Here is a 115,343-nt window from a genome sequence, read left to right on the forward strand (position 1 = left end):
GACGGCAATGAGGCCGTCGCGATACTGCTGTGCGGAAGGCGCGCGGGCGACCGCAGCCATCGCCTCGTCGTGCGCGAGATTTACGGCATCCCGTACGAGGACTGTTCCGTACGCACCCCGATGCGGGTCACTTGGCCGCCGGACTATATTGCTCCAATGCTCGACCGTGCTGCCACCGAAGGGCTGTCGGTCGTTAAGGTTCATAGCCATCCCGGCGGCTATGCCGCTTTCTCGCTGACGGATGACAAGGGTGACGAGCGACTGCTGCCGATGATCCGGGGATGGGTCGAGGCAGATGTGCCGCACGCGAGCGCCGTGATGTTGCCGGATGGCCAGATGTTCGGGCGGGTATTGAACGCGACCGGAGGCTTCGATCCGGTCTATTGCATAAGTGTCGCCGGAGACGATTTGCATTTTTGGTACGCCGACGCGGGCAGTGTCGAACTGCCCGACTTCGTAGCCTCCCACGCCCAGGCCTTCGACAAGGGCACCATCGAGCGTTTGCGTCGGCTCTCGTTCGCGGTTATTGGCGCGTCAGGGACAGGCAGCCCAACCGTTGAGCAGCTTATGAGGCTTGGTGCCGCGCTGATTGTCGGCGTCGATGACGATCACATGGAGGAGCGTAACGTCAACCGTATCCTGAACTCCACCATGGATGATGTGGAGAATGAGCGTCCGAAAGTTGACGTACTAGCCGACGCGGTCGAGCGCGCCGGTCTTGGCACCCGGTTCATCTCTATAAAGAAAAACCTGTGGGACCTCGAGGTCATCCGCGAAGTCGCCCAATGCGACATCATCTTCGGTTGTATGGACACGGTGGATGGGCGGTATCTTCTTAACGCTATAGCATCCTACTATTCGATTCCCTACTTCGATATCGGCGTGCGCCTGGACGCGACCAAGGATTTCGACGGCGTGGCGCGCATACGTGAAGTTTGCGGCACCGTGAACTACTTGCGCCCTGGCCGGTCCAGCCTTGTCAGCCGGGGCCTGTTCACCATGAGCGAGGTTGCCGCGGCCGGTCTGCGCCGCAACGACCCGGCAGCTCATGACCGGCAGGTGGAAGATGGCTACATCAGGGGCGTGGCCGGACACCGGCCCGCCGTCATCAGCGTCAACATGTTCGCCTCGGCGCTTGCCGTGAACGAAATGCTCGCGCGCCTGCATCCTTACCGTGAGGAGCCGAACGGCGCATATGCTGCCGTCACGTTTAGTCTTGCGAGCATGGAGCTCATCTACGACCCTGAAGAGGGAATCTGCGATATTTTGGGGGCGAAGGTAGGCTTCGGCGATACCACGCCGCTCCTGGGGCTGATGGAGCTCGCGGAAAGGCGAAAGGCGTGAGCGGGTTTTATCGGTTTCTCCTCAATTCATATGGGCGAGCAGATAGGTTTCTGCGGGGCACATACAGGCGCATTCATAGTTGGCTCGTCCCGCCGTATGCGACCTTGCTCGTCGAAGACACTCTTCCGAAGCAACTGAAGCGCCGGACCCTCTACATCGTCCAGGAGGACGGCTACCAGGAGCAGGCAGCAATGATCTGCCCTTGCGGTTGCCGCTCTGTTTTACATATGAATCTTCTCCCCGATGAACGTCCTTGCTGGCGTGTTACGCGCCATGACGACGGGACTGCCACCCTCCATCCCTCGGTCTGGAGGAAAAAGGACTGCGGTTCGCATTTTTGGTTTCGAAATGGCCGCGTCCTATGGTGTTAACCGAACGTCGCCGCGGCTGTATGCAAGCCCTGGTCGCATGCAAGAACCGATGTGGCGCGCCTGCAGCCATTGCGATTGAAAGGGCCAAGAATCACGCTCAATTACTGCCTAAAAGTGATGGTTCGTGATCAAGCATGCAGATGGGGTATCGCGTGGGATTGTTGTGGATGAGTCTTAACCAGTGCTAGCTCGGGCGTAGTCTGCAGAACCTGCGGCACCGCACAATATCGCACACGGAACACGCCGCATCAGATACTTGGCAAGGAGCACCGCCGCAGCCACGCCAGCGCCATCATACCGTTCCCGTCGGCGGTCACCTGAACATACTCAACCGATGCGACACGCAAGCTTAACGTCGTGGCGCAACACCTGGCCTGCACGAGAAGGCGCGCAGCTCGTTGTTGGAGGCAAATGAACAGCTGAAAAAAAGAGCCCCGGCCTGGGGCCGGGGCTCTCGATCCGCCGCTCTAACGCGATGGAGTCAGTATTTGAGAACGACCGGGCCCCAGAACTTGTAGTTCAGCCGCGCGGTCAGCAGGTCGAAATCCTGCCCGATGCGCTCGCTACCGACCGCACCCGCGGAGTTGCTGAAGTTCACGTTAGCGTCGTGCCGGAAGATATGGTCGTACTCGAGGCCGACCGACCAATTCGGCGCGAAGCCGAGTTCGATGCCCGCCCCGACCACGCCGCCCCAGCGGGTATTGTCGGCGCTCGCCAGCGGCGCGCCGGCGAGAGTGTTGATCTGATAGCTATTGCCGGTCACCGCGGCACCGCCCTTGGCGTAGAGCAACACGTTGTTGATGGCGTAGCCGACCTGGCCTGTAAGCAGGCCGAACGACCCGGTCTTGGTCTGGTTGATGTTCGTCGGGAAGGCGGCGCTAACATTGGAGCCGCTGAAATCGGCCCAGTTGCCTTGGCCTTCGACACCGAAAACCACCTGGCCCGTCTGCCAGCGATAGCCGAACTGGCCTCCAACGGTTCCGCCGCTCGCGTCGTGAGAGCCCTCGGGCGTGACGCCTCCAAAATCCCAGGAACTATGGGTCGAACCCCAGCCGCCATTGGCACCAAGATAGAAACCGCTCCAGTCATAGATTGCGGCCGCGACGGGTGCTGGCATCGGCGGTGCCTTGGTGTAGATGGGCTGCTGAGCGAGATCGGCGGCGAATGCGGGCGCTGCCCCGATCAACCCGACGATGCTGGCAGTCACAAGCAACAACTTCTTCATTTCGAATACGCTCCTTCACATGTCCCCTGCGCCACGCGCGTCTTAACAGTGCTGTCGCGAATTGCTGTAGCTGTCGCGCAACATTCTCGCTTCCAGAAGCGCTTGAATCTAACGCCGCGTCAGGTTGCGCGCTCATCAATCATGATCAAACCGACAAACACGCAGTAGGTCCATCGTGTATCGAACCCAAGGATGTACGCGTCAACTCCGGCATGAAGTCGTGGCGTCGTTGCACTCGAACCAGAGCGATCACGACAGGCGCGCACACTGAAGCAGCGACGATCGTAGAGAATCGAGCGAGCGCTATCATGTCGTTCCATTTCCTCTGATCGTCACGACCCGGAAACCGGACGCAGCCACTATCTGGTCCCTCATGACGGATCACGCACGGTCCGTGAGTGGGCTGAACGTTTAAACGATCAAGACTGCACTGGCATCAAACGCGGCACGCGCGCTGCTCGTCGACATCGTTCACAACATCATCGGGAAAAAGCCAGTTCGAACATAGTCGCCCGATGGTGGCGGGTTCTCAACACGATGTGTTTCGTTCGCGACAAAGTGCGCGCGCGACGTCCACGTCGCTGCGCAGTCACGATGAGCCGTTGCGATCGAGGGCCTAGCAGGTTTGGCCCGCCTCTTGCTTCGAGGCGCTTAACGCATTTGGCTCGACCTAGTAGGAGCGGTGAATGCCGGCCTGTTGGCGGATCTTACGAGGGAGCGTGCTTTGATACTGCGCCGTCCTGATGTGCAACCAATCTTGATGAGGCGCACGCAACGCAGGTGGTTCTGGTGCGAAGGAGCGAGCCGATTTCATTTAGAGCGAGGAGGCGACCTACGAAAACGACTCGCATCGATTAGGCCCATCCGAATCGCACCTGGTGCGCTTCCCCCCGGCCAGGCCGAACACAATCTCAAAAGAAAGAAGCAATGAAGTACCTGGAGGACAGCAAGGACCTGGACGTCGAGACCCGGCTTTCTCGTCTCGGCCGTGCGCCCGCCGAACATTCCGGGATGGTCAACATGCCCGTCTACCGGGGCTCCACAATTGTTTCGGAAACCCTGGAGGACTACGAATCGCGCAGGCAAAGCGATCCGACGGCGAACTACGGCCGCTTTGGCTCGCCTTTGTCCCGCGCACTCGAGCTTGCCGTTTGCGAACTGGAGGGCGGCTATCGCTCGCTCCTGTTTCCGTCGGGGCTCTCTGCCTGCACGCATTCGCTTCTTGGCGTTCTGCGCGCAGGCGACCACGTTCTGATCAGCGACGGCGTCTATACACCTCTCAGGACATTTGCAGACGAGGTTCTCTCAAGACTTCAGATCACGGTGCAATACTTCTCTCCAACGCAGCCTGCAGAGCTTGCGGCGAAAATCACCCAGAAGACCCGGGCGATCTATCTGGAATCACCTTCGTCCCTCACGTTCGAGGTGCAAAATGTCCCTGCGCTTACTGCCATCGCCCGTCGCTCCGATGCGCTAGTGGTCATGGATAACACATGGGCAACGCCCCTGTATTTCAAGCCGTTTGCGCACGGCGTCGACATCTCGATCCAAGCGGCGACCAAATATATCGTCGGCCATTCAGACGCGCTGCTTGGTGTCGCGACCGCCAACGAATCGGCGTGGTCGGCGTTGCGATCAAGTGCCCATGATTTCGGGGAGATCGCTGGGCCGGACGACATCTATTTGGCCCTGAGGGGACTGCGTACCCTGGCCGTCCGCATGAAGCGTCATTGGGACAATGGCCTCAAGCTGGCCCAAAGCCTTCGGTCGCATCCAGCCGTCGACAACATCTTGCACCCGGCGTGTCCGGACGATCCTGGCCATGCGCTTTGGAAACGAGACTTTTCGGGGGCGAGCGGCCTCTTTGGCCTTGCGCTGAAACCGATGTCGCAGCCGCAGCTTTCGACTTTCTTCAATAGGCTGCGGCTTTTTGGCATTGGCTGGTCCTGGGGCGGATACGAAAGCCTCGTGATGCATGTTGACCCATTGAAACGCGCGGAACCATCGCTTGCTCTCGCTGGACCGCTGATTCGGGTTCACGCGGGCTTGGAGGACGCAAGCGACCTGATCGCGGATATGTATCAGGCGCTCGCTGCGGCTTGGGAGACAAGAAGCAGTCGCCTTGATCCGGACAACGATGATGCGCTTGTCGCTGAGCGCTCCAAACGAGCTTAAGCGCAGTCAACTCGAAGCCGAACCTTGGCTTGGCCAAGACAGAAGTCGGCAGTGAACGAGTAGTAAAGGGAACGCCATCGGCGCTTTTTGATGAAGAGCGAGAGACCCGCTCGTCATCGAGATGCTCTGGCCTACGAATCCTAGGTCAGAAGTTCGCTCGCGGGATGGTGTCGGAACAGCTCCGATACCCCGTCAAGCGGGATCGCCGCCAAACCTGGGAGGAGCGTTATGACAACCATTGCAGCTGCGCCAACCGCGCGGGCGTCTCGGTCATGGTATAAGGTCCTCTACGTCCAGGTGTTGTTGGCAATCCTACTCGGCATCATCGTCGGCTGGGGTTGGCCGTCGCTTGCCACCTCTGACTGGATGAGGGCGCTCGGCGACGGCTTCATCAAGCTCATCAAGATGGTGATCGCGCCGATCATCTTCTGCACCGTGGTCTCCGGCATCGCTCATATTCAGGATGCGAAGAAGGTCGGCAGGGTGGGGATCAAGGCGCTGGTCTATTTCGAGATCGTCTCCACCCTCGCGCTCGTGATTGGTCTCGTCATGGGCAATCTGTTCCAGACCGGCCGCGGCCTTGCCGCCAAGCCCGATGCGACCGCAGTCGCCAATTATGTCGAGCAGGCAAAGGCGACCAGGTTCGTCGACTTTGTTCTTAGCATCATTCCAGACAGCGTGGTCGGCGCGCTCGCGCGCGGTGACATCCTGCAGGTGCTGCTGTTTGCGATTCTGCTCGGCTTTTCACTGATGGCGCTCGGAGAGCGCGGCGAGAGGCTGCGCAGCACGATCGACGACGCCGCGCAGGCCGTGTTCGGCGTGATCGCCATCATTATGAAGGCCGCGCCGATCGGAGCGTTCGCCGCCATGGCATTTACAATTGGCAAGTTCGGACCCGCGGCGCTGGCCAATCTGATCGGATTGATCGCGCTGTTCTACGCGACCGCCGCGCTATTCGTGATCGTGGTTCTCGGGCTGATCGCGCGGTTCGTTGGCTTCTCCATCTTCAAGTTCATCGCCTATCTCAAAGACGAGCTCTTGATTGTGCTCGGCACATCGTCCTCAGAGAGTGCGCTGCCACAGTTGATGGAGAAGCTCGAGCGGCTGGGCTGTTCGAAGCCCGTGGTCGGCCTCGTGGTGCCGACTGGCTATTCCTTCAATCTCGACGGCACTAACATCTATATGACGCTCGCGACGTTGTTCATCGCGCGCGCCCTCGGGCTCGACCTCGCTTTCGACCAGCAACTCACGATTTTGATCGTGGCGATGCTGACCTCAAAAGGGGCGAGCGGCGTCACCGGAGCTGGTTTCATCACGCTGGCAGCGACCCTGTCCGCGGTCAACCCGGCTCTGGTGCCAGGGATGGCGATCGTGTTCTCGATCGACAAGTTCATGAGCGAGGTGCGCGCACTCACCAATATCATAGGCAATGGCGTTGCCGTTGTGTTCGTGTCCTGGTGGGAAGGCGAGCTCGACCGGATCACGCTGCGTGCACGCCTTGGCCGCCAGGCCGATCTGCCCGATGTGGAAACGGCGTTCGCGACTGCTGACGCCGTTCCTGCCTCGGAGGACACGCGCAATTCAGAGATCGCGCGCGCAAGAGGAGGAAGTTGGACTGAACGTGCGCGTTGCAAACGCGGACGAATGCACTCGTCATGACACTGTCTTGACGCGACCAACGCCTGATGGAATAGGCGAAGGTCGAGGTCGCGCGTCGTTCCGCGCATTGACCAAACGCGAACGAGCATAGAAGGCGGGCTGCTGTTGACACAGCGGAATGATGACTCAGGTTTGGCCAAGCAACTCGGATTGGATCGTCCTCGCGGTGTAAAGGGAAGCATCTAGCGGCAAATTGCCAAATGCGAGCTGACAAAGCAGGTAATTTGCGCCTGCTTCCTCCAGCTGATGAAGCAGAACGTTTCGAACGGAGCTCGGCGTTCCGACGACGCACAATTCGCTCTCGATTGCCGCATGGAATGTCAGCGGAAGGGGTTGTGGCGTCGGGATGTCATTGCGCTCGTAAAGGAATTTGAAGCTCCGCAGCCATTGCTCGTAAGCGGATCTGGCCAGCGAATAAGCGTCCGCCTCAGATCGCCCAATCACGATCATGCGCAGCAATCCAACGAATGGCCCACGATCAGGGGCGCTGGGGCTGCGCTCTCGATGGGTGTGGTAGGCATCGGTGATTTGGCGGACGCCGGCGGCGGGCCCAACGCAGGCGAGGTTTGCGCCATTGCCCGCGGCCCAGATGGCCGTCTCGGGCCGATTGGTGGTCACCCATATCGGGGGAGATGGACGCTGGTGAGTCGTTAATGTCAGAGGAACCTCACTCAACTGGAAATGTCGGCCTTGGTAGGACAGAACTCCACCCTGCATGGCCCTCTGGAGAATGTTGTTGGCTTCCTCATATCGGCTTGGCGCCGCATCCTCGCAAATTCCAAAGTAGCCCAACTCGACCGGCAGAGCGCCCCGCCCGAGACCCAGCTCGAGCCTGCCGCCGCTCAATTGATCGAGCATGCAGATCTCTTCAAAAGCGCGGAGCGGGTGATAGAGGTTAAGCAGCATCACCAATGGGCCAAGACGGAGGTGCCGCGTACGCTGCGCGAGACTCGACAGGAAAAGACTAGGCGAAGGGCCTCTTCCATGGGGCGTGCAATGATGCTCTGCCACGTGATACGCATAGAATCCGAGGCGGTCGTAGGCCTCCGCCAACATGAGCCGATCTTCGTATTGATGGCCAATATCGCGGCCGTCGTCGTCCAGGTGATCGAAAATGCCGCAGGTGAGTTTTGACGAAGGCTGTTGTGTCATTAGAATATATCCTTGCTGGGGGGAAGGCCTGCTCGTTTTCTGGGCAGGACTTAAGGGCCGTATTTGTTTTGGCCGCATCTCGCGAGCGTTGGGTCTGAGCTTTGATAGGTGCCGTCGGATCGAGCGACGAGATCGTTGTTCCGTTCCGCCTCCGTGACGCTGCGGTAAGCGCTCGATGCGCGGCCACTTGGTCGTCAGTTGTAATAGGTCAATGCTTGGCTTGAGCCGCTATCATCGTTTTCTCGTTCCATCAGTGGGATAACGAAATAAGTGGGCATCGACGCGCGGTTGGCTATCCACCTCGCTTCAGGCACTCTGAGATCGCGGCAACTGCAGCTAATGCCAATGCTGATGCGGATGCGGATGCAGTGGTCAAGGCCGTCATCTGGAAAAACGGCAACGAGTAACGGTGGCTTGCTGTACCAAATGACGACTTAGGGATGGCCTAGCAGCTCGGATTGGATGGTTCTTGCTGCGTATAGCGATGCATCTAGTGGTAAATTCCCAAATGCGAGCTGGCAAAGCAGGTAATTTGCGCCTGCCTCCTCCAGCTGATTGAGCAGAAGGCGTCGGACGGGCGTTGGTGTTCCGACGACGCACAAATCGCTCTCGATTGCCGCATCGAATGTCGGCGGAAGGGCCTGTGGCGTCGGGATATCATTGAGCTCGTAAAGGAATTTGAAGCTCCGCAGCCATTGCTCGTAGGCGGATCTGGCCAGCGAATAAGCGTCCGTCTCGGATCGCCCAATCACGACCATGCGCAGCAATCCAACAAATGGCCCGCGATCAGGGGCGCAGGGACTGCGCTCTCGATGTGTGCGGTAAGCATCGGAAATTTTGCGAACACCGACGGAGGGACCCACGCAGGCGAGGTTCGCGCCATTGCCAGCGGCCCAAATTGCCGTGTCGAGCCGATTGGTGGTCACCCATATCGGGGGAGATGGACGCTGGTGCGTCGTTAATGTCAGAGGAACCTCGTTCAACTGGAAATGTCGGCCTTGGTACGACAAGGCTCCGCCCGTCATGGCCTTTAGGAGGATGTCATTGGCTTCCTCGTACCGGCTTGGCGCCGCATCCTCGCAAATCCCGAAACAGCTTAACTCGACTGGAAGGCCACCACGTCCGAGACCCAGCTCGAGCCTGCCGCCGCTCAATTGATCAAGCATGCAGATCTCCTCAAAAGCGCGGAGCGGATGATAGAAGTTGAGCAGCATGACAAATGGGCCGAGACGAAGGTGCCGCGTACGCTGGGCGACACTCGACAGGAAAAGACCCGGCGAAGGACCTCTTCCATGGGGCGTGCAATGCTCTGCCACGTGATACGCATAGAAGCCGAGGCGATCGCATGCCTCCGCCAAGATAAGGCGATCTTCGTATTGACGACCAACATCGCGGCCGTCGTCGTCCAGGTGATCGAAAATCCCGCAGGTGAGTTTTGACGAAGGCTGTTGTGTCATTTGCATAGATCCTTTTTGGGCGGAATGCCTGCTCGTTCCCCAGGAAGGCTTAAGGGCGCCGCATTTATTATGGCCACATCTCACGACCGTCGGGTCTGAACTTCGATGGGTGCCCGTGCGTCGAGCGCACGAGATCGTTGTCTCGCTTCAGCCCTGCAACACGCGCAGGCGCAAGCACTCAACGCGCGGTCACTTAGCCGTCACCTGCATGGGTCCTCGCCTGGCTCGAGCCGCTATCATCGGCTTCCTGTTTCATCAGCAGTATAACGAAGAGAGTGGACATCGACGCGCGGTTGGCTATCCACCTCGCTTCAGGCGTTCTGAGATCGCGGCAACGGCAGCTAAAAACGAGTCCATTTGTTCTTTTGTGCCAATGCTGATGCGGATGCAGTGGTCGAGGCCGTCATCTGGAAAAACGGCAACGAGTACTCCTTCCCTCTCCAGTGCGGCGTGCCACCACCTGCCGTCCTGTCCGTTCGGGACACGCGCCAGCAAGAAATTGGTATGAGAGGGCGCGACGCGGAACCCGAACTGACGCAGTGCGGCCGCAACTCGTTCTCTCTCGTGCCTGATGTGTCTATGGTTCTCTTCGTAGGCCGCGCGATGTGAAAGGATGCTGACGCCGACCGCATGCGCTATGACATTCATGTTGAAGACGTTCTGGATATTCCGCAGTCTTCCAATCAGCTCTGGATGACCAAGGCCAAAGCCGACGCGAATGCCGGCGGCCGCATAGCTCTTTGAAAGCGTTCTGAGAAGCAGAAGATTGGGGTGGCGGCGGACGAGCCGTAGACCGTTATCAGGTGCGAAGTCGACATAGGCTTCATCCAACACGACCAAGCGGTCAGATTGTGCCACGAGGCGTTCGATGTCGGCGATGGGGGCGAACGTCCCAGTCGGATTGTTCGGATTAGCCAACAAGATGAACTTGGCGTCCTTTGCCGGACCGAAGAGCAGCTGATCAATCGGAATCGAATGCGAGTCGCTCCACAAAACTTCAAGAAATTTAGCGCTCTGCAACACAGCTAGCTTACGATTGAACGAAAACCCGGGAGACAGCATTGCGACGCTATCGCCCGGCGCAAGAAAGGCCCTGTAGATCAGGCCGAGAAGCTCCGACGATCCGTTGCCGGCGATCACATGGTCCTTTGAGAAGCCGTAGGCATTGGCGGCAGCCTCCCTCAAACCGATGTTATCGTCTTCCGGATACAGATACTGACGCTCGAGCGCCGAGATTGCACTTCGCCATACCATTGTTGGTAGTGGAAATGGGTTCTCATTGGTGTTTAGTTTCACGTAACGCGCATCTGGCGCCCGCTGGCCGGGCGACTGGGCTTCTAGATCCTTAGCCGGCTGCGCCAGGGAAGAGAGCACACTTTGCAGTTTTGCATCGACCATATTCTTGTCCCTCTTGATACGCAGACGGCAGTCGCCATTAAGAGTGTGCTTGACGGTCTAGCGAGAAATCCGTTTCGCACAGCTGACGTGGCGTCGCCTGGCTCGTTGGCGGTGCACGAGCCAAAAGGCGGCGGTTAAGATGCAGCGATCTGGTTGTTTGTTCGCGACGTTGCGATCGCTCTGTCAATCTCAGCCGACTGCGCGCAGCCGAGTCTGGTCGCTAAGCCAGCCCTTGCAGTCCCAGCACGATCGAGCCGCAAGCCTTGGTTTGAAAGTCGGTACATTGGCAGCGTCATGCGATGCTCCCCGGCGAGGCACTGACCTACGCCGGCTTTTCTGAAGGCCGTGGCGACCTGTTTGCCGAAGCTACAATTTGACGCTACGTGCGAATCAAGTCCTGTCGACGTGCTCGTCGTACGAATTCGCGCAAGCTTGTGGCTGAACGTTCGTTGGGCCTAGCTCGGGCTTTGAGAGCGCGTGCGGCGAATCAAGGGCGGTTCGAGAGCTATCACGGGCAAGATCGGTCGCCGGGGCGAGCGCCGGACGGCTCTCGGGCAATCGACTGTTGGAATTCTGCCCTATGTCAGAAAGCAAACACAGCCCATGTCCTGAGTGCGCGCCCCTTCGCGAGACGACATTTGGCTGCGAAGTCTTACGTTGTTGATCGCAGTGGCCCAGATCCTGCAACGCGCTCACCGGTGGCGCTATGGGAATAAGGTGTGTGTTTGTGCCTCGATCTTGGCGAAGAACGTGGGAAATTCGGTCGGCCGGAGCCTACGACTGGCGCCCATCGGCCTCACGCTCTTCGAAGGTAACATCCCGAGCGAGGACGCAAGACGCTGGTTCCGGCCGCGGCCTCGCACAATCCCGAGCTCCTCGCCGGAGCGCCGTCTCGGGCAGCCGGCTGGCCGATGGCTCGCTGCACTCATCCGCCGCTTCAACGTGAGCGATTCAGGTGCGACCCTGCAACCAGTGTCAAGATCGAGGTCAATCGCAGCAGATATCGGCAGCTATTATTCGGCGCCCTAGACGTCGATGAACGGCTCGCGAGCGCAATCGCATGCATCGATCGACAGTGGCGGCATTCCTGCGACGTCGCCGGACGTCACCAAGCTCGCCGTTGACGAGTTCAGTCAAGACTGCGCTCGGCCTATTCCACTTGAATCGGGGACCCGATGTGAACCGCGTGGTTGTGTTCGTCAGCTAAGAGCCACGCCGACATCGATACTGTGATCGCCGGCGTTTGCGCGTTCGCCTGCCTTTGCAAGCAGCGATTAGCCCCTCGCAAAGCGAGGCTCCCGATTCTTACGAGCGAAATCGCACGCACCAACACACCGCGTCAGATTCCGGGCAATTGCGATTGCATGCGAGAGCAGCGTTTTGTCGCACGTGAGGAATGAGCATCCCTGCAAAACATCGGCGACTCCTCGCGTGGGACTGCACCAGAAGAGACCGCTAGCATCGCATTCCAATGTTTGGCCGGGAAAAAATCCCATTCTGATCGGGAAAAAGATGACGCATGCGCCAAGTTGTTATTCAAAGGTTGCCGACGGCTCGCGGTCGGCTACAGATGGAGTCGGAAAATCGTTGATGCAGGTCCATGGAACTCGTGCCGTGCACTGTGAACACAGGACGACCTCATAACAAGGACGTTAGGACCACGATGCGTTTATAGCAGTGCCATGAAAGAGCGCTATGTCTAGCTGGCGACCTGAATTGCGCACGAGCATCAGGCGCAGCATCAAACTCGCAAAATCCAAACAAGATGGTAGGGAGGATGCTGAAAATAACGGAGACGTCGTCATGTTGAACATCGCTTCCGCACACGAAAGGCCTGACTCAGTGTCGGAGACGAGCCAAACTGTTCCCATTGTGACGCTGCACGAAAGCGCCGTTGTCGGGATCTTCGAAATCTCGAAGATACTCGCCGCCCCCTGCCGGCTCGAGCTCACGTTGGCCAACGTCGTGGATATTCTGCATTCGTTTGTTCAGATGCGGCACGGCATCGTCTCGCTTTTCGACCATGATGGCCAGCCAGACATTACGGTCGGCGTCGGCTGGACCGAAGGCAGCGACGAGCGGTACCGGACGCGGCTCCCACCGAAAGCGATTGATCAGATCGTGGCGACGGACATGCCGCTCGTGGCCGAGGACATCGCAGTCCATTCGGCGTTCACGACGGCCGACCTCGAGGTGCTCGGTGCCACCGATAACGCACGGGTGTCGTTCATCGGCGTTCCCATTCGGATCGACGCGAAAGCAGTTGGCGCGCTGACCATCGACCGTGTTCTGGACGACAGCTCAAGCATACGGCTCGAATACGACGTGAGACTTCTCACCATGATCGCCAATCTGGTCGGGCAGACCGTGAAGCTGCATCGGCTCTTTGCGACAGACCGCGAGCGACTGATGGCGGAAAAGGATCGATTGCAAAAGCAATTGGCCGAAATCCAGCAACCCGCTCGCGAGCGCAAGAAGGTCAATGTGGAAGGCATCATTGGCGATAGTCCGGCGCTGCGCGCGCTGCTCGACAAGATCGCGGTGGTTGCCAAATCGAATAGCACGGTTCTGCTGCGCGGCGAATCCGGTACCGGGAAGGAGCTGGTGGCCAAGGCTATTCACGCCCTCTCGGCGCGCTCCAAGCGGCCGTTCATCAAGCTCAACTGTGCGGCGCTCCCCGAGACCGTTCTGGAGTCCGAATTGTTCGGCCATGAGAAAGGTGCTTTTACCGGCGCCTTCAGTTCGCGCAAGGGGCGCTTTGAGCTGGCCGATAAGGGTACGCTGTTTCTGGACGAGATCGGAGAGATCTCGCCCTCGTTTCAGGCAAAGCTGCTGCGCGTCCTGCAGGAGCAGGAATTCGAGCGTGTCGGCAGCAATCAGACCATGAAAGTCGACGTTCGCGTCATTGCAGCCACGAACAGAAACCTGGAGGAAGCGGTCGCAAATAACGGGTTCCGCGCTGACCTCTATTACCGTGTGAGCGTGGTTCCCTTGCTGCTGCCGCCCCTGCGCGAAAGGCGCAGCGACATTCCGCTGCTCGCCGCCGAGTTTCTCAGGAATTTCAACAGCGAAAACGGCCGCACGTTGACATTCGATCAAGGTGCGACGGACATTTTGATGAATTGCGGGTTTCCGGGTAACGTCCGTGAACTCGAAAATTGCGTGCAGCGGACAGCGACCCTCGCCCCAGGACCTTCGATCTGCAGAGACGACTTCGCCTGCTGCCACGGCCAGTGCCTTTCGGCGATGCTGTGGAAGGGGGGATCTGAAGACGTGGCGCCGCATGCGCGCCCAACTTGCGCAGGGGCCCCGAAGCCGAGCAGCGCTGAAGCTGGTCGGTCGGCCGCCGGCGCTGTCCCGCCTGTCCGGGACGCGCAGGCTGGGCTGGGTCCAGCCGGCGCCGCGCTCGTAAGTACCGGACAGATGACCGATCCCGAGCGCGTCACCGCGGCCATGGAGCGGTCGGGTTGGGTTCAGGCAAAGGCGGCGCGCCTGCTTGGCGTTACTCCCCGCCAGATTGGCTACGCGCTGAGGAAATACGGCATCGAGATCAAGCGTTTCTGAGCGGTGTGGGGGCGGTGCGACCATAGCGCTGTCGCGATGACGACGAATGTCCGAAATGCGTCTGCACGTGTTGGAGCACGTCAGGCTCTCAGAACTTGTTGTTTACATCGACTCATGCCTTAAACCGCAAATGGTACGACATTTGCTGTGCTTTCTCCGGATTTCGAAGGTCTCTGGAGAAGCACATGCACAATGTCGTCTGCATCAAGCAGGTCCCTGATTCCGCACAGATCCGCGTGCACCCTGTGACCAACACGATCATGCGTCAGGGTGTGCCCACCATCATCAATCCTTACGATTTGTTCGCGCTCGAAGCTGCGCTCGATCTGCGCGACAAGTTTGGTGGTGAGATCACCGTCCTTACAATGGGCCCACCCTCGGCCGAGGACACTCTTCGGAAAGCCCTCACCTTTGGCGCCGATCGCGCGGTGCTGCTGACCGACCGTTGCTTCGCGGGTGCGGACACCCTGGCAACCACCTACGCACTCGCGACCGCCATCCGCAAGATCGGCAAGGATTATGGCCAGCCTGACCTCATATTCACGGGCAAGCAGACGATCGATGGCGACACCGCGCAGGTCGGGCCTGGTATCGCAAGGCGGCTTGCTGTGCAACAGCTAACCTATGTTGCCAAGATCATGACCATCGATCTCACCGCGCGCACAATCGAAGCGGAGCGGCGCTGCGAGGGCGGCACCCAGGTGCTGCGCGCAAGCCTGCCGTCGCTCATCACCATGATGGAGGCCACCAACCAGATTCGCCGTGGCGCAATGGCAGATGCTTTGCGCGCCGCTCGAGCGCCAATTGTAAAATGGAACGCCCAGGAGGCTGGCGTCGAGGATGTTTCAAAATGCGGTCTCAGGGGCTCGCCCACCGTTGTTAAACGCGTCTTCGCGCCCTCGGCGCGCGCAGAGAAGGCAGCCATCGTGGATGCTGCCGAGCAGCCGGCGCAAGCCTTGATCGATACCATTTTCAAGCAGAAGCCCAAGCTTGAAGCTGAGCTTGCCGCTCTCGCCCGAGGCTCATGACCCGGGGAGAGGTTCGGGCGATCGGCAAGGACGAGCAGCGGCCGTCGACGAGCTTACGCCGGGGCAGAGCAGGTGGGTGGACAGAGCGTTAAGCCGAAAGTTGCAGGCTACGAGTGGCGATGATCCTGCGATTCCACTGCGCCGTCGAGCATTTGGACGTGTGGAGTGCAAGCGGACATGGCTTCTCCTTCGTGATCGCTTATGCGAGCCGCGCAGGCCACGGCTTTCGCGGACGTCCCGGCTATGTGGCGTCATGGCGCCCGCTTCATCGAAGTCGTAGTGCAATCAAGATCGCTGGCTCGCCCTTCACAACGTTCGCCGACGCCGAGCAGGCCTGCAACTCGATGCTGAAGCATCTGACAGCGTGAAGCTCAGAGCCAATGCGCTGCAATGAACGGGAGCGTCAACCACATATGGCGATTGGCCCCCACTATGTCGGTGAGAAGGCGGCTCGCACATTTGCGGCCGAGACGTTCCTTTTCTGGCGTTGCATCTTGCGTTGCCTCTTGGTTTCCAGATCGAGCCGCTCGGCCGCGGACTCCAGCCCCACTTAGGGGAGGCGTCATGTCTCTGGCAGTCTATTGGGGTCGTAGAAGAGTGGCCGTATCGTCGTATCAGTCGCCGTCGGGTCGAAGACGCCCATGTCTGGGGACGAACGCGACGGCGTATCCCATCCGCGCGAGCGATGCAAAGCCCGTGGTCTTCTTCGGGCAACTTCGCGCAGAGTCGTATCCGGCACGCTGATTGCTAGAGATGAGAAGACCCATTTCAACAATTGCGGTCCTCGCAGCGACCACCCCAGGAGTTCATCTCAAATGTATCGAATTTGTGCATTGAAAAGCTTCGCCTGCACCGCTGACTAGCGTCCGGTCTTTGAAGTGCCCGCAATCGCAGGTTATGCCCCAAATGCCTTTTCTCCAGGCGGCCATTTCTCAGTTCTTTCGGCCGACGGATCAGATGGCGTGGGCGGATCACGCGATCGGACTGCAGATCAGTCCTCGGCGGAAACAGGGCAAAGTGTCAGGCAGGAAGTTTTGATAAGCTCAACGCAGGCAATTCGTAAACGCCTCCTCGAAGCTGGCGTGTCGTTTGCGCCAAACGCCAACATCGCAAAACACCTGCTGCCCGGTGACATTGAGGTGATACAGACCGAGGTCGAGCGGCACATGCAGGCCGTGCTGGATGCCCTGGTCATCGATACCAATCACGACCACAATACGCAGGGGACCGCGAAGCGAATTGCCAAAATGTACGTGCGCGAGGTGTTTGCCGGCCGCTTTGGGGCTGCGCCCGAGGTCACGGAGTTTCAGAACGACAGCGGTCTGGATGCGGTCTACTCGCTTGGCCCTATCGCAGTACGTTCGGCGTGCGCCCACCACCTTGTCCCCGTCACCGGCCGCATGTGGCTCGGTGTTCTGCCTGGCGACAAGCTGATCGGTATCAGCAAGTTTGTACGCCTGGCCAACTGGATCTTGTCACGACCCCACCTGCAAGAGGAAGCCACCGTCATGCTGGCGGACGAGCTCGAGGGCCGTCTCAAGCCGAAGGGGTTGGCCGTCGTCCTCAAGGCACAGCATCAGTGCATGGTCTGGCGTGGTGTTCGCGAAACCGGAACCATCATGACGACCAGCATCATGCGCGGAGCCTTCCGCGACAGCAAGGCAATGCGTACCGAACTTATGGCGCAGATCAAGGACTAGACGTGGCATACTTATCGACGAAGACATACGGCCATGAGGTCGGCCTATTTGCCACGTTCCGCCAGTGGCGCGCAAAGTCGCATTGTCGCCTGCTGCACGGCTACTCGTTGTCGTTTCGTTTCGAGTTCGAAGCCTACACCCTGGACGACAAGAATTGGGTCGTCGATTTTGGCGGCCTCAAAGAGCTGAGGGCGATCCTCGAAGGTACGTTCGACCACAAGACGGTCGTGGCCGCGGACGACCCCGAGCTCGAATGGTTTCGCGAAGCCGCACGGCGCGGCTTAGCAGACGTCGTTGTCCTGCCGGCAGTTGGCTGTGAAAAATTTGCCGAACACGTCCACCGCGTCGGCAGCAACTGGTTGTCGGAAAAGGGACTTGCTCCGCGTTGCCGGCTGGTGTCAGTCGAGGTGAAGGAGCACGGCGCGAACAGCGCCATGTATCGGGAGGCAGGCCGTGCTGCCGATTAACGAAATATTTGAAACCATCCAAGGGGAGGCCTGCAAGGCGGGCACACCGTCCGTGTTCGTACGGTTGCAGGCATGCCCGGTCAGGTGTCCGTGGTGCGACACCAAGCACACTTGGTCGTCGATTCAGAGCGGCGAGTGTCGATCGCCGACATGATGATCAAGACCGAGGACACCAACACCTGGGCCATGATGTCGCCGGAGGACGTCCTGCTCGCTGTGCAGGCGTTCAGCGCCCGGCATGTCGTGATTACGGATGGCGAGCCCGCGCTGTACGACCTACGGCCACTGACCACGCTGCTCGTCGGTTCCGGATTCTCAGTGCAATTGGAGACATCGGGCACCCAAGCCATTCAGGCGCATCCCTACACATGGGTGACCGTTAGTCCGAAAGTTGGCATGCCGGGTCGGCGATCTGTTCTCGGTGAGGCCTTGCTGCGCGCCAATGAGATCAAACACCCGGTGGGCAAGCCTGCCGACATCCCAAACCTGCTGAGCCTGCCTATCGAGCACGCGCTCGAGCCTGTGATATGGCTACAACCATTGAGCCAAAGCCGAAAAGCGACGCAGCTGTGCATCCGAGAGGCAACTGTACGCAACTGGCGCGTCAGCATCCAAATGCAGAAGTATATCGGCGTGCGGTGAAGCCCGCTAAAGCAATTGTCACAAAGTCCACGTTTGCTACCGCGGAAATGATTGTGAAATGGGACAACTTCACCGAAAACCGGGCTCCTCGGGCAAACCGAGCAGGAGCCGGGCAACGCAAGCCGCTTATTGGCTCCTCACAGGGGCCTTGAAGACTCCTTCCTTTGCCAGGCGAAGATGTCTGTCCAATGTCGTGTGCAGCGACGCGCGAAGCTCAAGCGGGATCGAGTCGTCTGTGTCGATCAGTTCCCGAATCTTCAGAAACATGCGGTCGATTGAGGTGAGCGTTGTCGTCATTCGCCCGGGTATCATCGGTTCTTCCTTAGCAACAGCCGCCGACGTCAAGCGAATAGCCAGATATTCTGGCGGCTCAATAATCTCGGCGGTGGGGCAAGCCAAGCCAGCTTTCGCCGCAACCGCAAGCCTACAATCTTACGCAGCGTAAGGTTCAAGCCCTTTCGATGGCCGAGTGGAGCTTTTTTCTCTCTCAAAACAACGAAATGTGCCTCCTCGCAATCACCGGCATTGAGACAAGAGGCTCCATCGTCATGGCTAACGGTCGAGACCACATTTGCGGGCACTTCCACACGCCCCGTCAAGCTCCAATAGGCCGGGCTTCAGTTTTGCGACCGATCATCGAGTCTTGACAGACAACAACCCGTCCGCGGATGCCAGTGCAACGAGACCCCGATCGTGTCTGATTCCGCGGGCACGGAATGAGGTGGGGTCGAGGGAAATCGCGTCAGGAGCGGCTGATTGTCAGGCCGGCATTCTCCAGCGCCTGGAGAATCTTGCTCGCAAGGGCCCGCGCGTCAGCCTGCCCCTCACCGACCAAGTCAGCCGCCAGCGTCCGGGTAATCACATCGTGCGCATCCTCACGTTTGAGCGCCTCGAGCTCGGCATATTCGCCGCAGATCTTACAGGCGATCACCGGCCGACCGCTCCAGGGATCGTGCGTTGCAACTTCATACCATTTGTCGGCCTCACATTTCGGGCAGCGCATAGGTGAACTCTCCTGATACGGTTCAGCGTGCTCGATCCGCTTGATCTGTCCTTTCGCTCCAAACCACGCATCTCGTCTGCTGCTGCCAACAGCCCATCGCGGCTGAGAAGCCGATCTTCTCGAAATGAGTCGGGAATACGATGCGGGGGCACAGGAATGGCGAATCCGTTCCGTCGGTCTGGCGAAGGACAATCCCCACGGCACCTGCAAATAGCGGTCCGTGAGAGCGTCCGATCGGCTCTGATGTTCATTCATCGTGATCATCCATATTGTCTCGGAGCGGCCAAAAGAGGCGTGATGTCCGCCGGCTCTGCTTACGAAGCTCCGCAGATCCAAGACGCGCGACCACGCTAGGCAAATATCCAAGGGACAAGGAGAATGGATCAATCAAAACGGGCCTTGAGAGAGCGATCTCACCAGCGCGCGATGCTGGTCTGATTGCAGGCGATTTCGTCATAGCTGACGGCCGCCGATCAGAGCGCGGACCACAGATCAGTTGCGGCGCCGGTCGGAGACCGACCGGTGGCGCGCTGAACGAAGTCACCCAGGGGTTCGATCATCTGCAGTGCGCCCGTGGCGCTAGCCGGGAACATTTCCGATCTCCTCCGTGAGGCGCTTACTCGCCGCGCTGCGCGATAGTACGCCAATATCGCGGATTGCCTGGCGACTGAACTCGAACCCAGCGATAGGGAGCACGCGACCACGATCGGATCTGCGGGGTCAGATTGTCCAGCACGAGGTCGCCGCTCTTAGTCCGTACCACCAGAACCAGATGATGTTTGCCCGAGGCGGTCACGACCTCGGCGAGCAACAGCGCTCGCGGCGGCCATCCACGCTGTAGAAGCTGGTGGCGCTTGCTGACGGCGTAGTCGTTGCAGTCGCCGCGCTCCGGATCAATAAGCCAGGCTTCCACGGGGGGACCGGGTTCACTGGCTTCCGGGATAATGGCGCTGTTCACCGTCTGGTTAGCTTCTTTCAAATCTGCCCACCGTGCCTCGGTCAGGTGGACCGGACCGCCGCGAAACAGGAGGCGGAGGCGGCATTCATTCTGATAGCGCAGGCAGAACATGGTGTATGCCATAGGAGGGAGCGCCGGACGGTCAAGCTTGAGGTGCGGAGACGCCGACACCGCGATCGCCGGCATACCCGACGATCTCTGATCGGCAGATCGAGCGGTCGTCATCGTTTGAGAGCCCATTGTGGTAGCTGCGACTGCAGCCAGGATTAACGTCCTGCGCATGCTGTAGCTGACGGACGGCCGATCAGACCCGAGGTCACGAGCACGAAACGACAGATCAACGGCGGCGGAGCTACGAGGCGCAGTGACCCGAGGAACGCCATCATCCAAAGGGTCCGTCGTCCGCAGCACCTCTGCGACGCCGCGGTCCGCCAGTCATGCGCAGGTCCACTCCGTACCGGCAGCCCGTGCGCCGTGCCCCCGAAACTGCAAGACATGTGCAACCCCCTGTGACTGCGCGGGAAGAGATCGAGGACGAGCAAAGGCCCGCCTGCCTGATCCGAAAACCGTACAATCTGACGCCACGTGCGATTCAAGCCCCCATGAAGGTCGTGCGAGCGTGTTCGGGCTCACGCCGTTCCGCGGACAATTCGCTGCGCAGAAGTCGTCAGCAGATCCCGGTCCGCAGAGCGGTCCAACCGCCGACGACTCTTCACTTGTCAGCGCGGAGAGTCCGTTCAGACAACCGGGACCTCCGCTAGTTTTGCCTCTCAGGCATTACTGCCAACGATCTTCGCGACATCAATAATGTCCGCCCTGATCAAAAATGGCGCCACTTCCCATATTGAAGGTAGTGTGACCCACGCCCGAGAAGTTCCTACGTATCACCACGGATGTTGGGCGCCGCTTCACCTGGTCTAGCCGTTGCATATCCATTTCCATGAAGCGCAAAGGCTCATCGAGCGGTCCAACACACTGGCGGCAGCGAGCTCAGGCGACGCTTGCCAAGGCGGAGTCGTTCGATTGTCCAAAGTCAAAAGCCAAGCTGCTTAAAATCGCCGAGGAATATCAAAAGCTAGAACGGTGGGCCGACGAGCGGGAAAGATTGAGAAGAGATGCCGACGAGGAGCAATGAATATATTCAATCCGGTGGCCTTCCGAGAAGATCTCACTTGGCTCTGGCCCGCAGCATTTGAAGTGACCTCGACCCATGCGCCCGCACCCCTGACACCCCGCGCCCATAATCCGCACGTCGCCTTCGATCCCCGAAATTTGAAGGATGTCTCACCGACTCGAATTCGATGGATCTCTTAATTGGATCTAGCAATGCGACGACAACGCGTGCCGTCGCCCAGCGGCATCGAATGAGACGTTCGGATAGGCTCGCGTACCTGGACGTGAGCAGGCGCGTCGCCCCCGCTTATTCATAGACGCGATGGATCATCGCGGCAGCCTTCAGGGTGGCACGTGTTTTGCTGAAGCCTTCTGAGGGGAAAGGCTCTCCAGTGCCTATGCCTCGCCGGCCCGACGCGCCTTTTTACCCGGCAAGGCGCGTCGGGCTTTTTCGTGCTCCTCAGCCGAGAGACGCACAATGAGCTGTATCAACCAGCATGCGACATCCTTGGCCGTGTTGAACATCGACGCACGTCGTGTCGGGCTCGTAGAATTTCGGACATTGTCGGGCAGGCAAGACATAGTGGATCGACCCTCACGCAGGAGTGTCGACGATAGCTCACGGCAATACATTCAATGATCGTCGCGAAACCGCTCGGCCAATTTCCGCGGCACATCATTTGCAACAACCATCGTGGGCATGGACGTGGGCTCCCTCAGCGGCATGTCGATGCCCCAACCTCGCCAGGTTGGGCCCGACGCACCTCCAGCCTGCTCCGAGGGCGTCGGGCTTTTTAATGTTGAGACGCTGCGATCGTTTTCATCCTTGCTATCGACCGCCGACAACGCTCTTGGGACCAGGGCGCGGCTCGAGCCGAGCAGTGCTGCGGCTCAGGATCTATCTTCCAACAGCGGGGCTGAATATCTCAAGACGATAGTCGCGGTCGCGGAGCGAAGATGAACGCCGACAAGCCCGATGCAGGTGAGGCGGCCCATCCCGGCGCCGCAAAAGAGGCTCCTGCGCAACTGTCGTCGGAAGATTTGCGTCATTCTCCGGGTACTTGGCTAGTCCAAGAGCCGGCACAGGCTTACCGCTGCGGCAAGACTCGCAGCGATGAACGCTTCAGGACTGTCAGCGCAGTAAGCGATAAGCATGGCCCACAAGCTTACCGAAAACGCGATGGCCCACTTCACTTGTATCTGTCTTTGGCGCGGGCGAGGCTCGGCGAGCCGGGTCGTCGGCGCATTAAGCGCAGCACGCACCTGTGGCGGGTTGCAGTCGCCCATCGAAAAACCCCGGCAAGCCCGTAGATGCTCATCCAGACAAGCGCGGCGAAAATTGCCGCAAGCGACCAAAGTTGTGGTGTGCCCGACTTCAGGGGGAGATCACAACGCGCCGCTCGCAGCGCGTCCTGCGCGTTGATCAGGCGTCGTCTTGGTTCACGCCAGTGCATCATCAGCACTCATCTATCCCTAGTGAATCGAGGCGAGCGTCGCATCCGCGCGAAATCGGATGTCACCATGGCCAGGCGAAACGGCCCGATGCTCCCAAATTGAAGATCGGAGCGGCCAACGCCCGGCCGACCTCATCGACAGCCGATTGGGACGTTAAGCCAAGCCTAGCCCTGGCCAATCTCCGGATTGGTCGAGGCAGGTATCGGTTCGATCGTGATTGCGACGACCGTCAAGTGCATCTCGGACAATTGCCAAGCCGCGATTCGTCCGCGTGTTGATCGGCGTGGGTTGACCAAGTGTCATCGAAAGATCCCGCGTTGGTAGGCTGTGCGCAAGCGATCGCTGCCGCATATTCCGCTCAGCAATTGGCGTGCCGCAGGAAGCGGTGCTGTAGGCGTTCGTTGACGCAAGAAAGCCTAGGGTTTGGCGTCGCCGCGGCAAATGGTGTCGCGCTTAGGGTCCGGTTTCCGACATCTTCGTCACGAACCGGACCTGAATGCTAAGCGGTGCGCAGGCGGTCTTTTCCGTTTGCGTCAACCAAACTCGTGTGAGGCAATATCGAAGTTGTTCGAATCCCGCGGTTTGGAGTCCGCGACATCTTGGATTGACGCGCTCGCAGCCCATGATTCGGTTCTTGCTCCACGCGTCCCAGCGGGGATATTCGAATCTGAAGCTGCCAAAGGTCTTTCGGAATGCGTCGCTGAACGCCACTTTCCCACAGACTGATCATTCGAGAGAGAGTGATGCAGCGACGAATGCGAGCGCGAGCTTGATTGACCTGACGAACTCAACGGCTGCGGCCACATAGATGACGTATTGGAATTGTTTCAGGCTGACCTATGTGCGGTAGCATTGGGTGAAGTCGATGAAGCACCGGCGAAACCTTCGTGTGCGCCGACTTCAGATGAGTTGAAAAGCCAAGGAGGACGCGTGAGAGCGCAGATCATAGATAGATTGGAGGCCGGCCGCGTACAGCATGGGCAGTTCGCCAGCGCGCCAGGGTCAGGTCCTTGTGGTCTCTTTTTTGTTCAAGGACCTTGCGGCTGTAAACTGCAAATCGCAGCATTGGTCCGTCCGGGATGGGAGCACGTCTCCGTCTCGACGCCGCGGCGTTGTCCGAACTGGGAAGAGATGTGCTTCGTCAAGGACCTGTTTTGGGATGAAGAGGAATGCGTGATGCAGCTGCACCCGCCATACTCGCAATATGTGAACAACAGCAGGTACTGCCTGCACCTCTGGAAGCCCATTCGTGAGAATATTCCAAGGCCACCGGCATCCTTCATAGGCGTCGTCGGCCTCGGACCGTCCGAGGCCGCGTCGCTGGTGGCACAAATGAGAGCACGATCGTGATCGGAGTGTGCGGTTGACACCCGGCCCAATGCACTCGGACGCTGGACCTCGTCGGTCCACGTCTCCTATTTCAAGATGGAGAGGGCCCGTCGACTGCACGGGTCAGCGATTCATCGCTTGGCCTCAAAATGAGCGCGCCGGCATGAGGCTCAATTCGAGGTCTCGGAACAGGGTGTAATTCCGCCGAATCCATTGATGCAGCTCCGTGGTCGAATCCTTCTCGTGGCGCAAATACCCCGTAAAGGAAAACGTCAGGCGATCGATATAGGTCTTCAAAAATTGCGGCAGTGCGAAGATGCGCAGCACAGGAGCGCGGTCCATTGCTTCGGGCAACTCGCTGCGCAGCACGAACTGATTATGGACGGTGATCAGCGCTGGTGCCCGGATCTGGTGCCGCAACACCTCATAGCTCCGTGAGGAGACGCGATCGGCGCTCCCGACAAATAGGATGATTGGTGCGACCTGGTTGCGTACCGCCTCCCTCATGAACCCAATCTCGATGCACATTTTGAAGAACTCGTCGAATGCGTGGAAACCGAGATCAATCACCTTCGCGACCCCGTCGTCCAGGATGAGCCGGTCCATCAACTGCATCTTGCCCCAAGTGTCTGTCACATCTGCCGTCTCGGTAATTGCGGGCAGGTAATCGACCAGCGACGGCTCCCTCAAACTGATGTCGAAGGAGAGCACCGATCCGTTCTTGAGCAACAAGAACTCGCTCAAGAGCCGCGCGATCAGAGTCTTGCCGACCTGCAGGCCGGGAGAGCAGATGATGTAGACCGGCGTGGGCGGCATCTCCAGCGACATCACACGACTTCGTATATTCCCCAAGGTGCATACCAAAAGGGCTACGTTTCACTGCTGCGGGGCCTTGATGTGGCGCCAGTCACATCGGTCAAATTGATGCGGTCATACTCGGACCAGACGTTGGCCAGCCAGTGCCGGACATAGCCCCGCAGCACAAAGGAGTAGTTCGCGATCTCATCGAGCGGTCCCTTGTTTGCGACGAAATTCACGAACGAAACGGAAGCGACCTCGACCTGCTCATAGGCCATCTCGTTGAGTTTCGGAATCGTCAGTTCGGTGGCGCCCTTGATGCGGCGAAAATACGAGTCGTAAGTCGACTGATCCCATTGAAAGAACTGGGTATCATTTATGAAATTTTTGACGAGGAAGTATTTCGCGCCGTTCATGAAATTGGAAGTTTCGGCGATCTCGTCCAGAGAGGCAATCGAAGGGCCAAGGATATGAAAGACGGCAAAGGTGATCTGACCAGACTTTACTGAATCCAGGAACCCGATGTCCCGCAACGAGTTCAGAGCGACCGATAGCAAACCTGCGCGGACGTCGATCACGGTGACCGACAGCCCGGCGTTCAGGGTGTCGAAGATCCTCATCTGGTCTGCCGTCGTCGTCATATCGACGATCTCAGTGATGTCGGAATGAAAGCGCTTCAGCGTACCTCGCGGTGACTCCGTGTCAAAGGCGCGGGTCTGCACCTTGTTCACGCTGAAATAGTCCAGAAGCGTCCGACATACGGTCGTCTTGCCGACCCCACCCTTGTCCGCGCCCACCACAATCACAACCGGCTTCGCCATTGAATTCCCTTTAAGACACGCGCTACGCCAACCGCGGGGCGCGATCGACAGTCTTTGCTTTGGACGTGAACATGGCAGAAAGAAGAGGTCGTCGAAGTTTTGCAAATTTATGCGAGCGAGGTCTGACGTGGCAGCGCTCTACGTCAGGTTTGCGGCCATCTAACAGCTCGGAGAATCCGGACTGCGGCCTTCGTCGTCGATCTGACGTAACGTCAGGTTTGAACTCGGAACGCCAGGCACATTCGGCGTCTATCGCGTATGGGCAACACAGAGCCAACGGTGCGGCGTCATATGCCGCCTGCTCGCTTGCAGGCGAGGGGACCACGCAGAGATATCTTGGGCAAAACGAGAGCGGTCGCGAAAGCTAGACAAACTGGATCGGCGGCAGGACCAGCTTGGCCGAAAGAGGGCATCGTGCCTCGGTCGAATCAAGAGAGCGAGCTTTCGACTGAAGTGTTGCCTCGATGGACGTGTCGACGGCTTTACAGTTGAGCGACATTGCGCAGCCAAGTGTGCAGCATGAGCGTCGACATAAGCCACCGCGGGGTTGTGAAATGAGCGCACATCATGCTAGGGCCGTCGCAAGGCTGGCGCCGCCGTAGGATGGTTCGCTGTTTTGTCGGTCATAACTTGGCCGTCAATTCGCGAGATGACGTTTGCGGGCGGGCCAACAGCTGAAAGAAGGAAGAGGGGTGAGTCAGGCTGAAATGGATGTCGTCGAGCACATGCTCGCCTCGCTAACTACATGCGCGCTTCAGACCCGGGTTGCTTCCAGTAACGAACAGGTTGCGCATCATTTCGAGCTCGCCTGCAAGAGAGTTGGACTCCTTGATACGCCGGCGTCTGCCATTCGAATCTTCAAGCGCCTCGCGCACGAGGTTCAGAAGGCAGAGTCGATTCTGGAATTCGTCGGTCCTAATACCGGTGAGTTGCAATGAGCAACCAATAGAGTTGATGTGAGTTTGCGAGCGGAACCACTGTCCGTGCACGCAAAAGCCCTCGGCGTACGTCGGATGTAAACGGCGCCGAGGGTGTTGCTCGCGGGTCGCGCATTTGGATTGTGGCGCATTCCCGTTTGGCGCGAGGTAACGTTCCAGGATGACGCGATGCTGGTCCGCGGCACAATCCCCGTCGTCACACGTTCTGTATCTAGTGCAACGCAACCGGGCCTGTTGGCAGCAACCATTGCGACGTTTGGTCCGCCGCGTGACACACGATCGCGGCTTGATAAGCCCAATCGAGGAGTAGTGCCGCTTCAGATTGCCTGCGCGTCACGCCAAATTGTCGGAAACCGCGCAGGTCGGCGGCAGCTCGTTCCTCGTGCGATGAGCACCGGTCTATCGTACAGATCTTGAAGGTCGCGGCCATTCAGCCGCGTGTGTCGTCCAGCATCCAGTCAGGGCGAGCTGGCCGACGATCGGCAAGTCGACCAGCCAACGGCTGAGTATGCAGTGCCATTGAGTGGGAGCGCGATCGCTGATTGCAACCCAGAGCATTGGTGCCGGACCGGGATGTTCGATGGCTGTTGGCTGGAACTGAAACGGCGCCCGCTCTGGCGGTCGGCCGCGCTCAGCAGCTCTCGACCATACGCTTCGCCGCGCATGGGATTACAGGGGCGCCCCTTTGTGCCGCAGACGGGCTACGTATCTTGTTGTTGGCAGCTTTGCTGACCTGCAAATGTCGCTTCTGTAGCAAAGCGCAGTGTCGCATTCGGACGAATGTCGGAGTTGCTTCGATCCTCCGACCCGCCGAACGACCGACGAGTGGCTCAACACACTGCTTTCGGACGTGAATTCATGACTGCCGGGAATTGGTACGACACTTGCTGTCCTAAGGGCCAGCTCGGAAGTTCCGGAGTCCCGCATGCACCGTTTCGTCTCGATGAAGCAAAGTTGCACCTGCGCGCGGGTCCGCGTCGGACGCGCTGAGACGCTTGGTCATTGGCGCTTGAGATGGCATGCGGTTCTTGTGCGAGGTTCTCGTCTTCGGCAACGGCCATCTCGTGCGGCTCGCCGAGGGCGTCTTCACCAGCATCGAACAAAGAGAGCGGATGCGCTTTGCTCTACCGTGGATCCGGGTTGCGGAAACGCAAATAGGCATCCCGAGGCTCCGCCACCGCTATGGCGCCTGCGATTGCACAACCGCACTCTTTTAGAAGTCGGTCATCCTCAACTCAGCGAGGAGCTCTCCGGCAGTCCGATAGCGGCCGCTTTCATTGTTCATGATAGCCCGCCCTGCGCGCTGCGACGAGCCGAATCGCAGCTGTCCACACGACAGTTAAGACGTGGCGGGCTTAATCCGTCGACACGCGTCCGCGGCCTTCTCGACTCGTCCCTGCTTCGAGGCGCCTATCCCTTCCGAGCGCGTTTCGGGAGAGCTTACCCAGCTCTGGAACTGCGTGGCGCAGCGCTCGAGCGCTCGCATTGCAAAGACGCGAAGCCCAACGGTGAAGGCGAGTGAACGACGCCCGCCCTCACCAAGCTCTGCGCGCAATGACGCAGTACGACTTTTGGGCCGTGGGGCCTCGTGAGGCGCTACATGGATCTTTTCAATTTCATCGAATGCGCCAAGGCAACTCACTCTATCAAGGTCTTATTCGACCTTCTCGTAAGCTGTGCGAGCGAGAAAGGCTTCAGTGAAGTCGCTTATGGAGCCCTCACTTTCGCGGAGGCATGTGGTCTGCCTGAATATCTGCCCTCCGGGGTAACGGTAACCTTCCCGTCCGATTGGTGCGGCCGGTACGTTGAACGCAAGTACCGTGTCATCGATCCGGTGGTACGACGGGCGCCAACGCTTTCGCGGCCGTTCCTGTGGGATCAACTTGCCAAAAAATGTCAATTGCAACCCAGCGAGCAGCGCGTACTCGCAGAAGCCAAAGAGGCAGGTCTGAAGCACGGGATGAGCGTGCCGTTGTACGGACCATTGGGCCAAGTGGCTCTGGCATCCTTTGCATCCCCGTTCGACGATGCTGATCCGCAGTGCCAGATGAGTCATCTCAACGTACTGGCCTGGCACTTCCACATTGCCCTTGCGGAGATCTCGCGGCCCTCCGCTAGCGGCTCAAATTGCGAAGTTGCACTGTCTGAGCGGGAAAAAGATTGCTTGCGATGGGTGGGAGAGGGCAAGTCCTCCTGGGAAATAGGCAAGATACTCGAGGTGAGCGAGAATACAGTCAACTTCCATCTCAAGAACGCGATACGAAAGCTCGGGACTTCAAACCGGACCCACGGAATTGCAAAGGCCATTCGCCAAAACCTCATTTGAATGCCCGGCCCACCCCTGCACCGACAGATCATTCGGTAAGGGACGACCGTCCTGCCCGCGATGTGCAACCGACCAAGGTGGACATCGCCTTGAGCCGCACGTCGCCGTGGCGAGCGGTGCCCGTGGACGGCCAATTTCGCAGCTTCCTTACCGCCAAGGAAGGGTTGAGCGGACGCCGAGTGTTTCAGCAAGCAGGGGCTTAGGTTCGCACGGACAGTGACGGATCAGTCCTGATCGTGCCTGCGCAGACAAGGCTGGGCGGCGGTCCAAACCGCTGTCATTTCTAGGGTGGCGGCAAGGTCATTCCCGCGTTGGTCCAGCTACCAAATATCGGTCCTGACAGATCCTTCGGCAGACCGATCAGCACGCCAATGGGACCTGCGTGGCCGTGGCGATAAGCCATGACCACAGACCGATCATCGCTAGAGGTAAACTGGAATGTCCCGGTAAAATGTCGACTTCGCAACACCGCAATGTTTGTACTCCGACACAATGGGCAGCTGGTTGGCGGAGGACCGGCGGCATCGCGGTCAGAAATCGGTGCAGTCGATTCGATCAACTCAGATCGCTTGGAGAAGTTGTCGAGTTCCCCTCGTTCGGGAGCGCTGATCGTACCGGCGTCGGCCTTCAAGTTGAGGTCATACATCCGATCGATCTCCGCGTCGCGCTGCTGACGCATCTGCATCGCCGCACAATGCGCAGCTTGTGCTTGCTGTTGCTGCTCGGTGAGTTGGGCCAGCCGCAAGTTGTCGCCGTTATCCGCGGCTCGCTGAATCTCATCTGCCAGAAAGCCTTGACTGGCATGATAACGTCGATCCGCATCCTCGCGTCGCATCATCTCGTCCAGCAGCTCGGGGGTGAGATCGTTCATCTGCCGGACTTTGCTCTCGCTAACATATGTCTCGTTGCCTTGTGCGTCGACATAGATGAGGCTCGAATAGACCGGTGCCGCTTCAATCGTCCACACGGGAGGATACGGTCCGTCAACGAACCCGAACACAGTGTCGTTTAGGGTCCCGCCGCCCACGTAATAGTGAGCTGGTGTCTCCCGATACTCGAGTTCGTGTTGCGGTGCTATGCCGTTCGAGCCACGATGGTCGATGACGTCTTCGATGAACAGCACGCCAGGCGTACCCGGATGCGCGTCAATATATCTCTTGGCTTGTTCATAACGAAGAGTGCGACGCTGCGACGTTTGTGGCGCGGGTCCATATACGTCCGCCAGAAACGTGACGGTCGCGTCAATGGACCCAAACTCCGCAGTATCAGTCGGAACTGGGGTTGGAGCCTCTGGCGTTTCAAATGGCTTCCTTGCAGACATTGCTTGGGGCGATCGATCATCAGCCTCACCTGGCGCGGCATGTTCCTCCACCGCGGCAAGCAGGTGGGAATCTTGAGCACTGGCTTGAGCTTGAGCGAGAACAAGCATGCTACAAGCTACAAATATCTTACGCATTGGAGAGCATCCGTTTTGGTGTGGTGCAGCCCAGGTCAACAAGCGCGGAGAACCGCACCAGTTGACCAGCTGGCTCGACTAGTGAGAGTGCCGAGGAAGTCCTGTTACGGGGTGCGAAGGTCACGAGCGTGCGCTCGTCCCCTTGACATGTGCATCAGGGTATCGAGCGGCTGAATGAACCCATCGTACCGTAATGAGTTGCGATCAATTCACTCGGCCTGTTCGACGATATTGTCTTGCCAACGGTAGACAATGAAGCCGGGAGCCGAATTGTCGCCCTTGGCGTCGAACCGGACGGCACCGATCACCGTGTCAATTGGCTGCGAACGAAGCGCAGCTGCTACTTTCGATGAATCAAAAGTGCCGGCGCGCTTTGCGGCCTTCGCCCATGCCTGCACAGCCGCATAGGCGTAAAGCGAATAACCTTCCGAAGACCGGTTGGAGGCCTTGAGACGTGCCACGACGCTCGCCGCCTCAGCATTCTTGGTGGGATCCGGCATAAAGGTGAACAGTGTTCCGTTTCCGGCTTTGCCCGCGATCATCGAAAAATCGTGGGTCATCAGAGGATCATTGGCCATCACGGTCATACCTGCACCTGCTTCTGAGGCCTGACGCACGATCAGCCCGATCTCATTGTAGTAGCCGCCGATGTAAGCAAGTTTGATTCCGTCCGCTTTCATCCTCGAAACCAGGGCCATGTAATCCTTCTCCCCGGCCACGTAACTTTGTCGCTTCACATCCGATATCCCAACCTCCCGAAGATGAGCCGCAACGACATCGGCGATGCCTTTGCCAGCGGTGCTCCTGTCGTCAAGGACGGCAATCTTGGTGTTGGGGAAATGCCGTCGGATATATTCGGCCGCCACGACACCCTGCTGGTCGTCGCGCCCACAGATACGAAACACGGATTTGATGCCACGCTCTGTGAGCGCGGGATTGGTGGATCCTGGCGATATCTGAATAAGTTGCGCCTCGTCGTAAACGTTGGAAGCCGGTATCGACGAGGAAGAACAAAAGTGGCCAACGACCAACTTGACCTGATCTGATGCAAGCCGATTGGCGACTACGACCGCCTGCTTGGGATCGCACGCGTCGTCGGCGACGCTCAACACGACCGTCGTTCCTGGAAGGAGGCCTGACGCATTCAGATGATCGACGGCGGCAGCAGCACCGTCCCGCATCTGCGCCCCAAGCGCAGCATTGCTTCCAGTCATCGGCCCTGCCACAGCAATATTGATGTCGGCCGCAGCTGCAACGGACATCAAAGCAAGGAGTGAAATAGCTGCGAGAGAAATGGCGCCATGAATTGACATTATGAGAGTCCATGCGGGCTTGAGTCTGTGGCTGGTTTTGCCTTGAAAAACTTTTGCTGAGGCGTCGAACAATGACAGCCGTCGGACCGGCGGCCCTTGCTGTGAGCCGTTCTCCGCCCGGTGCTCGCACGCGTGCCGTGGTAAGCGAAAGATGGGCCGAAGGATGCCCCAGAGATCCGTTCTTCCGGCAGGCACTCGGGCAGGGTCAGACGAAAGCTGGCTCGAACCGCACTCGCGGTCGGCGCAAACGCGCTGATCAGACTCTGGTAGGGCCATAACGATCCTTCATTGCTTGTCGAACGCCGAGAACGCAGCTTGGAAAACCAGGCGTACGGGGCCAGGGCAACCCTCGCCCGTGAGAGCGTTCCGCGCGTTAATCCGGTATCAGCCAGATTCCATCGTACAATCTGACGTTACGTCCGATTCAAGCCTGTTCGAGAGACGCCATCTCTCGAGGTCGCGAGCGGTTCTCGTGGAAGGAGCGATAGCAACTAGGTTGATGGGGAGGCACGGAAGGAAGAGGCCGAGCCGGAAACGCAGCAGTCGCGACGTGCGGCCGCCAATCATTTAAATGAAGCACGCATCTGAATCGGCTGCTGCGTCAGTGCCTGTCCTGCAATGCGGCCATTGCGAGATCAAGGTACTGCATCAGACTGTGGTTCCAGCCGGCCAGGTTGCGCGGCGTGCTCAGTCGCGCAAGAACTTTCAGCATGGTTGAGGTCGCCGGGTCGGTCCCGGCAATTTCTGTGATGAGCGCGCGCGCCTTCAGTGCCACGGCAGCGGCCCGCTCGCTGCAAGGGTGCTCGCCACGATCGACACAATCGCGCAACTCATCCCGGATCTTTCGCCAGCGCTCTTCTCGATCAACGCCGAGCGCGCACGTGCATCGCGCAGTCTGGGGGCGCGATTCAGCGCGCGAAGCTGCATTCAGAGCAGCGGGCAGCTCATGCATGCTGACTTGCGTGTCAGAGTCCGTCGTCATGTTACGCAAACGATCCCGCAACTGGGTCGTGCGCGTGACCTGAAGTTCAATTTGCTCCAAATGCTTGCGCAGGAGGTCAGTAAGTGACGTCTTGCCTCCCATTGCCGTGCGAATATCATTCAGCGAAAAGCCGAGCTCGCGCAGCGCGCGAATTTGCGACACTCGTTGAATGCTTTCGCGTTCGTACATTCGATGACCGCCGTCCGTGCGTTCGGACGCGCTGAGCAGACCCGTGTGCTCGTAGTGATGCAGCGTGCGTACCGTTACCCCGGTAGCCTCCGCAAGTTCTCCAATGCGCCAGCGACGCCTTCGTGGTGTAGCTTTGATCATGATGTTCAATTGGCAAGCCTACAACCTGACGTCACGTGAGAATCAAGCTACTTGAATTAGCTGGTAGGGCAGTCGTCCATTCTGGCGCAAGCAGGCTGGCTCTGCTCCGATCGCCGCTCAACCGAGTGGGCAGATGGAAGGGCGTCGAGCAAGAGCATAAGGGACGCCAAGCCGGATTGGCTTGCTGCTGTACGCTCCAAAACAAGTTTGGCGATTGTGATCCGGTTTTCAGGCGTTCGCATAGATGCCGGTAATGACGCGATGGCTTTATCAAAGATCGCGCCGAGGACCGTGAGATCTTCCGGATCGTAGACACCACTATACTGCAGCAATGTTCGGCTCCCTGTTTGTGATCGTTAGCTGGCCGAGGCGCTTGACCGCGCCGTTGGGCGAAAAGACGACAGATCGGCGGCGTTCAGCGCGGAAGGCGCGATACGCACTCAAGTGACGCGGTTGTGCAACAGCGACGGACTTGCCTTGCCTGAAATCCAGGCAGCCGATGCCAGACGAATCTGAACAATCGAACGCTCTGCGGAATCCCCAGCTGACTGGTGCGCGAAACTGACGGCGAACTGTTCGGATCAGCGCATCGCGGCGCCTGAACGATCACCGCGAGGGGCCGGCGGTGCGCGGTGATGGCAAGTGAGAAGACCGATGAGAGCGGGTGGTTTGGGGCCCGTCATTGAGGGAGAGCAGGCACTCATTTGCGCGAGGGGTGAAGGACTTTCGAACTATCATTCCCGTGCCCATGAGGATACCGGAGCGGGATCACCGGCTGATATCTGCGCGGTGGTGAGTTCAGGGGGACACCGGCTGGCGCAGGCGCGAGGCGGCTTTCGCATGATCTGGAACGAGATCAACTTGAACGTCCGTGTAGCCCTTGGCGTGTTCGACATGTGAATCGGCCGCAAATTGCGCTTCGCCAGTCGCACCAACTGATTCGCAATTTCGTCGTCGATCGACATCGATCAGCACTGTCAGAGACCAATGACATGTTGGCTCCATTCCTAGAGACTATCGCAAGCGACACATTCCATGTCGATGAGAACGACGGGACTGCGCGGCTATCACCAAAGTGGGGCGTCGTCAAATGTTCGCGGCGACTGGGTGATGTTGACGCAACACACTTGGCGCCATCAGCAGCCCGAGTGTGTTGCGTCTGCGCAGCCCTTCGCTCTTCGGCTCGGCCGTCATGCGCCGGCTCGGATGGCGGGGCGAAACAGTTGAACGCGAAGATGCAACAAGAGAACGTTTGGCTCCTTCTGCCGCCGTTCACTAGCAGGTCGCTTTCAGTTCACATCTGAATTTTGCAATAGTGTTCCATTCACTTGGAAGGCGAATGCTCTACCAAGACCTTTCGAGTTGCTGCAGTCGCGCGCGCCGAAGGCATGCGCGAAGCCTGCTCCAACAATATTGTCCGCATCCAGATGCTCGCCGGATCGGTATTGTGAAGGGCCGGCCATTGAACGGCCTCTGTGAAAGACGGAATTGGCAGCGGAAGATCGACGATCCGCAGGGGCGTCGTCTTTCCGTAATGCCTGGCCAGCAACGAGGGCATCGTGCCTATGCGACCAGTGCCCAGGAGCATGGGTGGAATCATGCTGAAGCTCTGCACGACAACCTCGATGCGTCGCTTGAGACCGTGCTCAATCAAGAACCATTCCTCGATCGAAGGCCTTCGGGTACGTCCGAATTTAGCCGCTACGTGTCCCATCGACATGTATTTCTCGAACGTCAGCTTGCGTGAGAGCTGCTTGTTGCTCCGGCACCCCACGCATACGAGTTTTTCCTCGAACAGCGTCGCTCTTGGATGGGAGCGCGACATGTACATTTCCGGCAAGACAAGGAAGTCAATCTCACCGCGCTGGAGAAGCTCATCGGGGTCGTCGGCGAGGGGCAGAAAGTCGAACGCAACGCCAGGTGCCTCCCGTGCGACTCTCTCCACGATGGCCTGAAAAAACACGACCATGACGAAGTCGGAAACGCCGATCCTGAACCTGCGGTCCGATAGAGCTGGATTAAACGCATCCCGCGAAATAATCGACAGCTGGATGTGCAGCAGGGCTTCGCGAATTGGGCCGGCGAGTCCTTCGGCGCGTGGTGTCGGGACGAGTTCTCGGCCTCTCATCGCGAATAGATCGTCGCGAAAGTAGGAACGCAACCGGCCAACCGCCGCGCTCATGGCCGGCTGGCTCAAGTTGATTCTGCGCGCTGCCGCCGTGAGATTGCGCTCCGTCATCAGAGCGTCGAGCGCGACGAGAAGGTTCAGATCAAGCCCTTTGAAACGCATGGTGGGAAGTATCCAGCCCGTGGATGTCTACCATAGAAACAATCGATTTTACCAATTTGATGCAGTGCGAGATACCAAAAACGTCGGATCGGAGTGAGGCGTACCACAATGATTATTAATCGTTGGACCAGCCCCGAGAGGGATTATCTAGCATCCTCTAAGTATCCACCGCGGCTCATCTCGAACGCGACCCCGCCGTTCCTCGGTCCGCTTACGGATGTCAAGCACGCTGGCGGCGCGTCCAAATGGATCGCGGCTCGAAGGCGATCTGCCCAAAGTGCGGCTGAAATATCCGCCCGATCTCATGCGAATGGCGCCGCGCCTCAATGTCATCTGCATCGTGAATGCGGCTCCTCCGACCGGTGGGCACTGGCCAACGCGCGCCGAGGTGTCCCGTTGGCGCATGAATGCGCCGGCGAGAATGAGTGACGCGCGTGCACAAAGTACCAGATCAGATATCGAACGTCGCAACGGGGACCACCATGAACATTGCCATATCCAACGATACAGGAGTGTTCTCGACGCACTCCAAAGTCCGGTGGAGGGTGTGCTGGGAAAACGAGTTGCAACTTGCTGAACACATCGAACTGTCCGAGTTCTTTCGTAAGACGTACGGGCCGACCGGTGAATTCAATGCAAAGCCGTTCGAAGGCGGACGAAGCTGGGCCGGCGCGAGGCCCGAGATTCGTGTCATCGGCTACGATGCGCACGGCATCGCAGCTCATATCGGCGCACTGCGCCGCTTCATCAAAGTCGGGGACGTCGACCTGCTCGTGGCTGAGCTAGGATTGTACGGTGTTCGTCCGGATCTGGAGGGGCTGGGGATCACGCACTCAATGCGGGTGATGTATCCGGTGCTGCAGCAGCTCGCGGTCCCGTTTGGCTTTGGTGCAGTACGGCAGGCGTTACAGAAGCATGTGACCAAGCTGGTCGGCCGTCAGGGTCTCGCGACGGTTTTGCCGGGAGTGAGCGTGCGTTCAACGCGGCCGGATATTCATCTCGACTTGCCGCCGACCCGTACCGACGACGACTTGGTAGTTCTGGTCTTCCCAATCGGACGTCCGATAAGCGAATGGCCGGTCGGGACCATGATCGATCGGAACGGGCCAGAGCTGTGACCTGCCCCGGCCGCTTGTCGGAAGCGCGAAGCGAGCACGTTAGCGCCACCGGAGATCGTAACGTTTACCTGACCTTTGACGACGGTCCGGATCCACGTTGGACGGCGTCTATCCTTGATGTTCTTGCCGAGCACGAGGCTCCGGCGACTTTCTTCGTCATCGGGACGTGCGCGGCAGCTCACCCGAAACTGATCCAACGAATAATCGCAGAAGGGCATGAAGTCGGAAACCACACGATGACACATCCCGATCTCTCCCGATGCGAACCAGCTGAGGTGCAACATGAGATTCAGTCGGCGAGCGACGTCATCAGGACGGTTTGTCCCGAGGCGTCACTGCGGCACATACGTGCTCCGTATGGCATCTGGACTGACCAGGTATTCACGATGTCAACCAGAGCTGGACTGGTTCCCTTGCACTGGTCAGTAGACCCGAGAGACTGGTCTCGTCCAGGCGTTCCGGCGATTGTTGACGCAGTGCTGGCGTCGGTCCGGCCCGGTGCTGTTGTGCTCTTGCACGACGGATGTCCTCCCGTCGAGCGCGAACAAGCCATCGATTGCGGTCGCGATCAGACCCTAGAGGCGCTTTCCCGGCTTATTCCGGCATTGGGCGAGCAAGGATTCGCCATCTGCTCACTTCCTCAGTCTCATTGAAAAAGAGCCGCCCCCCATGAATCTGCTTGCCACAACAAGCGTTGTCGCTGTGTCGTCCTATGCCCTGCTGTCCGCCATTTACAGGAGCATGCAGACGCTCAACGCGCTCCGAACACAGATCCCGTCCCCGACTGACGACGCTTCCGAGATTGGCCCGCTGCCGAGCGTCGATGTGATCGTGCCCTGCTTTAACGAGGACCCGCGCACGCTGTCGGCGTGCCTGGAGTCGATCGCAAGCCAAGACTACGAAGGGCAAGTGCGGGTGTATGTGGTAGATGACGGCTCGGAAAATCGTAGGTACCTGTGGCCTGTACAGGACGCCTACACAGATGATCCGCGGTTCAACTTTATGTGGCTGGGAAAGAATGTTGGCAAGCGCAAGGCGCAAATTGCAGCGCTGCGCCGCTCGTCCGGCGATTTGGTTCTCAACGTCGATTCAGATTCGACAATCGCCGTCGACGTGGTGACCAAGCTTGTACGGAAGATGCAAAATCCAGCGGTTGGCGCTGTTATGGGGCAGCTCACAGCCAGCAATCGAAGCGGCACTTGGCTGACCAGGCTGATAGATATGGAGTACTGGCTAGCCTGTAACGAAGAGCGTTTGGCGGAAGCTCGCTTCGGAGCCGTCTTGTGTTGCTGTGGCCCGTGCGCCATGTATCGCCGATCGGCGCTCGATTTGGTCCTCCACGAGTACGAGACGCAGTATTTTCGAGGAAAGCCAAGCGACTTTGGCGAGGATCGCCATCTCACGATCCTGATGCTCGCGGCCGGATTTCGAACTGAGTACGTTCCTGATGCGATCGCAGCAACCGTCGTTCCGGATAGGCTGGTGCCATATCTGCGTCAACAATTGCGGTGGGCACGGAGTACCTTCCGGGATACAGCGCTTGCGCTACCCCTGCTGCCACGCCTCGACTTCTACATCACGCTGGACATTGTCGGGCAGAACCTCCTTCCGCTTCTGCTCGGCGTTTCAATACTGACCGCGCTTGCGCAAATCGCACTGACGAGCGAGTTGCCGTGGCCGACGGTACTGATCATCGCGTCAATGACCATGGTTCGCTGCAGCTTGGCAGCATTTCGTGCCCGACAGCTTCGCTTTCTCGCTTTCGCTCTACACAAACCGATCAGCATGTTCCTGTTACTTCCTGTGAAGGTATATGCGTTGTGCACATTGGGCAACAGTGACTGGTTGTCGCGCAAGTCCGCCAACATGCCAGATTCAGGTGAAGGTCAGGCCAGCACGCTGAGGCAGAGCGCCAGGTTAGATGCCACAGGCCATTCGGGTATTGCACCGTCGATGGGCGAAACGGCTACACGTACACATGCTTTTGACGTTGACGGTACCTGACAGGCCTGGAGGCGACGCGTAACTGTGCGCGTCAAAGAGGTGAGAAGCTCGTGAGCCTAGACAAGAACTATCAGTTGCTAGAGCGAGAAATGGTCGCCGATGATCCGTGGCGTCTGGACGCGAATCCGTTCGAGCGGGAGCGATACACGCAAATGCTTCGGATGTCGCTCTCCCGCCAAAGCATCACGAGTGCGTTGGAGGTCGGTTGCGCTGCCGGCGCATTCACCGAGATGCTCGCGCCTCATTGCAAACGGCTCACGGTCGTCGACGTCGTGCCGCAGGCCATTAGCCGCGCACGTTGCCGGACGGAGAGATGGTCACACATCGGCTGGAAAGTCGCTGACCTCCAACACTTTTCACCACCAGAGCGGTTCGACCTTATTGTTGTAGCAGAAGTCCTCTATTACCTCAGCGACACGCTGGAGATGCGCACGGCGGTCGACAACTTGGTCGGAATGCTCGCGCCAGGCGGGCTTGTGGTGTTCGGATCGGCGCGCGACCACATCTGCCGACGCTGGGGACACGTGGCCGGTGCAGAGACCGTCATCGCCATGTTGAATGAAGCGTTGGTCGAGATCGAGCGTGTCCACTGCCAAGGTGAGTCGGATAACGAAGATTGCTTGATCGCCAGCTTTCGGAGGCCGTCTGCATAAGCAACCCGCTTCGGAGGCTGACAAATGACTATGTCAGAGTTGCCGTATCGCAGATGGATCGCATTGCGGTTGTTGAAGGCGAGATCAGCGAGCTGGTCCGGCCGACAAATTGTAGCAGAAGGAATAGAAAAAATGCTTGGCGGCGTCGACGCAGCGCCAATCTCGAGGCAAACAATCGCGATGGAGCCGGCGCCGGTCACGCCGGCTGACAGGGGGTCCGGGCGCGTATCGAACGTGGCTATCGATTTCACGGCCGTGAAAAAGTCCTATGGCGAGAAGGTGGTCGTCGACCAGCTGTCGTTCACGGTGGCATCGGGAGAGTGCTTCGGCTTGTTGGGACCGAACGGCGCGGGCAAGAGCACGATTGCGCGTTTGATTCTCGGGATGTCCACGCCCGAGGCTGGCAAGATAACCGTGCTCGGCGAGAAAGTGCCGGCACGCGCTCGATTGGCGCGCAAGCGCATCGGCGTCGTTCCGCAAGCTGACAATCTTGATCTCGAGTTCACCGTACGCGAAAACCTACTGGTGTTCGGGCGCTATTTCGGGATGACAGCAAAGGATGTCGAGAAGATCACTCCGTCCCTTCTCGAGTTCGCCCGCCTTGAGAGCAAGGCAGACGCGCGGGTGACCGAACTGTCCGGTGGCATGAAGCGGCGTCTTACGCTGGCGCGGGCGCTCATCAACGATCCGGAGATCCTTATCTTGGATGAGCCGACCACCGGGCTCGATCCGCATGCGCGGCATTTGATTTGGGAGCGGCTGCGCGCGCTGCTGTCGCGCGGCAAGACGATTCTTCTGACAACGCACTTCATGGAGGAGGCGGAGCGATTGTGCGATCGCCTGTGCGTCCTCGAGGCAGGACGCAAGATCGCCGAAGGGCCGCCACACACATTGATCGAAGAACAGATCGGTTGCCCAGTCATTGAGGTCTACGGTGGCGATCCGAACGAGCTCTGCGGACTCATCAAGCCGCTCGCTCAACGCACCGAAATCAGCGGCGAGACGCTCTTTTGCTATGCGCCAAATCCAGAGCAGGTGCTCGCGCGGCTGCGTGGGCGGACCGGTCTTCGTCTGCTTCAGCGGCCACCGAACCTCGAGGACGTCTTCTTACGGTTGACCGGTCGGGAGATGAGGGACTGAATGATGTGGGAGCAGTATGCGGCGGCTCTGCCCGCCAATGCGTGGAACTGGAGCGCCGTATGGCGCCGGAATTATATGGCTTGGCGCAAAGCGGCGCTGGCATCGCTTCTGGGAAACCTCGCTGAGCCCATGAGCGCCTTGTTCGGTCTCGGCTTCGGCCTGGGACTGATGATCGGCCAAGTCGATGGCATTTCATACGTCGCCTTTCTGGCGGCTGGGATGGTCGCGACAAGCGCGATGATTTCGGCGACCTTTGAAACCGTCTATGGGGCCTTCGCTCGGATGAACGCCCAGCGCACCTGGGACGCCATCCTTTGCACGGAGCTCACGCTTGGCGACGTCGTTCTCGGTGAATTGGCGTGGGCAGCGACAAAAGCCGTTCTGGCAGGAACGGGAATTACGATTGTAGCCGCCGCGCTGGGCTATGCGGCGTGGCCGTCCATCCCTTATGCGCTGCCAGCTATCGCGCTCACTGGTGTTGCCTTCGCCAGCCTCGCCATGGTTGTGATAGCGCTCGCGCCCAGTTACGACTACTTCGTGTTCTATCAGACCCTCTTTCTCACACCCATGATGTACTTGTGCGGCGCGATCTTTCCCGTTGCTCAACTGCCCATCGCGCTGCAGCGCGTAGCAGAGGCGTTGCCCTTAGCACATTCGATTGATCTCATTCGGCCGGCAATGCTGGACCGGGACGCCAGCAGCGTCGGCCTGCATGTGGGCGTACTTTGCATATACACTGTGGTCGCGTTCGTCGTATCAGCTTTGCTGCTTCGCCGCCGGCTGATGCGTTGAACAAACCATGTCCCACATAGTGTGAATCAGTTCTGCGGAAATTTGCGGGTGTGGAAGCCAGCGGCAAGAATGCTCGTATCTCACCGATATATCCCGCCTTGTGGAACGATAGTATCACGTGCGGGCTGATCTAGCCTCATTGGTTAGGGGCCGAACTGTCTCGACCGAGTCAATCAGGAGCTGTCACAATGTTGAAATCGGAACGATCGCCTGAGCCATTCGTCATCCTCGCGATGCCGAGGAGCGGCACCCACTATCTGGAAGAACTGCTCAATGAACATCCGAACGTGGTGAGCAACGGGGAATTGCTCAATGAGTATGATCCAAATTGGCCCGACAAGGCGCGGCTCCTACGTAGCGATCGTGAGCTTCTGGAGTGCGCCTACTTGCGCTATCCAACGCCGAGCGACAAAATCGACGTGACTCATGTTGGCTGCAAGATCAACGAACCGCAGTTTCATGACCGTCCGGGGATGATGGCTGAGCTGGCCGGTTGGCCGCGCCTTAAGGTCATCGTGTGTCGTAGAAATCCGCTGGAATCGCTCCGCTCACTCGTGCAGGCGAGGCAAACCGGTGAATGGCTGAAATACAGCTCTGATAGCGACGACTCGCAACCGCCACTCGTCAGCCTAAGCGTCAGCACCTGCGAAACCTACTTCAAGACCACCGCTGAGTTCCACGATAGGATCAGGCAGTCCTTCGCGTCGACCAACATCCTCGAGCTGGAGTATGAGACGCTTCTTCGCGAGCCGCACCTGTGCTTGGAGTTGGTTTGGGAATTCCTCGGGGTTCATATGCGGAATGTTTCCGGTCGCGTCAAACTTCAGCGCCAGGAAGTGCGGCCGCTCGACCAAACCGTAGAGGATTTTGATGAGTTGCGTCGCCAATTCAAAGAGGGACCTTACGCCAGGTACTTTGAGGCTGTTGACGCCTGAGGATGGCCTTCTATTCCTCGGTGCCCGCGTTCGAATGCCCCTTGGTGGATTGGGGCAAGAGCAGCGGTATGAACCGCTGGGGTTGCCAGCGAGCGGACGTCTTGAATTGGAAGGCACTATTGGATGGCCGGATGGGTGGCATCCCTCCTGTTGCTAATAGCTCCGCGAGGATCGGGACGAGCCGCGTGCGGCGGCATTCAACATCGGCAGGACCGTCACTCGCGCGTTCAGCCCAGATCTACGGAACGAAGTTTTGCGCAGCTGTGCGCGAAAAGAGTGAAGGTCATTTGCCGCGGTCCTCGCGTTGCCGCTGTCGGAAAACCAACGGACTTGATGTCTGGAACTCGCCAAGCAGGTCGTAAACCACGGGGCCTGGCGTCGCAACACGCGTGAATCACTCTGTCGGTAGAGATGGCCCAAATCCTGCACCAAGAAGGTTGAGTGTAACCTGATAGGAGGCGTGTTTGAGGGCCGATCTGCCGAACAAGGATGCGGTCGCCAGACGAATGTCGGTTGACAACGAGGGCAGTTCATTCAAATCGGACAAGGCACGCGGCCGGCGGAGAGACCGAAAGACGCTGCTGCTGACCGGAGCATCGCGTGGTATAGGTTACGCCACCGGAAAGCTGTTTTCGGAAGCAGGCTGGAGGATCATCTCCTGCGCGCGGCAACCGATCGATGCCCGGCGATGTCCTTGGGAGGCCGCATCCGACAATCATGTCCAGCTCGACCTCAGCGAGCATCGGTTGCTGCCGCGCGCTATCACCGAGGTTAAAGAGCGCCTCGCGGGCGCGCCGTTGCACGCCTTGGTCAACAACGCAGCGATGTCACCGAAGACGACGAGCGGCGCACGACTAACATCGTTGGCGACATCGATCGAGACCTGGATGGACGTATTCCATCTCAATTTGGTGGCTCCAATTCTGCTTGCGCAGGGGCTCTTTGGCGAATTGAAAGCCGCGTCTGGATCGATCGTCAACGTGACCTCAATTGCAGGCTCGCGGGTGCACCCCTTCGCCGGCAGTGCCTACGCGACTTCGAAAGCCGCTCTTGCGTGTCTCACGCGCGAGATGGCTCACGACTACGCGCCGCATGGAATTCGTGTGAATGCAATCGCCCCGGGCGAGATCAAGACGGATATTTTGTCACCGGATACGGAAGCACGGGTCGTACCGAACATTCCGCTGCGCCGGGTGGGGACCCCTGAAGAGGTCGCTAAGGTCATCTTCTTCCTGTGCTCGGATGACGCCAGTTATATCACCGGCGTCGAAGTGCCGATCAATGGTGGCCAACACCTCTGATCGGCTGAAGATGGACCGATCGGTGCACGACACAAGCCCGTCTCTCTGGCCGACACCTGCGACCGTCAATCGAAACTGCAATGAAGCGACACGTCAAAGAATTCAGGTCTGCAATCTGGCCAGGAGATCCGTTGCCCCGGACGAAGGTGCAACACATTTGCTCGTGCGGTCGCGTTGCCGAAGAGCGCCGTTTGCGATCAGGAGTCGTCAACCCAAAGCTTGCCTGTTCAGATGCAAACTGGCTCCCGTCATTCAACGCAACACCTTGGACTAGCGAAAGACTTCGCTGCAAAGCATCATGGTACCAATGAGCACGATCAAAACCGTCTGTGTCTATTGCGGCTCCGGTCCCGGGACCAATTCCCACTTCATCGATGGCGCCAAGGCATTCGGCAAGGCGCTCGCCGAGAACAACATCCGCCTGGTCTATGGCGGCGGTTCGCTTGGCCTGATGGGCTCGGTCGCCACCTCCGTGCTCGATCACGGCGGCATGGTAACCGGCATCATTCCCGAATTCCTGCGGAAGCGCGAGAATGCGCTGACCCGCGTGCAGGAAATGATCGTCACGCCCGACATGCACGAGCGCAAGCGGTTGATGTTCGAGCGCTCCGACGCCTTCGTGGCACTGCCGGGCGGCGTCGGCACGCTGGAGGAGCTGGTCGAGCAACTGACCTGGAAGCAGCTCGGCCGTCACGCCAAGCCGGTGCTCCTCGCCAATATCGCCAATTTCTGGGAGCCGCTGTTCTTGCTGCTGTCGCACATGCGCCAGATCGAGTTCATCCGCACCGGCTTTTCCGTCGATATCCTCAAGGCCGATCGCGTCGAGGACATCCTGCCGAAGCTGAAATCGGCGGCGGCCCAGATCGCCGAGGCGGAAAAGCAGCTCGCCCCGGACATCGTGCGGAAGCTCTAAGATTTTTCAGCCGGAAACGTCCCGTTTCGATCCGGTTGCCATCGAGATCGACGACGAAGGCTGCGTAGTAGCGCACGTGGTCGTGCGGGCGGAGGCTCGGTGCGCCCTCGGATGCGCCGCCAGCCACAAGCGCGGCAGCGTGGAATGCATCGACCTCGGCGGTTGTCTTCGCCCGCAGGCAGATATGCACGCCGCTCTCCGGTGCTACGTACGGCATCGCCTCGCGCAGATTGATCCAGAACTCCGGATAGGCCTTGCGGAAGCCAATTGTGCAATGCCGTGTGACCAGGCGCGGGAGCCCGCGGGCAGCGAGCGTGGCGTCGTAAAATCTTGCAGAGCGTTTGAGATCGCTGACGCCGACGGAGATGTGGTCGATCATTGCTAGTGCTCCCCCTCTCTCCTCCTCGTCATTGCGAGCGAAGCGAAGCAATCCGGACTGTTACCGCGGAAAGACTTTTGGATTGCTTCGCTTCGCTCGGTGTTTGTGGTGCCGCCGGTATGTCCGCCGCCGCGGCCTACGCCGGCGCACCGACTTCACACGGTAGCAGGCCGCGTTCACCCAATGTCACTGTAGAGACTTGCCGCCACGGGCATCCGGCGGATTTTCTCGTAGTGCAAAATTGCGGGCCTAAGGTCCAGTGTTCTTTCAACGCATTTAGGAAACGAAATGTGCCGAGCAGGCTGATCACGTGGTGGCTCTATGCAAAAAGCCCGCCGATGAACTCTCCTGATGCTGACTATTGCACCTCAAGACTGATGGAACTCGGAAGCCAAATGCTCGCGTATCGCCAGCGGATTTTCGGCGGCGCCGTACTTCAGCCGCTCTTTGAGGACGCGCTGTCATTCGTCTTCCTGCCTAGCAGCTTTCCGGTCTTGCGATCTACGAAGTGCAGCTGGGAACAGGCGGGGCAAAACACGCCTTGAAACTGGTGTTCGGCCGCATCGTCGTCGATTAGCCGATGCTGAACCACAACTCGTGTGATCGGGCAGAGGAAAGTGATGGTGCGCATATCTGCCCCACGCTGCTGGGCTCGAGTGAACAGGAAAACGGCCCGGCAGTGCGTGACCTCGCAACCAGCGCAGGTCCCGGCGTGCCACTCGGGATTAATCCAAACTACGACACCTGAACCGGGCCCGCCTTGTTCTCGCGCAAAACGCCATCACCGATTCTTCAGATCGATGATCAATGCGTCGATGGCACGACTAATGTTTCGCGATCTTCTTCAATCGGAGTGAACCGAACTCCAAAGCTGCGGCATCTCGATGGTGCATAGCACAAACACGGATAGAGGTCGGTCAGGAGCGCCTTCTGACGAAATGTGGTTCAGGAGCTGCAAGCGCTGCGCAAGCTTCCGAGAAAGTCGGGTTGGACATCGCGTGCGCTCGCTGCCAGCTCCAGCGACAGGCTGCATGAACACGGTCGCCGCCCGTAGGCGCTAAATGAGTCCGGATGACGGTCATGCGGGAACTTGCGCCTTTGGCGTTAGAGAGCGCAAGCAGGCGCTGCTGCATGATCGTTCAGGAGAGTCGCGCTCTCGGCAGTTTCCGTATGCGGCCCCAGCCGACCAATCGCATCGACGCAGCTGGCGGCCTTGGTCGTGCTCGTGGCGGGGCGAGCTTGGCTCGATCGCGTCTAGCTGCGACTGGCAACGGCATTGCGACCAGCACGAGGCAGTCCTGGCGGTGTGCTTGTGGAACGCACATGCGCTTTGTGGCGCTGAAGGGCCGTGTTGTTGAGCTCGAAACGTGGCATTCGCTGACATCTCGATCCATCGAGGATACTTGCGGGAGCGCCGCCAGATGGCCGCGAGCCCGTGGGTGGCATGGCGCTTACGAGAACGTGGCGAAGAGCAAGAGAGCGCCCCAAAGAATCAAGGTGAGGAGAAGGGCCGCGAGCGGCCACCGAGTCCAGGTCCTCAGGGGCTGCGAGGCAGCAGACGACAAATAGCCATCTCCCTCGTTTAGGTGTAGTCTTGGTGTACGCCAGTGCATCATTCATCTCCTATTCTGTGTGTTTCAATTGTCGATCGAAGGTTCGAACTCGTCGGCCAGAGCGAACGCGACCCGCTACGACTGGCCACGATCCTGATGCTGACAAGCTCCGATCATCGGCTGTCACATGTCCGCCGAGAAACGCTCATGCGGCGCAGCGTGGTTCCCGGACTCGATCGTCGCCCGAGAGTGCCGCTCGTGTCGGCGCGATAAGTGTCTTCGTCGGCTCATTCCCGCTTCTCAACGGCCCTGGTCATCGCGCTCTGCCAGACAATTGGGCTTTTGAAGCATCAGGTAGGAAGCAAGCTCGGCTCATTTCGTGAGACCGGATCATCACGGAGCGGGTTCGCTCTGGCTGAACTCAGCTGTGGACCAAGATGATGTTCTCGCTGAGCAGCCTGCGGCCCATTGCCAGATCAACGGAGGATCACTTTGACTGCTTCGAAAACGTCTCGCAGCTCAGCATGGCATTGGAGACATTCTACCTTGGTCCGATCCGTTCCGTTTGTCGCAATCGCCCAGCGGACAATCTCGGCTTGCATCGCCGGCGCGCCATATAAGGTCGAAGTAGCGGTCGGTTCGGCGGTCCATGGTGGATCAGGTTCCTCTCTGCGAATCGTTTACAGTGCCAAGGCTGGTCAAGCCGGCGAGGGGTCATAGTCAGCGTAGCTGACGGTCAGCTGACGGACGTGAGGGTTTATGCGAGCGCGAGCCGCCTTAAGGGCACGCGTTGGTTCGCCGCGATGGCGGGCCTCAAGCACGCCAAGACGACTTGGCGACCAGCGGCCAGAATTGGGCCGGACGCCAAACGGACCGGCTTCGCAGATTCCCAATCCTGACATTTTTTCATAAGCGCTGATCGAGCGTACGAACCGCGGGTGCTGCATAACCGAAAATGGACGCGCCGTGTCGGAGAGTATGGAAGCTCGTCGTAGGGATTCAACGCGGCGGCCGAAAAAGCTCAACCTGAGTGCTCCAGACTTTGCCGATCGCAGCTTGCGGCGTTGACGCACCGCGGTCGGCGCGTACGCCGTCAGCGCCGGCGCGTCGCCCGCGAACAGGGGCGAATGCTTTCTGACGGCGCCGAATTTGCGCAGATAGTCAGAACGCCTTTGACTTGGAAAAGGTCGTTTGCGCCGCGGTCCAAACGCGAGGGCGGCCCGCGCTCGTCCGCTCGCCACCCCAGCTTGAGCTGATCCAACTGAGCGCAAATGCACCGCCTCTTGTATGATCTGATCCTGACACCGCTGCTGGCCGAAGAAGTGCGGATGACTGATGGCCATCATGAATGTTACTTGGTTTGCATCGGCGCATTTCCTGCCCAAACGACCGTGCTCTATAGGTCAGCAAGGAAGTGGCCGTTCCGCACCACCTCTCTTGTCACTTCGGGCTCTATATTTCACGCAGATGGCGTAAAAGTTATGGATTTCCACTGAAAATTGCGACTTTTCACGCCAAGCTGTGCTCAACACCAAATTCGCTACGGCCGCCTTCATCGCTATCTGATCCATTACGTTCTGGCGGAACACGGCTTCGATCCGCCGAGCATGGTGTTTCCAGTCTCCACGGCCATTTTGGATAACATCAACGCTTATCAGCGGATTCTTGAAAGCTATTCTGTCCGCCTGCTCCCCTTCATCAAATGGAAGGCGACGGGCGAACGGAGTGCTCGCGTCTTCAACGAGACGGCAGATTTCTAACGCTTCTTCGCTGCCACGCCTCACGCCGAATTTCTCTATGAATGCGTAGCAAGGACAATCGATAAAGATCTTCCGGCGGAGGCGAGATATCTGGGTATCTTAGGATAGTTCAGACATAGCGTGACGGAGGTCGTCGACATGCGGGGCGGCACTGTCGATCTATTATTTCGCTTCCTCCACCAGAACAAGGGTGCTCTGTGGCCGGGAAAAGGAATTTGCCAAACTGACCGACAACGAGGCCGCCGAGATCGAGGCGAGCTACAGGAATTCGTTTCCTGAGTGACAGCTTCCTCGTGCAGGCGCACGCACAGATGATTCAGCGCCGCGACCAGCTCCCAGTGCCACATCGCTCCTATCGCATGCGAGGCACACTTGACGGCGGTACTATGACGCGCCGCGCCCAAACATCGGGCCGCCATTGCGTCCGGAAAACCCTTCAGCGTCTCAATTGTAGTTGACTGAATAGAAGGCAGAACTTTTGCAGATATCAGAACGAAGTGAATCCGCAAAAGGGGTCTATAAATCGCACGAAATGCGACGCGTCGCAATATTGCTAATTTGATCTTTCGTGCTAGAAGCCCGCTCAACAACGAGTGGAGATTTCCAATGGCGAAGAAAGTGAAGAAAGTAGTCCGCCGCGAGTACACGAAGGCGGACGTCAAAGAACTTCGCGCGCACTCCAAGGCAAAGGTGCCGGTAGCGAAGATCGCGAAGTCTATGAAAAGGACGGAAGGTTCTCTCCGTCAAAAGGCAATCAAGCTCGGCATCTCTCTAGGGCATCGCCGGTAAGACAGAGGGATCAGCTTGGTGCTTCTCTCCCGCCCCACCAGTCGCGGTTGCTGAATTTCCTTCAGAGGTGACTTGTCTGTGCGAGCGTTACGAAGTTTGAAATAGAATGAGGTTCGCTCTGTCATCGCGAATGAAGCTAATGCGATCATCACTCGTCTGCGAGAACCGAGATGGATACGCTCTGATTGCTGCGCTAACTACTGCATCGGCCGATTTCAAACATTTGACCTGCATACCGAATAGGGCATGCGCCGTCCACCTGCGACGAGTGAGCAAATGCTGGAAACAAAGATCGTTGTGTTTTTGCTTCCGATAGGTTTTAAGCTGGTCGACTTCGTCGCCTCAGTGGATGAAGCAATTTCGTGTAGTTTTGCCGTATTCTCGCAACAGCAATAGAGCCGGCGATACGTCACGCACTGTATCGTTTCGCGCGACAAAGGAATTCATCGTGACCAAGATGACCAAGAACCAGCTCATTGACGCAATTGCTCAAGGAACGCAGGTTTCCAAAGGTGACGTAAAGGCAGTCATCGAGCAGTTGGCGACCGTCGGCTACAAGGAGTTGAACGAGTCTGGCGAGTTCGTCATCCCCGGCTTCGTCAAGATGTCGGTCGTAAACAAGCCTGCTGCTGAAGCCCGCAGCGGAGTTAATCCTTTCACGAAGGAGCCGATGGAATTCGCAGCCAAGCCAGCCAGCAAGTCGGTCAAGGCGTCGCCGCTCAAGGTTGCTAAAGACGCAGTCGCGACATCATGAGGTCTCCTGCCGTGAATCGCGCTAAGTGGCGTTGGTGCGAGGACGGATGGCGGACCGAGGTTGCCACTGCCGGCGTAGGGATGCCGTATGAAGCTCATCGGCCAACAGCTGGCTGTCAGCCGAGTGATGAATGCTGACCCGCCTGGCAGGGGGCCGAAAGTTGGGAAACGCAGTCCGGGACGACGGTCACGACCAGACGTGCGGATCGTTGGCGAAGACCACGCGGATCTAGCTCGTCTTGCCGCCAGTCGAGGCGCTGGCGAGGCATGGCCGTCGGCGGCGGACGTCAAAATCGTTGCGATCGGTAACGCTAATAGTAAAAGCAAGCCCTGATCGACGCCGCGGCGCGTGGATTGATGCGATCCGAACGTTGGCTTCACCGCGCCCGAGAAAAGAGGCGATTCATTCCGGCGATGTGACGATCGTGACCTTTGCGCTCCCGGCCGTAGAACTGCGCCGAAACGGAAACTAAGCCGGAAAACGGCCGCAGCCTTGGTGTGGTGGATGGCGCCTCGTAGCCGTTGTGATGCTGCTGCCGAACGATATGTCCATGAGATGATGATGATCATGATGACGGTGGCGGCGTCGGATCGGCAGCTCCATCATCATTTGGGGTAATCGGCGGCAGCCGCCTGGACTCATGCCGACATTGATGATCGGCGCCGGTCGGCCGGCGGTTCCTGACGTCTTGAGGCAACGGCCTGTCATCGGCAGCATTGCCATGGGAGGACTCGGCACTGCGCGGAACAAGACGGCGGCCCATACGGCGTTAGAACCGGATGTCGCCCGGACGTAGTCTGCGCCCCAGTCGGTGAGCTGCATTGGGTATGGCTCCTCGGACTATGCAGGTATCGTCGAGGAGCCGTTGCACCTTGCGATCGCGAGGCGTAGTTTGGGTTTCGGCCAGTCCTATTTATACCAGCATAGCCCGCCCATTATTCTAGTTTATGGACATTCAGGTGGTCATTCTTGCTCGGATGCGCAGGGTTGTTGACGAGATCTGCGAGTATGTGTCCCGGTACGACACCGGCGGCCGGACCAATGTCGCCTCAAAAGTCCTGGGAGCAACCACCGGGGGAGAGACGTCGACCGACTGTGTACGGCAGGTTCGCCGCGAAGCGCTCTCGAAGGCGCCGACGATGTGGCGATAGTCACAAGAGGGTGCCGCGTGAACTTCCAGGTCACGGTTCTTAAGATCCTGGTGAGCTATCCGGATGGGTTTGCTGTGATGGCGGACTTGAAGCGCGACATGGCGATCCTGGCGACCAGCGGTAGCGATTGGGCCGAACGCACCCGACGACTGGGTTCGCTTGTGCCCGACCTTGACATCTTTTCGCAAGCCTTGATTGAACGTATCAACGGCGGGTGGCGCATAACGGAAAAGGGACGCGCCGTCTTGGAGTGCATGGAAGCGTGCCCCAGTCGCCCCGAGCCCGCAAATGATCCGCCCGAGTGCTCCATCCCCGCGGCCCCGCTGCCGGTGCTCGCGCACTCGGGTCGCCGCGTGCGGCGGCTGCACCGCCACTCCGACCACGTGCGAAGAAGCGTAAACGCTTCCTGACCCGCTCGCACAAACGGGACATTCCGCCGGACCACAGCTTCACAGGATCAAGGCAGGCACCAGCCCGCGCCGATAATCCAGTCTACTGGCTTGGTCCCGCTGGTTTTGAGAGCGTGCTCTAGAGACTTCATTGGGCAACACACCATCGCAGGGCGAGCAAAAGACGCCCACGATCAGAACTCGCGCTATTTGCACTACCGTTGAAGCGCGGCCCTGAAAATGCGCCCAGAAAAACGCAGCTGGTCTGCTCGGATTATACAACCGGGACAATCCACAAATCTGTTGGGTTAGAGGCGAACCGCTCTCGTGTTTGCGCTAGATCAATACAACCAGCCCGCGAGCCGATATGGTTTTGCACATGCCAAACCGCTCGCCGACTGAGCTGTTGCGGCTGCGTGGCTTGGGAGGTCCGGACACCTCCTGGCCACGCTCCTCGCGAAAGGGTGGGAGAAGTGCAAGATCCAGTCAGAAACCAAAACAGCCGTCCTCAAATCTTCCTTGTTGATGAGACAAGCCCGCGCACGATCGCAGCAGCGCAACTGACCTCAACTGACGCATGGCTTGAGGCATGGCTTGCCCGCTTCCGGCAGGTCCTCAGACAACTTGGAAACCGAGGCTCCGCCTAACGTAAACCGGTCCGAGCTCCCAGAGAGACGGGAGCACGTTGCAGCGCAATCCGCGCTGTTTGAGTCAAACCTTCGGCCTTTAGGGCACATTGACCGGTGGCATGGATGCCGTTGGACGCGGCACGAAACCAATCTTATGCTGGCTGCGCGCCGACAGCATAATCACAAAAGTCAAAAAGAGAATTAGCAGGCCACGCACCTAAAAAAGACTCCAATATCTGTAGCCAATATATGAAGGCGCTGACGTGAGTGCCATAGCGGCGCTCCTGCGCGCGTAATCCGTCGCTATCGATACGACCGCACCGGCTAGGAGGCCGACGTCATCGGCCCGGGGCTCTCGAACACCATGGGAAAAATAGACGCTCGCAAGCTTTCGAGCGCGCACTCTTCCTCCGACAGGCGTCTGCAGACGTACTGCCGGTCGTGTTCAGTGAGCTTGGTCTTAAGCAGTCGTCGGTGGCGCTGGATGGCGCTCAGATGTGTGCGCATCCGCGCCAAATTGTCGTCCATCATGGCCGTCATCCTCCCAATGCTCGTCGATGATGCTTTTCGCTTGCCTGATCGGCCTGAACTTCCGATCAATTCAAGAAGGCGGTCGGCTCAAGCGAAGCAACCGAGAGCGAGAGCGCTTCGTTTCGCGCTCGACAACTAGTCGAGATCCAATTCCGTGCTCAGCCGGTCTCACATGTGTTCGGGACTCGTGCCGCTTGATCCAGTCGCGTTCGACCGCCAACGTCAGGCCCGTTCGGAAGCCGCCGCCGGTGCGGCTGGCATCGCAAAGGAACTGGCCATTGGTTGGGCTCGATGCCGCCAGCGATGGCTTGCGTGCCGCGGCTTCGGGATCAGCGAACGGGTGGCCTGCACCGAACTTCATCAGCTTCGCCCGGACCTGAAAAGATCGATGCGGGCGGCGCGGTACGCGGAATCGGCAGCGGACGCTCCGTCGGGCGTGGCGCCCGCGCCAGATTTCCGCCCTTCACGTCGTAGCTGCCGGCCAGCTTCAGCAAGCGCTGCCTGGTGAATGGATCTGCCCGCTCAGCGAGATCACGCGCCTGCTGCGCCAAGTCTCTGTAGCATTCATGCCCCATGACGTACTCTTACTGGCCGCCCGAGATCCATGAGCGTGGCGTCAAGCCGTCGCTCCGGAACACTGCTAATCCAAATGACTCATGCCAGCTCTCTCAAACCTGAGATATTCCTTTGTTTGCGCCGCAAGACCGCTAAATGTCCCGCGGTCACGATGGAAAAGTGCGTTCTTTGATTGCAACAGCAGGAATAGGGCGCCGCATCCGAAAGTCCTTTTGTGTTAGCCCGTTGAAGCAGCGCGGCGCAGCAAGGGCTGCTTTCGTTGACACAAGCCGGCATTTGTTTTTGAACCGACGGCAGCTGCCGATGAGGTCTCAATCAGTTCGGAGAATATCGTGTTTCGTGGACGGAGACTTGGGCGGGACCTTCGGCCAAATGCGTGCGCGCGGTCGCAGCTTCGCTGGACCCTATCGGAAAATTGAAACGTGGCCGGGACCTGCGTTGGCGGTGACCAATGCCGGGACATCATCCGCCTGGAAGGGACGATGAATAGCCGCCTTCGGAAGAGCGCCAAAAGATCTGATGACGCCTTCATCCAGCCGGAATCCATTGATCCGCGGCGCGGGCCTCGCGATGTTGCCCGCACACATGCGTCCTAGCATGGCTAGGCAGAGATCTTGCATTTCCCGATTTACGCCTCCCAGTGCGCCAAAGACATGCCCACTCTCGGCCTTGATCGGGGTTTCAATGTTGTCGAAGTAGTTGCCCTCAATCAGGCCTTGAACAGATGGTCCGGCATCCAGGGCGTGGAAGAAACCATTGCGCTGCAGCAGCTCGGTGTTGTGAAAGTAGTTGTTCACCAGGTGAATGACCGACCGTAGACCGTCAATGTGCGGAGCCCGTCCAGAGACCTCATGGAAGTAGTTGTTAGCAACCGTGATCGACTGAGGACTGCCAAGGAAAAGGAGGTTCCAGTAATGCGCTCCGTTGCAATAAGAGGAGTAGGTATCCCTGCCATCAAAATCGTTCCACGAGACCGTGATATTCGTCGTCGCCCTAAGGCCGCCAGCAATCATCTGGCGCCCGATATTATGAAAGCGGTTGTGGTCGATCCAAACCAAGTTCGCCCGCGAAATCGCAATCGCATCGCCCGCGAAGACAATGCCGGGATTGATGTCACGGATGGTCAGGTTGCGGACAACGACGTTGCTCACACCATTCAGTCGTAGTCCCTTGCCCCTGATTGTAGCGTTTGATCCGACGCCAATCACGGTCTTGTTTGATCCGACCTCCAAGGGATGCTTGCCCGCTTTATCGAAGCTGACTTCCATTTTGAGCTTGCCGTCGCAGTGCGTATCGAGTCCATCCAAGAGGAGCAGCGATTCACCCTTATAGGGCGTCTGACAGCTGTTGCTGTATTGACAACCCGGACCCTCGCCTCGCCCTTCCGTTCCTGTGAAGTCTATGGTCCCGACGATCTGGACAACGCGCGGACTATCGTCATTGCAGATTCCAGAGCTATACGACCGACACAATTGATAAGTCAGATCTTTGAGCGAGCTGACCTGAACCACTTCGCCTCCCAGGCCGCCCGTGGTTCCAGCACCAAATCCCTGTGCGCTGTCCCATCGCGGATTGCTCGCTGCGGTAGCACAGGAGATCCCAACAATGCCGGCGAGCCTAGCGAGCATTCCCAATAACTGTTTCAGCTGGCACACCCCTAGCCTCGTAGACATCGACTCTCCATCGGCAAATGAAAGAAACGTTGAGACGACCCATCGTCGGATTGAACGGCCAGCCACGTGGATCGAGTCTCTTTGCGCATTGTTTGCATCCCGGCTCGACGGTGCCGATCCTGTGAGCCGTCTAAATGCACCGGCCTAGCATGCACAAGAAGAATCTGGAGGGTAGCGCACGCATTCCTTGGTTTGGCGGTGGATGGCCCATTCCCATAAAATTCAGGTCTGCAAATGATCGAGCGGCTCGCCCGGCCCGCAGAGATCTGCTGGTCAATTGGACCGCTGCCAAACGTCAGTCGCAACGAACTTCAACATCACTTGAATAAGACGATCCAGCGAGTCTCGTGTTGTGATCTGCACGGGACAAATGAGTACAGGAGAGGGGCCGAAGTCATCGCTCTCGGTATTTTGTCATACCAATGTTGTCGGGTTGAAGACATTCGCTGAATGGCATTCAAGAACGACAGACCAAGAATCCCGCGAATTCGCGCCAAACACACAGTCTTCTACACCTATCCACAGCGCGTTGGGAGCGGCATGCGAGTTGCTGAGGTGAGCAACGCGGCTGCTAGATCGCAGCGCGATTCAGTGTCGTTTTTCGGGAGCAAAGACAGTGGCGACTGGAACCGTGAGATGGTTCAATCCGACTAAAGGCTACGGCTACATCGCGCCGGACGATGGCGGCCGTGACGTGTTTGTTCATATCTCTGCAGTGCAGAAGGCTGGCTTGGTCCTACTCCCACAAGGAGACAAGATCAGCTATGAACCAAAGATCGGCCGCTCGGGGAAAATATCAGCCGAAAACCTGCGCCTCATCTAGCTTCTGCTTTTTTAAGCGGGGGCTGAGGTCAGGGGGCCATATTGCCGTGCGCCTTGTGGTTTCATGACCCGGTTTCACTTTTCCAAAGCAGGTCTTTGGCGACGCTTATCCCACAGGGATATTGATCATCGTTTTCGAACTGAAAGGCTGGCTCCCAGCCGGCGGCAACACAGTCGCCAGTTGGGAAGCTTCGCCAGCAGATATCGCTCGACGGCTTTGTTCTTTGTCCGGCCGCGCTTGAGGCGCAGGCGAAGCCGGGTCAGCATGTCGGGTTGGCGCTGGCAATGTCGCGGGACTACCCGGAGCAGAGTGTACCAGCGTGGGCGCCGAGAATTGCCAAGCATACATATCAATACCGTGGCGTCACTGACGTTGATGGCCGGGACAAGCCCGGCCATCGACGTGCGCCAATCAGTCTGACTTCGGCGCCGGAACGCCGGCAGGCATCGCCGCGGCTTGCGGTGCGCGGCCGACAATGACGGTGAGGAGGCCCTGGCCCCATAGTCGCTTGGCAGCCGCCTTGGCGTCGTCCAGCGTGACCGCATCGACAATGGCGTTTCGCTTCTCGATATAATCGATCGGCAGCTTGTCCTGGCGATACTGCAGCAGCGCATAGGCCAGCTTGGAGGAGGTGTCGAGCGCCAGCATCTGCGAGCCCTTGAGGTAGGACTTCGCCTCGTCGAGCTCTTTCTGCGTCGGTCCCGCCTCGGCGATGCGGCGTACTTCCTTCTCAATGGCGTCGATGGTGTCGTCGGCGCGGTCGGCGCGTGTGCCAGTGTCACCGATGAACAGCGCCGAATGCTCCATCCAGTACAGCGATTCCGACACCGTATAGGCGAGGCCCCGCTTCTCGCGCACCTCGCGATAGAGCCGCGAGGACATCCCGCCGCCGAGGATGTGACTGACGACATAAGCCGCCATGAAGTTCGGGTCGTTGCGCTTCACGCCGGGACCACCGAAGGTGATCACGGTCTGCGGCAGGTCGAGCGGCACGAAGGCGCGCTGCGGCGGGTTTGCCGCCGCGATGTCGGCGACCGGTACCAGATTGGCCTTGGCGGGCAGGGCGCCGAAGGTTTGGTCGAGCAGTTTGCCGAGCGTGTCCGGATCGACGTCGCCGACGACCGCGACCTTCAGCGTGTCCTTGGCCAGCACGCGGCCGACATAGTCCTTCATGTCGGCGATCGTGATGATCGGCACGCTCTCCAGCGTGCCGTTGGTCTGCCGCCCGTAGGGATGATCGCCGAAGGCGAGCTCCAGGAACTTGCGGCTTGCCAGCGACGTCGGATCGGTGGTCTGGTGGCGCAGACCGGCGATCACCTGCGAGCGAACGCGCTCGACATCGGCGGTGTCGAAATGCGGCGAGGTCAGTGCCGAGCGCAACAGGTCGAAGGCCTCGTCCTTGTTGTCGCGCAGCATGCGCAGGCTGCCCCGAAAGGTGTCGCGGCTGGCGCTGAAGGAGAGCTGGATGGCGCGGCGGGCGAGCCGCTCATGGAACGTCTTGGAATCGAGATCGCCGGACCCCTCGTCGAGCAGGTCGCCGACGAGATTGGCGACGCCCGGCTTGTCCTTGGGATCCTGCGCCGAGCCGCCGGCAAAGGAATATTCCATGGCGATTAGCGGTACCGTTGCGTCCTGGACGAACCAGGCTTCTATGCCGCCCGGCGAGATCAGGCGCTGAATCGTTGTGGCGGCCTCGGAGGGGAAGACCTGAGTCAAACTGAGCGCTGCGCCGGCGGCCAACGACAGAATGATGCGTCGGGAGTGAAGGAAGGGATGGGTCACGAACGTTTCTCCTCGCGCTTGGTGGTGGTCTTGGCGCCAGTCTTGGCGGTACTGGTGTCCTTGATCAGATAGCCGGTGACCGAGCGCTTCTTATCCAGCCATTTTTGCGCAGCTGCACGGACCTGTACGTCGGTGACGCCGCGAATTCGGTCCGGCCAGCTTCGGATGTCCTTGACGGAGAGCCCGGTGCTGAGCGCGCCGCCATACCAGAGCGCCAGCGCCGCCTGGTTGTCCTGGGCGTAGATCGCTCCTGCAACGAGCTGCGTCTTGACCCGCTCGAGATCCTCGGCGCGGATCGGGTTCGCAACGATGTCGGCGATGACGCCGTCGATGACCTGCTCGATGTCTGCAAAGCTGACGCCGGACTTCGGCGAGGCTGAGATCGCAAACTGGGTCGGGTCGAGCGAGATGCTGGAATAGCTGGCGCTGGCGGTGACTGCGAGCGGCTTGTCGACGACGAGCGCGCGGTAGAGATAGGAGTTGCTGCCGCCGCCCATCAGCTGCGCAAGCACAGCGATTGCCGCGCTCTCCCCGGGAGCGACCGTCGTCGCCGAGGGCACGAGGTAGAAGCGCTGCAGGACGGGCTGCTCGACGCGCGGGTCGGACAGCGTGACAGTGCGCGGGGCTTCCGGTTCCGGCTCCTGGGGGCGGACGCGCTGCGCCGGGATCGCGGGCTGAACAGGAATGGGGCCGAAATTGCGTTCGACCAGCGAGCGGACTTCAGGGAGCTCGACGTCGCCGGCGATCACGACGATCGCGTTGTTCGGCGCATAAAAGCGGCGATAGAAGGCGAGCGCGTCCTCGCGGCCGAGCTTCTCAATCTCCCGATGCCAGCCGATCACGGGCCGGCCATAAGGATGATTGAGATAGAGCGAGGTCAGGATCTGTTCGCTCAAACGCTCATTGGGACTGTTGGCGACGCGCATGTTGTACTCTTCGAGCACGACGTCGCGCTCGAGCAGTACGTTTTCGTCCTTGAGGATGAGGCCGTTCATACGGTCGGCCTCGAACTCCATCACTGTCTGCAGTTGCTCGCGCGGGACGCGCTGAAAGTAGCTGGTGTAATCAAGTGAGGTGAAAGCGTTTTCGTTGCCGCCGACGCGAAACACGGTCTTGGAAAATTCGCCGATCGGGTGCTTTTCCGTGCCCTTGAACATCAGATGCTCGAGAAAGTGCGCAAGCCCGGATTTGCCAGGCGTCTCGTCGGCGGAGCCGACCTTGTACCAGATCATCTCAGTGACCACGGGCGTGCGATGGTCTGGGATCACCACGACTTGAAGCCCGTTGCTGAGCGTGAAGCTGGCGGGCGGCAACGACGTGAGCGTCGTCTGGGCAAACGCGCTGCCGGTCGAAAGACTGCAGCTGGTGAGCAGTGCAGCAAGAAGGCAGGCCGCCGATCGGTACGAAGGTGTTGGGATTCGTGTCAACATCCGAACCCAAAGATCCCGGGAGAAAGCACGATGAAGCGCTCTGCATTTGGTTCTATTTTTGCCATCGACAAAGTTCGTCAGCTGCTGGATAGGCATGGCTGTTCAAAAGCTCCATTGCGGTGCGTCAGGAATGAGGATGAGTGATGAACAAATTTCATCTCTCGGTGGCTCTATACTCTCGATCATCCAATCGAGAGTCTTTGCGTTTCGGCAGGACCCTGTCGGTCCAACGCGATGCGCATTTTCCAAAGCATTAGCCGTGCCAAGGAGGAAGCTTCGCAAATATAAGGAGCAGTCTCGAACAAGCGATGTTGCGTCTCCGACATGGTCATATATCGGACAATGCCCATCTTCATCCCGAAATGGTTCAGTGGACGCCGTTCAGACCCACCACCGCGTTCACAAATTGAGCACGAGGCTGATGGTGCAGGTCTGACGCAAGTCAATTGCCGTCGCACGGCGCCCACTCAGTGTCACGGTACTGGAATGATAACGATTACTCGTCACAGAAGCGGTTTGGTAAATCCGTATCAAGGTAAGCCGCGCTTTCGGGCTTTCGCGCTAGTGATCCGGTTTTGCGTTTACGGATGTGTCGTCCTCTACGTCATGTGATGCGCTCATCTTTTGTTGTCTGGACCAGGCGGAGGTGCGCAGCAGAACTCTTTGACAGACGTGACGCGAAGATTGTTCTTGGAAGAGCCGCGCGAGCCTGCACCGTAGAAGTCATTGGCAACGGAGCAGTGTTATGGGATTCAACTAAGAATGTTGGTAGTTGCGGCGCAGAATGGCGCGCACGTCACGTTTCTGTGCCAACCCCCCATTTGCAAGCCTATGTGCCTTGGGCGGCTATCGTCGCGGCATCTTCGCCGAAATCTCTCCACTTGATGCGTGTGCGGCGTCACTTCGAAAGAATGAACTTGAATCGCATGCCGCGTTAGGTTGTAGGCTTCGTGTCTCGACCAAACCACATCATGCAAACCTCGATCGCAAATCGAAAGTGTGCCAATGTCAGCCCTGGGAGTGAACGGTGTCTAAAGCGAGCTCGCCGACAAAGTCGCAAGCTGGAACGCCAACGCTCTCTGCTCCCGATGATGATCCGCATCTCTGGCTGGAAGAGATAGAGGGCCGGCGCGCGCTAAACTTTGTCGAGCGGCAGAACGGCAGGACGTTGCGAGCTTTCGGCGGAGCGGCCTTCGAGCGGGATCGCGACGCATTGGCGTCGATCTACGATCGGCCCGACAATATTCCCTATGTCGCGCGCCGTGGTGGCTATCTCTACAATGTCTGGAAGGACGCCAGCAGCCTACGTGGCCTCTGGCGACGGACCACGCTAGATGAATTTCGCAAGCCGAATCCATCCTGGGAAATCTTGCTCGATGTCGACCAGCTCGCGGCAAAGGAAGGCGAGGACTGGCTTCTCAACTCGACGGCTTCACTGCCAGGAGATCATCCGCGAATTATTGTAAGCCTGTCGCGCGGCGGCAGCGACGCCGTCGTCTTGCGCGAATTCGACCTCAATGCGAAAAGCTTTGTGGCCGACGGCTTCACGCTGCCTGAAGCCAAGAGTGGCGCCACATGGGTAGATCCCGATACGCTGCTGTTGTCCAGCGCGCATGGCGACGGCATGGCAACTGCATCGGGCTATCCGAGGACCGCGCGGTTGTGGCGACGCGGTGAGCCTGTGGAGCGCGCGGCCGTGGTGTTCGAGACCTCGCCTGACCGATTGGCCGCCTCTTGCCGAGTCGATCGAACCGGACAAGCGTCGCGGGCTTGGTTCGTCGATCAGCTGGATTTCTTCAACCTTGAAGTCTGGCACGGAACCGAATATGGCGCGAGCGTGAAGCTCGATCTTCCCTCCGACATCTGGTTCCAAGCGCACCGGGACTGGTTGATCGTCAAATTGCGCTCGGCATGGAGGATTGCCGGCGTCACCCACGCGCCCGACACCGCGCTTGGCATATCGCTGTCGGCCTTTCTCGCCGGCGATCGCAACTTCACCGTCATTTTCGCGCCGCGCACGCGCTGCGCGCTGCAGGGATTTTTCTGGGCCAGCGGTAAGCTCGTGCTTTCTGTCCTCGACGAGCTGCGCCCTTCATTCGAGACTTGGACGCCCACGTCGGCCGGCTGGAACCATGAGGACCTGCGCGGCCTTCCCGGCATCGGCGTTGTCGACGCTTGGCCCCTCGATTGCGATCAGTCCGAAAGCAACGGCGACCTGCTTGCCTCTGTCCAGGATCCGCTCACACCGCCTTCACTGATGCTGATCGAACGGAGTGTCTCGAGCCCAATCGTGCTGAAGCAGGCGCCAAAGACGTTTAGCCCCGAGGGCCTTGTGGTCACGCAGCACGAGGCCATCTCGATCGATGGTGAGCGGATTCCATATGTGCAGACCGGTCCCGCCGCGGAGAGCGGCAACGCGCCGGTCCATATGAGCGGCTACGGCGGCTTCGGACTTTCCATGAGGCCGTACTACAATTCAGCCCTCGGCAAGCTCTGGTTGGAGCGTGGTGGCACCACCGTACAGGCGAACCTGCGCGGTGGGGGCGAGTTCGGCACACGTTGGCACGACGCCGGTCGGCTTGCCGGCAAGAAACTGTCGCATGATGACTTCGCGGCCGTGGCCGCCGATCTGGTGCGCCGCGGCGTGACTGAGCCGAGGCGGATAGCCGCCGAAAGTGGATCGAACGGCGGCATCCTCATTAACAACATGCTCACGCGCTATCCGGCGCGGTTCGGCGCATTGTTTTGCACGATTCCTCTGATCGACATGCGTCGCTACACAAAGCTCCTTGCGGGTGCGAGCTGGATCGCGGAATTTGGTGATCCCGACAAGCCTGATGAGTGGGAATGGCTCAAGACGTATTCCGCCTATCATGCGGCCAAACCGGGCCAAAACTATCCGCCGATCCTGATTGCCACCACGCGGCGGGACGATCGGGTTCATCCGGCGCACGCCCGCAAGATGGTCGCGAAACTGCAGGTGATGGGCTACGAGGCCTATTTCTACGAGGCAGCCGCGGGGGGCCACGGCTATGGCAGGGACAACAAGGAGCGTGCCAGCTTTCAGGTGCTTGGTTTTCGGTTCCTGAGGAGCAAGATCGGCTGGTTGGACGAAGAGGCGTGAGCGAGCTTCAGCCTTAACCAACGGCAAGCGCTGATCGCGCGGGACTGAAATCTTGAGCCCAGACGGGGGGAGGAAGGCCGTCACTGCTCCAGGCTCTGGCGAAGGTGAGAACGCCATGAGAGCGGTAGAGGTATTCTAGAGCGATAGCCGAAATGAGCGCGGCAAGGACATGCTCCGTCGTTTAGGCCTCGAGGATTGGGCCGAGGTGGATTGGCCGAGCCGAACCAAAAATACGGCGCGGCCCACGGAACGCCTTCGCGGCATTTTGGCGCGAGGCGTCGCGTCCTGCTTCGACAGTCCGAAAAAGCGAGAAAGCGGAGAGTCCGTATCATCGTCGCGCCTGCGCAGGCGTGAGTGCTTCCTGGTCGGCAAGTTCGCCGCCGAATTTCCAGAGATCGTCGAGCACAACGCCGCCACTGCCATCACTGCGGCACGTCACAGCTGGTCGCGCTCGACGAAGCTCGATGAACGGCTTCGAGCAAGTCAAGGAATGACTTCGACCGGAGAACAGGATCGATGAGATGGCGCAAGATGGTGTTTCGACCAAAGCTCGGCACCTTCTTTAGCTTCCCCCACATTCGAGGGATGCCTGCAACCGTCGAGGAAACAAACGATCCGTTCGCCGCAAATATAAGAAAGCTGGTTTTTCAACCACGACAAAAATGAGTGCGTCTTCGACTCGCGCCGTAGTTCATTCTCTGAGACTATTGGTGCCAACCCGGTTCGTTGATAGTGGTGGGCTGATGAGATCGAATGATGTCTTCGACGAACTCCACAACTCCGATCCACCCGGCACGATGCGACATGCGCGTCGTTTTGTTGACCTAACTCACATCGTGTCTACGTGCAGACACCGCCGATCGTGAAACACTTAAACGATTGTTTGGCGTCGCTTTAAACACCCGCCGGCCGCTCGCATGGAGCAAGATGCTACCTGCGTCAATTGGTCGCCAGTTTGATCGAGCTCATCTAGCTCGCCAAGCAAAGCAGGATACTACCGAACGACTCATAGGAGCGCCGCATCGGATGCGGAATGTGTTTGGTGACCCGGCCGTTGCGTTGGCCAAACAGCGCTTTAGCTTGAGGCCGGATTGCGATCGAAAGCTCGCGTAGACCAGCGGGAAGGATGGTTTCGATTATGTCTTGAGCCAGAACCCTCAGCTAAGCGCCAAGTGTAAATCTAGCGACCTCTCAATGGTGTGAACGAAAGCGTCATTGGACTTTCAAAGTAACAGCATATCTACTTTGAGTTGATGGCTGCGGCAGCTTCTGTCTCCGTTGCTGCCGCTGAACCACGTGGTGGAGGATGTGACATGGTGAAGACGAGTGAGGTGTCCGTCGATGATGCCGCAACGGTGACGCAGATGGTCAGTGCTCTGCTTGCCGAACTAGGGCCCGGTCACGTGCAGGCCGGAGTAGATACTCGGCTGGTTGCCGACCTGCTGGCCATGAAAGAGCGCATCTCGGGGTTTCTTGCTTTTACGGAGGAACGCCCCGTCGGCCTCATCATGCTATCGGAAAGTGCCGCCCTCTTTGCGCGCGGAACCTACGGCATTATCACTGAGCTCTACGTGGTGCCTGACCAGCGATCATCTGGTGTTGCGATGGCGCTCATCGACGCAGCCGTTACCCTTGGAGAGACGAAAGGCTGGGGCCAACTTGAAGTCGGCGCGCCAAGGCAGCCGATGTGGAGCCGCAGTCCCAACTCAGCATTGTACCTTAAGCTCGGCTTCTCGGAGATTGGGCCGCGTCTCAAATTGCCATTGCACGGCTTAGCTGGTCCTCGTGGGCAGGGTAGTCCTGCGGCCCCATCGGGGCTAGATCCTCGGCGGCGACGCACACCGCGGCGCCGTATCCCGAATTCATCCGATGCAAGAGTTGCATAAATTGTGCGTAGCACATTCGGTGGATTGTGGCGGCTATGTCGTGCCGCCAGGCGAGGTTGATCTCTCACGGGGAAAGGCGGACATGCTCATTGGCGTCTTACCCGACCGGATCGAGCATATGCCTAGCTAAGCCCTTCGCGGCTTTTTAATTGAAGCCTGCAAACGTGGAGGGCCCTCAGCCGAGCCATTCTTGCAGGGCCAGAACTCCGACGGCGATTTCTATTTCTGACAACTCCATTTCGGATTGGGCCGGCCTGCACGATCAATCGCCATCGGACCGATCCTTGCGCTGGCGAATGCGTATGATGTCCCTATGGCGGCAGGACGATGCAATACCCATCTCGCGAAGACAGCCCATACATCAGTAATTCCGACAAAGGGAGTCTCGGTTCCCGGGCCGCGACCAAAAGCCCCGGTGACAGATGATTGCCGATAGGTCGCATTCTATCGACACCTGTTCGACCTCTCCCACGATCAATTATGTCACCGCCTTGCGTTCTTCTTCGGGCGTCCGATTCTTCAAATGAAATGCACACAGCCTGAAGACGAGATCAGGACGCGAGTTAACGGTTGCCCTGCGCGCAAGCGGGCCCCACAGACATAAGTTATCCATTGTCGCGATAAAGTTAGGCTCGAGACCGGGTTTGGAGTCTGCGTTTTTCTATTCACGATGCAGCATTTGTGCGTGATACCGCGCCTTGCGCAAGAAAGCGTTGAACGATTGAGGAACGCTGGAGTTAAACCCACGATCTCTTTCATGTAGCCGCCGATTCGCGGGCCAAAGCGCAAGCGGAAAGCTGCAGCATTTGACTGTCCGCGAAAATACCGGCATCTCGCGACAACGGGCTGAACTCGACGGGCCCCCGTGCAAGCCACGACTGGATATCTAAATATCGGATAACGAGCATAGAGCCCTGCTGTTGGTTCGCTCTCGAACAGCTCCGAACCGTTTTGCGGCGAAGAAGCGCCGAAAGCCGACAGGCGCTCCCAATAACGCTTGTGCAAGGAGATCACGGCAGCTCGACGAGAGCGATTTTGCCAAGATGGCAACTCCCTTTGGCGCCGCTCACTCTCTGGGTCGCAACTTCGGATCGTTCAGTTTCAAGGAAGTATGGATATCGGGCCTCGATGCGCCGGCTTGCTAATGCCTCATGGGGTGAAACCAAGCGATCAGACAAAGTTGCGCAAGGATGCGCACTCGGCCCCGGAAGCTCTTGACCATCGCCCCTTATCGCGTCACGAGAAAAACCAACACGGATGAGAATGGCAGGCTGAGAGATGACGAATGTGATTGATCAAGTGAGCAGCTTGGAACCACCCTCTGTCTTGCACAGGTCGTCAAGACGTTTTGCGTCGGTCTTCGCGCTCGTGGCGGTATCCGTCGGCCTGTGCGCCGGAGCAGCCTATTACTGGATCAGTGTCGAAGAAGTTTTCGAGAAGCCGTCGGCTCGTGAAGTCGTCCCGACGACAGGCCTGTCACCCGAAGATAGGGAGGCACTTTTGGAGATTCGGTCCGAGCAGCAGAAGGCAAGTGATCAAATTGGAGAGATCAATCGTAACATCCGTGCGCAGCAAGACGACTTGAAACACATGGCGGATCAGATCGAGGCGCTGACATCGAGAATTGAGTTGTTGCAGAAACCGGCCGTCCCTGCCCCCGTTCTTCTCGCGCCTTCTTCTCCCCCGCCTTCCCATCCCGTTTCGAGCCCGGTCAAGCGAGCCGTCCAACCCGCTAAGCCAGAAGGGCCGGTCTCGGTCGGGGGTGCGCCACTGATCTCCGAACCGAGCACGAACCAGCGTTGATGATCAGGCGATGGCGTTCTCGTAAACGGTGTCGTGTTTCCGCGAAACAAAGACTGGCTGCGGGACGTTGGCCGACGAAATGGAGATCGAGGATGGCGTCATCGGATTCCATGTCTTTCGAGAAGAGGGTGTCGCAGCCTCCACCGAATTCGGTATGGACAACCTGCTCGAAGTCGGCCGGATAGACAACGAAGATCCCGCCTGGCTCAAGCACTGGCAGCCACAATAATCCAATCAGGCTACCGCTCACGCGGATGCGTCTCAAGTCGGTCACTCGATAGATCGTGGATCACCACGTGCCGTGGTTGATTACGCCGCGCATTCAAGTTCAGACGAACTCATCCGATGCGGGAGGCCTCCTGCACAAAAATGTTGCGCATCCAAATGCTCGCCGGATCAGCGTTGTGAAGAGCAGGCCACTGGACGGATTCGGTGAACGCAAAGTCCGGCAAAGGAGCTTGGATCGTTCGCAAGGGCATCGTTTTCTTGAAATGGTTGAACATCCTCGATGGCATTGTCGCTATGCGATCAGTTCCCAATATCAGGGGGGGAATCAGGCTAAAGCCCGGCACAGCGACTTCGACGCGAATCTTGAGATCATGCTCAAGCAAAAGCCATTCAGCGAACGAAGGTCTGATCGTCCGCCCAAATCTGGCCGTAACCTGTCCAATCGATAAGTATCGCTCTAATGTAAGCGGCTCAGCTAGCTGCTTGTTCTTGGGACAGCCGACGTACACGAATCTTTCGTCAAACAGCGGCATTTTTGGATGCGTATGCGACATGAACAATTCCGGACAAACCAAGAAGTCAATCTCACCCCGCCGGAGAAGTTGATCGGGGTCCTCTTCGGGTGGCAGCAATTCGAAGGAGACGGCCGGAGCTTCCTGCGCGACGCGATCCACGACCTTTCGAAGAAACACGGTCATCATGAAATCTGACAGGATGATCCTGAAGCGACGATTCGACTGCGCCGGTTTAAATCCGTCGGGGGAGATAATGGAGAGTTGGATGTGCGACAGAGCCTCCCGAACTGGGGCAGCAAGCGCTTCGGCTCGCGGCGTGGGCACAAGCTTGCGGCCCATCATCGTAAAGAGCTCATCGTGGAAATAGGCGCGCAACCGGGCCACAGCCGCGCTCATGGCCGGTTGACTCAGGTTGATTCGCCGCGCCGCCGCGGTGAGGTTCGGCTCCGTCATGAGAGCGTCGAACGCGACGAGAAGATTTAGATCAAGGCCGTTGAAACGCATGGTGCGAATTTATCCATCGTGTGGATGTGCTTCATCTAAACAATCGATTTTACCTGTTCACGGGAGTGCGGCAAAATTTTAGATGGAGAGTTAGAGTTAAGACATAGCAGTTCGATGACAAACTGCTGCATACAAAGGGTTGGAAAAGCTATACCAAGGTTTGCTGTACGCGATCCGGCGAACGCTTGCCGCTTCTATATCAGCTACTTGCTTCCTTAGAATCGAGAAGCCCTCCGACTTCGCTTTGGGTTTGCCGCGAAACGCGAGCAGGCGACTGCAGCTATCAACCGTAACTGCAAACCGGCGAAGGAATCGCGAACCGTTCCAGAGTGCAGAATGGTATTTGAAATCCACATGCAATGGCCGGTGGTTGCGAGGCATGTGAAAAACCGAAAGCCCTGCCTCATCGCGACCGCCACAGACAGAGCGGTCACGCGCGGCCACTGCAAACCACATAAACGTCGGACAACTCGGCATGCTATGTGCACTCCTCCGTCGGTTCAGCCGGTCACGTCCTCGGGGCGAGCGCCCACGAGCTTCTCATAGAGTGCTGGATCAGTCGCGCCCTCGGTATTGATCAGGAAGACACGGGCATTTGAGCCGAGCCCGATCTCCGAACGAAACGCCGGATCACCCGCCACCTTTGCCAATCCAGCGAGACCGACTGCGCCACTTTCGCCGGCGACGATCGCCAGATCGCCGTCGACGGGATAGGCAAGCACCTTCATCATCGTAACCGCCTCGTCATCCTCGACGGTCATAAAGGCATCGGCAACCCGCGAAAGAATGCGCCAGGCAACAAGTGATGGCTCATAGCATTCAAGCATCGCCATGACGGTTGGTCTGTCGTGCGGCACCTTCACGATCTGGCCCGCCTTGGCGCTCTCGAGAAGGCAGGCGGCTCGATCCGGCTCCACCACAGTGAAGAAGGGTCTGTCCTTTCCGAATACAAGCGAAAAATGAGCGGCAGTCGCCGCTGCGATGCCGCCGACACCGGCCTGGACAAACACGTGGGTTGGAGGCTTTGGCAGTGCACCAAGGGCCTCACGAAGTAATGCAGTATAACCTTGCATAACGAAGCGAGGGATCCGTTCGTAGCCTGGCCAAGATGTGTCGGAGACCACAATCCAGCCCCGCTCGTTGGCGATTTTAGATGCCGAGGCAACGGAATCATCGTAGTTGCCCTGAACACGTTCGATACGGGCACCATACCGCGCGATCGCTCGGCAGCGCTCGTCGCTCACTCCAGCATGAACAAAGATGACGCAGTTTGCGCCCACGAGTTGGGCGCCTTGTGCAACCGATCGGCCGTGGTTGCCGTCGGTGGCGCACGTCAGGGTTATTCCAGCGGCGATTGTGGCGACTTCCGGTGAGCGCCACTCAGAAATGTCTACTGGACGGCCCCATCGTTGCGATGCGAGCCCAAGGACAAGCTGTATGACCGCATAGGCTCCGCCGAGTGCTTTGAAGCTGCCAAGATCCAGTCGTTGTCCTTCGTCCTTGACGTGGATGGATCCGACATCCAGACGACGGGCAACGGCAGGAAGTGAAACCATCGGGGTAGGGGCCGTCCCCTGCCTATGCTGGAGGAAGCGCTCCACTGCCAGGGCAGCCTCGATGCCGAGAGCATCGGCATCGGAGGAATCGAGCGGCAAGCGATAGTTACTGAGCGTATTGCGAAGCAGCATGGCGTTGTGTTGTGTTGACCAAATTCAGCGGCATACCTACGATAGGGCACTGGCGAGGCCGCAAAGTAGAGCGGTTCATTCCATTCCAGCGCTTGATGTCAGGCTGCCTTCTCCGACCAATACCGATTACGCAATTCCCGCTTCATGAGCTTGCCCGTCTGTGAACGTGGGACTTCATCCACAAAATCGATGCTGCGGGGCGCCTTGTAGGCGGCAACACGATTCTGCGATGATTTCTTCCGCCAAGTTCTCGCTGACTTCCGCGCCAGGCAGCAATTGCACTATGGCTTTGACCTGTTCGCCCATATCAGGATCGGGAATTCCGATGACGGCTACGTCCGCGATAGCGGGATGCAGCACCAGAACGTTCTCAATCTCTTGAGGATAGATGTTGACCCCGCCTGAAATGATCATGAACGCCTTGCGATCGGTCAAAAAGAGGTAGCCGTCCGCATCGACGTGTCCGATGTCGCCCACAGTGGTCCAGTACGGATGCGCCGGATGTTGCGCGGCCCGCGTCTTTTCCGGCTCATCGTGACAGACGAACGGCATCCTATCGCGTTCGAAATAAATCGTACCCGTCTGACCGGCTGGAAGTTCGCTGCCGTCCTCACCGCAGATGTGAATCTTCCCTAGCACGGCGCGACCGACGGAGCCCGGCTTCCCGAGCCACTCGTCGGGGCCGATCACGGTCATCCCGTTCATTTCGGAGGCGGAGTAGTACTCCCACAATATCGGCCCCCACCACTTCATCATCAGTTGCTTGACTTCAACGGGACACGGTGCGGCAGCGTGAACCGCGATCTGCAAACTGCTCACGTCATATCGATTCCGAACTAACTTGGGCAATTTGAGCATCCGCACAAACATGGTCGGCACCCACTGACTGTGGGTCACCTTGTAGTCTTGGATGGCAGCCAAAGCGGCTTCGGTATCGAATTTATCCAAAACGAGTGCGGTGCCACCCAGTGCCTGGACGGTCGCGCAGGTTCGTAGCGGCGCTGCATGATAGAGAGGCGCAGGGGGCAGATAAATTGTCCTCTCATCAAAGCCAAAATTCGACGAAAACATCTGCACCATTGTGTCGCCGGGGTCGGAAACCTGTCGCTCCGGCAAAGCATGTCTCACGCCTTTTGGCCTCCCGGTCGTGCCGGAAGAGTACAGCATGTCGGCGCCGCGCGGTTGAGACGCCGGGATCGTGGCGCGAGCGGTCTCCAGTATCTGCTGGTACGGTTCGTAACCTGCCAGATTTCCCTCAGAACAGACGCGGTGCCTTAGTTTTTCGCGGGCGTCGATTTTTGATGCCGTCTCGACTCCACCACGTCCGACGAACAATGCCGCAGCGCCCGAATCTTCGAGCATATAGTCGACTTCACTGGGGCTCAGCCGATAATTGATCGGCATCAGATATAGGCCGGAGCGCTGAGTGGCCCAGTAGATATCGGAAATCCAAGAGCTGTTGTCACAGAGTACGCCCACAACGTCGCCGAGCCGCAAGCCCCGGCGTCGAAGAGCCAGTTTGCAGCCCTTCGAGACCGATCCTCCAATTCGGCGCATGTCAAGATCTCACCGGTTGCCGTCATGATGAGGGCGGGGCGGTCCGGATTTGTTGGTGCGTGGGTGCCCGGATACATCAACACATCTCTGAATGTCGCCTTTCCAACGGAGAGTCGAAATTTGGATTTAGAACAGAATTGCCGCGACTGAGCACCCGAGGGCGCCCCCTCCTCGTGGGTACTGGCTGCATCGACGGGCCGGGCAAGCTCTGCAGCTCCCGGCCCTTGAACTGATTACGATTCGAGCCTAGTCAATAACTGATGTTGACGTCATATTACTGGGTTCCGAGCTGGTGGTCAAGCGGCCGTGGTGCTATGGGTGGCAAATGCTGGAGACCGATTCCGCGTTGGAGCCGTTAGCCCCTGCCACCGCGAAGGGGGCGGCGATGCGTCAGCGCCTGCTGAACGCCTCGGCGCGCGTATTCGCGCGCAAAGGATACGAGGCCACCCGGGTCCAGGACATCGTCAAGATCGCTCGAACGTCTTACGGCAACTTCTACCGGCACTTTCGAAATAAGGACGAGATTCTGCTCGCCGTATTGCAGCCATTGGTCGACGAGATCTACGTCGCGAGTAAGCGAAGGTCGGGCCGCTCATTGAAGGCAACCGAAGCCGAGTTCGTTGAGAATACCATCGCTTATCTCAAGATCTATGCCCGACATCGCAAGCTGTTGCGCGTCATGCGGGAGGCGGCAGCTCGCGGAGAGAAAGCAACATTCCTTTCTCTCTATGTCAGCGAACGTCGCCGCTTCGTAAGGCGCACCGCGACTTGGCTGACCCGCCTTCAGGGATTGGGCGAACTAAGCCGTGAACTCGATCCTGAGATGGCTGCTGAAGTGCTCGGCGCCACGATGGAGCAGGTTGCCTATATGAAATTTGATCTCGCGCCGGAAGATCCAAGCGACGCGGAGATTGAGCACATAGGATCACACTGCGCCAAGGTCTGGTATCGAGGCGTGTTTGGTACCACCAAAGACGATCCCGCGGCGCCCAACTAGCATTCCCTTCTGCCATTGATGCGAGCGCGCCTGTGTCGCAGCCAAGCAGGCGCGACGCTGCTTGTTCATGAGATCTGCCCAGGGATCGCGAACATCGTTCGAGCGCTGACAATCATCAATAGAAAGCCAGGCGGACGGGCTTGGCCCTGCGCTCCACGGTGTCGGCTTGACGAGGCTAGTCGCGCGTTGCGGCGACCCTCGCGAGGTCGCGCGCGATGACCATTCGCTGAATATCTTCAGCTGATGCGCTTTACCTTCCCATCTCATGCTCTTTTGCGGCATGGCTCTCGGCTACATGGACCCGGAACATCCGATCAATAGTCTGCGAGCAGATCGTGCTGATCCATCCGAATTCATGACGATCCGCGGATTTTGATTAGGCGGGCTCGACTACGACGGAAGTCGCCCGATATCGAGCGTCCGTAAACTGATCAACGGTTTTGCGAGGAACAGCAATCATCGCGATTAACAGGGGGAAGCCGCACACCACCTTGAACGCAGCTCGCCATGCTGAACCCCAAAACCTCTTTGATTGATTCGCGGCCTTACCTAGCTCGCACGGAGGTCGGCGATCTCGAAACCGCGAAGTCGCCAATGACAACGTGACGTGAGAGCTATCCATGGTGTTGATGCGGCCCATCAACATAATCGATTTTACCAATCCTATAAGATCTCGCATAAGAAAAACGTCTCAGTTTGGAGAAAAGCCTTCGGCCAATCAGAATGGTGCTCGATCTTTGCATGAAGCCGAGAGAATATTTTCGGTGCTTGCCGAGCATCAAGCGCATTTTCAGTCCGGCCGGTGCTTGGGCGGCTGCACCGGTCGGTGGGCCGTGCCACTGTCGACGGAAGCCGGCGGAATGTAACAGCATCGTTCCTCCGAGACTGACTTCTGCCCGGTCACCCAAGGCGGCCGGGGTTCTTTTTGTGTGCCTTGTGCGAGCGACAGCTTCGAGATGGAAATCCTCTTTCCAGCTATCCGCTTTACGAATCTCTTGAGAAGGGGCAGCGCCATCGTGCTTGGCCCTCAATCCAGCCGACGATGATGAAGTTCATGCCGACAGATAGCTGGACTCCCCGCGGGTCGTCGATCTGCATCGAGTGTCATCGACCTTTGAGTGGCAACTTACGTGATGTGTCCACGCGTCGCCCCTACCGCGACTACGATATTGTTTCCTTGCCGGGAGAAGACTCTGCGCATGCGATGGCGCTCTGTTCACCACGCGCTCGCGCCTTACCCCCTCCTGCTGCCGCGACATGCTGCCATTCGATCGTGCTCGCCCAAACCGCGCTTCGGCTGGCGAAGCTTGTTCTGCGTCGCAGAATCCGAACGACCCAGATCCACAACAATCTGAGCACCAATCGAAGGTCTCAAGAATAGCGTAGCTGTTCTGAAAGCATTATTCTTGAAATTGGGGGATGTTGACCCGCATGTGTGGGATTGTAGGCATTTTGGGGCGCGAACCCGTTGCTGAGCGGCTGATCGAAGCGCTCACTCGGCTGGAATATCGCGGCTACGATTCAGCGGGAGTCGCAACGCTCGACGGCAATCATCTTGAGCGCCGGCGCGCCGAGGGTAAGCTGAAAAATCTTGAGACCAGCCTACGCCGCAATCCGCTACAAGGTCACACTGGTATTGGCCATACCCGCTGGGCTACTCATGGCAAGCCCACGGAGTCCAATGCGCATCCGCATACGACGGACAATGTCGCGGTCGTCCATAACGGAATTATCGAGAATTTTCGTGAGTTGCGCGCCGAACTTGAGCGGAATGGCGCCAGATTTGCCTCCGACACTGACACCGAGGTGGTGGCGCATCTGGTCGAATCCTATCTGAAGATGTGCTACTCGCCCCAAAAAGCAGTGAAAGAGGCTCTACCGCGACTGCGCGGTATGTTTGCCCTTGTATTCCTGTTCAAAGGGCACTGCGATCTCATGATCGCTGCCCGGAAGGGATCCCCGCTCGCGATCGGCTATGGCAATGACGAGGTGTATATCGGTTCGGATGCCATTGCGCTCGCGCCGTTCACCGACACCATCACTTACCTTGAAGATGGGGACTGGGCCGTGCTTACCCGGAAGATCGGCGTCATCTATGATTCCGAAGGCGCAGTCGCGCACCGCGAGATCCAGAAGTCCGGTGCGTCATCGCTCTTGGTTGACAAGGCGAATTATCGGCACTTTATGGCCAAGGAAATCCATGAGCAGCCGGAGGTGGTCGGACAGACTCTGGCGCGCTATATCGACGCAGCCCACCAACGTGTTGCGCTGCCTATCAAGCTGCCGTTCGACTTCAGAGATGTCCGGCGCATCACGATCACTGCTTGCGGCACAGCGAGCTATGCGGGCAACGTCGCAAAATACTGGCTCGAGCGTTTTGCCCGCCTGCCGGTTGAAGTCGATGTCGCCTCCGAGTTCCGCTACCGCGAATCTGCCGTGCGCAAAGGTGACCTCGCGATCTTTGTTTCGCAGTCGGGCGAGACCGCGGATACGCTTGCTGCGCTCCGCTACGCCAAGGCGGAAGGCGCACACACACTTGCGGTCGTCAATGTACCAACATCGACCATCGCTCGCGAGAGCGAAACCGTGCTGCCAACGCTGGCCGGCCCGGAGATCGGCGTTGCGTCGACCAAAGCCTTTACCTGCCAACTGATAGTGCTGGCCGCACTTGGAGTCGCGGCCGCCAGGGCGCGCGACGAACTGTCCGAGGATGAGGAGATCGAGTTGGTGCGTGGCTTGATTGAAATTCCTCACCTGATGTCGGTAGCGCTCAACACCGAGCCGCAGATCGAGAGGCTTGCATGCGACATCGCCAAAGCGCGGGACGTACTCTACCTCGGTCGCGGCACGAGCTTCCCGATCGCGCTAGAGGGCGCATTAAAACTGAAGGAAATCTCCTACATCCATGCAGAGGGGTATGCTGCGGGCGAGCTCAAGCACGGGCCGATCGCGCTGATCGACGAGACCGTGCCAGTAGTGGTGATCGCACCGCATGATCGCTTATTCGAGAAAACGGTCTCGAACATGCAGGAAGTGGCAGCGCGCGGCGGGAACATTGTCCTCATGACCGATGCCAAGGGCGCTGAAGAGGCGACACTGGATACGTTCGCCACCATCGTACTGCCCGACATGCCGGCCGCCTTCACGCCGATGGTCTACGCGATCCCCGTGCAGCTGCTCGCCTACCACACGGCCATCGTGATGGGCACTGATGTCGACCAGCCGCGGAATCTCGCCAAATCCGTGACCGTCGAATAGTGAGCCCGTCGGTCGCTTCTGGTCCTCAAACTGGCCTAGACAATTATGTCTGAGCATTCACGACTGGCCAGCGCCGCCAAGGTTGGGGCTGTCAAAGACGCCAGCGTCTCCCGCTCGCGGGTTGGACGCTGCGACGATGTCGGACAGGTCCGCGACACGCACATTCAGGAAGCCGTCCGCATGCTAGGTTCGCTGGCATCCCGTTTTGAATGTTCGCCCAGAAAGTCGGCGCCCCGCCAAGTTATCACTTCTCTGGCGTCGCACCAGTTCGGTCTGCAGGCGACGGTCGAGCAGGCGCAGGCGGCCTGCGACCAGGCGCAGGCGGGCATCGCCAAGCTGTTAGGTGCCGTTCTCCGGCGATCTTCGCGTGCGCCAAGCCGCGGTTGGCCAGTTCCTCACCGCTGGCACTGCGATCGTCCCGCTGACCGATCTCTCGCAGCTGTGGGCCAACTTCACGGCGACGCGAAAAGAGTCCGTCAACCTCGAGGTCGGCTAGGTGGTCGGCTCAAGTTGGATGCTTGTTCGGGCCGCGTCTTCGAGGGCGAGGTCGACCACCGTGCCGCAAACCGCCAGCGAGACCCGCAATATCCGTGTGCAGGCGACGATCGCGAACCGGAAGATCCTGAAGCCTGGCTTGTTCGTGACCGCGACGGTCGTGCGACCCGGCAACCATGTTGAAGGATGTGCCGAAGGGCCGGAAGCCGGGCGACAATGTCGTCGCCGTCGGCCGGCTCAAGCTGCAATCGGGCTTCGCTGTTGCGATTTCGTCCGATTCGGCGCCGTCCACTCCAGCCCAAGCGGCGCGTTACCGACTAATGCGCTCGCGTGATCCGGCGTGAAGCCGGGTCACACCAATCACGCAAACGAATTCGAGATCGCAGCAATGGCCTTTACCGATATCTTCATCAAGCGACCGGTTCTGTCGGTCGTCGTCAGTCTGCTGATCCTCCTGATTGGTCTGCGCGCGGCGATGGTACTGCCGATCCGGCAATATCCGAAGCTTTCGAACACGGTCATCAACATCACGACGGTCTACCCCGGCGCGTCTGCGGACCTGGTCCAGGGATTCATCACGACGCCCATAGAGCAGGCGGTCGCTTCCGCCGAGGGCGTCGACTACGTCACCTCGTCCTCGGTGCTCGGCACCTCGACGATCCAGGTCTACATCAAGCTTAACTTTGACCCGAACCAGGGGCTCACCGAGGTGCTCGCCAAGGTGAATTCGGTCAAATATCTGATCCCAAAGGAATCCAACGATCCGGTCGTCACCAAGACCACCGGCCAGACCACGGCCGTGATGTATATAGGCTTCTCCTCTGAGGAGCTCTCGGGCTCGGCAATCTCGGACTACCTGACGCGCGTCGTGCAGCCGGTGCTGTCGACCGTCGATGGCGTGGCGTCCGCCGATATCCTAGGCGGCCAGACCTTTGCGATGCGGTTGTGGCTTGACCCGGTGAAGATGGCCGGCCACAACGTGTCCCCGGCTGATGTCGCGGCCGCGATCACCGCCAACAACTTCCAATCCGCGGCCGGCCAGACCAAGGGCTACCTCATCCTCTCAAACATCACGACGAACACAGGCCTGACCGACGTCAACGAGTTCAAGAAGTTGATCGTCAAGGCCAAGGACGGCGGCTTCGTGCGGATGGAGGACATCGCCACCGTTGAGCTTGCAGCCCAAAGCACGGATGCGAGCGTTGCCTTTAACGGCGAGCACGCGATCTTCATCGGCGTGAACGCAACGCCGCAGGGCAACCCGCTGACCCTTGTGAACGGTGTGCGCACGCTGTTCCCCGAGCTCGAGCGCAATCTGCCACCGTCGATGAAGATGAAGGTCGCCTACGACTCGACCAGGTTCATCCAGTCCTCGATCGACGAGGTCGAGAAGACGCTGGGCGAGGCCGTGATCATCGTCATTGTGGTGATCTTCCTGTTTCTGGGCTCGTTCCGCTCGGTGATCATCCCAGTCGTCACCATTCCCCTGTCGATGATCGGCGTCTGTACGCTGATGCTGGCGCTCGGCTTCAGCTTCAACCTGCTGACGCTGCTCGCCATGGTGCTCGCGATCGGCCTCGTGGTCGACGACGCCATCGTGGTGGTGGAGAACGTCCATCGCCATCTGGAGGAGGGTGAGACGCCGGTGCAGGCGGCGCTGCAAGGCGCGCGCGAGATCGTCGGTCCGGTCATCTCCATGACAATTGCGCTCGCCGCGGTGTACGCTCCGATCGGCTTCCTTGGGGGCCTCACCGGCTCGCTGTTCCGTGAATTCGCGTTCACACTGGCAGGTTCGGTGATCGTGTCGGGCGTCATCGCGCTGACGCTGTCGCCCATGATGTGCTCGGGGCTGCTGAAGAACACGGAAGAGGGCCGGTTCGCCAAGCTGGTGAACAGGTTGTTCGGCGCCGTCACGCGCTGGTATGGCCGCAGGCTCGACCGCTCGCTCGACTATAAGGCCATCACCGGGCTGGTCGCGGTGACGATCCTTGGGCTCGTCGGGTTTCTCTACATGCACACGTCGAAGGAGCTGGCGCCCGAGGAAGACCAGGGCATCGTCTTCGCGGTGATCAAGGCGCCGAAATATGCGAACATCGACTATCTCGATTTCTATGGCGACAAGCTCGACAGGAAATTGCAAGGCTTTCCTGAGACCGATCTGCGCTTCGCGCTGAACGGCATCAACGGTCCCCAGAACGGTATCGCCGGCATGCTGCTGAAGCCGTGGGATGAACGGAAGCGCTCTTCGATCCAGTTGGTTCCGCTTGTTCAGGCGGAGCTCAGCAAGATTGAGGGCGTCCAGGCGTTCGCCTTCAACCTGCCGCCGCTGCCCGGGGGACCCGGCGGCCTGCCGGTGCAGATGGTGATCAATTCGACCGCGGGCTTCCAGGCCGTCTATGAGCAGATGGAGAAGCTGAAGGGCGCCGCGCGCAAGAGCGGCATGTTCATCGTCTCCGATAGCGATCTCGCCTTCAACCAGCCGACCGTGAAGGTGAACGTCGACCGCGCCAAGGCCCAGGATCTCGGCATCAACATGCAGAACATCGGCAGCGCGCTCGCGATCCTGGGCGGCGGCAATTACATCAATCGCTTCAACCTGGAGGGCCGTTCCTATCAGGTGATCCCGCAGGTACCACGCGAGAAGCGGCTCTCGCCGGAAGCGCTCGGCAATTACTACGTGGCGACCAGCACCGGCCAGCAAGTGCCGCTATCGACGGTGGTGTCGATCGAAACATCGACCGCTCCGAATTCATTGACCCACTACAACCAGCTCAACTCGGCGACCTTCTCGGCCGTGCCGATGCCCGGCGTGACCGTCGGCCAGGCCGTCGACTTCCTTGAAAGCGAAGCCAAGAAGCTGCCGCAGGGCTTCAGCCACGACTACCTTGCCGACTCCCGGCAGTACGTGCAGGAAGGCAATCAGCTCGCGATCACCTTCGGTTTCGCGCTGATCATCATCTTCCTGGTGCTGGCCGCGCAGTTCGAGAGCCTGCGCGACCCGTTGGTCATCATGATCTCGGTGCCCATGGCGATCGTGGGAGCGCTGATCCCGCTGTTCTTCGGCGCAGCGACCATGAACATCTACACCCAGGTAGGCCTGCTCACCCTGGTTGGCCTGATCACCAAACACGGCATCCTGATGGTGGAGTTCGCCAATGAGCTCCAGCTCAACGAACGGCTTGACCGCCGCTCGGCGATCGAGATGGCGGCGCGCATCCGGCTGCGGCCGATCCTGATGACGACGGCCGCGATGGTCACCGGCCTGATCCCGCTTCTGACCGCGACCGGCGCCGGGGCGGCCAGCCGCTTCTCGATCGGTCTCGTGGTTGTCGCTGGCATGTCGATCGGTACGCTGTTCACCCTGTTCGTGCTGCCGACGGTCTATGTGGTGCTCGCGACCGACCACCGTGCCCCAGGCCAGATCCGTGCGGAACAAGCAGCTCGAAGAGCTGAGTCTCGGCTCGAAGGCGGCGCGGCTGACCTGAGGGCGCTCGATTGAAGATCCAAGACGGCAATGGCCCATTGCCAAGGCGCATCCACGCCGAACCAAGTGCTAGCTGTGCGGAGATGAGGGAACTACCATTGGGCAGGCGTTGCGCCATAAGTCCGTGCAATCTTCAATGATAGTTGACGGCCAACAAATAAGCATATGTCAGGAAGCCCCGCGGTCAAGCTGTGCTGCTAGAGGTTAGTCCAACATTGTTTTTCGATTGAAGCAGCGAGCTCGATGCCCTCACCCAAGGAATCGACCATCTGTTTCAACCGGTTGGCTCGATCGACACGCCTCTCCGGAGGCTGCGAACGTCCGACCGTTCGGGTTGAAAGGCCTCAACTAGAACTGGCACGGCGCTCGCAGGATTGCTGTCGCCACATGCGAATACATCAACCGCCGCGTAGGACCTCTCAGGCCAAGTATGTAAGGTCATGTGCGATTCAGCCAACAACGCTATTGCCGAGACGCCGTGGCCCGGACAAAACTTATGAACATGAAGGTGGAGTAATGTCGCACTCGCCGCATGGATGGCTTTTCGGATGGCGTCTTCCGCAAGGGCCGGATCGTCGAGGTTTTTCGCTCCCCATAGCTCGATGAGCATATGCGTCGCTCCTGTTGACAGAGCCGGTGGTACTTCCTCTTCGTTATCAATAATCATAAAGCAATCTCCGTTGAATTGACGGCTCAATAAGATGAGCTATTCGGGATTTAGGTGACGAGGTGATCAGGCCGCGTGTTTTGCCGGTACCTGCATGACCTCAATATCGCCGTTGAATCAGATAACTGCGATGACCTTCGGCAACTGATTTGTGCCTTTGAGCCGAGGCCAAGTCCTTGATGTGGCGATCAGGGTTCTTACACAATCGATGTTACCGCTTGAGCGCCATAGGAATCCGCAGCCCGGCGAGGGCCAAGTCCGCTTTCAAGAGGAGAGCTCCAAACCATAGTCCAGGCGCCCGTTGGTTGCGGGTGCCATGCAGACTCACGCGTGTCGACTACAAGATCCGGTAGGTGCCAACGCCGATTTGGGTCCCTAGGGTCCGGCCGCGTTCCCCCGACGATCATCGAGGTAACAGTAGTGAACGCAAAGTACGAGAAGCTAAGAAACGGACAAACCGGCACACTATGACCGGCCGATACCCGGGGGCTACGCACTGCATACCCTCAATCAGGATCGTCGGTGTTCTGATTTAAGGGCCCCAGAAGGCGATGAATGGGGGACGCGTATGCCTAGCCGAGATCTATCCAAAAAAAATCAGTTTGTGGAACGTCAACCGATCGGGGCGATCGCGGCGATCGATCGCCTTGCAAGATCGGATCCGAAGAGAATTGCGCTGAGAAGCGGTGCAGACGAACTCACCTACGAGGCGCTGCGACTAGGATCGGATGCCCTCGCAAGGAGGCTACGAGAGCATGGCGCTCGGGGCGCGGTCATCGGATATTGGGGTGAGCGCGGCTTCGACTGGGCGACGGCGGTGATCGCAATTTTGAAGGCCGGATCAACGTACTTGCCGCTCGATCCATCGTTACCGGCTTCACGTACATCGTTCATAATTGAGCAGAGCCGCTGTGCTCTGATTATTGTCCCCGACCAGCAGCATTCGCTCGGCATGTTCCAGTCGAGCAGCAAAGGCACCACCCAATTCTTGCCGATAGAGGCGGCGCTGCGTGAGGGCCAGCCTTCGTCTTTCGTGCCATCATCGAGCGCGGATGGAATCGCCTACATTCTGTTTACGTCTGGTTCGACGGGCCAGCCCAAGGGCGCAATGATTGCGCATGCAGCCTTAAACAATCATTTGGCGGCCAAAATTGATGCCCTAGCCCTCACTCGGACGGATTCCATCGCGCAGACGGCATCGCATTGCTTTGACATCTCGCTGTGGCAACTTCTGGCAGGGCTTTGCGTCGGAGGCAGTATCGCGATCATTGATGATGCGACACTGAAATCGCCAGTATCTCTTCTTAAAGCAATTCAAGGGCACGGCGTGACGATTGCTCAATTCGTCCCGTCAATGCTTGCAGTATTTGTTGAATATCTGCAGCCCCTTGCGGCGGCTGAGAGAGCTCTGGACAGTTTGCGGATTATTTCTACGGTTGGAGAACCCCTGACACCCGGACTGGCGCGCGCATGGCTTGCCTTATATCCGCACGTCCCCATTCTCAACCACTACGGGCCGACCGAGTGCGCCGACGGCGTTACGCACAATCTGGTTTCAGTACCGCCCGCGGTGGCTGACACATATGTTCCGATCGGCAAGCCGATTGCGAACCTTGAGGCCTATGTCACCGATGGATCTCGTCTGTGCGACACGGGAGAGCTCGGCGAAATCTGTGTGAGCGGCGTTGGTGTCGCGGCTGGTTACGTCAACGACGATGTTCGCACTAAGGATGCCTTTGGGCCAAACCCGTTCTCCAACAAGCCGGGGTTCCGGCGCCTCTACAGGACAGGTGATCTCGGGCGCGTCCGTTCCGATGGTCTCTTGGAATGCCTCGGTCGACGGGACCGTCAGGTCAAAATCCGTGGGCACAGAATTGAGCTGGGAGAAATAGAGGCCCGCCTCTGCGCTCATCATTCGGTACATGGCGCTGTCGCGGTCGCCTCCGTCTGCGCAGGCGTAAAACTTATGGCGCGAGACATAACAAGCGCGGAGCGGGAAACTGGATCGAGACGGCTAATCGCGTATGTGTCAGCTCCCGCTGAAGTGACGGAAGCCGAGCTTCAGAACTTTGTTGCCGAAACGCTTCCTACCTACATGCTCCCGGAAAGGATCATCCACCTCGGCTGTATTCCGCGGAACAGAAACGGAAAAGTCGATTTTGGAGCACTGCCGGACCCGACCAGTGTTCGTCCTTTAATGCCGACGCCATTCGAGGGGCCGCGAACAGAGCTCGAAGCCCAGCTGTGGCAAATCTGGGCAGGCGTTCTGCGCATTGAGAACATTGGCGTGAATGACCAGTTCATAAGCCTCGGCGGCGACTCGCTCCGAGCAATGCTCATATTGGGTCAATTGCAGACCCAGCTCGGCGTGAGAACGGATTTCAGGCTGGTCCTGAAAGGAACGGTACGGTCTCTTGCGGCTTCGATCGCATCCCGAGGCGAATCCAAACCGTGCACAGCCCCCGCGCATGGAAAGCTTGCGCGAGCACCTCTGACGAGAGTTCAGGAGCACCTATGGTTTCTTTCCCAGCTCGATCCGTCTGCCAGGAACTACATCATTCAAGGCGGCCTGCGCATAAAAGGCTTCATTGATCTGGCCACATTCAACCGTGCCTGGACCGATGTCGTTCATTTCCATCAGGCACTTTCTGCGCGCTTTATCGATGAGGATGGTCCGGTTCAGCTTTTTGATGATCCGCAATGCGCAAATCTTGGTTTGACTGATGCATCTCATCTCACGGCGCAGCAAGCCGAGGAGCTGATCGCAGAGTTACGGCAAACAGAGCTGAGCGGTAGCTTTGATCTCAGCCAAGGTCATCTGTTTCGCGCGCGCATGATCCGTTTTCGCCCTGACCACCATCTGATACTGATCACCGCTCACGAAATTATTATCGATGCCTGGTCGATCTCTGTTTTGCTCAGAGACCTTCGACAAAGATACTTGGATGCCGCGGCGTCCATGCCAAAGGACCGCGCCTCGCTTTCGACCTACGCGGTCTGGGAAAAACAGCACGCGACCCCAGAGACGCTGGCCAACCAACGCAGCTATTGGCGCCGTCAGATTGGTGATGATCCGCCGGTGCTTTCGCTTGGAACAGGACAAGCGCGACCGCGGACGAAGTCTCACCGCGGCGCCTCGCATGCGGTGCTGCTCGGCAGCGAGCTCTCCAATCAGGTACGGGAGTTTGCGCGCCGACATAGATGCACAACGTCGACAACGCTTCTTGCGTGCTTCAAGCTGCTGCTACGGATGTACAGCGGTCAGGACGATGTAATCGTCGGCATACCGCAGGTCGTACGGGATCAACCCGGCAGTGCCGACATTGTCGGCTTTTTCCTGAATATGCTGCCAATCCGTTCCGCGATCGATGTCGGTCAGTCCTTTGCGGTTCATGCCTTGCGCGTCCAGGGCCTGGTCAGCGATGCCATCGCAAATTCGGCATACCCGTTCGGCTGGATGGTCAGGGATAGCCGACTATATCGCGAAGCGGAACGATCGCCAATCTTCCGGGTCATGTTCAACATGTACTCCGAGGCCGCGGAGCCACCGGATCAGCATGAGTTCAATCTGACATTCCGCGAATACGACACCGGCTATGTAAAATTCGATCTGACCTTGTACGCACAAGATCAGGGCGATGAAATCGCCCTCCAGCTAGCATATGCCGAAGACATCCTCTCCAGAGATCTCATCGTCCGTATGGCTGATAATCTGCGCTGTCTGATTGCGGCCTGCGTTGAGAGTCCACTTGCGCCCGTTAAGGATCTGAGCTGCCTCAGCGGGGCGGATGTCGTTATGCTGGACTCGCTGCACGGCTCGGCGCAGTCATACGCGACTGAATGTCCACTTGTCGAAGCGTTCGGGCAAATCGGCACCTCTCATCGCAGCCAAGTGGCATATTTTGGTGATTTCGGTGAGATCACATTCGGCGATCTGCGTGAGCGCGTAACAGCAATCAGGTCCTTACTGGAGGCGTCTGAGGTGGGGGCTGGCGACAGGGTCGCCATGCTGGTCGACCGGTCGCCTGACGTGGCCGCTGTTATTCTTGCGGCACGAGCCTTGCAATCCATCGTTGTCCCCATATCGCCGGATTATCCGCGTGATCGGATGGACCATATCCTGCGAGATAGTCGGGCAAAGGTTTTGGTTCACGCAAGTACCACTGACCTTGGTTTTGACCTGCCGTCGATTTGCCTGTTGACCCTAGAAGGGGGCGGCACACTCGCGCACGAGTCTGAGTGCGGCGACAAACCATCAGATCAGGGAATTGCGAGCCTTATATACACGTCGTCCTCGACCGGGAGGGCGAAGGGGGTTCTCATACCGGAGTCGGCAATTGTTAATCGACTGAACTGGATGTGGCGAACCGCTCCGTTCGAGAGCACCGACGTGATGGTTGTCCAGAAGTCCGCATCACTCGTTGCGTCCGCTTGGGAATACTTCGGTGGACTTCTAAGAGGTGTGCCCGCGCTGATCCTGCCCCGAAGGCAGTTGCTGGATCCAGATCTGCTGTCGAGCACGTTGGCGGAACATCGCGCGACACACTTATTTGCCTCGCCGGCACTCTTGACCGGCCTCATTGCCTCCCAAGAGCGGCAGCCAAGATCCACTTCCTTGCGGTTCGTCACAAGCAGCGCTGAACCGATGCCATCTTCGCTCCCAGTTCGGTGGCGTACGTATTTCCCGGACGTGCCGTTGTGGAACTTCTATGGTGCTACGGAATGTGCGTCAAACGCCGCAGTCTACAAAACGTCGGATGCCGACGACGGCGTGTCGCTCGTCCCCGTTGGGCGCCCAATCGATAACGTCAAACTCTACGTGCTCGATGCCGCGTTGAAGAGAGTCCCTGTCGGAGCCGCCGGTGAGCTCTGCATCGCGGGACGCTGCGTAAGCGCTGGGTACTGGAGAGATCAAGAGCGGACAACACGTTGCTTCGTGCCAAATCCTTATGGTGACGGACAGTACAGCGTCCTTTATCGAAGCGGCGATATCGCCCGCATCTCAACCAGCGGCCTTCTTGAGATTTGCGGCCGATCGGACAACCAGATCAAGGTACGGGGGTATCGGATTGAGCTGGAGGAGGTTGAAAAGGCTCTTGAGTCTCATCCCGCAATCTCAAAGGCCGCGGTCGCTGCAGATGGCATGGTTGGCGATCGTCGTTTGATCGCCAGCGTGATTCCCGCGCGCGACAGTCTAAGCTCGGAAGAGATTGTCACCCATCTTAAGCACTCATTGCCGTCCTACATGATTCCCGCCGCCTTCCGTTTTGTTGACAATATCCCCCTCACGACAAGCGGAAAGATAGATCGTGCCGGCTTGTCGTCCGTTCCTTACCGCGAGGTCGGACCTGCTCCATCTGCCGAGCCCAGCACGCGGAAGGAGCGTATTCTTGCTGGGATCTGGCGGGATCTATTGGGCATCGAGCGGGTCGGAATTGATCAGGCGTTCTTTGATGTCGGTGGCGATTCTCTTCTAAGCGTGCGCTGCGTCACGTTGGCGCGCAAAGCCGGGCTGAATCTTACTGTTGACCAACTCTATCGAACGCCGACAATTAGGGAACTGGCGGCAGATGGAGCGACGATTGCACTCCATACCGCCCCTTCCGTGGACGGGGCGTTGCCGGTTACCCCCGCAATCGCATCTTGGAAGCCTCTTGTCGGCTTCGATGAGCACTACAACATAGGCGATCTGTTCTTCCTGCCCGGCGGGATGCTGGATATCCGGCTGCTGGAGCGCGCCCTTGCTCATGTCATGGATAGGCACGAAGGCCTCAGGCTCCGTATCGCCCGAACCGACGATGGTCTACGTCTGACGATCGCAGCTTCCGTGGCCGAACGTCTCGTGGAGGAGATCAATCTTGGCGGAATGACCAGCCTGCGGCAGCGTAAGGCAATCGAGAGCATCTCAGCAAGACGTCAACATATGTTTCGTTTTGACGGCCAGACGCCTCTTGTTAACGTCACGGTGTTCCGCACATCGGAAAGCGGCGATTACTATCTGCTGGTCCTGATGCATCATTTTGTAGCGGACGGGATAGGCTATCGACTGTTCCTTGAAGCAGTAGATGCGGCCTACGACGCTCTTGGCTCAGGCCACGCCGTAAGCGGCCCCGAGACCATGCAAATGCTCTCTCCATGGTTGAAGCGGCTTGAGCACTACGCGAACAGCGAGGCGCCAGCCGAACTCGAATACTGGGAGAGGATCGACTACGATCAGTTCAATTTGCATGTCAGCCCCACGCCTGCGGGTAGCGCGAGCTTTTCGCAAGTGACCGCGAGAGAGCTTCACTATGCACGCCTTGAAGGTCGCGCGGATGACGCGAATTGCCGAGTCCTTTGGGAAGATCAGGCCAAGCATCATCTGGAGATTGGCAAAGAAGCGACAGCTGATCTGCTCAATATTGCAGCCAGATCGGCGCATTGTAAGGACATCGACGTATTTCTTGCCGCCATATCCGGGGCCTGTGGACGTGTTTTCGGCAACTATTCGCTCTGGATTGATAGCCTTACCTCGACCCGAGGTCGGCTGTTTGAAGATATTGATCCATCGCAGATCATTGGTCATATCAGCGAGCTCGTTCCGCTTTCCTTGAGTCTCACTGGAACGGAGGCTCGTCCCGATCGTGTTCGTTCAATAAACCGCCAGCGCAATGCCCCGCCGCGCAGGGGAGTAGGATTTCGGGTTTTGAAATTCGTAAACCGAGATCCAGCCGTGCGGAGCCGGATCGATCGTCTGCCCTTACCTAAAATCGGACTGAATTATCGAGCGGGTTTGCAGCACCATTTTCCGCGCCGCCTCCTAGCCCAGGACCCGTCTCCAATCTGGATCGGCGAAGACATGGATGAAGCCGCCGCGAGCCACCTCTTCTGGTTCGACGTCGGATATCAAGCCGGCCGTCTACAGATTGAAACAAGGTATGATCCAACCCAGATCGGTTATGAGGTGACCCATAATCTTTGCACGGTGTTGCAACAGGAGCTGTTGCTGACGATCCGCGAATTCGGAAGAGCCGGCGACGCCGTCATCCATGAATGAGCCGGATGCAGAAGTAGCGGTCAAGTGCGATCGAGATGTGATGGCAAAGAAGAAGCAGAACATCGATCTATCGGATCCCAATCTGGCGAGCCTTATCCTGCGGCTCGCAATTCCCTCTATTGTTGGCCTATCGATCAACGCGGTACAGCAGGCCGTCAATGCGATCTTTGTTGGTGCACTTGGTGCGCAAGCGATCGCAGCTGTCAGCATGACCTTGCCTGTCGTGGTCCTGCTGACGGCAGTCGGTCAGGGAATCGGTGTTGGAACAGCCTCGTTTATATCTTGTCATCTTGGTGCCGGTGAGTACCTGGAGGCAAGTAGGGGCGCGAGTACTGCACTGGCCCTGGCCGCTCCGATCGGGATCATGTTTACGGTTCTCCTACTGCTAAACTTGCGACGGATCTTCGTAACGCTCGGGGCAACTCCAACCATCATGCCCGTGGCGCTCGACTATGCGGCGACACTATTGTTCGGGTACACCCTGATGCTTCTAAACATCGTCAACGGCTTCATCGTTAGAGCCGAGGGCAACACACGTTTCAGCATGTGGACGATGCTTACCGCCTTCATACTGAACGCCGTGCTCGATCCGGCCTTCATCTTCGTACTGGACCTCGGTGTGCGAGGCGCAGCCCTCGCAACGCTGGTATCTCAGATCGCTGCGATTAGCCTCTATATTGCGCATTTTGCGAAGCTAGGCGGGATAGTCCTCGTCAAGATATCTTACGTCTCATTGCAAACAAGTCGCATCAGACAGATCGCGTTCATAGGAGCGCCAGCCACCATGACCGGCATTTTGTCTGCCATTGCCTCCATGCTCCTGTACGGTGCTGCTGCGCCGTTCGGGGATGACTGCATCGCCGCCATGGGAATAGCTGTGCGATTGCTGACGATCGGCGCACTGCCTGTCACCGGCTTTTGTATGGGCTCTCAAGCTGTCCTGGGCTTCGGTTGGGGCGCACACGATCTTCCCCGCGTATGGAAGACCGCAAAGCTCATGCTGTCCATGACTGTCGCGCTTTCGGTTGCGTATTCTGCGGCCGTCGTGAGTTTTGCCCGACCGTTGGTCAAGCTGTTCAGCGATAGCGAGAACGTTACGGAGATTGCCGTTTTGTCTTGTATCGTTTTCCATCTCTTTTTTTCGTTTTTTGGTATTGAGAGTTTCGTGACGACGATGCTTCAGTCGTTCGGGAGAGCGCGCCTTAGTGTGATTGTGTCCTTGGCGAGGCACGGCTATTTCTTCATACCGGCCGTACTGTTGTTGCCAGTCATATCGGGTTTCAACGGACTGTTGGCCAGTCAAGCAATCGCTGAGCTGGGTGCTGGAATGATTGCACTGTTTGTCATGTTCCACCAGTTTTCGGAGCTCAGACGGGCGCTCCGGTACGCTACTTCAAGACCGATCGATATCGCGGGTTGACCTGACAATGGACTTCATCGCGGACCGGAGCATTGAGCCTACATGGCCGTGGAGGTGGTGCTTCTCCAAGAAGTAGCGCACGTAATGTGCAGGAGCCATGCAGCTATAGTGTCATTTCTCGGCCTGTTCACTTGTGGTGCTCGTGGGGCTGGGCTTCGCGAGGGTTACTCCGCGACGCGGCTCTTCGCTCATCGCCTGCTCCATATTGCCTTCCACGAAGCGGCCCTTGGTCCGCTACACGGTCGAGCCGCTCACGCCAACGCTCGCGGCGATCTCCTCGTCGTGCGGCTCGGCATCAGCGTCCAGCAGAACCTGGACACGTGAACAAGGTCCATCACGCCATCACCCCGGGATCGACCTCGGTGAAGACAAGGTTGGGCTACATCTCGATTGAAATGGAGACCGAGCACGGGGTGATCTGAGTCTGAGGCCTCGGCGAAGACGGCGTCAAGGCGTTCACGGACTTGGCAATCGAAAACCTGATCGAGCTGATCAGGTTCTATAAAGAAGGCGTGGACCGCTTGCCCGGTGACCCTGCGGCCTACGCCGAATGGATACGCGCCGAAAGCACGCAGCGTTATTCTCGGTCTCCGCCCCGCTCGAGCCCAGGCTCCGCGAGTGGCGAGGGAGTGGTTTCAGTCAAACTTGTAGGAGGCCTGCAGGAACGTGCCCCATCGCTCCATGCGATAGTTCGCGGGAAGGGCCTCTTCGGCAACAGGAGAGCTGTCCGCCTTTTCGGCTTTATTGGGGAATATCTTGCTATGTTTTTGAGTCCACATGGCCCAATACCGGGCGCCCACGCCGACGCTGAAATTGTTGGTGAGGAAATATGAGAGGGTACCTTCGACCTGCACACCACCGCCACCGCTCCCGCGTTGATCGCTGAAGAACGTCAAATCCCGGAACAGATGGTTGTCACGGCCTTGGAAGTCTGTCCAGGGCAGGTAAGCGACATCAGCGCTGACGCGCCAGCGGTCGAGCAACATGGTTTCAGCACTCAGACCGACGCGCAGCGCATTCCAATCAGTGTCCTGACTGCCGATGACCATCTTTCCGCCGACTGCTTGATAGCATGGCGGCGAGGACGCGATCTGCGCGCATCCTGTCGTGTCAGATTTCTGTCCGTAGTAGGTCCAGCCGATAAACCCGCCAACTTTAAAGGCGGTGCCGCGCAAGAAATCGTAGCCCGCATCGGCCGTGTAGTACATGAACCTTCCGTTCGTCTGGGCCGATGTCGTGTCGGAATAGGCGAAGGCAACGCCCCAATCTTCATCGTTCATAGTTCCGTTGTTGAAGCGGCCGAAACCGATATTGCCCTTCAGGAAGATCCCCCACGGGCTATCCACACGTTCGAACAACTCGCTGGAGATCCCATCCAGTTTGTGATAGGTGAGCCTTGATACGAGCTCGCTCCCGGCGCCCCATTGAAACCTTCCTCGGCTCAGCCATAACCGTGTGCCGCTTTCCAGCGACCAACCCTGAGTGAAGGCAATCGGCGGCGCGCTGACAGTCGGCCTTGCCCCGAATGGCGGCGTATCGAACCATCCCGGCGTCCTCGGATCGGCACCGAAATGATAGTTAAGAGCAATTTTGCCGATATGATAGCTGCTGGACGGGTGGGTAATGTTGGCTGGGACCGTTGCCAACGGAAGCCGTGCGGTCGGAGGGGTTGCCACACTTGGTCCACCAAACCACAGATAATCGTACTCAAGTGCAACGGACCATGCAGGCGCGATCGCCTGCTCGGCGCCGACGCCGATTGTGCCACCGACCCGACCATACTCGAAATGAGTGGCATTCTGTGGCGCCCAGCTAAATTCGCGGTTGTTGACGACATCGCCCTGATTGTGTTGCCAGGCCACACCTTCCTTGAGATAAGCCAGCGTATGTCCCTGCGAGCCAAACGCATAACCCAGGCGACCGGTGCCGGTGACAAAGAGGTTTGGGCTCGCATTGCAGTTTGCGCTTACAATTGATCCAGAGGCGGCAAGACAGGTATTTGCACCGTCTGACGCGGCGCCACTGGCATCCACCTCAACGCCAAAGACCCAGCGGTCCTTCTGCCAATTGTAGCCGATCTGGCCTCCCAGCAGGAACACTGGGGTATCGACGACATCCCCATAGATTGACGGACCATACGGATCACTGAATGTAGTCCGGCCGTAGCCGCCGCCCATGTGCGCGCCGAAATATCCTCCGGTCCAGCTCCACAGCACCGGTGGGACTTTTACGGCCGGCTTAAGATACGCCGAATTGACCGCACCGCTTGCAACGAGCGCAGCTGTTGCTGCACCCCAAGAAAGAACTCCCGATCGCATCTTACCTCACGAAACACAACGCGCGCGCCATCTTGCAACCAAGCCCGAATGGCCGATGTTGGCGCCGCCTCCACGCCGCCTAAGATGTGCAGGATCTACGCCAGCGCACACGACGCGCATCAGCTGCGGCTTTTCGTCGGCGATGTCGTCTTCTCCTGTCAAGGATGGTGGATTTGAATCGCGATGCGTCTGATGACGGACACAAAGCGCGTGTCGCATGCTCGGCGATTCCGGATTGAATACGTCACCGCTCCCTTGCGAATTGGTTCGTCTCAAGGTCGGCGGGCGCTCTGACAACAAAGATCGTTTTGAATAACGCTGCACCACCCCAACAGCGCCTGGCCTTCACCTTCAGTAAATCAATGCAAGCTTTTGGGCTTGAACGGCCCGAAAACTTGCAGCTTTATTCTCTCTCGGCCCGACTCGAAGCCCGAGGCTCCGCGACTTCGTCATGTATAGTCGCGGCTTCCGAATCTTAGAGCGGTGAGCGAGCAGTTTCAGTCAAACTTGTAGGAGGCCTGCAGGAACGTGCCCCATCGCTCCATGCGATAGTTCGCAGGAAAGACCCCCAACGCAACAGGAGAACTGCCCTCCCCTTGGGCTTGATTGGGGAGTATGTCGCTATGCTTTGGAGTCCACATGGCCCAATAACGGGCGCCGACGCCGATGCTGAAATTATTGGTGATGAGATAAGACAGGACCCCTTCGACCTGCACACCACCGCCACCGCTCCCGCGTTGATCGCTGAAGTACGTCAAGTCTCGCAACAGATGGTTGTCGCGCCCCTGGAAGTCTGTCCAGGGCAGGTAAGCAACATCAGCGCTGACGCGCCAACGGTCGAGCAACGTGGTCTCGGCGCTGAGGCCGATGCGCAGCGCATTCCAATCAGTGTCCTGGCTGATGATGACCGTTTTACCACCGACTGCTTGACGACGGCATGGCGTTGAAGACGCGATCTGCGTGCATCCTGTCGCGTCAGAGTTCTGGCCATAATATGTCCAGCCCATAAACCCACCGACCCTGAAGGCGGTGCCGCGCAAGAAATCGTAGCCCGCATCGGCCGTGTAGTACATGAACCTCCCGTTCGCCTGGCCCGATGTCGTGTTAGAATACGCAATGTTGTCTGCAATGCCCCAATCTTCATCATTCATATTTCCGTTATTGAAGCGCCCGAGGCCGATATTGCCCTTCAGGAATATCCCCCAAGGGCTGTCCACACGTTCGAACAACTCACCGGCGATTCCATCCAGTTTGTGGTAGGTGAGCCTTGATACGAGATCGTCGCGCCCGTTGTCCCATTGAAACCTTCCTCGGCTCAGCCAGAATCGTGTGCCACTTTCCAGTGACCATCCGCGAGTGAAGGCAACCGGCGGCGCGCTGATGGGCGGCGTCGCCCCGTATAGCGGCCCGTCGAACCATGCCGCCGTCCGTGGGTCGGCATCAAAATGGTAGTTTAGGCTAATTTTGCCGATGTGATAGCTGCTGGACAGGCTGGTGATGTTGGCTGGAACCTTCGCCAGCGGAAGCTGCACAGTCGGAGGGGTTGCCACACTCGGTCCGTCGAACCACAGATAATCGTACTCAAGTCCAACAGACCATGCAGGCGTGAGCGCTTGCTCGACGCCCGCGCCGATTGTGCTACCGACACGACCATACTCGAAATGCGTGGCATTCCGTGGCGCCCAGCGAGATTCGTTGTTGTTGACGACATCGCCCTGAGTGCGTTGCCAGCCTACGCCTCCCTTGAGATACACCAGCGTATGGCCCTGCGGGCCAAACGCATAACCCAGGCGACCGGTCCCGGTGATATAGACGTTTGGATTCGCATTGCAGTTTGCGCTTACAACAGATCCGGAGGCGGCAAGACAGGTATTTGTGCCGTCCGACGCGGCGTCACTGGCATCCACTTCAACGCCAAAGACCCAGCGGTCCTTCTGCCAATTGTAGCCGACCTGGCCTCCCAGCAGGAACACTGGGGTATCGACGACATCCCCATAGATTGACGGACCATACGGATCACTGAATGATGTCTGGCCGTAGCCCCCGCCAACGTGTGCGCCGAAATATCCCCCGGTCCAGCTCCAGCGCACCGGTGGGACTTTTACTGCCGGCTTAAGATCTGCCGAATTGACCGCTCCGCTTGCAACGAGCGCTGCTGTTGCGGCACCCCAAGAAAGAACTCCAGATCGCATGTCACCTCACGAAACACACCGCGCGCGCCAGCTTGGAACGAGGCCCGAATGGCCGATGTTGTTGGCGCCGCTTCCACGCTGCTTGTAGTGTGCAGGATCGAGGCCAGCAGATGCGATGCACACCGCCTGCGGTTTTCGCTGGCGATGTCGTCTTCTCCTCTCAAGGATGGCGGATCTGAAACGCGATGAGTCTGATGACGGACACAAAGCGCGCGCCGCATGCTCGGCGAGTCAGGATTGAATACGTCACCGCTCTCTTGCGAAAAGTTCATCTCTTGCTCCAGCGGCCTCGCAAGCTTGCAATTATTGTTCTTGCTGGAAAGGCAATGCGAACCCTCAGCGGCCAAGGCGGCTAGTGAGAACTTACGTTCGAGGATCACGCATCTCGAATGATTAAACGCTTCGGGGGTGTAAAGTATCGATACTTGCCGGCGAGCGTGCCGTTAACGAACTGCAAGCCGTGATTGCCATAAATCATATCCTCACGCACGTATCCGTCGGATATGGCTTCTTGATTGTTGCCTCCAACTGTCTTCTGAGCAGATTGTCATCATCTGCCCGCCTGACGGCCGACCAAACATTCCAATCGCAGCAGCGCGTTGTGTGCCGAGTTTCAAGTTATCAAACTGTTTGGCCGGGATTACTCCGGCTGCCTTAATGGGCTCAGCTCTCATTCGCGAGAGATGTTCAGATCCAATTGGCTTACGAGCCACAATTTTCTCGATGCAGTGAGAATGAATTGGAATGCCGGGGTGCGAGTCCCATTTAATGTAGTGATCGGACCGTAAGATCTCCCAGCCGCCTTGCGCATAGATTGCCGCAAGCTCTCCACGCGAGAACGATTTCTTGTGACCGCATGCCAAACTCTCCTCAGGGATAGGGTGATCTGCTTGATCAAGCGTGTTGGTGAAGCAGTGGAACCCTCCAGGCCGTGTCCGATCCATCAATTCCGTCACGAGCGGCCTCCAGATGGCCCGTTCCGTGAAATGCAACACGCAGTGCGCTATAAAGACGTCGAGGTAAGCAGGCGACTGGAATGTTTCAACAGGAGCGACAGCGCTCGTTATATTCACGCCCAGAACGCCTGCGAGCCGATTCAGTTTGGAGATAGCGGCTTCAGATATATCGCTTGCGACGACCTGATGACCAAGCTGGGCCAAATAGAGGACGTTGCGTCCCTCGCCGCAACCGAGCTCGACAATCACACTCTTGGCGCGCAGAGCCGGGGTTATCTCGAAAATTTCGGGACTCGGACCACCCATACACGACACGTCGTGGTCAGCGTAGCCCGAATCCCACCAAAAGGGTGAGTCCTTCGCCATCTTTTGCATGCCGGACCTTACGCTGCCTGATATTGCTTCTCGAGGGCCGCCATCCTGGCGGAGTAAAACATCCGAGCTATGATGCTAGAGTACTTAAACCCCGTTCGAGTCAGTTGATAAGCGTCACCCTCTGCCAAATTCACGAGTTGCAAAGATTCAAGCGCCTCGAGTTCTTCGCCAAAATCAGCCGCGAGCGCTCGTCCGAATTCTGCAGCGTAATTACTTCTGCTCAAAGCTGACAACGTGAGGCCAAGCAGAACATAACGACACCGAAGATCTTCCTGCGTCAGCCTGATTCCGTGCGAGGCTATCGCGTCGGGATCGAAGGGGCGAGCCGAGAAGGCGTTGATGATGGGCGAAGCCGCACTCGAGGCTACGGCGTAGTCCGTGCTACAATGATATTGGCCAAAATAGCTTCTGGCGCCGGCCCCCAGTCCTAGCAGGGGCGTTCCCTTAAAATCCGACACCTCCTGCCGGTAGGCATGATCGCCAGCAATCCTGGTGAAGCGTGTGAAGGATTCCTGGCGGTAACCTTTGGACGCCATCAGTGCAACGTTCTGATCGTAGACCTCATACTTTTCCGACTCAGAGAGGAACAGTTCAGGATTGTGCGCCTTCGAGATAGTGATGCTCGTCATCGGACGAACAACAACGGGATACAGAGAGAGTGTCTGCGGCTCATAGTCGAGCACCCGGCCAAGCGAAGAGATCAAAGAGTCACGGGTTTGGCCACGCAAGCCGTAGATCAGATCAAGATTGACGTGAGAGAAACGCGCGATAAGGGCGTTGATTGCCGATTTTGCAGTCTGGAGCGAATATGGCCTGCCAGAGTGCGCAAGCTCGCCGGGCTCCATGCTTTGGATGCCCATGCTCATTCGGTCGACGCCAAGTGCCTTCAGGCAATCCAGGAGGTTGTTGTCGAAAGAGTCTGGCGTGCTCTCGACCGTCGTCTCACATCGCGGGCTTCGTTTTGGAAAGGCTGCATCGAGGGCGGCGAAAAGCGCGCCGAATTGATGCTGCGTCAGAAGAGTTGGAGTGCCGCCGCCGAAATAGATACTCACAACCTCCCGATCTCCGAAGTATTCTCCATATCGAGCGATGTGCTCCACCAGTCGAGCAACGTAAGACTCCCCGGTCTCTCCTCCATGGCGCGTTGTAAGAAAGAGCGTGCAATAGGTGCAGCGATAGCGACAGAACGGAATATGGATATAGATGTTGATTTGCTTTGAGCGATCGGCCTCCTCAACGACATCGGTTATGCGGAGTGGCTGGGAAAAAGCGCGATATGCTCGCTTCGAAGGATAGCCGTAGACATAGGTTGGCAGCTCGTTGTTCGCTATGTTTGTCCGAAGAAAGTCCAGACGATCCATGACTTAACCCGTTGATTGCCAAAGCAGATGAACGCCTAAACGCCGTCTTCTCGAACGCCCTGGAAGCTGCTAATCCGCATTCATGATGGCGTTTGCGCCACTTATCTTCTTCAGATCCAACCGGGCGGCTTAGGTGCAAGACCAAACGTGCGCATATATGGCTACAGCGGCTGCTACACCAATCCGTCAACTGCGCCCACAAACGGTCAAAGGCCACCTTCGAAGTTGGGATCGCCTTTTTCAGGAGTTAGTTCGGTCACACCATAGGGTGGCATATCGGTCTTCATTGTTAGCTCGTTCTCAAATGCGAAGATCAGTAAGTGAGGCCGGTTGGCTGCTCCTGCCGCCGCGCAATGAGCGAAACTCAAGAGTCGTGCCAATTCCGCAAGACAGGCCCCCAAAAAAGTCGTTCTGTATAGTGTTCGGCAGATTAACTGCGAGCGCAGCGGCACGGCGGCCGAACATCACTGTCGTGGACGCGACGCGATCGGATCCACTTGACTTCAGGATTAAGCACCTAGGCACTCCGGTCGCCCGACGTAGCGGATCATGTTCGATTACCCGAGAATTTCCGTCGTTCTCAGGCTACCGCCTTGAGATATTGAGTGCGGTAGGTCCAGGGCGGTAGCTGGTCGACGCGATTTGGCCGTCCGTTCATGATACCTATCAGTACATCGATGAACCAGGCGACAGGATTGGCGCCGAGCGCCTCAGGTTAAGCGGTCGTCTTTGTTAATCGCTCTTAAGGACAGCAGTCGATTCCGCGTCCCGCCCCCTAGGGGGCGCGATGCCGACGCTCCTGCGGCCGCTTTTGCTGGATGAGAAGCTGAGGCGTCCGTCTTGTCCATTCACATTCGGGCTTTATCGGGCGACCTCGATCCGAACGAATCGATTTTGCAATCGCGAAGCCGGTGCTGTCCTGGTGAGCGCGCGCTGGTGACTGTCATCACTACCCAAACGCGGCTCTTGTTGATGTCCGACGTTGTCGGGTTTGTAACAGCGGTCTGCGACTAGGTCGGGATTACAACAATGTTCGGAGAGGCCGCTCGCTCGCACTATCTGCTTTCAAACGCACGGATTTGTCTCCCTGACGCAGTCTTGGCACGATCATTGCCAAACCTTGGTCGAGCGCCGTCAACGCCAACAGGGAACTCCGAGGGGAGCATGCGTACCGTCACCACTCGCAAGGTCGCAGACATCACGGGCTGCGCTAAGCAGCCTATCCGCAATAAGCTGCTTATCGAGCAAGCGCTGAAGATCGACCCGGAGAAGACAGCGAAGAGGCGCGCTTGGCATGTCCGCTTCACTCGCATGCGCGTGAACGAGCCAGGCGGCAGCCCTAGGTTCATCCGCTGCAGGGACGCTGGGCAGTGCGACCTCTCAAAAGAGTTCGCAGCGGTATTCAGAACACTGCATTGTGTGGATGCACTAACGAGGGCTTCGTTGAAGAACGCTCTGCTGACGATTGGTTTCGGATTTCATCGTCCTCTGTCCGCGACATTCGCGTCCAAGCGATTGGTCAGGACATGGTTCGGGACCGATCCATTGAATTGGCGCTCTGTCGCGCCTCTCGTCAACATTACCCATATCCTCAGGGTGGCGGCGTTGTGGCAACCGGTCGATGATCTCGCGCGGTATCTACCTGTCACAGCGATTCTGCAGCCATCCAACACAGGTTGGCTCTACGCGGAGACGAACGGATCCGTCGCGAGAGAAGTCGCCCATGGAATGATGTCGTCCGGACGTCTGGCTCAGATCGCCACAGCGCGGCCATTCTTGTGAGTCTGCTACGTAGCAGGGGGCATAGCATGAGAGTGCCGGCCAAACTGCCGTCCAATCGACGCTTCGGCCTGACATTTTGCGCCGTATTTCTTGCGTTGGGCGCATGCGCGGCCATCAAGGGAAGAGTCGCTGCCGCTTACGTGTCGCTCTTTGCGGTCAGTGTCGCTTTCGGCGGCGTAGCATTGACCGTCCCGCGAATTCTTGCGCCGCTCAACCTACTCTGGTTCTACTTCGGCGAGCTGCTTGGACGGATAGTCAGCCCGCTGGTTCTGGGCATCATTTATTTCGGGCTTCTAGTACCGATCGCCTTCGTCGCTCGCTTGCTCGGGCGCGATGAGCTTCATTTGAAGCGACGACCGGTCGCAAGTTACTGGATCAACCGTAACCCGCCAGGTCCGACAGCTCAGTCCTTCACACACCAGTTCTGAGGCGCATATGTTTCTCTTCATCAAGGAACTCTGGGCTTTCATGCGTGTTCGCAAAAAGATGTGGCTCGGCCCCCCAATTCTTCTCATGGTTGTCATAGCCGCTTTGCTGGTTCTGGCGCAAGGCTCTGTCATGGCGCCATTCGTTTACACGCTGTTTTGACCAGTGAATATCCTGGGTATCTCAGCCTACTACCATGACTCTGCCGCTTGTCTCGTCTCAGATGGCGAACTGGTAGCTGCCGCGCAGGAAGAGCGCTTTACGCGGAAAAAACACGATCCAGGCTTTCCTGCCTGTGCGGCTCGTTACTGTCTCCGCGCTGCAGGACTATGTCCAGCCGACGTCGACTATGTCGTCTTCTACGACAAACCCTTTAGCAAATTCGAGCGGATATTCGAAACCTATCTAGCTTTCGCGCCAAAGGGATTTAAGAGTTTCACAACGTCGATGCCGGTTTGGGTAAAGGACAAGCTGTTTCAAAGAACGTTGATTGCTGAGGCCCTGAAAGAGCACCTCGGGAATGATGTTGATTGGTCGAGGCGACTCCGCTTTTCAGAGCACCATCTTAGTCACGCAGCGTCGGCGTTCTTCCCGTCGCCATTTCACGAAGCCGCAGTGTTGACGATGGATGGTGTCGGAGAGTGGACGACAACCTCGCTTGCGATCGGCAGGGGAAAGGACCTATCAGTCTACAAGGAGATTCACTTTCCGCATTCGCTTGGCTTGTTGTACTCAGCGTTCACTTACTACATCGGCTTCAAGGTGAACTCCGGTGAGTACAAGGTAATGGGACTGGCGCCCTACGGCGAGCCAAAGTATGTGCATCTGATAAAGGAGCATCTGATCAACCTCAAGGAAGATGGGTCATTCCACCTCGACATGAGCTTCTTTGACTACTGTACCGGACTAACAATGACCAATGGCCGCTTCGAGACGCTATTCGGTGGTCCGGCCAGACGCCCGGAAAGTGGGTTGACGCAGAGGGAGATGGATCTAGCGGCCTCCATTCAGGCCGTTACCGAGGAGGTCGTCCTAAGGCTTGCAAAAGGAATCCGGGCCACAACCGGCCAGAGAAACCTCTGCCTCGCAGGAGGAGTGGCGCTCAATAGTGTTGCGAACGGAAAGCTCATGCGGGAAAAGCTTTTCGACAACATCTGGATTCAGCCGGCTTCTGGCGACGCCGGCGGCGCAGTGGGCGCAGCACTCGCTGCCTACCATCTCATGCTTGAAAAGCCCAGGAGCATCCATGCGGGCGACAGCATGCACGGCGCGTACCTCGGACCGGAGTTCAGTCAGCGCGAGATTGAAGAGCGTCTAGGAAAGGCCGGCGCGGTATTCACGGCCGAATTCGATGAAGCATTGATTGACAATGTCGCACATGCTCTCGTCGACGGTAAGGCGGTTGGGTGGATGCAGGGTCGGATGGAGTTCGGCCCGCGTGCGCTCGGCGGACGTTCCATCATCGCTGATCCCCGCTCACCGACCGTCCAGAAGCAGCTAAATCTCAAGGTGAAGTATCGCGAGTCTTTCCGCCCATTTGCGCCGAGTGTTTTGCGAGAGGAGGTGTCGCAATGGTTTCAGCTTCATTCCGACAGCCCCTATATGCTCCTTGTGGCCGACGTGCTGAGCACGAAGCAGTTGCCGATGTCAGAAAAGCAAAAGCAGCTTTTCGGCATCGATAAATTGAACGTCGTGCGCTCGGAAATTCCGGCTGTCACACACGTGGACTACTCCGCGCGCGTGCAGACTGTGCACAGCACGACCAATCCGCGGTTTCACAGGCTGATATCGAAGTTCAAGGAACTAACCGGATGCCCTGTTGTCGTGAACACCTCATTCAACGTGCGAGGAGAACCGATCGTTTGCACTCCAGAGGACGCGTTCCGCTGTTTCATGGGAACAGAAATCGAAGTGCTGGCCGTCGGCAATTCGCTCTTACGGAAGGAAGACCAGAGCAGGTCGTTGATGAAGGACTATCGTAGCTGCTATGAACTTGATTAGAAAGCGAGGCCTTCAGGCTGTGCGCCAGGCAGCGGTCGTGATTTCTATTTCCTGTACGAACGATTTCGGCGCGCATTTCGAGGAAGACCATCCACATGGATGTCACAATAAAAAACGCAATCTTCGGAATACTTTCAATAGCGACTAGCCTGATTATGGCTGCCGCCCTACTGGAATTCTATGTGCGTTTAACGCAGGCAGACGGCACCAATTTCGACATCGAAATGTGGCGTTACGCCAAAGACCTGAAAGTGGTTAGCGAGATACCCGGTGCAGGGCACGAACACACCCCTGGAAAGGGTGGGGTTTACATGGGGGTCCCCATAACGATCAACTCAGTAGGTTGGCGCGATCGCGAACATTCCATGGCGAAAGAGAATGGCACTGTTCGAATCATGATGCTTGGCGACTCCTTGACGTTCGGGTGGGGCGCAAGACCTGAAGACGTCACATCATACCGATTGGAAAGGCTGCTGAACGCGAAGGACAAGAAATTCGAGGTCATAAATACTGGGATTGGAAATGCGAACACAGTTATGGAAGCAACGTACTTCATGAAGAAGGCGTACGTATACAAGCCTGACATCGTCGTACTGAACTATTTTATCAATGACGCAGAGCCCACACCGCGAAGAACGGAGAATTTCTTTCTAGAGCACTTCTATTCAGCAGTATTCATCGCGGGTCGTTTCGATGTCCTTATGCGAACATACTTCGGCAAGGCTGATTGGCAGCACTATTACCGCGGTCTCTACCAAGAGAATGAGCCCGGCTGGTCGGTTGCACAAGGTGCGTTGAAAGAACTCGCGAGCTATTGCAAGGCTCGAAACATCAAGCTTATTGTAGTGAACTACCCCGACCTGCACGAGCTTTCCCCCTATCCATTTCAAGACATAACGAGTCTCGTAGCCTCCAAGGTGAAAGCTCTCGGTATCCCATTTCTAGACCTTCTTCCGGCGGTAGAAAATCAAGCTCCACAATCGCTCTGGGTCACGAAGACAGACTCCCACCCAAACGGTAAAGCGGCCAGACTCTACGCGGACTCAATTGCGAGAGCCCTAGTGACCCAAATTCCGGAAGACTTTCGAGGGTCTGTAAATTGAAAGAATTCTCTTCCACGGAAAACCCTATGGGAGCAGATGATGCACTGCTGAGAACATCCGCTGCGAGGACGAGGGTCATTCGCTTGACGGCCCTATTGAACGAAATATGGGTCATCCTTGGTGTCGCTCTTCTTTTGCTGACGATTCTGGAAGTATCGCTGACCTCTTACTATGAGAGAGCTGACAAGAGAGAACGTCAAAGTGCCGCCAAGGCTGCAGCCAATTCTGGGGTTTATGCCAACGCCGACCTCGCGGAAGAGTACTTCAAAGAACTCACCGATGCTAAACATCGGACGTGGGCTCCATATACGCAAACACGCGAAGCTGACTACAGGGGGAAGTTTATTAATGTAAACGACGGCACCAGAAGAACTTGGGATTCCGAGGCAATCAACGATGATAGGAGTACCGGGCTAAAAATATTCTTTTTTGGCGGGTCGACTTTGTGGGGGCTTGGATCTAGGGACGACTTCACCATTCCCTCACTTGTCGCCAAAATGTTAGCCGAAAATGGAATCGGCGCCAAAGTCACAAATTATGCAGTCATTGGAGATGTAACTACTCAAAGCTTGATTCGCTTCGTTATCGAATTGAGAAAGCGGAATGTTCCTGATTTGGTGGTTTTTTACAGCGGATCGGTTGAGGCGTTCTCCGCCTGTTATGAAGGAGAACCGGGCGTTCCGCTTGGCAACTCAAACCTCGAAAAAAGACCTCCTAAAAAGGAAGAAAAAGCGCGCATAAGTATAAGGTTAGAAAACTTCGCGCTAATAAGACTGCTCACCGGCAAAACACAGCTCGCGGGGTGCTCGAAGAAACTAGACGTACTCTCGGACGGCGCTCTGGATGTCTATCTAGGGAATGTTCGCTTTATAGACGCGATTTCAAGGAGCTTATCCTTTAAAACGTTATTCTACCTTGAGCCCCAGCTGTCCGATAAAACACACAGGACAAAATATGAAGAGGATCAGCTGTTAAAATCAGAGAAACGGCTTCCAGGAAAAAACGATCTTTACTCTCTGATGAGAAGCAAGTTGGTCAAGAGAGAAGATGAGAGTTTGGAGAAAAACGTGATTCATGACTTACGTACTATCTTTTCCGATGTTGCCAGCCCAATTTACATGGACGGCGGGCATTATGGCGAGGATGGAAATGAGCGGATATCTCGGAAGATCGCAGCCGACATATTGGCACTATATGCTCCCGTGAAGTGAACAACTGAGCTGGTCGCGGTTGTCTGAACAGAGTTTTCAGCGCACCGCTCCGCGCTGATGGCCAAGAACAGCCGGGGGGCCACCACGGCATCCACCACCGACGTCAGCTGCGAGAAGCAGGCGGTAATTTCCAAAGAAGAAGTACAGGTTGTGCCGGCGACGCCCCGCTTCGAGGCGGTCGTAGGTGACGGCGGAGCACGCACGGACGACATCACCGATCGCAGCAATGCGCTCGTCCCCCCTAGACGCTGAAGACCGTGCCGCCTACAGCGGCCCGTCAGCATCGAAGGAAATGCGCGGCGAGAAATTCCAGGTGGTCGGCGCATTGATCTGATAGCGCTCGATCCCGCCATCGCCGACCGCCATCCAATGCCTGGCTGCCGTGCGCGGCCTCGAGCCGACATAGGCATCATCAGGCGTTTCGCGCCAGTTGTGGCAGAACGGCTGTTCGATGAATGCGACATTGAGCCGGAGAATGAGCAGGGAGATGATGACTTCCAGCCGGTTGTTTGGCATCTCTTTGTTTGCGGCATATTGCGGGAGAAGTGAGTTCGCGGACGACCTCTGCAAGATATTTCCGAATCGCTCGGTATGCTTCCCGTAAACCTCGTTGCCAGCTGCAAATCGAATTGTTCCGTTTCTCACTGTCGCGATCTCTTCGCGCACTGTGAATTGGGCGATTCAAATCCGAAACATCTCAGAGTTTCCCCAGTACCCGCGCGCCGCTGCGGCTGGCCTGCTTCTTGCTGTCCTTGTTGCAGCGATAAATCAAAGCCGAAGACGGGAGGGTCATGGGCGCCGCAATGGAAACATTTTACAGCGTGATCAGGCGGCAGGGCATCACGCGTCGGAGTTTTTACAAATTCTGCAGCCTGACAGCGACAAGCCTCGGGCTTGAGCCGTTGGCGGCGGGTCGCATTGCCAACGCGCTCGAAACCAAACCGCGTGTGCCGGTGATCTGGATGCATGGTCTTGAATGCACCTGCTGCTCGGAGAGCTTTATCCGCTCCGCGCATCCGTTGGCGAAGGATGCCGTGCTGTCGATGATCTCGCTCGATTATGACGATACCATCATGGCGGCCGCAGGTCATCAGGCGGAAGCGATCCTCGAAGAGATCCGCGCCAAACACAAGGGCCAGTACATTCTTGCCGTGGAAGGCAATCCGCCGCTGAACGAGGGCGGCATGTTCTGCATCGACGGCGGCAAGCCGTTCGTCGAGAAACTTAAGCTGATGGCCGACGACGCTATGGCGATCATTGCCTGGGGCGCATGCGCGTCCTGGGGGTGCGTGCAGGCGGCCAAACCCAATCCGACGCAGGCCACGCCCATCGACAAGGTCATCACCAACAAGCCGATCATCAAGGTGCCGGGATGCCCCCCGATCGCCGAAGTGATGACCGGCGTCGTCACCTTCATCACGACCTTCGGCAGGCTGCCCGAGCTCGACCGCCAGGGCCGGCCGAAGATGTTCTACTCACAGCGCATTCACGACAAGTGCTATCGGCGATCACATTTCGATGCCGGGCAGTTCGTCGAGGAGTGGGACGACGAGGCGGCGCGCAAGGGCTATTGCCTCTACAAGATGGGCTGCAAGGGCCCGACCACCTACAACGCCTGCTCGACCGTGCGCTGGAACGGCGGCGTGTCCTTCCCGATTCAGTCGGGCCACGGCTGCATCGGTTGCTCGGAGGACGGCTTCTGGGACAAGGGCTCGTTCTACGATCGCCTGACCAACATCAAACAGTTTGGCATCGAGAAGAACGCTGACCAGATCGGCATGGCTGTGGCCGGCGCCGTCGGTGCCGCTGTGGCGGTGCACGCGGCCGTCACCGCCGTGAAGCAGCTCGCCGCCAAGCGCGAAGACGCAAATCAAGATCATTAGTCGTCAGAGAAAGTATCGATGGGCCTCCAGACACCCAACGGATTCAAGCTCGACAATTCCGGCAAGCGCATCGTCATCGATCCGGTCACTCGCATCGAAGGTCACATGCGCGTCGAGGTCAACGTCGACGCAAATAACGTCATCCGGAACGCCGTATCCACAGGCACGATGTGGCGCGGCATCGAAGTCATCCTGAAGAATCGCGATCCGCGCGATGCCTGGGCGTTCACCGAACGGATCTGCGGCGTGTGCACTGGCGCGCACGCTCTGACGTCGGTGCGCGCGGTCGAGAATGCGCTCGGAATCAACATTCCGGAGAATGCCAACTCGATCCGCAACCTGATGCAGCTCGCGCTGCAGGTGCACGATCATGTCGTTCACTTCTATCACCTGCACGCGCTGGATTGGGTCGACGTGGTCTCGGCGCTCTCGGCCGACCCGCGGGCGACTTCCACGCTCGCGCAGTCGATCTCGAACTGGCCGTTGTCATCGCCTGGCTACTTCAAGGACCTCCAGACACGCCTCAAGAAGTTCGTCGAGTCGGGGCAGTTGGGTCCTTTCAAGAACGGCTACTGGGGCAGCAAGGCCTACAAATTGCCGCCCGAAGCCAATCTGATGGCTGTGGCGCATTATCTGGAAGCGCTCGATTTCCAGAAGGAAATCGTAAAGATCCACGCCATATTCGGCGGCAAGAATCCTCATCCGAACTGGCTCGTCGGCGGCGTACCCTGTCCGATCAATGTCGACGGTACCGGGGCGGTCGGGGCCATCAACATGGAGCGGCTGAACCTGATCTCGTCGATCATCGATCGTCTAACTGAATTCAACGAGCAGGTTTACTTGCCTGACGTGGCGGCGATCGGGTCGTTCTACAAGGATTGGCTCTATGGCGGTGGTCTTTCGGGCAAGAGCGTGCTCACCTATGGCGACGTGCCGGAACACGCCAACGACTACTCCTCCAGGAACCTGAAGCTGCCGCGAGGGTCCATCATCAACGGCAATCTCTCGGAGGTGTTTCCAGTCGACCACGGCAACCCCGACGAGATCCAGGAATTCGTCGTTCACTCCTGGTACAAATATCCCGACGAGACCAAGGGCCTGCATCCCTGGGATGGCGTCACCGAGCCGAACTACGTGCTCGGGCCCAATGCGAAGGGCACCAAGACGGCGATCGAGCAGCTCGATGAGGGCGGCAAATATTCCTGGATCAAGGCGCCGCGTTGGCGAGGCCACGCCATGGAGGTCGGTCCGCTCGCGCGCTGGGTCGTCGGTTACGCGCAGAACAAGGCCGAGTTCAAGGATCCGGTCGACAAATTCCTGAAGGACCTCGACCTGCCGCTGTCGGCGCTGTTCTCGACGCTTGGCCGCACCGCGGCGCGCGCGCTGGAATCGGTCTGGGCCGGCCGCCAGATGCGCTATTTCCAAGATAAGCTCGTCGCCAATATCAAGGCGGGTGATAGCTCGACCGCCAACGTCGACAAGTGGAAGCCGGAGAGCTGGCCAAAGGAGGCCAAGGGCTTTGGCTTTACCGAGGCGCCGCGCGGCGCGCTCGCGCACTGGATCAAGATCAAGGAAACCAAGATCGACAATTACCAGTGCGTGGTGCCGACCACCTGGAATGGCTCGCCGCGCGATCCGAAGGGAAATATCGGCGCATTCGAGGCCTCCTTGATGGATACTCCGATGGTGAATCCCGGGCAGCCGCTGGAGATCCTTCGCACCATTCATTCCTTCGATCCGTGCCTGGCGTGCTCGACGCACGTCATGAGTCCGGATGGCCAGGAACTGGCGACCGTCAAGGTCAGATAAACCAGGGGTGAAGCACCATGATGAATGCGGCTGAATGTCGCGCGAAATCCGAGCCGGATATCGCCGCGATCGCAGCGGACGCGGTCGGTGGACATGCGATCGGACGTCCCACGGTCTATGTCTACGAAGCACCGGTGCGAATCTGCCACTGGGTCAATGCATTCTCTATCGTCGCGCTGATGATGACCGGCTACCTGATCGGAATGCCGTTGCCATCGGTGGAGGGCGAGGCGTCGGCGAACTTCGACATGGGCTATATCCGCTTCGCCCACTTCGCGGCTGGTCAGGTGCTGGCCGTGTTCTTCCTCACCCGCGTCTTCTGGGCTTTCGTCGGCAACCATCATTCCCGGCAGATCTTCTATCTGCCGGCTCATCGCAAGCAGTTCTGGGGAGAAATGCTGGATGAAATCCGCTGGTACGCGTTCCTGGAACACAAGCCGAAAATGTATGTCGGCCACAATCCCTTGGCGCGGACCGGGATGTTCACGGGCTTCACGCTGTTCGTGGCCTACATGATCATCACCGGCTTTGCGCTCTATTCGGAAGGCACAGGAATCGATAGCTGGCAGCACAAGCTGTTCGGCTGGGTGTTCGCGATCTGGCCGAACAGTCAGGATGTGCACACCTGGCATCATCTCGGCATGTGGGTGCTCGTGACGTTCGTCATAGTGCACGTCTATGCCGCGATCCGCGAAGACATCATGTCGCGTCAGGGCATCATCTCCTCGATGGTCTCCGGCGAACGGCAATTCCGCGACTGAAGCCGGAAACGAGGCCTATGCCGATATCTTCAACAGACCGCATTCTGGTGCTCGGCATCGGCAATATCCTGTGGGCCGATGAGGGGTTCGGCGTACGGGCGGTGGAGGAATTCCACCGCCGCTACGTCGTATCGGACAATGTCACCATTCTCGACGGCGGGACGCAGGGCCTCTACCTCGTCAGCTATCTGGAAGAGGCCGATCGTCTGATCGTGTTCGACGCGATCGACTATGGGCTCGTGCCGGGAGAGTTGAAGCTGGTGCGCGACGAGGAAGTTCCACGTTTCACGGGCGCGAAGAAGATGAGCTTGCATCAGACCGGATTTCAGGAAGTCATCAGCGCGGCGGATCTGCTCGGGCGCTGCCCGAAGCATCTCGCGTTGATCGGCTGCCAACCGCACGATCTCGAAGACTGGGGCGGCCCTTTGACCAAGCCGGTGAGCGATCAGATCGGGCCGGCGATCGAGCTGGTCTGCGCAATCCTGGCTGAGTGGGGCGCGACGGCGAGTCCGCGCAGCGAGCCGCTGCCGGAGTCCGAACGGCTGCTCGCCAACGATATCGACCATCAGCACTACGAGATGAGGATGCGGCCGGTCTGACCGGCGTGCGCGACCGGAGACGCGGGATGTGCCTTGGCCTGCCGATGACGATTGTTGAGACTGACGGCGTTTCGGCGCTATGCGAGTTTCGCGGCGAGCGGCGGCGTGTCTCGATGCTTTTGCTCTCCGACCTGCCGGTCGGCAGCAAGGTGCTCGTCCATATCGACACCGCGATCCGTCTGCTCGATGAGGCAGAGGCGCGACTGATCGCAGATGCGATCGAGGGGCTGACCGCGGTGCTCGGTGGCGAGGATTGCGACCGTTTCTTCGCCGACCTCATCGAGCGAGAACCGCAACTGCCCGAGCATCTCCGGTTCGACCCAGCGGCCGACCTTCCAAATCCGATCCTCGATGTCACCCGCATCGCGGGCGGCTCGGGTTGGTCCGCCGCGGATGAAAGACAAGTTTCATTCGAAACCATCCCGTCTCGCGGACGCGAAAATGAAGGATCTATCTCAATCAGATCGGCCAGGAAAGGCGATAACTGATCGTGACATGTGCCTTGCTAACCTCTCACGTCAGAGAAAAAGGCTTGCCAGGGGGCTGATGGAATTCCAGCAGGGAAAGCATAATCTGACGCGGCGCGGCCTGCCCGAGGTCGATGCCGCGAGTGTTGATCGGTTTCTTGGCGCGGCCAATGAGGCCGGTGCGGTGGCCGTGCTGTTGTCGGCGGGCGATCCCGCGCGTTTTATGGAGGCGATCGATGTCGCGGTCGTGTTGCCGGAACTAATTGACGCTTTTCAGGGGCGGCTGCGGGGTGCCGTGATCGCGCGTCGCGCCGAGAGCGAGCTCGGCCAGCGCTTTGGCGTCCGGGTGCAGCCGACGCTGATCTTTATCGCCAAGGGGGAAACGCTCGGAGTGATCGCCAAGATCCAGGACTGGTCGGTCTATGTCGACCGCATCGCCAAGCTCATCGACCGTCCGCGCGGCGCGAGCGTGTTGTCGTGACAGTCATCATTCCCCAGCGTCGCTCACAGGGTGTCGAATTATGAAAGCGGGTTTCTGGACCGCGCCTGGAGGCGCCGAGCAGCCGATCAACGTGTTTCCGATCGGCGAGGAAAGCCTGAATGCATCGAGCGTCCGCCTGACGGCCGCGGGCGCGTTGGCGAAGCTTGCCACGCTGGACAGAGCGGAGCTGGCCAAGCACTGTCCGAATGCAATCGATCTGCTGTCGAAAGTGGTAGCGGCCATCGCAAGCCAAAAGACCGACGTGCCGACACGATTGTTCCGGTTCGCCAATCTCAACGATCTCGAGCGTAAGCTGATTGCGGACGTGCTCGGCCAAGGTGAGGTTGCCGGCTTCGTCGCGCTGCCGGACGGATCGCTGGCGCAGATCCAGGAATCGGCGCTGGCCGGAATCTGGCACGTGCGGCTCGAGATCGACGCCAATCATGAGTATCTTGAAGTCGGCGCAATCCCGGAAATCGTCACGCGCGCCGCTGCTGATCTTACCACTGCGGATTTCGAGATCGGGCAGGCGCCGGAAGGCGCGATGAACGCGCTGCCGGTGCTCGCGGAAATCCGCGAGCGCGCGCTGGCCTGGCGGCCGAGCATTCGCTCGCAAATCATCAATTTCACGCTGCTGCCGATGAGCCCCGTCGACATGAGCTTCCTCCAGGACACCATCAGGAATGGGCCGATCCAGCTCGTTTCGCGCGGCTACGGCACTTGCCGGGTGCTCTCGACGGCTATCCGCAACGTCTGGTCGGTGCAGTTCTTCAACGCCATGGATGCCATCATCCTCGACACGCTGGAGGTCGGCGGTGTGCCGACCGTGGCAATCGCGGCTGACGAGGACTTCGAAGACTCCGCTGAGCGCCTCCAGGAAATCATCGAGGCCTATTTCAAATGAGCGTATTCGAGAATTTTGGCGTCCGCCAGGATGTCACCGAAGGCACGCGACTGGAATGCGGCATCTGCTGGACGGTGTACGATCCCGCCGATGGCGACGATGTCGCGCAGATCGCATCCGGCACGCCCTTCGCGGTCCTTCCTGACGATTGGCGCTGCCCGAACTGTGACGCGCCGAAGTCCAAATTCATGGCCATCGCGTCATGAAACCTCATGCGCAAGCGCCTGCCACTGACGCCGACGCGGCAGCTTGGGGGCAGCGGCTGGCTCACGTCTACCGGGACATCGGCGAGCGCGCGATGCGCGAGCTGCCGATCTACAACGACGGCCTCGACGTCGAGGCAGTCGGCTTCCGCGTATTCAACGGCACGATGATCGGTATCATGGTCACGCCCTGGTTCATGAACGTGGTGATGCCGGCCGGCGAATTGGCGCCGGCGGCCTCAGCTTCGACATTGCGCTCTCGCTTTCCGGCCGGCGATATTGAGTTCATCCTCAGCGACGTCAACCATGTGGGCCGCATCGCGAGCTGTTCGCTGTTCTCGCCCATGTTCGGGTTTGCCGACGTGGCCTCTGCGCGGGCAACGGCGGAAGCGGCCATCAACGAACTCATGTTGCCGGCCGACGGCAAGGAGGCGACCCGACGCCGCGAAACCGCTACAAGCGCGATCGATCGGCGTAGCTTCATGCGGGCTGTTCTGACGGAGCAGCACGAATGAACCCCGGCTTCCGCAACGAGATCGACATCACGGTGTGGCTCGCCAAGGATACGATCGCCGACGTCGCAATCCTGCCCCGGAGCCGGCTGCCGTTGACGCGTCTGTTTGCGGGCAAGCCCGTCTCGTCGCTGCTCTCCGTGCTGCCGCGGCTGTTCTCGCTGTGCTCGGTTGCATATCAGGTGGCGTTTCTGGGAGCGGTGGAAGCCGCGCGCGGCGAGGATTGTCCTCCGGAGACCATGCATCGCCGCGTCACCGCTGTCGTCGCCGAGCGGCTGGCAGAACTGTTCCGTGGTCTGTTCGTCGGCCAGCTCACCCTGGATGGCGCGAGCGCCGCCGCGGTCCGCGCCATGATGCAGGCGACCGCCGTCCTTGGTGGCCTCCTCGGCGAAGGCGGGCAGGTGTCGGCGCGTTGCGAGGCGGTATCGCGCATCAAGGCGGTGCTCGCTGCACTCGGAATCGCGGGCGTAGGAGAGGCGCTGACGCCAGGCAACGCGCTGGCAGCGCATTTTTCGAGCTTCGATGGGCATGCGCTGCTGCAGCCGGTCGTCGAACACTCGTTTCTTTCCGTCGCCGATGATCTCGATGTCATCATGCGGCTGCTTGCGGATGGCGCGAGCTTCTCCGATGCCCCCGATCTCCACGGTCGAATTCCCGAGACCGGTGTGTGGGCACGCCGGGTCCGGCGCCAGCCGGTCCTGCCGCCGAGCGCCGGACCTGCCGAGCGGCTGAAGGCGCGGATTGCGGAAGTGACGCGCCTCTGCTCCTGGCTCGAGACGGGCGACGAGGCGCTCGAGGACGGCGTCGTCGAGAGCTACCGGCTTGGCGCCGGCAGAGGCGCGGCGGCCGTCGAATGCGCCCGCGGCCGGCTCTATCAAATCGTCGAGTGCAATAACGAAAACCGCATCGTCCGCTTCGAATCGCTGGCTCCGACCGAATGGAACTTCCATGCACGTGGACCGCTGGTCCGCAGCCTGCAAGGCTCGGCGCTTGCCGCCGGTCGACAGGGGCAGAATGCCGTCCGTACGCTCATCGGCTCCTTCGATCCCTGCGTCGGATTTAACCTCAGCTTCCGTGAGGTCGGCCATGCATGAGATGGCGGTTTGCCAAGGCATCATCGAGATCGTCGAGGAGGAGGCGCGCAGGCGCGCGTTCCCCAAAGTGAAGGCAGTGTGTATCGAGATCGGCGCGTTGAGCCATGTTGCGCCGGAGGCGATGAAATTCTGCTTCGAAGCGGTCGCCGCACGCACCATTGCACAAGGTGCGACCCTGGACATCGTCGAGAGGCCTGGGACGGCCTGGTGCATGGCCTGCTCGACAAGCGTCGAAATCAAGCGGCGAGACGAGCCATGCCCTGCCTGCGGCAGCTATCAATTGCAAGTGACCGGTGGAGAAGAGATGCGGGTTAGGGAATTGGAGGTCGACTGATGTGTACGGTATGCGGCTGCGGTGACGGCAAAGCTTCCATTGAGCATGGGCACGATCACCCCCATGGGCATGATCACGCGCATCTTCATAATCACCATCACGATCATGGTCACGATGGACACCGTCATCACGACCATGATCATCACCGTCATCATCTCCATCACCACGACCAAGCGCGCGGAGACCCCGGCCTGCTCGACTGCGACGCCGCCCCGGCTGGGCAGACGATCGCCGGCATGAGCAGCGACCGCATCATCCAGGTCGAGCGTGACATCCTCGGCAAGAACGACCGCCTTGCGGCCGACAACCGCGCGCGGTTCCGCGCGGATGACGTGCTCGCCTTCAACCTGGTCTCGAGCCCCGGCGCCGGAAAGACCACGCTGTTGGCCCGCGCCGTGTCCGAACTGAAAGACAATTGCCCGATCGGCGTGATCGAGGGCGATCAGCAGACCTCGAACGACGCGGAGCGGATCCGCGCGACAGGCGTACCGGCGGTCCAGGTCAACACCGGCAAGGGCTGCCACCTCGATGCGGCCATGATCGGCGAGGCCTATCACCGGTTGCCCTGGCTCAACGGCGGCATCCTTTTCATCGAGAATGTCGGCAATCTCGTCTGTCCGGCAGCGTTTGATCTCGGCGAGGCCTGCAAGATCGTGGTGTTCTCGACCACCGAAGGCGAGGACAAACCGCTCAAATATCCCAACATGTTCGCAGCGTCCTCGTTGATGCTGATCAACAAGATCGATCTCGCGGCCGTGCTCGACTTCGATCTCGCCAGGACGATCGAATATGCGCGGCGGGTCAACCCAAAGATCGAGGTGCTGACAGTATCGGCGCGGACCGGAGAGGGATTTGCGGCATTCTATGCCTGGATCAGGAAGCGCGCCGAGAAGGCGAGGGCGGCATCCCTGAGTGCCGTATCGGCATGATGATGAGCGGCGGAGCCGCAGCGCGCGACGGTCGAAGGCTGCGCCTGCACGTGCGCGGCGCCGTGCAGGGCGTCGGCTTTCGTCCCTATGTCTATCGCCTTGCCATGCGCTATCGCCTCGGCGGCTTCGTGGCCAATGACCCTCACGGCGTCGTGATCGAGGTCGAAGGTGCGCGCGTTGCCGATTTCGTCGCTGCGCTGCCGCTGGAGAAACCACCGCTGTCACGGATCGACGGGATCTCCGTGCAGCAAATCGGCGCCGTTGAAAGCGACGAGTTCTGTATTCGCGCCAGCAAGCAAGGCAGGGTGTCGACGCGGATCGTCGCCGACGCCGCCACCTGTGCCCGGTGCCTGAGCGAATTGTTAGACCCGCGCAGCCGCTTCCATCTTTACCCCTTCATCAACTGCACGCATTGCGGTCCGCGCTATACCATTGCCGAGCGGCTGCCTTATGACCGCCGCACCACCGCGATGAAGAATTTCGCGATGTGCGGAGCTTGCGCCACAGAATATGCCGACCCCGCGAGCCGTCGCTTTCATGCCGAGGCGATCGCCTGTCCATTGTGTGGCCCGCGCTTGAGCCACGGCATCGAGCAGATCGCTGCCGAGATCGCAGGCGGGAAAATCGTCGCGCTCAAGGGACTCGGTGGATATCAGCTCTTGTGCGATGCCCGAGACGACGAGGCAGTGCGGCGTCTGCGAAAGAGGAAGCAGCGGGAGCAGAAGCCGTTTGCGGTCATGATTGCCGCAGTCGACGTTGTCGCGAAGATCGCTAGCGCGGATGCAACAGAGCTGGCATTGCTGGAGTCAACGGCGCGCCCGATCGTATTACTGACATCGCGTCGGCAACTCGCGCCGGCAATCGCACCGGACCTGTCGCGGATCGGCGTCATGCTGCCGGTCGCGCCGCTGCATCATCTGGTGTTCCATGTGCTGAACTCGGCACACCCGCGTGCGAATGGCTCTCCTTGGGTAATCGTGGCGACGAGCGCCAATCCGGGCGGCGAGCCGCCGGTCATCGAGAATGACGAGGCGGAGCGCCGACTCGCCGGCATTGCCGACCTGATCGTCACCCATGATCGCGATATCGTCACGCGTGCCGACGATTCCGTGGTGTCGGTCGTTGCCGGACGCGCGCAATTCATCCGGAGGGCCCGCGGCTATGTTCCCGAGCCGATTCGGTTGGCGCGTGCCGTGCCGCCGGTGCTCGCAGTGGGTGGCGCGCTGAAGGCATCTGTCACGATCACGCGCGGTGATGAAGCCTTCGTCTCCCAGCACATCGGCGATCTCGACACCGTGGAGGGCATTCGCTTCTTCGAGGAGACGGTCGAGCACCTGATCTCGACGCTGGATGTCGAGCCGGCCGTCGTGGTGCATGATCTTCACCCCAACATGGCCTCCACCCGCTTTGCCGAGGCGAGCGGCCGCGGGCTGATTGCGGTTCAGCACCATCATGCACATGCGGCGTCGGTGATGGCGGAGCACGGTATCGACGGACCCGTGCTGGCACTGGTGCTTGACGGCTTTGGTCATGGTAGCGACGGCGGGAGTTGGGGCGGCGAGCTCTTGCGATGTGAGGGCGCGCGCTTCCGGCGGATCGGACATCTGGTGCCGCTCAGGATGCCAGGCGGCGATCGCGCCGCGCGCGAGCCTTGGCGGATGGCTGCCGGCGTGCTTCAGGCGCTCGGGCGCGGCGCGGAGATTCCGCGTCGCTTTCCGGCGCAGCCGTTGGCGGCGGGTGTTTTAACCCTGCTCGACCAGCCCGACGTGCCAACGACGACCAGCGCCGGCCGGATGTTCGATGCAGCCGCCGGATTGCTGGGATTCTCCACGCGGCAGAGCTATGAAGGCGAAGCCGCGATGAAGCTGGAGGCGCGTGTTCGCCGGACACGCGTCGCTGAGGATGCCTGGACAATCGAACAAGGCGTGTTGTCGCTGTATCCGCTGTTTGAACGTCTTGTGGCTGATGCCCCCGGTCCGACCGTAGGCACGGAGCTGCTTCATGGCACGTTTGCCGCGGCCTGTGTCGACTGGATCGCGTGTGCGGCACGAGAGACCGGCCTCACCACCGTCGTTTTGAGCGGCGGCTGCTTCCTCAACGCGATCCTGAGCGAGGAGGTGCAGCGCGGCTGCGTCGCTGTCGGGCTCAATCCGCAGCTCGCGCGCCAGGTGCCGCCAAATGACGGCGGCTTGAGCCTCGGCCAAGCCTGGGTTGCCGCTCTCCAAATGCTCGAACAACAAAGGCTGGAAGGAAACGCCTGATGTGTCTCGCCATACCTGCAGAGGTTACAAAGCTCCTTCCCGACGAGATGGCCGTCGTCTCGATCGACGGCGTCAGCAAGGAGATTTCGGTGGCGCTGATCGCAGATCTCGCCGTGGGCGACTACGTGATCATCCACGTCGGCTATGCCCTCACCAAGATCGACCCGGATGAGGCGGGGCGGACGCTGGAGCTCATGCGTGAGCTCAGCACCGAAGGGCAGGGAGCAATGCAGTGAAATACGCCGACGAATTTCGGGACAAGGCAATCGCGCTGGGATTGGCCAAGGCGATCCGGTCTGAGGCCAATCCGCAGAGGTCCTACCGCTTCATGGAGTTCTGCGGCGGACATACGCACGCGATTTCGCGCTATGGCCTGGAGGACATACTGCCCAAGAACGTGCGGATGATCCATGGCCCCGGCTGTCCCGTCTGCGTGCTGCCCGCGGGACGTATCGACATGGCGATCCGGCTGGCCGATCGGCCGGAGGTGATCCTTTGCGTCTATGGCGATTTGATGCGGGTGCCGGGCTCGCAAGGTGCCTCGCTGTTGAAGGCGAAGGCACGTGGCGCCGACGTCCGCATGGTCTATTCCACGGTCGATGCGATCCGGATCGCGGAAGAGAATCCGGAGCAGGAAGTCGTGTTCTTCGCGATCGGCTTCGAGACCACGACGCCGCCGACCGCAATCATGATCCGGCGCGCCGAGAAGAAGCAGCTCGAAAACTTCAGCGTGGTCTGCAACCACGTGCGGACGCCGCCGGCGATGCAGAACATTTTGGAGAGTCCCGACACCCGCAGCATCCGCCGCGTCGAGATCGACGGCTTCGTTGGGCCCGCGCATGTCAGCATCATCATTGGCACCGAGCCCTACGAGGTCTTTGCAGAGGAATTTGGCAAGCCGGTGGTGATCTCGGGCTTCGAGCCGCTTGACATGATGCAGGCGATTCTGATGCTGGTGCGTCAGGTCAACGAGCACCGGAACGAGGTGGAGAATCAATACAGCCGTGCCGTAACGCGCGATGGGAATCCGCGCGCCAAGGAGGAGGTCTCGAATATTTTCGAGCTGCGCGATCAGTTCGAATGGCGAGGCCTCGGGCGCGTGCCCTATAGCGGATTGAAGCTGAAGCAAACCTACGCCAGATTTGATGCGGAGATACGTTTCGCCTTGAACGAGCTGCGCGTCCCCGACAATCCGGCCTGCGAATGCGGCGCGATCCTGCGCGGTGTCAAGAAACCGGTCGACTGCAAGCTGTTCGGAACGGTGTGCACGCCGGAGACCCCGGTGGGATCCTGCATGGTCTCCTCGGAAGGCGCATGTGCCGCGCATTGGACCTATGGTCGCTTCCGCGATCGTCAGCAGAAGCGGGCCTCATGAGAGCCCATCAGCGCAAGCTCGACATCAAGCACGGCTGCGTCGACCTGTCCCACGGTTCCGGCGGCCGTGCGATGTCGCAGTTGATCTCGGGCCTGTTCCACGAGGCCTTCGGCAACGAATGGCTGGCGCGCGGCAACGATCAATCCGCCTTCGACGTCGGCGCCGGGCGCATGGTGATGACGACTGATGGCTATGTGGTTTCACCGCTGTTCTTTCCCGGAGGCAATATCGGCTCGCTCGCGGTGCACGGCACCGTCAACGACATCGCCATGGCCGGTGCCCGACCGCTTTATCTGTCTGCGAGTTTCATTATCGAGGAAGGCTTTCGGTTTTCAGACCTCAAGATGATCGCGGACTCCATGGGCGAGGCGGCGCAATCCGCCGGCGTCCATATCATCACCGGCGACACCAAGGTGGTCGAGCGCGGCAAGGCCGACGGCCTGTTCATTTCGACCGCGGGCGTTGGCCTGGTGCCTGAGGGACTCGATCTCTCCGCCGAGAATGCGAGGGTCGGAGATCGGGTGCTGATCTCGGGCACGCTTGGCGATCACGGCGTAGCAATCATGTCAAAGCGCCAGAACCTCGCCTTTGAAACGGAGATCGTCTCGGATTCGGCCGCCCTGCATGATCTGGTCGCCAGGATGGTGGCGGCGGGCGGCCGCGGCATGCGTCTGATGCGAGATCCCACGCGCGGCGGGCTCGCGGCGACACTGAACGAAATTGCCCAGCAGTCCGAACTAGGCTTCAGCCTCCAGGAAGAGGCGATCCCGGTCAAGCCGGGGGTGGCGGCTGCCTGCGAGCTGCTCGGGCTCGATCCGCTCTACGTCGCCAATGAGGGGAAGCTGGTCGCGATCGTGTCGCCTGATGTCGGCGGAGCCGTGCTGGCCGCCATGAGAGCGCATCCGCTCGGCCGCAATGCTGCCGATATCGGCGAAGCGGTGCCGGACAATCATCACTTCGTGCAGATGGCGACGA

Annotated in this window: 89 protein-coding genes and 3 pseudogenes (2 of these 92 only partly in view); 63 read left to right on the forward strand and 29 right to left on the reverse strand. The window is 58.7% G+C overall.

Annotation, left to right across the window (positions count from 1 at the left end; all coding sequences use genetic code 11):
• Window positions 1-1,344: the 3' portion of a ThiF family adenylyltransferase gene (locus RAD04_RS06460; RefSeq protein WP_461623073.1), read on the forward strand. Its footprint begins 72 nt before the window's first position; the window shows 1,344 of its 1,416 coding nt (coding positions 73-1,416); its start codon lies beyond the left edge, outside the window; its stop codon occupies window positions 1,342-1,344.
• 191 nt (window positions 1,345-1,535) lie between these two features.
• Window positions 1,536-1,715: a DUF6527 family protein gene (locus tag RAD04_RS06465; RefSeq protein WP_244443473.1), complete on the forward strand. Its 180-nt coding sequence runs from the start codon at window positions 1,536-1,538 to the stop codon at window positions 1,713-1,715.
• A 481-nt stretch (window positions 1,716-2,196) separates the two neighbouring features.
• On the opposite strand, the gene RAD04_RS06470 is transcribed toward RAD04_RS06465, so the two are convergent.
• Window positions 2,197-2,940 carry an outer membrane protein gene (locus RAD04_RS06470; protein ID WP_461623074.1) on the reverse strand — a complete coding sequence of 248 codons (744 nt, stop codon included), beginning with the start codon at window positions 2,938-2,940 and terminating at the stop codon, window positions 2,197-2,199.
• Window positions 2,941-3,867: 927 nt separating this feature from the next.
• Between RAD04_RS06470 and metC the strand changes: the two genes are divergently transcribed.
• A complete protein-coding gene (gene metC / locus RAD04_RS06475) occupies window positions 3,868-5,115 on the forward strand; it encodes a cystathionine beta-lyase (RefSeq protein ID WP_461623075.1) in 1,248 nt (415 codons plus the stop codon).
• Window positions 5,116-5,343: 228 nt separating this feature from the next.
• Window positions 5,344-6,774: a C4-dicarboxylate transporter DctA gene (gene dctA, locus RAD04_RS06480; RefSeq protein ID WP_461623076.1), complete on the forward strand. Its 1,431-nt coding sequence runs from the start codon at window positions 5,344-5,346 to the stop codon at window positions 6,772-6,774.
• 126 nt (window positions 6,775-6,900) lie between these two features.
• Here dctA and RAD04_RS06485 read toward each other — a convergent pair whose 3' ends face one another.
• From RAD04_RS06485 to hisC, 3 genes are all read right to left on the reverse strand, one after another.
• Window positions 6,901-7,926: an LLM class flavin-dependent oxidoreductase gene (locus tag RAD04_RS06485; protein WP_461623077.1), complete on the reverse strand. Its 1,026-nt coding sequence runs from the start codon at window positions 7,924-7,926 to the stop codon at window positions 6,901-6,903.
• 434 nt (window positions 7,927-8,360) lie between these two features.
• A complete protein-coding gene (locus RAD04_RS06490; RefSeq protein ID WP_461623078.1) occupies window positions 8,361-9,383 on the reverse strand; it encodes an LLM class flavin-dependent oxidoreductase in 1,023 nt (340 codons plus the stop codon).
• Window positions 9,384-9,680: 297 nt separating this feature from the next.
• Window positions 9,681-10,781 (reverse strand): histidinol-phosphate transaminase, encoded by a 1,101-nt coding sequence (gene hisC, locus RAD04_RS06495; RefSeq protein WP_461623079.1) that lies wholly within the window; start codon window positions 10,779-10,781, stop codon window positions 9,681-9,683.
• A 1,803-nt stretch (window positions 10,782-12,584) separates the two neighbouring features.
• Between hisC and nifA the strand changes: the two genes are divergently transcribed.
• From nifA to RAD04_RS06525, 6 genes are all read left to right on the forward strand, one after another.
• Entirely contained in the window at window positions 12,585-14,345 is a 1,761-nt protein-coding gene (gene nifA / locus RAD04_RS06500) for a nif-specific transcriptional activator NifA (RefSeq protein WP_375849118.1), read from the forward strand.
• Window positions 14,346-14,530: 185 nt separating this feature from the next.
• Window positions 14,531-15,373, forward strand: a complete 843-nt coding sequence (locus tag RAD04_RS06505) for an electron transfer flavoprotein subunit beta/FixA family protein (RefSeq protein ID WP_027544396.1) — start codon at window positions 14,531-14,533, stop codon at window positions 15,371-15,373.
• A gap of 119 nt (window positions 15,374-15,492) precedes the next feature.
• On the forward strand, window positions 15,493-15,741 hold the full coding sequence (locus RAD04_RS06510; protein ID WP_461623080.1) for a hypothetical protein: 249 nt from the start codon (window positions 15,493-15,495) through the stop codon (window positions 15,739-15,741).
• Window positions 15,742-16,335: 594 nt separating this feature from the next.
• Complete coding sequence (gene folE / locus RAD04_RS06515; protein WP_461623081.1) at window positions 16,336-17,073, forward strand: GTP cyclohydrolase I; 738 nt, start codon at window positions 16,336-16,338, stop codon at window positions 17,071-17,073.
• Window positions 17,074-17,075: 2 nt separating this feature from the next.
• Window positions 17,076-17,540 carry a 6-pyruvoyl trahydropterin synthase family protein gene (locus tag RAD04_RS06520; protein WP_461623082.1) on the forward strand — a complete coding sequence of 155 codons (465 nt, stop codon included), beginning with the start codon at window positions 17,076-17,078 and terminating at the stop codon, window positions 17,538-17,540.
• Window positions 17,541-17,675: 135 nt separating this feature from the next.
• Window positions 17,676-18,182: a 7-carboxy-7-deazaguanine synthase QueE gene (locus tag RAD04_RS06525; RefSeq protein WP_461623083.1), complete on the forward strand. Its 507-nt coding sequence runs from the start codon at window positions 17,676-17,678 to the stop codon at window positions 18,180-18,182.
• 742 nt (window positions 18,183-18,924) lie between these two features.
• Here RAD04_RS06525 and RAD04_RS06530 read toward each other — a convergent pair.
• Together RAD04_RS06530 and RAD04_RS06535 are read right to left on the reverse strand one after the other, a co-directional pair.
• Window positions 18,925-19,185 carry a hypothetical protein gene (locus RAD04_RS06530; RefSeq protein WP_461623084.1) on the reverse strand — a complete coding sequence of 87 codons (261 nt, stop codon included), beginning with the start codon at window positions 19,183-19,185 and terminating at the stop codon, window positions 18,925-18,927.
• Window positions 19,186-19,801: 616 nt separating this feature from the next.
• Window positions 19,802-20,266: a transglutaminase-like cysteine peptidase gene (locus RAD04_RS06535; protein ID WP_461623085.1), complete on the reverse strand. Its 465-nt coding sequence runs from the start codon at window positions 20,264-20,266 to the stop codon at window positions 19,802-19,804.
• Between the two features lie 817 nt (window positions 20,267-21,083).
• Here RAD04_RS06535 and RAD04_RS06540 point away from each other — a divergent pair.
• A complete protein-coding gene (locus RAD04_RS06540) occupies window positions 21,084-21,278 on the forward strand; it encodes a hypothetical protein (protein WP_375849109.1) in 195 nt (64 codons plus the stop codon).
• 1,168 nt (window positions 21,279-22,446) lie between these two features.
• On the opposite strand, the gene RAD04_RS06545 is transcribed toward RAD04_RS06540, so the two are convergent.
• A complete protein-coding gene (locus RAD04_RS06545; RefSeq protein ID WP_234684939.1) occupies window positions 22,447-22,719 on the reverse strand; it encodes a hypothetical protein in 273 nt (90 codons plus the stop codon).
• Window positions 22,720-23,641: 922 nt separating this feature from the next.
• On the opposite strand from RAD04_RS06545, the gene RAD04_RS06550 reads away from it, so the two are divergent.
• Window positions 23,642-24,061, forward strand: a complete 420-nt coding sequence (locus tag RAD04_RS06550; protein ID WP_458180808.1) for a DUF7694 domain-containing protein — start codon at window positions 23,642-23,644, stop codon at window positions 24,059-24,061.
• Window positions 24,062-24,184: 123 nt separating this feature from the next.
• Here RAD04_RS06550 and RAD04_RS06555 read toward each other — a convergent pair whose 3' ends face one another.
• Window positions 24,185-24,856 carry a hypothetical protein gene (locus RAD04_RS06555; RefSeq protein WP_461623187.1) on the reverse strand — a complete coding sequence of 224 codons (672 nt, stop codon included), beginning with the start codon at window positions 24,854-24,856 and terminating at the stop codon, window positions 24,185-24,187.
• A 53-nt stretch (window positions 24,857-24,909) separates the two neighbouring features.
• Window positions 24,910-25,659 carry a P-loop NTPase family protein gene (locus RAD04_RS06560; protein ID WP_027544405.1) on the reverse strand — a complete coding sequence of 250 codons (750 nt, stop codon included), beginning with the start codon at window positions 25,657-25,659 and terminating at the stop codon, window positions 24,910-24,912.
• 692 nt (window positions 25,660-26,351) lie between these two features.
• Here RAD04_RS06560 and RAD04_RS06565 point away from each other — a divergent pair.
• Both RAD04_RS06565 and RAD04_RS06570 read left to right on the forward strand, forming a co-directional pair.
• Window positions 26,352-26,597 (forward strand): hypothetical protein, encoded by a 246-nt coding sequence (locus RAD04_RS06565; RefSeq protein ID WP_461623086.1) that lies wholly within the window; start codon window positions 26,352-26,354, stop codon window positions 26,595-26,597.
• 1,600 nt (window positions 26,598-28,197) lie between these two features.
• Window positions 28,198-28,923, forward strand: coding sequence for a helix-turn-helix transcriptional regulator (locus RAD04_RS06570; protein WP_027544409.1), 726 nt, complete (start codon window positions 28,198-28,200; stop codon window positions 28,921-28,923).
• 283 nt (window positions 28,924-29,206) lie between these two features.
• Here RAD04_RS06570 and RAD04_RS06575 read toward each other — a convergent pair whose 3' ends face one another.
• The 5 genes from RAD04_RS06575 to RAD04_RS06595 form a co-directional block, all read right to left on the reverse strand.
• Complete coding sequence (locus tag RAD04_RS06575) at window positions 29,207-30,352, reverse strand: hypothetical protein (RefSeq protein ID WP_461623087.1); 1,146 nt, start codon at window positions 30,350-30,352, stop codon at window positions 29,207-29,209.
• Between the two features lie 236 nt (window positions 30,353-30,588).
• Complete coding sequence (locus RAD04_RS06580; RefSeq protein WP_461623088.1) at window positions 30,589-31,692, reverse strand: branched-chain amino acid ABC transporter substrate-binding protein; 1,104 nt, start codon at window positions 31,690-31,692, stop codon at window positions 30,589-30,591.
• Between the two features lie 601 nt (window positions 31,693-32,293).
• Window positions 32,294-33,004 (reverse strand): MerR family transcriptional regulator, encoded by a 711-nt coding sequence (locus RAD04_RS06585; protein WP_461623188.1) that lies wholly within the window; start codon window positions 33,002-33,004, stop codon window positions 32,294-32,296.
• A gap of 798 nt (window positions 33,005-33,802) precedes the next feature.
• Window positions 33,803-33,979: a hypothetical protein gene (locus tag RAD04_RS06590; RefSeq protein ID WP_375849101.1), complete on the reverse strand. Its 177-nt coding sequence runs from the start codon at window positions 33,977-33,979 to the stop codon at window positions 33,803-33,805.
• Between the two features lie 349 nt (window positions 33,980-34,328).
• Window positions 34,329-35,294, reverse strand: a complete 966-nt coding sequence (locus tag RAD04_RS06595; protein ID WP_461623089.1) for a LysR family transcriptional regulator — start codon at window positions 35,292-35,294, stop codon at window positions 34,329-34,331.
• Window positions 35,295-35,776: 482 nt separating this feature from the next.
• Between RAD04_RS06595 and RAD04_RS06600 the strand changes: the two genes are divergently transcribed.
• From RAD04_RS06600 to RAD04_RS06640, 9 genes are all read left to right on the forward strand, one after another.
• Window positions 35,777-36,412 (forward strand): NodA family N-acyltransferase, encoded by a 636-nt coding sequence (locus tag RAD04_RS06600; RefSeq protein WP_049823391.1) that lies wholly within the window; start codon window positions 35,777-35,779, stop codon window positions 36,410-36,412.
• Window positions 36,367-37,065: a chitooligosaccharide deacetylase NodB gene (gene nodB, locus RAD04_RS06605; protein ID WP_270163074.1), complete on the forward strand. Its 699-nt coding sequence runs from the start codon at window positions 36,367-36,369 to the stop codon at window positions 37,063-37,065. Before RAD04_RS06600 ends, nodB begins: the two co-directional genes overlap by 46 nt.
• A 16-nt stretch (window positions 37,066-37,081) precedes the next feature.
• A complete protein-coding gene (nodC, locus tag RAD04_RS06610) occupies window positions 37,082-38,416 on the forward strand; it encodes a chitooligosaccharide synthase NodC (RefSeq protein ID WP_461623090.1) in 1,335 nt (444 codons plus the stop codon).
• Window positions 38,417-38,466: 50 nt separating this feature from the next.
• Window positions 38,467-39,069: a nodulation methyltransferase NodS gene (gene nodS / locus RAD04_RS06615; RefSeq protein WP_461623091.1), complete on the forward strand. Its 603-nt coding sequence runs from the start codon at window positions 38,467-38,469 to the stop codon at window positions 39,067-39,069.
• Window positions 39,070-39,249: 180 nt separating this feature from the next.
• Window positions 39,250-40,209 carry a nodulation factor ABC transporter ATP-binding protein NodI gene (nodI, locus tag RAD04_RS06620; RefSeq protein ID WP_461623189.1) on the forward strand — a complete coding sequence of 320 codons (960 nt, stop codon included), beginning with the start codon at window positions 39,250-39,252 and terminating at the stop codon, window positions 40,207-40,209.
• A 3-nt stretch (window positions 40,210-40,212) separates the two neighbouring features.
• On the forward strand, window positions 40,213-41,001 hold the full coding sequence (locus RAD04_RS06625) for an ABC transporter permease (protein ID WP_426413953.1): 789 nt from the start codon (window positions 40,213-40,215) through the stop codon (window positions 40,999-41,001).
• A 188-nt stretch (window positions 41,002-41,189) separates the two neighbouring features.
• The gene (locus RAD04_RS06630; protein ID WP_461623092.1) at window positions 41,190-41,936 is read left to right on the forward strand and encodes a sulfotransferase; all 747 of its coding nucleotides are present in this window, start codon (window positions 41,190-41,192) and stop codon (window positions 41,934-41,936) included.
• 506 nt (window positions 41,937-42,442) lie between these two features.
• A complete protein-coding gene (locus RAD04_RS06635) occupies window positions 42,443-43,237 on the forward strand; it encodes an SDR family NAD(P)-dependent oxidoreductase (RefSeq protein ID WP_084302125.1) in 795 nt (264 codons plus the stop codon).
• A gap of 307 nt (window positions 43,238-43,544) precedes the next feature.
• Window positions 43,545-44,150, forward strand: a complete 606-nt coding sequence (locus tag RAD04_RS06640) for an LOG family protein (RefSeq protein WP_461623093.1) — start codon at window positions 43,545-43,547, stop codon at window positions 44,148-44,150.
• Here the strand turns inward: RAD04_RS06640 and RAD04_RS06645 are convergent.
• Window positions 44,147-44,529, reverse strand: a pseudogene (locus tag RAD04_RS06645) (VOC family protein). The gene RAD04_RS06640 and the pseudogene RAD04_RS06645 overlap by 4 nt on opposite strands.
• Window positions 44,530-44,819: 290 nt before the next feature.
• On the opposite strand from RAD04_RS06645, the gene RAD04_RS06650 reads away from it, so the two are divergent.
• From RAD04_RS06650 to RAD04_RS06670, 5 genes are all read left to right on the forward strand, one after another.
• The gene (locus RAD04_RS06650; protein WP_461623094.1) at window positions 44,820-45,074 is read left to right on the forward strand and encodes a hypothetical protein; all 255 of its coding nucleotides are present in this window, start codon (window positions 44,820-44,822) and stop codon (window positions 45,072-45,074) included.
• Window positions 45,075-47,581: 2,507 nt separating this feature from the next.
• The gene (locus RAD04_RS06655) at window positions 47,582-47,842 is read left to right on the forward strand and encodes a hypothetical protein (protein WP_461623095.1); all 261 of its coding nucleotides are present in this window, start codon (window positions 47,582-47,584) and stop codon (window positions 47,840-47,842) included.
• Between the two features lie 606 nt (window positions 47,843-48,448).
• Window positions 48,449-48,631 carry a hypothetical protein gene (locus RAD04_RS06660; RefSeq protein ID WP_461623096.1) on the forward strand — a complete coding sequence of 61 codons (183 nt, stop codon included), beginning with the start codon at window positions 48,449-48,451 and terminating at the stop codon, window positions 48,629-48,631.
• A 448-nt stretch (window positions 48,632-49,079) separates the two neighbouring features.
• Complete coding sequence (locus tag RAD04_RS06665) at window positions 49,080-49,385, forward strand: HU family DNA-binding protein (RefSeq protein WP_461623097.1); 306 nt, start codon at window positions 49,080-49,082, stop codon at window positions 49,383-49,385.
• A 1,168-nt stretch (window positions 49,386-50,553) separates the two neighbouring features.
• Window positions 50,554-50,946, forward strand: a complete 393-nt coding sequence (locus tag RAD04_RS06670; RefSeq protein ID WP_461623098.1) for a hypothetical protein — start codon at window positions 50,554-50,556, stop codon at window positions 50,944-50,946.
• A gap of 932 nt (window positions 50,947-51,878) precedes the next feature.
• Here RAD04_RS06670 and RAD04_RS06675 read toward each other — a convergent pair.
• Entirely contained in the window at window positions 51,879-52,085 is a 207-nt protein-coding gene (locus tag RAD04_RS06675; protein WP_461623099.1) for a hypothetical protein, read from the reverse strand.
• A gap of 980 nt (window positions 52,086-53,065) precedes the next feature.
• The gene (locus tag RAD04_RS06680; RefSeq protein ID WP_461623100.1) at window positions 53,066-54,316 is read right to left on the reverse strand and encodes a pectate lyase family protein; all 1,251 of its coding nucleotides are present in this window, start codon (window positions 54,314-54,316) and stop codon (window positions 53,066-53,068) included.
• Window positions 54,317-54,950: 634 nt separating this feature from the next.
• On the opposite strand from RAD04_RS06680, the gene RAD04_RS06685 reads away from it, so the two are divergent.
• A complete protein-coding gene (locus tag RAD04_RS06685) occupies window positions 54,951-55,157 on the forward strand; it encodes a cold-shock protein (protein WP_461623101.1) in 207 nt (68 codons plus the stop codon).
• Window positions 55,158-55,568: 411 nt separating this feature from the next.
• Here RAD04_RS06685 and RAD04_RS06690 read toward each other — a convergent pair whose 3' ends face one another.
• Window positions 55,569-56,939, reverse strand: a complete 1,371-nt coding sequence (locus RAD04_RS06690) for a M16 family metallopeptidase (protein ID WP_461623102.1) — start codon at window positions 56,937-56,939, stop codon at window positions 55,569-55,571.
• Window positions 56,936-58,369 (reverse strand): M16 family metallopeptidase, encoded by a 1,434-nt coding sequence (locus tag RAD04_RS06695; RefSeq protein ID WP_461623103.1) that lies wholly within the window; start codon window positions 58,367-58,369, stop codon window positions 56,936-56,938. The genes RAD04_RS06690 and RAD04_RS06695 overlap by 4 nt, the downstream gene beginning before the upstream one ends.
• Window positions 58,370-59,396: 1,027 nt before the next feature.
• On the opposite strand from RAD04_RS06695, the gene RAD04_RS06700 reads away from it, so the two are divergent.
• The 5 genes from RAD04_RS06700 to RAD04_RS06720 all read left to right on the forward strand — a co-directional run bounded on the left by RAD04_RS06700 (window position 59,397) and on the right by RAD04_RS06720 (window position 65,411).
• The gene (locus tag RAD04_RS06700) at window positions 59,397-61,493 is read left to right on the forward strand and encodes a prolyl oligopeptidase family serine peptidase (RefSeq protein WP_461623104.1); all 2,097 of its coding nucleotides are present in this window, start codon (window positions 59,397-59,399) and stop codon (window positions 61,491-61,493) included.
• Window positions 61,494-61,662: 169 nt separating this feature from the next.
• Entirely contained in the window at window positions 61,663-62,013 is a 351-nt protein-coding gene (locus RAD04_RS06705; RefSeq protein WP_461623105.1) for a hypothetical protein, read from the forward strand.
• A 793-nt stretch (window positions 62,014-62,806) separates the two neighbouring features.
• Window positions 62,807-63,379 carry a GNAT family N-acetyltransferase gene (locus RAD04_RS06710; RefSeq protein WP_461623106.1) on the forward strand — a complete coding sequence of 191 codons (573 nt, stop codon included), beginning with the start codon at window positions 62,807-62,809 and terminating at the stop codon, window positions 63,377-63,379.
• A 1,278-nt stretch (window positions 63,380-64,657) separates the two neighbouring features.
• Window positions 64,658-65,182: a hypothetical protein gene (locus RAD04_RS06715; protein ID WP_461623107.1), complete on the forward strand. Its 525-nt coding sequence runs from the start codon at window positions 64,658-64,660 to the stop codon at window positions 65,180-65,182.
• 67 nt (window positions 65,183-65,249) lie between these two features.
• Complete coding sequence (locus RAD04_RS06720; RefSeq protein ID WP_461623108.1) at window positions 65,250-65,411, forward strand: hypothetical protein; 162 nt, start codon at window positions 65,250-65,252, stop codon at window positions 65,409-65,411.
• A gap of 109 nt (window positions 65,412-65,520) precedes the next feature.
• Here RAD04_RS06720 and RAD04_RS06725 read toward each other — a convergent pair whose 3' ends face one another.
• The 3 genes from RAD04_RS06725 to RAD04_RS06735 form a co-directional block, all read right to left on the reverse strand.
• Window positions 65,521-66,429, reverse strand: coding sequence for a LysR family transcriptional regulator (locus RAD04_RS06725; protein ID WP_461623109.1), 909 nt, complete (start codon window positions 66,427-66,429; stop codon window positions 65,521-65,523).
• A 500-nt stretch (window positions 66,430-66,929) separates the two neighbouring features.
• On the reverse strand, window positions 66,930-68,117 hold the full coding sequence (locus tag RAD04_RS06730; protein WP_461623110.1) for a diaminopropionate ammonia-lyase: 1,188 nt from the start codon (window positions 68,115-68,117) through the stop codon (window positions 66,930-66,932).
• Window positions 68,118-68,291: 174 nt separating this feature from the next.
• Window positions 68,292-69,614, reverse strand: a complete 1,323-nt coding sequence (locus RAD04_RS06735) for an AMP-binding protein (RefSeq protein WP_461623111.1) — start codon at window positions 69,612-69,614, stop codon at window positions 68,292-68,294.
• A gap of 385 nt (window positions 69,615-69,999) precedes the next feature.
• On the opposite strand from RAD04_RS06735, the gene RAD04_RS06740 reads away from it, so the two are divergent.
• From RAD04_RS06740 to RAD04_RS06760, 5 genes are all read left to right on the forward strand, one after another.
• A complete protein-coding gene (locus RAD04_RS06740; protein ID WP_461623112.1) occupies window positions 70,000-70,671 on the forward strand; it encodes a TetR/AcrR family transcriptional regulator in 672 nt (223 codons plus the stop codon).
• A gap of 1,431 nt (window positions 70,672-72,102) precedes the next feature.
• A complete protein-coding gene (gene glmS, locus RAD04_RS06745; protein WP_461623190.1) occupies window positions 72,103-73,929 on the forward strand; it encodes a glutamine--fructose-6-phosphate transaminase (isomerizing) in 1,827 nt (608 codons plus the stop codon).
• Window positions 73,930-74,296: 367 nt separating this feature from the next.
• Window positions 74,297-74,425 carry a hypothetical protein gene (locus RAD04_RS06750; RefSeq protein WP_461623113.1) on the forward strand — a complete coding sequence of 43 codons (129 nt, stop codon included), beginning with the start codon at window positions 74,297-74,299 and terminating at the stop codon, window positions 74,423-74,425.
• A 175-nt stretch (window positions 74,426-74,600) separates the two neighbouring features.
• The gene (locus RAD04_RS06755; RefSeq protein WP_461623114.1) at window positions 74,601-74,768 is read left to right on the forward strand and encodes a hypothetical protein; all 168 of its coding nucleotides are present in this window, start codon (window positions 74,601-74,603) and stop codon (window positions 74,766-74,768) included.
• A 44-nt stretch (window positions 74,769-74,812) separates the two neighbouring features.
• On the forward strand, window positions 74,813-77,923 hold the full coding sequence (locus RAD04_RS06760; RefSeq protein ID WP_461623115.1) for a multidrug efflux RND transporter permease subunit: 3,111 nt from the start codon (window positions 74,813-74,815) through the stop codon (window positions 77,921-77,923).
• A gap of 259 nt (window positions 77,924-78,182) precedes the next feature.
• Here the strand turns inward: RAD04_RS06760 and speD are convergent, their stop codons facing one another.
• A complete protein-coding gene (speD, locus tag RAD04_RS06765; RefSeq protein ID WP_461623116.1) occupies window positions 78,183-78,575 on the reverse strand; it encodes an adenosylmethionine decarboxylase in 393 nt (130 codons plus the stop codon).
• A 568-nt stretch (window positions 78,576-79,143) separates the two neighbouring features.
• Between speD and RAD04_RS06770 the strand changes: the two genes are divergently transcribed.
• Together RAD04_RS06770 and RAD04_RS06775 are read left to right on the forward strand one after the other, a co-directional pair.
• A complete protein-coding gene (locus tag RAD04_RS06770; protein ID WP_461623117.1) occupies window positions 79,144-85,611 on the forward strand; it encodes an amino acid adenylation domain-containing protein in 6,468 nt (2,155 codons plus the stop codon).
• A 40-nt stretch (window positions 85,612-85,651) separates the two neighbouring features.
• Window positions 85,652-87,031: an MATE family efflux transporter gene (locus RAD04_RS06775; protein ID WP_461623118.1), complete on the forward strand. Its 1,380-nt coding sequence runs from the start codon at window positions 85,652-85,654 to the stop codon at window positions 87,029-87,031.
• Window positions 87,032-87,666: 635 nt separating this feature from the next.
• Here the strand turns inward: RAD04_RS06775 and RAD04_RS06780 are convergent.
• The 5 genes from RAD04_RS06780 to RAD04_RS06800 all read right to left on the reverse strand — a co-directional run bounded on the left by RAD04_RS06780 (window position 87,667) and on the right by RAD04_RS06800 (window position 94,233).
• Window positions 87,667-89,349, reverse strand: coding sequence for an outer membrane protein (locus tag RAD04_RS06780; protein ID WP_461623119.1), 1,683 nt, complete (start codon window positions 89,347-89,349; stop codon window positions 87,667-87,669).
• 497 nt (window positions 89,350-89,846) lie between these two features.
• The gene (locus RAD04_RS06785; protein WP_461623120.1) at window positions 89,847-91,541 is read right to left on the reverse strand and encodes an outer membrane beta-barrel protein; all 1,695 of its coding nucleotides are present in this window, start codon (window positions 91,539-91,541) and stop codon (window positions 89,847-89,849) included.
• The gene (locus RAD04_RS06790; RefSeq protein WP_461623193.1) at window positions 91,451-91,813 is read right to left on the reverse strand and encodes a hypothetical protein; all 363 of its coding nucleotides are present in this window, start codon (window positions 91,811-91,813) and stop codon (window positions 91,451-91,453) included. Before RAD04_RS06790 ends, RAD04_RS06785 begins: the two co-directional genes overlap by 91 nt.
• Before the next feature lie 210 nt (window positions 91,814-92,023).
• A complete protein-coding gene (locus RAD04_RS06795; RefSeq protein ID WP_461623121.1) occupies window positions 92,024-92,872 on the reverse strand; it encodes a class I SAM-dependent methyltransferase in 849 nt (282 codons plus the stop codon).
• Between the two features lie 8 nt (window positions 92,873-92,880).
• Complete coding sequence (locus RAD04_RS06800; protein WP_461623122.1) at window positions 92,881-94,233, reverse strand: coproporphyrinogen-III oxidase family protein; 1,353 nt, start codon at window positions 94,231-94,233, stop codon at window positions 92,881-92,883.
• A gap of 1,164 nt (window positions 94,234-95,397) precedes the next feature.
• On the opposite strand from RAD04_RS06800, the gene RAD04_RS06805 reads away from it, so the two are divergent.
• From RAD04_RS06805 to RAD04_RS06830, 6 genes are all read left to right on the forward strand, one after another.
• A complete protein-coding gene (locus RAD04_RS06805) occupies window positions 95,398-96,015 on the forward strand; it encodes a hypothetical protein (RefSeq protein ID WP_461623123.1) in 618 nt (205 codons plus the stop codon).
• Between the two features lie 26 nt (window positions 96,016-96,041).
• Window positions 96,042-96,443 (forward strand): SxtJ family membrane protein, encoded by a 402-nt coding sequence (locus RAD04_RS06810; protein ID WP_461623124.1) that lies wholly within the window; start codon window positions 96,042-96,044, stop codon window positions 96,441-96,443.
• A 7-nt stretch (window positions 96,444-96,450) separates the two neighbouring features.
• Window positions 96,451-96,603, forward strand: coding sequence for a DUF5989 family protein (locus RAD04_RS06815; protein ID WP_270163034.1), 153 nt, complete (start codon window positions 96,451-96,453; stop codon window positions 96,601-96,603).
• 3 nt (window positions 96,604-96,606) lie between these two features.
• Window positions 96,607-98,442, forward strand: coding sequence for a carbamoyltransferase family protein (locus tag RAD04_RS06820; protein WP_461623125.1), 1,836 nt, complete (start codon window positions 96,607-96,609; stop codon window positions 98,440-98,442).
• A gap of 95 nt (window positions 98,443-98,537) precedes the next feature.
• Window positions 98,538-99,545 carry an SGNH/GDSL hydrolase family protein gene (locus tag RAD04_RS06825; protein WP_461623126.1) on the forward strand — a complete coding sequence of 336 codons (1,008 nt, stop codon included), beginning with the start codon at window positions 98,538-98,540 and terminating at the stop codon, window positions 99,543-99,545.
• 26 nt (window positions 99,546-99,571) lie between these two features.
• Window positions 99,572-100,756: a hypothetical protein gene (locus RAD04_RS06830; protein ID WP_461623127.1), complete on the forward strand. Its 1,185-nt coding sequence runs from the start codon at window positions 99,572-99,574 to the stop codon at window positions 100,754-100,756.
• Window positions 100,757-101,020: 264 nt separating this feature from the next.
• On the opposite strand, the gene RAD04_RS06835 is transcribed toward RAD04_RS06830, so the two are convergent.
• Window positions 101,021-101,422, reverse strand: coding sequence for a nickel-dependent hydrogenase large subunit (locus tag RAD04_RS06835; protein WP_461623128.1), 402 nt, complete (start codon window positions 101,420-101,422; stop codon window positions 101,021-101,023).
• Window positions 101,423-101,547: 125 nt separating this feature from the next.
• On the opposite strand from RAD04_RS06835, the gene RAD04_RS06840 reads away from it, so the two are divergent.
• From RAD04_RS06840 to hypE, 16 genes and pseudogenes are all read left to right on the forward strand, one after another.
• Window positions 101,548-102,639, forward strand: a complete 1,092-nt coding sequence (locus tag RAD04_RS06840; RefSeq protein WP_461623129.1) for a hydrogenase small subunit — start codon at window positions 101,548-101,550, stop codon at window positions 102,637-102,639.
• 18 nt (window positions 102,640-102,657) lie between these two features.
• Entirely contained in the window at window positions 102,658-104,448 is a 1,791-nt protein-coding gene (locus tag RAD04_RS06845) for a nickel-dependent hydrogenase large subunit (protein WP_461623130.1), read from the forward strand.
• A 20-nt stretch (window positions 104,449-104,468) separates the two neighbouring features.
• Window positions 104,469-105,209, forward strand: coding sequence for a Ni/Fe-hydrogenase, b-type cytochrome subunit (gene cybH, locus RAD04_RS06850; protein WP_461623191.1), 741 nt, complete (start codon window positions 104,469-104,471; stop codon window positions 105,207-105,209).
• A gap of 17 nt (window positions 105,210-105,226) precedes the next feature.
• Window positions 105,227-105,808, forward strand: a complete 582-nt coding sequence (locus RAD04_RS06855; RefSeq protein WP_461623131.1) for a HyaD/HybD family hydrogenase maturation endopeptidase — start codon at window positions 105,227-105,229, stop codon at window positions 105,806-105,808.
• A gap of 26 nt (window positions 105,809-105,834) precedes the next feature.
• A pseudogene (locus RAD04_RS06860) lies at window positions 105,835-106,122 on the forward strand (HypC/HybG/HupF family hydrogenase formation chaperone); the annotation flags it as partial.
• Window positions 106,123-106,354: 232 nt separating this feature from the next.
• Window positions 106,355-106,800, forward strand: a pseudogene (locus tag RAD04_RS06865) (thioredoxin domain-containing protein).
• Window positions 106,797-107,660 carry a hydrogenase expression/formation protein gene (locus RAD04_RS06870; RefSeq protein WP_461623132.1) on the forward strand — a complete coding sequence of 288 codons (864 nt, stop codon included), beginning with the start codon at window positions 106,797-106,799 and terminating at the stop codon, window positions 107,658-107,660. The pseudogene RAD04_RS06865 and the gene RAD04_RS06870 overlap by 4 nt, the downstream one beginning before the upstream one ends.
• Entirely contained in the window at window positions 107,657-107,866 is a 210-nt protein-coding gene (locus RAD04_RS06875; RefSeq protein WP_027544465.1) for a rubredoxin, read from the forward strand. The genes RAD04_RS06870 and RAD04_RS06875 overlap by 4 nt, the downstream gene beginning before the upstream one ends.
• Complete coding sequence (gene hybE / locus RAD04_RS06880) at window positions 107,863-108,378, forward strand: [NiFe]-hydrogenase assembly chaperone HybE (protein WP_461623133.1); 516 nt, start codon at window positions 107,863-107,865, stop codon at window positions 108,376-108,378. Before RAD04_RS06875 ends, hybE begins: the two co-directional genes overlap by 4 nt.
• Complete coding sequence (locus RAD04_RS06885) at window positions 108,375-109,469, forward strand: nickel-dependent hydrogenase large subunit (RefSeq protein ID WP_461623134.1); 1,095 nt, start codon at window positions 108,375-108,377, stop codon at window positions 109,467-109,469. Before hybE ends, RAD04_RS06885 begins: the two co-directional genes overlap by 4 nt.
• Complete coding sequence (gene hypA / locus RAD04_RS06890; RefSeq protein WP_461623135.1) at window positions 109,462-109,803, forward strand: hydrogenase maturation nickel metallochaperone HypA; 342 nt, start codon at window positions 109,462-109,464, stop codon at window positions 109,801-109,803. Before RAD04_RS06885 ends, hypA begins: the two co-directional genes overlap by 8 nt.
• Window positions 109,803-110,732, forward strand: a complete 930-nt coding sequence (gene hypB, locus RAD04_RS06895; protein WP_461623136.1) for a hydrogenase nickel incorporation protein HypB — start codon at window positions 109,803-109,805, stop codon at window positions 110,730-110,732. Before hypA ends, hypB begins: the two co-directional genes overlap by 1 nt.
• Window positions 110,729-112,993: a carbamoyltransferase HypF gene (gene hypF / locus RAD04_RS06900; RefSeq protein ID WP_461623137.1), complete on the forward strand. Its 2,265-nt coding sequence runs from the start codon at window positions 110,729-110,731 to the stop codon at window positions 112,991-112,993. Before hypB ends, hypF begins: the two co-directional genes overlap by 4 nt.
• Complete coding sequence (locus RAD04_RS06905) at window positions 112,993-113,229, forward strand: HypC/HybG/HupF family hydrogenase formation chaperone (protein ID WP_461623138.1); 237 nt, start codon at window positions 112,993-112,995, stop codon at window positions 113,227-113,229. The genes hypF and RAD04_RS06905 overlap by 1 nt, the downstream gene beginning before the upstream one ends.
• Window positions 113,226-114,368, forward strand: a complete 1,143-nt coding sequence (gene hypD, locus RAD04_RS06910; protein WP_461623139.1) for a hydrogenase formation protein HypD — start codon at window positions 113,226-113,228, stop codon at window positions 114,366-114,368. The genes RAD04_RS06905 and hypD overlap by 4 nt, the downstream gene beginning before the upstream one ends.
• Window positions 114,365-115,343 carry the 5' portion of a hydrogenase expression/formation protein HypE gene (gene hypE / locus RAD04_RS06915; RefSeq protein WP_461623140.1) on the forward strand. 62 nt of this gene lie beyond the right edge of the window, so the window shows 979 of its 1,041 coding nt (coding positions 1-979); it begins with the start codon at window positions 114,365-114,367; its stop codon lies off the right edge, out of view. Before hypD ends, hypE begins: the two co-directional genes overlap by 4 nt.

The sequence above is a fragment of the Bradyrhizobium sp. 25ACV genome (assembly GCF_054863005.1).

Bases quoted from the DNA above. Each gene is read 5' to 3' on its own strand.
- glmS (WP_461623190.1), top strand. From the start codon at position 72,103: ATGTGTGGGATTGTAGGCATTTTGGGGCGCGAACCCGTTGCTGAGCGG.
- RAD04_RS06705 (WP_461623105.1), top strand. From the start codon at position 61,663: ATGCTCCGTCGTTTAGGCCTCGAGGATTGGGCCGAGGTGGATTGGCCG.
- RAD04_RS06640 (WP_461623093.1), top strand. From the start codon at position 43,545: ATGAGCACGATCAAAACCGTCTGTGTCTATTGCGGCTCCGGTCCCGGG.
- RAD04_RS06485 (WP_461623077.1), bottom strand. From the start codon at position 7,926: ATGACACAACAGCCTTCGTCAAAACTCACCTGCGGCATTTTCGATCAC.
- cybH (WP_461623191.1), top strand. From the start codon at position 104,469: ATGAATGCGGCTGAATGTCGCGCGAAATCCGAGCCGGATATCGCCGCG.
- RAD04_RS06635 (WP_084302125.1), top strand. From the start codon at position 42,443: ATGTCGGTTGACAACGAGGGCAGTTCATTCAAATCGGACAAGGCACGC.
- nifA (WP_375849118.1), top strand. From the start codon at position 12,585: ATGTTGAACATCGCTTCCGCACACGAAAGGCCTGACTCAGTGTCGGAG.
- RAD04_RS06630 (WP_461623092.1), top strand. From the start codon at position 41,190: ATGTTGAAATCGGAACGATCGCCTGAGCCATTCGTCATCCTCGCGATG.
- RAD04_RS06600 (WP_049823391.1), top strand. From the start codon at position 35,777: ATGAACATTGCCATATCCAACGATACAGGAGTGTTCTCGACGCACTCC.
- RAD04_RS06695 (WP_461623103.1), bottom strand. From the start codon at position 58,369: ATGTTGACACGAATCCCAACACCTTCGTACCGATCGGCGGCCTGCCTT.
- RAD04_RS06530 (WP_461623084.1), bottom strand. From the start codon at position 19,185: ATGCGCTGCCCGAAATGTGAGGCCGACAAATGGTATGAAGTTGCAACG.
- RAD04_RS06560 (WP_027544405.1), bottom strand. From the start codon at position 25,659: ATGGCGAAGCCGGTTGTGATTGTGGTGGGCGCGGACAAGGGTGGGGTC.
- RAD04_RS06810 (WP_461623124.1), top strand. From the start codon at position 96,042: ATGAGAGTGCCGGCCAAACTGCCGTCCAATCGACGCTTCGGCCTGACA.
- RAD04_RS06710 (WP_461623106.1), top strand. From the start codon at position 62,807: ATGGTGAAGACGAGTGAGGTGTCCGTCGATGATGCCGCAACGGTGACG.
- nodI (WP_461623189.1), top strand. From the start codon at position 39,250: ATGGAGCCGGCGCCGGTCACGCCGGCTGACAGGGGGTCCGGGCGCGTA.
- RAD04_RS06740 (WP_461623112.1), top strand. From the start codon at position 70,000: ATGCTGGAGACCGATTCCGCGTTGGAGCCGTTAGCCCCTGCCACCGCG.
- RAD04_RS06470 (WP_461623074.1), bottom strand. From the start codon at position 2,940: ATGAAGAAGTTGTTGCTTGTGACTGCCAGCATCGTCGGGTTGATCGGG.
- RAD04_RS06760 (WP_461623115.1), top strand. From the start codon at position 74,813: ATGGCCTTTACCGATATCTTCATCAAGCGACCGGTTCTGTCGGTCGTC.
- hypB (WP_461623136.1), top strand. From the start codon at position 109,803: ATGTGTACGGTATGCGGCTGCGGTGACGGCAAAGCTTCCATTGAGCAT.
- RAD04_RS06775 (WP_461623118.1), top strand. From the start codon at position 85,652: ATGGCAAAGAAGAAGCAGAACATCGATCTATCGGATCCCAATCTGGCG.
- RAD04_RS06825 (WP_461623126.1), top strand. From the start codon at position 98,538: ATGGATGTCACAATAAAAAACGCAATCTTCGGAATACTTTCAATAGCG.
- RAD04_RS06580 (WP_461623088.1), bottom strand. From the start codon at position 31,692: ATGTCAATTCATGGCGCCATTTCTCTCGCAGCTATTTCACTCCTTGCT.
- speD (WP_461623116.1), bottom strand. From the start codon at position 78,575: ATGATTATTGATAACGAAGAGGAAGTACCACCGGCTCTGTCAACAGGA.
- nodB (WP_270163074.1), top strand. From the start codon at position 36,367: ATGGCCGGTCGGGACCATGATCGATCGGAACGGGCCAGAGCTGTGACC.
- dctA (WP_461623076.1), top strand. From the start codon at position 5,344: ATGACAACCATTGCAGCTGCGCCAACCGCGCGGGCGTCTCGGTCATGG.
- RAD04_RS06715 (WP_461623107.1), top strand. From the start codon at position 64,658: ATGACGAATGTGATTGATCAAGTGAGCAGCTTGGAACCACCCTCTGTC.
- RAD04_RS06490 (WP_461623078.1), bottom strand. From the start codon at position 9,383: ATGACACAACAGCCTTCGTCAAAACTCACCTGCGGGATTTTCGATCAC.
- RAD04_RS06805 (WP_461623123.1), top strand. From the start codon at position 95,398: ATGCGTACCGTCACCACTCGCAAGGTCGCAGACATCACGGGCTGCGCT.
- RAD04_RS06870 (WP_461623132.1), top strand. From the start codon at position 106,797: ATGAAAGCGGGTTTCTGGACCGCGCCTGGAGGCGCCGAGCAGCCGATC.
- RAD04_RS06905 (WP_461623138.1), top strand. From the start codon at position 112,993: ATGTGTCTCGCCATACCTGCAGAGGTTACAAAGCTCCTTCCCGACGAG.
- RAD04_RS06755 (WP_461623114.1), top strand. From the start codon at position 74,601: ATGTTGAAGGATGTGCCGAAGGGCCGGAAGCCGGGCGACAATGTCGTC.
- RAD04_RS06770 (WP_461623117.1), top strand. From the start codon at position 79,144: ATGCCTAGCCGAGATCTATCCAAAAAAAATCAGTTTGTGGAACGTCAA.
- RAD04_RS06845 (WP_461623130.1), top strand. From the start codon at position 102,658: ATGGGCCTCCAGACACCCAACGGATTCAAGCTCGACAATTCCGGCAAG.
- hisC (WP_461623079.1), bottom strand. From the start codon at position 10,781: ATGGTCGATGCAAAACTGCAAAGTGTGCTCTCTTCCCTGGCGCAGCCG.
- RAD04_RS06555 (WP_461623187.1), bottom strand. From the start codon at position 24,856: ATGCCGCCCACGCCGGTCTACATCATCTGCTCTCCCGGCCTGCAGGTC.
- RAD04_RS06595 (WP_461623089.1), bottom strand. From the start codon at position 35,294: ATGCGTTTCAAAGGGCTTGATCTGAACCTTCTCGTCGCGCTCGACGCT.
- RAD04_RS06505 (WP_027544396.1), top strand. From the start codon at position 14,531: ATGCACAATGTCGTCTGCATCAAGCAGGTCCCTGATTCCGCACAGATC.
- RAD04_RS06875 (WP_027544465.1), top strand. From the start codon at position 107,657: ATGAGCGTATTCGAGAATTTTGGCGTCCGCCAGGATGTCACCGAAGGC.
- RAD04_RS06840 (WP_461623129.1), top strand. From the start codon at position 101,548: ATGGGCGCCGCAATGGAAACATTTTACAGCGTGATCAGGCGGCAGGGC.
- RAD04_RS06510 (WP_461623080.1), top strand. From the start codon at position 15,493: ATGATCCTGCGATTCCACTGCGCCGTCGAGCATTTGGACGTGTGGAGT.
- RAD04_RS06540 (WP_375849109.1), top strand. From the start codon at position 21,084: ATGAAGCGCAAAGGCTCATCGAGCGGTCCAACACACTGGCGGCAGCGA.
- hypF (WP_461623137.1), top strand. From the start codon at position 110,729: ATGATGATGAGCGGCGGAGCCGCAGCGCGCGACGGTCGAAGGCTGCGC.
- RAD04_RS06585 (WP_461623188.1), bottom strand. From the start codon at position 33,004: ATGATCAAAGCTACACCACGAAGGCGTCGCTGGCGCATTGGAGAACTT.
- hybE (WP_461623133.1), top strand. From the start codon at position 107,863: ATGAAACCTCATGCGCAAGCGCCTGCCACTGACGCCGACGCGGCAGCT.
- RAD04_RS06535 (WP_461623085.1), bottom strand. From the start codon at position 20,266: ATGGCATACACCATGTTCTGCCTGCGCTATCAGAATGAATGCCGCCTC.
- hypA (WP_461623135.1), top strand. From the start codon at position 109,462: ATGCATGAGATGGCGGTTTGCCAAGGCATCATCGAGATCGTCGAGGAG.
- RAD04_RS06855 (WP_461623131.1), top strand. From the start codon at position 105,227: ATGCCGATATCTTCAACAGACCGCATTCTGGTGCTCGGCATCGGCAAT.
- RAD04_RS06800 (WP_461623122.1), bottom strand. From the start codon at position 94,233: ATGGATCGTCTGGACTTTCTTCGGACAAACATAGCGAACAACGAGCTG.
- RAD04_RS06815 (WP_270163034.1), top strand. From the start codon at position 96,451: ATGTTTCTCTTCATCAAGGAACTCTGGGCTTTCATGCGTGTTCGCAAA.
- RAD04_RS06795 (WP_461623121.1), bottom strand. From the start codon at position 92,872: ATGCAAAAGATGGCGAAGGACTCACCCTTTTGGTGGGATTCGGGCTAC.
- RAD04_RS06465 (WP_244443473.1), top strand. From the start codon at position 1,536: ATGATCTGCCCTTGCGGTTGCCGCTCTGTTTTACATATGAATCTTCTC.
- nodC (WP_461623090.1), top strand. From the start codon at position 37,082: ATGAATCTGCTTGCCACAACAAGCGTTGTCGCTGTGTCGTCCTATGCC.
- RAD04_RS06785 (WP_461623120.1), bottom strand. From the start codon at position 91,541: ATGCGATCTGGAGTTCTTTCTTGGGGTGCCGCAACAGCAGCGCTCGTT.
- RAD04_RS06830 (WP_461623127.1), top strand. From the start codon at position 99,572: ATGGGAGCAGATGATGCACTGCTGAGAACATCCGCTGCGAGGACGAGG.
- RAD04_RS06675 (WP_461623099.1), bottom strand. From the start codon at position 52,085: ATGATGGACGACAATTTGGCGCGGATGCGCACACATCTGAGCGCCATC.
- RAD04_RS06625 (WP_426413953.1), top strand. From the start codon at position 40,213: ATGTGGGAGCAGTATGCGGCGGCTCTGCCCGCCAATGCGTGGAACTGG.
- RAD04_RS06725 (WP_461623109.1), bottom strand. From the start codon at position 66,429: ATGCGTTTCAACGGCCTTGATCTAAATCTTCTCGTCGCGTTCGACGCT.
- RAD04_RS06575 (WP_461623087.1), bottom strand. From the start codon at position 30,352: ATGCTTGTTCTCGCTCAAGCTCAAGCCAGTGCTCAAGATTCCCACCTG.
- RAD04_RS06570 (WP_027544409.1), top strand. From the start codon at position 28,198: ATGGATCTTTTCAATTTCATCGAATGCGCCAAGGCAACTCACTCTATC.
- RAD04_RS06885 (WP_461623134.1), top strand. From the start codon at position 108,375: ATGAACCCCGGCTTCCGCAACGAGATCGACATCACGGTGTGGCTCGCC.
- RAD04_RS06660 (WP_461623096.1), top strand. From the start codon at position 48,449: ATGGCGAAGAAAGTGAAGAAAGTAGTCCGCCGCGAGTACACGAAGGCG.
- RAD04_RS06730 (WP_461623110.1), bottom strand. From the start codon at position 68,117: ATGCTGCTTCGCAATACGCTCAGTAACTATCGCTTGCCGCTCGATTCC.
- metC (WP_461623075.1), top strand. From the start codon at position 3,868: ATGAAGTACCTGGAGGACAGCAAGGACCTGGACGTCGAGACCCGGCTT.
- RAD04_RS06790 (WP_461623193.1), bottom strand. From the start codon at position 91,813: ATGAACTTTTCGCAAGAGAGCGGTGACGTATTCAATCCTGACTCGCCG.
- RAD04_RS06780 (WP_461623119.1), bottom strand. From the start codon at position 89,349: ATGCGATCGGGAGTTCTTTCTTGGGGTGCAGCAACAGCTGCGCTCGTT.